This window comes from Comamonas sp. 17RB (assembly GCF_030056555.1).
In the GTDB taxonomy this organism is placed as follows: Bacteria; Pseudomonadota; Gammaproteobacteria; order Burkholderiales; family Burkholderiaceae_C; genus Comamonas; species Comamonas terrigena.
This window is the reverse complement of record NZ_JASHHY010000012.1, coordinates 1-115,343: the sequence shown is the minus strand read 5'-3', so window position 1 is coordinate 115,343 and position 115,343 is coordinate 1. Positions and strand designations below refer to the sequence as shown.

The following is a 115,343-nucleotide window of genomic DNA, read 5'->3' as shown; positions in this document are numbered from 1 at the left end:
ACGATGTGTTTCCGGACCGCGAACACTTCGGCCGCATCTTCTTCAACCAGGCGAATATGAGTGCCCAGGGCATTTCCCAGATCGCGGTGGTCATGGGCAGCTGCACGGCCGGCGGCGCCTATGTGCCGGCCATGAGCGATGAGTCCATCATCGTCAAGAACCAGGGCACGATCTTTCTGGGCGGCCCGCCCCTGGTGAAGGCGGCCACCGGCGAAGTGGTCAGTGCCGAGGACCTGGGCGGCGGCGATGTGCACACGCGGCTGTCCGGCGTGGCCGACCATCTGGCGCAGAACGATATGCACGCGCTGGCGCTGGCGCGCCAGGCGGTGGCGAACCTGAACAAGAACAAGGCGCCTGCGCCGGGAGACAGCACGCCGGCGGCGCCGCTGTTTGATGCCCGGGAGCTGTACGGCGTGATCCCGGTGGACACGCGCAAGCCATTCGATGTGCGCGAAATCATTGCCCGCATCGTGGACGGCAGCCAGTTCGACGAGTTCAAGGCCCGCTTTGGCAGCACGCTGGTCTGCGGTTTTGCCCGCATCGAAGGCATGCAGGTGGGCATCATTGCCAACAACGGCATTCTGTTCAGCGAGTCGGCCGTCAAGGGGGCGCACTTCATCGAGCTGTGCTGCCAGCGCAAGATTCCGCTGGTGTTTCTGCAGAACATTACCGGCTTCATGGTGGGCCGCAAGTACGAGAACGAAGGCATTGCCCGCCACGGCGCCAAGCTGGTCACGGCCGTGGCCACGGCCGCGGTGCCCAAGTTCACCATCATCATTGGCGGCAGCTTTGGCGCCGGCAACTACGGCATGTGCGGCCGCGCCTTCAGCCCGCGTTTCCTGTGGATGTGGCCCAACGCCCGCATCTCGGTGATGGGTGGCGAGCAGGCGGCCAGCGTGCTGGCCACCGTCAAGCGCGACGGCATCGAAGCCAAGGGCGGGAGCTGGAGCGCGCAGGAGGAAGAGGCCTTCAAGTCCCCCATCCGCCAGCAGTACGAGGACCAGGGCCACCCCTACTACGCCACGGCCCGCCTGTGGGACGATGGCGTGATCGACCCGGCGGATACCCGGCGCGTGTTGGCGCTGGGCCTGTCGGCCAGCCGCAATGCACCGATCGAGGACACGCAGTTCGGCGTGTTCCGCATGTGAAAGGGAGGATGCCATGACCCACCGTTATCTGACCCTGACCGTCAACGCCGGCGTGGCCACCGTCACGCTGACGCAGCCGGAAATCCGCAACGCCTTCAGCGACGAGGTGATTCTGGAAATCACCGAAGCCTTCCGTGTGGCGGGCGAGCGCCCGGATGTGCGCGCCGTCGTGCTGGCGGCGGAAGGCACGGCGTTCTGTGCCGGTGCCAACCTGAACTGGATGCGCCGCATGGCCGACTACGACCGTGCCGAGAACCTGCAGGATGCGGGCGCATTGGCCGAGATGCTGCGCACCATCTACCACTGCCCCAAGCCCACCATCGCCCGCGTGCAGGGCGATGTCTATGCCGGTGGCATGGGCCTGGTGGCGGCCTGTGACATGGCGGTGGCGGCAGAGAACGCCGGCTTCTGCCTGAGCGAGGTGAAGATCGGACTGGTGCCCGGCACCATCGCCCCCTATGTGCTGCGTGCCATGGGCGCGCGCGCCGGCCACCGCTACTTTCTGACCGGGGAACGCTTCGATGCGGCTGAAGCCCTGCGCATCGGCTTTGTGCACCAGGTGGTGGCGGCCGAACAGCTGGACGACGCCGTGGACAGCCTGCTCAAGGCGCTGCTGGTGGCAGGGCCGGACGCGGTGCGTACCTGCAAGAAACTGGTGCTGGATGTGGCCGAGCGGGAAATCAACGCCCAGCTGATCGCCTCCACCGTGGAGGTGATTGCCGATATCCGCGCCAGCGAGGAAGGCAAGGAAGGCGTGCAGGCCTTCCTCAGCAAGCGCAAGCCGTCCTGGCTATCGTGAGGGGTCTCTGACTTCCTGAAAGCGCACGGCCATGACCGAGTACTGGAACGCCTTCCTCCAATGGCTGCATCGTGTGGGCCTGCACCCCGACCGCGAGGCGGTGGAGCAGGCGGCACGCCAGGCCGGCGATGCCATGGCATCGGCCGGTGGGGCGGTGGCGGACACGGCGGGCAAGGCCTTGAGCGGCATGGACATGGCCAGCTTGCTGGCGCTGGCCGCCGCACTGGGCTGGGCCAGCGGGTTCAGGCTCTACATCGTGGTGTTCCTGGTGGGGCTGCTGGGCGCCACCGGCCTGGTGGTGCTGCCCGGCGGCCTGCATGTGCTGGAGCATCCGGCCCTGCTGTTTGCCAGCGGCGGCATGCTGTGTGTGGAGTTCCTGGCCGACAAGATTCCCGGCGTGGATTCGCTGTGGGATTTGCTGCAAAGCGTGCTGCGCGTACCCGCCGGGGCGGCCCTGGCGGCTGGCGTGTTCGGTGCCGACAACGCCACCATGGCCACGGTGGCCGCACTGATGGGCGGCACGCTGGCAGCCACCAGCCAGGCCGCGAAGACCAGCACCCGTGCGCTGATCAACACCAGCCCGGAGCCGTTTTCGAATGTGGGTGCTAGCCTGGTGGAGGACACCACGGCCGTCGGCGCCATCTGGCTGGCGCTGGCCCATCCGCTGGTGTTCGGCGTGGCGCTGGTGGTGGTGGTGATCGCCATGTGGATGGTGACCTGGATGCTGTGGCGCTTTGTGCGCGGTGCGGTCCGCCGCCTGCGTGGCTGGTTTGGCGCCGAGACGGAAACACTGCAAAAGACATAGCTGCTTGAGCGCCGTTACCAGGCGCAAGAGCCGGAAAAGATCAAAAAATCCTGGAGACCATATGTTCACAAAGATCCTGATTGCCAACCGCGGTGAAATTGCCTGCCGCGTGGCGGCCACTGCCCGCCGCATGGGCGTGCGCACCGTGGCCGTGTACTCGGATGCGGACGCGAACGCCAAGCATGTGGCGGCCTGCGACGAGGCCGTGCATATCGGCGGCAGTGCGCCCAAGGACAGCTATCTGCGCTGGGAGCGCATTCTGGAGGCGGCCCGGCAGACAGGGGCTGAGGCCATCCACCCCGGCTACGGCTTCCTCTCGGAGAACGAAGACTTTGCCAATGCCTGCGCGGCCGCAGGCCTGGTTTTCATTGGCCCGCCCGCCAGTGCCATCCGTGCCATGGGCCTGAAGGCTGAGTCCAAGCAGCTGATGGAAAAGGCCCAGGTGCCGCTGGTGCCCGGCTACCACGGTGCCGGGCAAGATCCCTCCCTGCTGCACCAGGAGGCGGACCGTATCGGCTACCCGGTGCTGATCAAGGCCAGCGCCGGCGGCGGCGGCAAGGGCATGCGTCTGGTGGAAAAAAGCCAGGACTTTGCCGCTGCGCTGGAGTCGTGCAAGCGCGAAGCCATCAACAGCTTTGGCAACGATGCCGTGCTGATCGAGAAATACGTGCTGCGCCCCCGCCATATCGAGATCCAGGTGTTTGGCGACACGCACGGCAACTGCGTCTACCTGTTCGAGCGCGATTGCTCCGTGCAGCGCCGCCACCAGAAGGTGCTGGAAGAGGCGCCAGCCCCCGGCATGACCGAGGCGCTGCGCAAGAAGATGGGTGAAGCCGCCGTGGCCGCCGCCAAGGCCGTGAACTATGTGGGTGCGGGCACCGTGGAGTTCATCGTCGAACAGCCCGGCGGCTATGACCAGCCCGACGCCATGCAGTTCTACTTCATGGAGATGAACACCCGCCTGCAGGTGGAGCATCCGGTGACTGAAGCCATCACGGGCGAAGACCTGGTGGCCTGGCAGTTGCTGGTGGCGGCAGGGCAGCCGCTGCCCAAGCCGCAAAGCGCGCTGAAGATCATCGGCCATGCCATCGAGGCGCGGATCTGCGCTGAGAACCCCGAAAACAACTTCCTGCCCGCCACCGGCAGCCTGAACGTCTACCGCAAGCCCGATTGCACCAGTTTTGCCATCGGCGATGTGCGCGTGGACGACGGCGTGCGGGAAGGCGATGCCATCAGTCCCTTCTACGACAGCATGATCGCCAAGCTGATCGTGCACGGCGACGACCGTGCCCAGGCGCTGGCACGGCTGGATGCGGCGCTGCAGCAAACGCATATCGTGGGCCTGGCCACCAATGTGCAGTTCCTGCGGCAGGTGGTGAAGAGCAGGGCCTTTGCCACGGCCAAGCTGGATACGGCGCTGATTGAGCGGGAACGTGCCGTGCTGTTCGGCCAGGATGCCGTGGGCCGCCAGCTGGCGATTGCCGCTGCCGTGGTTGCCACGCTGGAGCAGGAGAAAACCACCCAGACGGCCGACCCCTTCAGCCAGCGTGACGGCTGGAGCATGTATGGCCGCTCGCAGCGCTACTTCCAGTTTGCCTACCAAGGCGTGGAGCTGGCGGCCACACTGGCCTACGCCCAGGGCGGTGCCCCGGCGCAGCTGAGCGTGACCGAAGTGGGAGCGCAGGCCGCAGGCGAAGCCCAGCCACTGCAGTGGCGCGCTCTGGGCGCTGGCGGGCTGGACCTGCAGCTGGGTGCGCAGCGCTGCAGCGTGCAGGTCTATGTCCAGGGCGAAGCCGTGACCGTGTTCACCCCGGCCGGCAGTGCCCAACTGACCGAAGTCGATCTGCTGGCCCATGCCGGTGACAGCGGCACCGAAGGCGGTCGCCTGACGGCGCCCATGCCCGGCAAGGTGGTGTCGTTTGCGGTGCAGGCCGGCGACAGCGTGACCAAGGGCCAGCCGCTGGCGGTGATGGAAGCCATGAAGATGGAGCACACCATTGCGGCACCGGCCGATGGCGTGGTGCAGGAGCTGCTGTACGCACCGGGCGACCAGGTGGCGGAAGGCGCGGAGCTGATCCGCATCACCAGCGCCGTGGCAGCCTGAATGGCGGAGGGCGCGGCTTTGCGGGCGGCTCCCGCTGCCACAGGGGGCGGTGGGCAGGGGCGCACCAGGGGCCACATGGCAAGCGGTGATGGCCGCCATCGAAAAGTGCGCGCCCTGTGCTTAGGCATCGGAGGAAGCTGCCAGGATCTGTTGGCGGCCCAGTCTTCATGGGCCCATGCAGCTCCTTTTTTTGCCAAGGGATTGCGCTGCCGATGACAGCGGCCCCTCACCAACCCGGTTACGCTTGCACGCCATGAGAGTCACTTTTTGTTGTACGGGCACCAAGGCCGAACCTTGGCTGGAGGGCTTGCGCGCCGCGCTGCCGGATGCGGACGTCAGCGTGTGGGCACCGGGTGCGCCCCAGGCGGACTACGCCGTGGTGTGGGCGCCGCCCCAGCAGTTCATGGACGAGCAGCCGGGATTGAAGGCGCTGTTCAACATCGGCGCCGGTGTGGATGCGCTGATGAAGCTGAAGCTGCCGGCCAATGCCCAGGTGGTGCGCCTGGACGATGCCGGCATGTCGGTGCAGATGGCCGAGTATGTGACGCAGGCGGTGATCCGCCATTTCCGCGAGCTGGATGGCTATGAGGCCGATATGCGCGCCGGGAAATGGGCTTTCCGCAAGCCGCGCACGCGCGAGGACTTCACCGTGGGCGTGATGGGCCTGGGCGTGCTGGGTGAGCGCGTGGCCAAGGCACTGACGGTGTTCGAGTTCCCGGTGCTGGGCTGGAGCCGTTCGCCTAAGGCTGTGGACGGTGTGCGCACGCTGCATGGCAGCGATGGCTTTACGGAGTTTCTGTCGCAGACCAGGGTGCTGATCAATCTGCTGCCGCTGACGCCCGAGACCGAGAACATTCTGAACCGCCAGAATCTGGGCCGCTTGCAAGCCGGCGCCTATGTGGTCAACGTGGCGCGCGGCGGGCACCTGGTGGAGGAAGACCTGCTGGCGCTGCTGGCCGAAGGCCAGATCGCTGGGGCCACGCTGGATGTGTTCCGCCAGGAGCCCCTGCCCGCCGGCCATCCGTTCTGGTCCGAGCCGCGCATCACCATGACGCCCCACACCTCTGCCCGCACGCTGCGCGATGAAAGCATTGCCCAGATCGTCGGCAAGGTGGTGGATCTGAGCCAGGGCAAGCCCGTCAAGGGCATGGTCGATCCGCAGCGCGGGTATTGACCTGATGACCCGGTGATCCGATGAGGGGGATGGCGGGCGGGATCGCACAGCGGGCCCAAGTGGGCAACAATGCGGCCCGTTGTGAAGCTGGAATCCTGGAATGAACATGCGTCCCCATGCCACTTTGGCTCCCCTGAATGCCCGCCACTCCGCCTCCAGAGGGGGTGGCTGGGTGACGGCGCTGGCCTGGCTGTGGCTGTTTCTGCCGCTGGTGTGGATGTGGCCTTCCTCGCGCACCCTGGGGGATGTGGCGCTGTCGGCCCTGCTGTGGTGCGGCTGCCTGCTGTGGCGCCCCTTGACCCGCGTGGCGGCATGGCTGCTGGTGCTGGTCGGGGCCTGCTATCTGGGTTATTTCTACGCGGTGCGTTCGGCGCCGGATGAGTTCTTCTGGTATTCGGTGTTGGGGGCCTCCACCACGGAGGCCTGGGAGTACGCCAGCTCCTACCGGCTGCAGGATCTGGCGAGTCTGCTGTGCTGGCTGCTGCCTGCCGTGGCCGCGGCCGTGCACCTGTGGCACCGCGCGCCGCTGCTGACGGGGCGGGTGCTGCGGGGTGTGGGCTGGGCGAGCTGGCTGGTCTGGGGCGTGCTGGCCACCACCGGCGTGGCCAAGGGCTATGGCCTGGAGGGCACGCTGCGCCGTGTGGACCGGGTGTACCCCATGACCCTGGGCGAATCCTACGCGCGGTACGCCCACGCCGCGGAATCGATCTACCGCATTCCGCCCATGGCCCCTCCCGCCGCTGCGCCCATGGCCGATGTGGTGGTGATGGTGATTGGCGAAAGCGCCAGCGCGCAGCGCTGGTCCCTGCTGGGCTACCAGGGTAACGATACGAATGCAGCGCTGCGCCCCTGGCGTGACGGGCTGGTGGCCCTGCCGGTGACGGCCAATGGCAACAACACCGGCAAGACGGTGCCGGTCTTGTTGACCGGGCAGCGCATGGCCGAGATGCCGGAGTCCGGGGTGGTGACCGTGCTGGACCAGGGCCGGGCGGCCGGATTCCGCGTGGAGACGCTGAGCAACCAAAGTGCGTCGGGCATGTCGCTGAGTTTTGCGCACGCGGCATTCCGCCAGCGTTCGGACCGGTTTGTGAACCTGCAGGATGGCCTGCAGGACGGGGCGTTGACGGAGTTGCTTGCCAGCAGCCTGCAGCAACGGGCCGCCGGGCAGCCGGCGCTGATCACGCTGCACATGTATGGCAGCCACCCGCGGGTCAACAAGCGCTACCCCCCGGAATTTGCGAAGTGGGAAGACCCCTACGACAACAGCATTGCCTATTCCAGCAGCCTGCTGGCCGACTGGATTGCCCGGCTGGACGCCCTGCCCGGGGTGCGCGCCGCGCTGGTGTATGTGTCGGACCATGGGCAGAATTTCCCGCAATGCGGTGGTTCCTACACCCATGGCAGCACCCGCAGCGCGTACGAAGTCCCGTTGCTGGTCTGGGGGAATGCCACCCTGCGCCAACAGCAGCCGCAGTGGTGGGGACAATTGCAGAAGGTCGCCGCCCATGCCGTGGCCCCTGACGGCAGTCTGCGCCAGACCAATCTGCTCTACACGGGCGTGGTCCAGGATCTGCTGGGCTACCAGGTGCATGCGGTGGACAAGGGAACGGCCAGCCACGTGAGCCCGGCGGGTGACGGCCCCTACCCGCCCACCGCAGCGCACAACGGCTGCGACGACTGGTTTGCCCAGGTGGCGCAGCAGCATCCCGCTGCCACGCCCTAGCCGCTGCAGCGGGTTGAACCGAGAGGGTGTCCACGTGCTTGCGCACAGCCCGACGATGTGAATCTGAACAGGAGACAGCCATGACAAGTTATCCCCAACGCGTGAAATTGGTCGACGTCGGCCCCCGCGACGGTCTGCAGAACGAGAAGCAGCCGGTGCCGGCCGCCGTCAAGGTGGAGCTGGTGCACCGACTGCAGAATGCGGGCCTGACCGAGATCGAGGTCACCAGCTTTGTGTCGCCCAAATGGGTGCCGCAGATGGCGGACAACGCCGAGGTGATGGCCGCCATCGCACGCAAGCCTGGCGTGCGCTATTCGGTGCTGACGCCCAACCTGAAAGGCTACGAGGCGGCCGTGCTGTCCCGGCCCGACGAGATCGTGGTGTTTGGTGCGGCCAGCGAGGCGTTCAGCCAGAAGAACATCAACTGCTCGATTGCCGAAAGCATCGAACGCTTTGCGCCCGTGGTGGAGGCTGCGCGTGCTGCCGGCATCTACGTGCGTGGCGCGATGAGCTGCACCGTGGGCTGCCCCTATGAGGGCGAAGTGGCGCCGGAGCGCGTGGCCTACCTGGCCGGTCTGATGAAGGGCATCGGCGTGCAGCACATCGGTGTGGCGGACACCATCGGGGTGGGGACGCCGGTGAAGGTGCGCAAGGCCATTGAAGCCACCTTGCAGCATTTCGACATCAACGATGTGTCGGGCCATTTCCACGACACCTATGGCCAGGCGCTGTCCAACACGCTGGCCGCACTGGCCATGGGCGTGTGGCAGTACGACACCTCGGTGGCGGGCCTGGGCGGCTGCCCCTACGCCAAGGGGGCGACGGGCAACGTAGCGACCGAAGACGTGGTCTACATGCTGCACGGCATGGGCATCGACACCGGCATCGATCTGGACCAGCTGATCGACGCCGGGGCGTTCATCAGCGAACACCTGGGGCGTCCCACGCAGTCACGGGTGGCCAAGGCCGTGCTGGCCAAGCGCGCGAGCAGCGCGGTCTGCGAGGCCGTGTGATGTGCGGATCGGAATTGCACAGCCTGCCCGAGGGCGTACAGCGCGTGGCGCGCTATCTGCAGCAAGCCGGCCATGCGCACGGCCCGCAGATGCTGGATGGCGCGGCCCGCACGTCCCAGGAAGCGGCAGACCAGCTGGACATTGCCGTGGGGCAGGTGGCAAAGAGCGTGGTTTTCAAGCGCAAGGAAGATGGCGCCCATGTGCTGGTGGTGGCGGCCGGTGACCGCCGTGTGGACGAGAAGAAGCTGGCGGCCCTGGTGGGCAAGGTCGGTCGTGCCGATGCCGACTATGTGAAGGCGCGCACCGGCTTTGCCATTGGCGGCGTGAGCCCGGTGGCGCATCTGCAGCCACCGGTGACGGTGATCGACGCCAGCCTGGCGCGCTTTGCGGTGCTGTGGGCGGCGGCCGGGCATCCGCATGCGGTGTTCCCGCTGGACATGGCGGCGCTGCAGCAACTCACCGGCGCGCCGGTGGAGGATGTGGTGGAGCCACCGGCCGGGGAGGGCGCATGAGCTGTCCCTTGCCACCCGATGCCTTGCTGGACAAGGCCCGTACGGTGCTGGGCCAGGGCTTGCTGGATACCCGTGCCATGGAGGCGCCGCCTTCGCCATGCATTTCGGTCTGCCGCATGGACGACGACCGCAGCCACTGCGTCGGCTGCCTGCGTACCCTGGATGAATTGCGCCAGTGGGGCAAGTCCGATGCCGCCACACAGCGCCAGATCTGGGGCGCCGTGCTGCAGCGTTGCGGCATGGAACAGCCCACGTTGTGACCCGGATAACGCCCTAGCGGCACAGGGAGGCGCGCATGCGCGAGATCACGTTCTATCTGGATTTTGTGTCGCCCTATGCATGGCTGGCCTTCGCCCAGTTGCCTGCCCAGCTGGAGGGCATCAGCTGCCATGTGCGGTATCGCCCGGTGCTGCTGGGCGCCTTGTTGAAGCAGCACGCCAACCCCGGGCCTGCGGGGATACCTCCGAAGCGGGCATGGACCTACCGCCATGCCGAGTGGCTGGGCCATGCGCAAGGCACGCCGCTGCGCATGCCGCAGCGCCACCCTTTCAACCCGTTGCCCCTGCTGCGCCTGGCGCTGGAGTGCAGCGAGGACGGCTGCATCAACCGCTTCACGGCCGATGCCTTGTTCCGCCATGTGTGGGAAGGCGGCGGCGACGCACTGGGGGCCGAGCGCATCGCCGCCTTGCGTGAGCGCTTGGCGGCGCAGCTGCGCACCGACGCGCAGGCGGCAGAGCGCGCCAAGGGACTGCTGCGCACCAACACCGAGGAGGCCACGGCTGCGGGCGTGTTCGGCGTTCCCACATTGGGTGTGGACGGCCGGACCTTCTTCGGCGTGGATGGCCTGCCCATGCTGCGGGACTACCTGCAGGGCGGCGACTGGTTCGCGCAGGGGCGCTGGGAGGCGGCTGCAAGCGTGGAGCAAGGCTTGCAGGCTTGAATGCCTGCGCTATGCCCAATGCCTTCAATTTCGCAGTTTCCCCGTTCGATTGTCTGACGCCTGAAGAACAGGCCCTGGTCCGCAGCGGCGTCGATATCGCCTACTTCCCGGAAGGGGCCGTGGTGCTGGACCGGGGCATGGCACCGACCCATCTGTTCGTCATCATCAAGGGCCATGTGGAGCAGACCGAGGGGGAGCAGCTGCTGGCCTCCTACGGGCCGGAAGACTGCTTCGATGGGCGGGCTCTCGTGGCGGGGCGCGCCAGCAGCCGGTTTGTGGTGGTCGAAGAGATGGTGGCCTACCAGCTGGCGCACGAGACCGTCAACGAGCTGATTGCGCGCAACACGGCGTTTGGTGCGCTGCTGTTTGCCGATCTGGGCCACAAGCTGGGGACCCTGGCCCAGCGTGCCGATCAGCACGAACGGCAGTCCCTGACCCTGATGCGGGTGGAGCAGGCCTTTGTACGCCCCGCCCATGTGGTGGATGCGGCCACCGACATCGTCAGCGTGACCCGGCTGTTCCAGGAGCAGCGCACCACCAGCGTGCTGGTGTCCGGGCTGCCGCAGGGCATCGGTATTTTCTCCAACACCACCTTGCAGCGCGCCATCCTGGACGGGCGTCCCCTGGCGCAGCTGGCGGTGGGCGAATTCGCCAGCAGCCCGGTGATCAGCGTGCGGGCCAGCGACCAGCTGGGGGATGCCATGGCACTGCTGCTGCGCGCCCGCGTGCACCGGCTGGCGGTGCTGGACGATGCCGGTCAGGTGTGCGGGATGCTGGAGGCGCTGGACCTGTTCAGCTTTCTGGCCAACCATTCCCACCTGATCCTGGTGCAGATCGAACAGGCCGGCGACCTGCTGGCACTGGAGCAACCGGCTGCACAGATCACCCAGTTGCTGTCGGCACTGCACCGCGGTGGCACGCGCATCGCGCTGATGGCCCAGTTGGTGCAGCAACTCAATGCCCGGCTGTTCGAGCGCGCCTGGCAGATGCTGGCGCCGGCCGATCTGGTGGCCAACAGCTGCCTGTTCGTGATGGGCAGTGAGGGGCGTGGCGAGCAGTTGCTCAAGACCGACCAGGACAACGGCCTGCTGCTGCGTGATGGCTACATCCCGCCACCCGATCTGGACGCCATCTGCCATGCCTTTTCGGCCGTGCTGCAGCGTTTCGGCTACCCGGAATGCCCCGGGCACATCATGCTGAACAACCCGGAGTGGCGCGGCAGCGTCAGCGACTTTGGCCAGCGTGCCAGGGAATGGCTGCTGATGCCCAGTGCCGACAGCCTGATGCGGCTGGCCATTTTTCTGGATGCCCATGCCGTGGCCGGTGACGCCGCGCTGCTGGCTGGGGTGCGCCAGCAGTTGCAGAGCCTGGCCACGGACAACGATGCCCTGATTGCCCGCTTTGCGTCGGTGATCGACAGCTTCGGTGAATCCGGCGGCTGGTGGAACCGTCTGCTGGGCCGCAGCGATGCGTTCAGCAGCGTGCATTTGAAGAAAGCCGGCATCTTTCCGCTGGTCCATGGCGTGCGCAGTCTGGCGCTGGCACGGCATGTGGACACCACCAGCACGGTGGACCGCATCGAAGCGCTGGTCGCCGATGGCACCCTGGATGCGTCGCTGGGGCGGGAGATGCGGGAGTCCTTGCACCTGCTGATGGGCTTGCGGCTGCAGGTGGGTCTGTCCGAGATCGAGCGCCACCGGCCGGTGACGGGGGAGGTGGACCCTTCCACCCTCAGCAGCCTGGAGCGGGATCTGCTCAAGGATGCCCTGGCGGTGGTGCGGCGTTTTCGCACGCTGCTGCAGCAGCGTTTGCGTCTGGATGCGCTGTGAGCACGCGCCCCTACCCGTGGCACCCCCTGCGCCACTGGCTGGAGGGCTGGCGCCGCCAGCGGCTGCTGCGCCAGCTGGCCGATCCGGCCTATGCCTTTGTGCTGGAGCCGGCCCCGCCGGACGAATGGGTGTCGCTGGACTGCGAGACCACCGGGCTGGATGTGCGCCGGGACCACATTGTTTCCATCGGTGCCGTGCGCATCCAGGGGCAGCGCATTCTGACCAGCCAGCGGCTGGAGTTGCTGGTGCGGCCGCCCCATGGCGTCAGTGCCGACAGCGTGCGCATCCACCAGCTGCGCGCGCGGGATCTGGCCCAGGGGCTGCCCGCCCAGGAGGCGGTGCTGCAGCTGCTGCGTTTCATCGGCAGCCGGCCGCTGGTGGGCTACTACCTGGAGTTCGATCTTGCGATGATCAACCGGGTGCTGCGGCCGATACTGGGCATTGCGCTGCCGCAGCCGCGGAACGAGGTGTCCGCGCTCTACTACGACCACAAATTCCGGCAGTTGCCACCCCACCGGCAGCAGTCGCCGGAGATCGATCTGCGCTTTGACACGCTGATGCGGGACCTCGGTCTGCCGCAAAGCCGTGCGCACGATGCCGTCAACGATGCGGTGATGGCGGCGCTGGCCTTCATCAAGCTACGCCAGTTGCAGGGCGCGCGGTGACGACGGGGTAGCGGTCCGCGTCGCGGACGGCCCAGCCACGCCGCCATGCCCGTGGGCATGGGCATGAAAAAAGCCGGGTTCGGAAACCCGGCTTTTTGCATGGTGCCAGCGCGGCGGTTGCCGCGCTGCGAGAGGGCTCAGTGGCCCGAAGCGCCCGATGCGCCAAAACCAGTTTCCGAACGCACCTGCTGGGCTTCGAAAGCCGCACGTTCCTTGTCTGCCTGGCCGCTCTTGTCGAGCACCGAGAACAGCCACACGCCCACGAAACCGATGGTCATCGAGAACAGTGCGGGCGAGGTGTAGGGGAACCAGGCCGAGCCGGGAGGGTTGCCGAAGGTGGCTTCCCAGACCGAGGGCGACACGATGGTCAGGCCCACGGAAGAGACCAGGCCCATGAAGCCGCCAATGACGGAACCCTTGGTGGTGCAGCCCTTCCACAGCACCGACAGCAGCAGCACGGGGAAGTTGGCCGATGCGGCAATCGCGAAGGCCAGGGCCACCATGAAGGCGACGTTCTGCTTCTCGAACACAATGCCCAGCAGCACCGCGATGACGCCCAGTGTCAGCGTCGTCAGGCGGGAAACGCGCAGTTCGGCAGCGCTGTCGGCCTTGCCGTTCTTGAACACGGTGGCATACAGATCGTGCGACACGGCAGAGGCGCCCGACAGCGTCAGACCCGCCACCACGGCCAGGATGGTGGCAAAGGCCACGGCAGAGATGAAGCCGTAGAACACATCGCCGCCCACGCTCTTGGCGACCAGCACGGCTGCCATATTGGCCGTGCCCGAGCCGCCCTTGATGACGCCCTTGACGGTGTCCGCCATGTCGGGGTTGGTCAGCACCATGGTGATGGCGCCAAAGCCGATGATGAAGATCAGGATGTAGAAGTAGCCGATCCACACCGTGGCCCAGCCCACGGACTTGCGGGCTTCCTTGGCATCCGGCACCGTGAAGAAGCGCATCAGGATGTGGGGCAGACCGAGCGTGCCGAACATCAGTGCCATGCCGAAGCTGATGGCCGAGATGGGGTCCTTGATGAAGCCGCCGGGGCCCATGATGGACAGGCCCAGCTTGGCCGCTACATCGGGCTCCTTGCCGCCGGCTTCTGCGATGGCGGTCTTGACCTTCACGCCTTCGGCGAACAGCGCTTCAAAGCTGAAGCCGTACTTGGCCATGATCATGAAACCCATGAAGGTCACGCCGGCCAGCAGCATGCAGGCCTTGATGATCTGCACCCAGGTGGTGGCGGTCATGCCGCCGAACAGCACATAGACCATCATCAGCACGCCCACCAGCACCACGGCGATCCAGTAGTCCAGGCCGAACAGCAGCTTGATCAGCTGACCCGCGCCCACCATCTGGGCGATCAGGTAGAACGCCACCACCACCAGCGTGCCGCTGGCGGCAAACATGCGGAAAGGACCTTGGGCAAAGCGGTAGCCGGCCACGTCGGCAAAGGTGAACTTGCCCAGGTTGCGCAGGCGTTCGGCCAGCAGGAAGGTCAGAATGGGCCAGCCCACCAGGAAGCCGATAGAGTAGATAAGGCCGTCGTAGCCGCTGAGCATGACCTGGGCGGAAATGCCCAGGAACGATGCGGCAGACATGTAGTCACCCGCAATCGCCAGGCCGTTCTGAAAGCCTGTGATGCCGCCGCCAGCGGTGTAGAAATCGGCGGCAGAGCGGGTCTTGGAGGCGGCCCACTTGGTGATCCACAGGGTACCGGCCACAAAGGCCACAAAGAGAATGATGGCCGTCCAGTTGGTGGCTTGCTTGGCGACGTCGCCAATGTCGCCACCGGCTGCCAGGGCCGAGCCCGTTGCCGAGAGCATGAGAGAGGTCGCCAGCGTGGTCGCCAGCGCGCGTTGCAGGGAGCTCTTCATTTTTACTGGGCGTCTTTCAGGATTTGCTGGGTCAGCTGGTCGAACTCGTTGTTCGCGCGACGGATATAGAACAGCGTGATGGCGACGGTGAAAACGATCACGAACAGGGCAATGGGAATGCCCAGGGTGGTCACGCCGGAGCTGCTCAGTGGCTGGGCCAGAAATTCCTTGTCGAATGCAATCAGCGCCACATAGCCGTAATAGACGAGCAGCATCAGCACGGTCAGCACCAACCCCAGGCGATTGCGCTTGCTGCGCAACTCCAGGTATTTCGGGTTGCGCTGGATTTTGGTGACCACGGTATCGGTCATGAGTTATGTCTCCTGCGGTTTGTTTCTGTGCCGCAATAGGCATAAATGCCCACTGCGAAACCGCAGACGATTCTGGGTAGAACTACTGACCTTGCACTTACGGCAGTGCAACATAAGTCGCAGGGTTTGCCCTTGGATTTTCACATCAAGAAAACAAGCCCTAGGGTTGCCACCAAAGCTGTAAGAACCGGTTCAGTTCGGCGTCAATCTCTGTAAGAAACGCGTCAGAGCGGTGTCAATCTGCTGACGGATAGTGAATTTACGTGCCTATCGCCAGGGCTCGTTACATATTCATACATCAGGAGACAAACATGGCTATCAACGCAGCAAAGGGCGTGGGCGCGCAGGGGGCGGGCACAGTCCGGCCCATGACGCCGGAAGAGCGCAAAGTGATTTTCGCGTCTTCACTCGGAACCGTTTTCGAGTGGTACGACTTCTACCTGTACGGGTCGCTGGCAGCCATCATTGCCAAGCAGTTCTTCAGCGGACTGGATGCCGGATCGGCCTTCATCTTTGCGCTGCTGGCCTTTGCTGCGGGCTTCATCGTGCGCCCCTTTGGCGCGCTGGTGTTCGGCCGCCTGGGCGACATGATCGGTCGCAAGTACACCTTCCTGGTGACCATCCTGATCATGGGTGTGTCCACCTTCATCGTGGGTATCCTGCCCAACTACGCCGCCATCGGCGTGGCGGCTCCGGTCATCCTGATCGTGCTGCGCATGCTGCAAGGTCTGGCACTGGGCGGCGAGTACGGTGGTGCTGCCACCTACGTGGCCGAGCATGCACCGCACGGCAAGCGCGGCGCCTATACCGCCTGGATCCAGACCACGGCCACGATCGGCCTGTTCCTGTCGCTGATCGTGATCCTGGGGGTGCGTACCACCGTGGGTGAAGAAGCCTTCCAAGACTGGGGCTGGCGCATTCCGTTCCTGGTGTCGCTGGTGCTGCTGGGCATTTCGGTGTGGATCCGTATGCAGCTGTCCGAGTCGCCCGCCTTCCAGAAGATGAAGGCCGAAGGCAAGGTCTCCAAGGCCCCGCTGTCGGAAGCCTTTGGCCAGTGGAAGAACCTGAAGGTCGTGATCCTGGCCCTGGTGGGTCTGACCGCCGGCCAGGCCGTGGTGTGGTACACCGGCCAGTTCTATGCCCTGTTCTTCCTGACGCAGCAGCTGAAGGTCGATGCTGTGACGGCCAACCTGATGATCGCTGCCGCGCTGCTGCTGGGCACGCCTTTCTTCGTGGTCTTCGGCACGCTGTCGGACAAGATCGGCCGCAAGCCCATCATCATGATGGGTTGCGTGCTGGCTGTGGTGACCTACTTCCCCGCCTTCAAGATGCTCACCGAAGCTGCCAACCCGGCGCTGGCCGCCGCACAGGCCGCCAACAAGGTGGTGATCGTGGCAGACCCGGCCGAGTGCTCGTTCCAGTTCAACCCCACCGGCACGACCAAGTTCACCAGCTCCTGCGACGTGGCCAAGCAAGCGCTGGCCAACCGTTCGGTGAGCTATGAAAGCGAAGTCGCTCCGGCTGGTACGCCGGCCGTGATCAAGATCGGCAGCCACACCATCCCCAGCTACTCGCTCAAGGGCCTGAGCCCCGATGAACTGAAGGCCAAGGGCGCCGAGTTCAACAAGGCCGTGAGCGAAACACTGAAGAACGACGGCTACCCCGAGAAGGCTGACCCCGCCAAGATGAACAAGGTCATGATGATCGTGATCCTGTTCTATCTGGTGCTGCTGGTGACCATGGTCTATGGCCCCATCGCTGCCATCCTGGTGGAGATGTTCCCCACCCGCATCCGCTACACCTCGATGAGCCTGCCCTACCACATCGGCAATGGCTGGTTCGGCGGCCTGCTGCCCACCATGTCCTTCGCCATCGTGGCGCAGACCGGCAATATGTACAACGGCCTGTGGTACCCCATCATCATCGCCGGTGCGACGGCCGTGATCGGTACCCTGTTCCTGCGTGAAACCAAGGACGTGGACATCTACGCCGAAGACTGAAAGCGCACCATTTGGGCGCAAGCCTGAATGAATTTGCACCCCGATGGCGCAAGCCGTCGGGGTTTGCTTTTTGTGGCTGGTGCATGCTGGTGCGCGGTGTTGTTGCAAAACATCAGATGCCGCTTTTGCGCCCAGCTGGCAAGGGTTTTGGGCGACATGCCACCTACAATTTGTCTACCTAGCAGCCGTCAGAAGCAAGGCACAGCGCCTCAAGCCTTCGGCCCCGCTGGCACCAACGAACTGAAACCATCCACAAGGAAATCCAATGAAGATCCAACGTCTGATGCTGGCCGTTCTGGCCGTGTGCGGTACCTCGGCTGCTCTGGCTCAAAGCAGCGTGACCATCTATGGTCGTGTGAACACCACCGTGGAGCGCCAAAAGTCTGGTGATGAAACCAAGACCGGCCTGTTCAACAACGCTTCGCGTATCGGTTTCATGGGTACCGAAGATCTGGGCGGCGGCCTGAAGGCTGGCTTCGTGCTGGAGTCGGGCTTCAACTCGGACGACGGCTCTTCCGACAGCCGTGGCTTCTTCGCCCGTCAAAGCGAAGTGAACCTGTCCGGCAACTTCGGTATGGTGCGTCTGGGTCGCTGGACTGCTCCTTCCTACTTCGCAACGGCTGATTACATCAGCATGCACAACCACGACACCGGTTCGTCGTCGGACGCGTTCTACGCCTACGTGATGAACGACGCGTACACGAACTCCAACGGCGTGAGCTACAAGACGCCTACCTTCGGTGGCTTCAACCTGGAAGTCGGCACCGGTCTGTACGAAAAGAACCCCAAGTACGGCACCAAGAACGTGTATGACGTGGCTGCCAACTACGACAACGGCGGTCTGGGCCTGGGTGCTGGCTACTCCAAGCTGGACCAGTCCTACCAATACGCTCTGCGTGGTTCGTACAACTTCGGTGGTTCCTTCATCCTGGGTGCCTACGTGCAGCGCAGCAAGGATTGGGGCTTTGATGGCGGCTCGGTGCTGGTCGGTGCCGGTACCCGCACGACCTATCGTCTGTCCGGTGCCTACATGCTGGGCGCCAACGAGTTCCACCTGAACGTGGGCCGTGCCGGCAAGATGAAGAATGTGGCCGACAGCAGCGCCATGCAGTACACCCTGGGCTACAACTACAACCTGAGCAAGCGCACCAAGGTGTACGGCTACTACACCAAGGTCAGCAACAAGGCCGGCGCCAGCTACATGACTGGTACCAGCGGCGACGACTTCTCCTCCTTCGCCGTCGGCATCCGCCACAACTTCTAATCACCCGGCAGCGTAAGCTGCTTGCAATCCAAGGCTGTTTCAATCGGCCTTGGTCTGCTTCAAGGTGCAGGCCCTGCGTTGGCAACAACGCAGGGCCTTTTTCTTGGTCCAGAGCCCGCCGGCCATTGCGCCATTGTTGGTACACAAGATGATTGGAGACAAAGCATGTGGAAGATTGTTGTGGGTTTTGTGGTGTTTGCCGCAGTGAGCCTGTTCGTGATCATGAAGGCCGGTGACAAGGTGGATATGAGCGGTGAAAAGCACGGCGCCGATGCCGTGCATGTGCCGGAGCCCGCCCCTGCAGCGCCTGCCGCACCGGCCGCAGAAGCGCCTGCCGCCGCACCTGCTGCCGAGGCGCCGGCCGCGCCCGCTGCACCGGCCGAAGCCAAGTAAGGCCTACCTCGCCGATGAGGGCGCCGCGTGCGCCTGCTGCCAAGCCCCTGTCGCTACGCAGGGGCTTTTTTGTGGAGCAAACGCTGGGTCTCTTCATGCCCAATCACGGCTTATGCAGCGCACAAGCGCAGAAGGCGCTCCTGTTTGAAGAGCGACGACCCAGAATGCGGGAGGGATGCGGTACAGGTGCCTAGAATGTTCGGCCTCCTTCCGAAAAGTACACCGCAATGACCCAGGGCCAGATCCGCATCCGTGGCGCACGCCAGCACAACCTGCAAAACGTTGACCTCGACATCCGCACCGGTGAATTGACGGTGGTGACCGGCCCCAGCGGCTCGGGCAAGTCCAGCCTGGTGTTCGATACGCTGTTTGCCGAAGGGCAGCGCCGCTACGTCGAGACGTTCAGCGCCTATGCGCGCCAGTTTCTGGACCGCATGGACAAGCCCGCCGTGGACCGGGTGGAAGGCGTTCCGCCGGCGATTGCCATCGACCAGACCAACCCGGTGCGCAATTCGCGCTCCACGGTGGGCACGATGACGGAGCTGAACGACCACCTGAAGCTGCTGTTCGCCCGCGCTGCGCATTTGTTCGACCGTGCCACCGGCCTGCCGGTGCAGCACGACACGGCAGAGACGATCTACGCCGCGTTGCAGCAGCGCTGCGAGGCCGCAGGCGACCCGCGCATTGCGCTGACCTTCCCGGTGGAACTGCCGGCCAATACCTCGGCCGAAGAAGTGGAGCAGTGGCTGTCCGCCAGCGGTTTCACCAAGGTGCAGGCCGAGCGCGAGGTGGAACGCGCACACGCCGCATCGGACGTGCCGGCCAAGGGCAAGAAGGCCAAGGCCGTGGCCCCCGAAAAAATCAAGGTGCTGGACGTGGTGGCCGACCGCTTTCGCGTCAGCCGTGTGGAACGTGCCCGGGCCATGGAGGCCATCGAGGTGGCGCTCAAGCGCGGCAGCGGGCGGCTGACGGTGTATGTGATGCCGGAAGAGGGCGAGCCGTACCTGTGGAAGTTCTCCGAAGGTCTGCATTGCCCGGAAAGCAATCTGAGCTACACGGCACCCATGCCTTCGCTGTTTTCGTTCAACTCGGCCGTGGGCGCGTGCGACAGCTGCCGCGGCTTTGGACGGGTGATCGGCGTGGACTGGGGGCTGGTGATTCCCAACGACAAGCTCACGTTGCGCACCGGCGCCATCAAGGCCATCCAGACGCCGGCCTGGAAAGAGATCCAGGACGACCTGATGCGCCATGCCGAGGCCGAAGGCATTCCGCGCGACATCGCCTGGAGCAAGCTCACGGACGAGCAGAAGCACTGGGTGATCGATGGCTCGCCCCAGTGGAACGGCAAGTGGAACCAGACCTGGTACGGCATACGCCGCTTCTTCGAGTACCTGGAAACCAAGGCCTACAAGATGCACATCCGCGTGCTGCTGTCCAAGTACCGCAGCTACACGGAATGCCCGGCCTGTCAGGGCGCACGGCTCAAGACCGAAAGCCTGCTGTGGCGCATCGGCGGCAAGCCGCAGGCCGATGCGGTGCTGCCGGCCGAACAGCGTTTCATGCCGGTGGGCGTGGACTGGTCGCCCGCACAGCTGCAGGCCCTGCCGGGACTGAACCTGCACGACCTGATGCGCCTGCCCATCACCCGGCTGAGCCAGTTCTTTGACAGCCTGAAGCTCACGGACCAGATGGGCCTGGCCGAAGGCGAGTTGCAGGCGCTGAAGCTGCTGAACGAGGAAATCGGCACCCGCCTGCGCTACCTGGTGGATGTGGGCATTGGCTACCTCACGCTGGACCGCCAGAGCCGCACGCTCAGCGGCGGCGAGGTGCAGCGCATCAACCTGACCACGGCCCTGGGCACATCGCTGGTGAACACGCTGTTTGTGCTGGACGAGCCCAGCATCGGCCTGCACCCGCGCGACATGGAGCGCATCACCCAGGCCATGCACCGCCTGCGCGATGCCGGCAACACGCTGGTGGTGGTGGAGCACGACCCGGCGGTGATGTTCGCTGCCGACCGCATGATCGACATGGGGCCGGGCCCTGGTGCCAAGGGCGGCCACATCGTGTTCGACGGCACGCCCGAAGAACTGAAGCGGGCCGACACCCTGACCGGTGCCTACCTGGGTGGCCGCAAGCAGGTGGGCTTCGGTATCAAGCGCATGGTGACCGAATCCACGCCACGCCTGATTCTGGAAGGCGCACGCGAACACAATCTGCAGAACCTGAACGTGGACTTCCCGCTGCAGCGGCTGGTGACGGTGACCGGTGTGTCCGGCTCAGGCAAGTCCACGCTGATCCAGGACATTCTGGCGCCTGCGCTGATGCGCCACTTCGGCAAGCCCACCGACAGCCCGGGTGCGCACGACCGCCTGCTGGGGGCCGATCACCTGGCCGATGTGGTGTTCGTGGACCAGTCGCCCATCGGCAAGACGGCCCGCTCCAATCCGGTGAGCTATGTGGGCGCCTGGGACAGCATCCGCGAGCTGTTTGCGCTGACGCCGCTGTCGCAGCAACGCAGCTACAACGCGGCCAAGTTCAGCTTCAACAGTGGCGACGGGCGTTGCCCCACCTGCGGCGGCTCGGGCTTCGAGCATGTGGAGATGCAGTTCCTGTCCGACGTGTACCTGCGCTGCCCGGACTGCAACGGCAGCCGCTACCGGCCCGAGATTCTGGAAATCACGCTGGAACGTGGTGGCCGCGCACTGAGCGTGGCCGATGTGCTGGAGCTGACCGTGGCCGAGGCGGCCTTGCTGTTCAGCCAGGACGCGGACGTGATCCGCGCACTGCAGCCCATCGTCGATGTGGGCCTGGAATATGTAAAGCTGGGCCAGCCCGTGCCCACGCTGTCCGGGGGGGAGGCGCAGCGCCTGAAGCTGGCGGGCTTCCTGGCCGAAGCCGCCAGGACGGCGTCCAAGTCCAAACAGAAGCTGGCGCGCAAGGGCACGCTGTTCCTGTTCGACGAGCCCACCACCGGGTTGCACTTCGAGGACATTGCCAAGCTGATGCGCGCGCTGCGCAAGCTGCTGGAAGCGGGCAACAGCCTGATCGTCATCGAACACAACCTGGACGTGATCCGGGCCAGCGACTGGCTGATCGACCTGGGGCCGGAAGGCGGCGATGGCGGCGGCCAGATCGTGGCCCAGGGCACGCCCGAAGAGGTGCGTCAGGTCAAGGCCTCGCACACCGCCCAGGCGCTGCGGGAGTACGACCAGGCCATGGGCGTGGGCGGCCAGCGCGTGGAAGAGGTGGCGCCCATGCTCACCAAGACCGAACGCTCCAAGCGCTCCGCAACCGCTTCGGCCTCCGTGGCCAAGAATGCCATCGAGATCGTCAATGCCAAGGAACACAATCTGAAAAACCTGAGCGTGGACATTCCGCGCGGCAAGTTCAATGTGGTGACCGGGGTGTCGGGTTCGGGCAAGTCCACGCTGGCGTTCGACATCCTGTTCAACGAAGGCCAGCGCCGCTACCTGGAGTCGCTGAACGCCTATGCACGTTCCATCGTGCAGCCGGCAGGCCGGCCCGAGGTGGATGCGGTCTGGGGCATTCCGCCCACCGTGGCCATCGAGCAGCGCCTGTCGCGCGGCGGGCGCAAGTCCACCGTGGGCACGACCACCGAAGTCTGGCATTTCCTGCGCCTGCTCTACGTGAAGCTGGGCACCCAGCACTGCGTGCACGATGGCGCCGCAGTGGAGCCGCAAACCCCCGAACGCATCGCCGCCCAGCTGCTGGGCCATTTCAAGGGCCAGCACATCGGTCTGCTGGCGCCGCTGGTGATTGCACGCAAGGGCGTGTACACTGAACTGGCCGACTGGGCGCGCCCCAAGGGCTATACGCACCTGCGGGTGGATGGCGCATTTCTGCCGACCACCGGCTTTCCGCGCCTGGACCGCTTCAAGGAGCACACCATTGAGCTGCCGGTGGCCAGCGTCAAGGTCACGGCCGCCAACGAAGCGGCGCTGCGCACGCAGCTGGCCAAGACGCTGGAGATCGGCAAGGGCGTGGTGCATGTGCTGTCGGGCATCGACAACCTGGAAACGGCGATTGCCGCCGCCGACCAGGGCAAGGGCGTGGGCACACTGCAGGTGTTCTCCACCCAGCGCGCCTGCCCCATCTGCGCCACCAGCTATGCCGAGCTGGATCCGCGCCTGTTCAGCTACAACAGCAAGCACGGCTGGTGCCCGGACTGCGTGGGCACGGGCGTCAAGCTGACCAAGGAACAGCGCAAGGTCTACGACGACAGCACCTTGGCCGAAGACAACCGTGGCCGTGAACTGACGTTCGATGGCCAGGAAGTGGAAGACCTGCAGGAAACCACCTGTCCCACCTGCAAGGGCACGCGCCTCAACCCCACGGCCCGGGCCGTGCTGTTCCACGGGCTGTCGGTGACGGCATTGGGCCAGATGTCGGTGACCAGTCTGCGCGAGTGGTTCCAGGCGCTGCAGCCCACGGGCCGCGAGGCCGATATCGCCCGCGATCTGCTGCCCGAAATCCTGGGCCGCCTCGAATTCCTGGAAGAGGTGGGTCTGGGCTATCTGACGCTGGACCGCGGCGCCCCCACCCTGAGCGGTGGGGAAGCGCAGCGCATCCGCCTTGCCGCCCAGCTGGGTAGCAATCTGCAAGGCGTGTGCTATGTGCTGGACGAGCCCACCATCGGCCTGCATGCCCGCGACAACCACATCCTGCTGAACGCCCTGCACAAGCTGGGCGACAAGGGCAACACCCTGGTGGTGGTGGAGCACGATGAAGACACCATCCGCCGCGCCGACCACGTGATCGATATCGGCCCCAGCGCCGGCAAGCGCGGTGGCGAACTGGTGGCCCAGGGCACGCCGGCCGACATCATGGCGGCCGCCAATTCGCAGACCGGCCGCTATCTGCTGCATGCCATGCGCCACCCCTACCAGGCACGCCGTCCGGTACTGGGCATGGTGGATGCCGCCACGCTCGACACCGGGACCGCTGCTGCGGCCGCTGACGGCGCGAAGCCCAAGAAACGGACCAAGAAGCAGATCGCGGCCGATGTGGCCGCGGCGCTGCAGGCCGCCAGTGCCGAGGCCAATGCCCAGCTGGGGCAGCCGGTGTCCACGACCGGCCCGCTGCACTGGCTGACGGTGGCGGGTGCCCAGTTGCACAATCTGCAGGAGGTGGAGGCCAGCGTGCCGCTCAAGCGCCTGGTGGCGGTGACAGGGGTGTCCGGATCCGGCAAGTCCACGCTGGCGCGCGATGTGCTGCTGGCCAATGTGGCCACGCTGGTGGCACAGAACGCCACCCGGGCCGGCCGCGAGGAGATGGAAGCGGGCAAACGCATCAGGCTGGTGGGTGCCAAGACTGTGACCGGCACCGAGGTCATCGACCGTGTGCTGGAAGTGGACCAGACGCCCATCGGCAAGACGCCACGCTCCTGCCCGGCCACCTACATCGGTTTCTGGGACACCATCCGCAAGCTGTTTGCCGACACGCTGGAAGCCAAGGCCCGCGGCTATGGGGCCGGGCGCTTCAGCTTCAACACCGGCGAAGGCCGTTGCCCGGCGTGCGAAGGCCAGGGCATGCGCACCATCGAAATGAGCTTTCTGCCGGATGTGAAAGTGCCGTGCGAAACCTGCCACGGCGCGCGTTTCAATGTCGAGACGCTGGCCGTGACCTGGCGCGGCAAGAGCATTGGCGACGTGCTGCAGATGGAGGTGGACGAGGCCGTGGCCTTCTTTGCCTCCATGCCCAATATCGCCCACCCGCTGCAGCTGCTCAAGGATGTGGGGCTGGGCTATCTGACGCTGGGCCAGCCTTCTCCCACGCTCTCCGGGGGCGAAGCGCAGCGCATCAAGCTGGTGACCGAGCTGACCAAGGTGCGCGACGACGTCACCAAGCGCGGCAACAAGGCGCCGCACACGCTGTACGTGCTGGACGAGCCCACGGTGGGCCTGCACATGGCCGACGTGGACAAGCTGATCCGGGTGCTGCACCGCCTGGTGGACGCCGGCCACAGCGTGGTGGTGATCGAGCACGACCTGGATGTGATTGCCGAAGCCGACTGGATCATCGACCTGGGCCCCGAAGGCGGCACCGGCGGCGGCCAGATCGTGGCAGCGGGTACGCCGGAAGACCTGGTCAGGGCCGGCACCCACACCGGCAAGGCCTTGGCGCCGGTGCTGGCGCGGACCTGAGAAAAGCCTCTTGGCCTGCCGACCCTACAGGACACGGCAGGCCAAGGGGGCTGCTTCCGCACCGGGTCACGCCATGGTGTGCCTGTGGGCGCCCGGGCGTGTGGCGGTGCGGGGTGCTGGACCAGGCCTTGTGCCAAGGGCTTCCGACTGGGGCCGGTCATGCCCAGGAATGGCGCACGACCGGCGATTCCCTGGGAGCGATGTCAGTGACCCACCACGGCCACGGGCATGGCGCCGGCCGTGGACGGCAGACGCTGGCTCCAGCCCACCAGCAGCAGACCCACCACGGTGAGTGCGGCCGCAGACCAGCCCAGGGACAGCAGGCCGATGCCCGACAGCACCAGGCCGCCCACCCAGGCACCCAGGGCATTGCCCAGGTTGAAGGCGGCAATGTTCAGGCTGGACGCCAGGTTGGCACCTTGCGCACCGGCTTGCTGCAGCACGCGCATCTGCATGGGGGCCACGGTGGCAAAGGCCACGGTACCCAGCAGCACCACATAGACCATGGCCACGGCGCTGTGGCCAAAGGCCCAGCGGCCGGCGGCCAGCACCACGGCCAGCGTGGCAATGCTCAGCACCAGGGCGCGCATCACGCCGCGGTCGGCCAGCTTGCCGCCCAGCAGGTTGCCGGCGGCCAGACCGGCTCCAAACAGCAGCAGCGTCAGTGCCACCAGGCTGCCGTCCATGTGGGTGATCTGCGTGAGCAGCGGCTCGATATAGGTGTAGAGCGCAAACACGCCGGCAAAACCGAACACGGTGATGCCCAGACCCAGCCAGACCTGGGGATTGCGCAGCACGGCCAGTTCCTGCTGCAGCGGTGGCACGACAGGGCGGCCCTGGTCACGCGGCACGAAGGCCACCAGAATGGCGAAAGCCACCACGCCAATCGCGGCCACGGCGGCAAAGGCCATGCGCCAGCCAAAGTGCTGGCCGATCCAGGCACCGGCAGGCACCCCCAGCAAGGTGGCCAATGTCAGGCCCGAGAACATCAGCGCAATGGCCGAGGCTTTTTTCTCCGCCGGCACCAGGCCGGTGGCCACCACGGCGCCCACGCCAAAGAAGGTGCCGTGGGTCAGCGAGGTCAGCACGCGCGCGGCCATCAGCGACAGGTAGTTGGGGGCGATGACGGCGGCCAGGTTGCCGGCGATGAAGATCAGCATCAGCCCCAGCAGCAGGCGCTTGCGCGGCCAGTGGCGGGTGAGCAGGGTGAGCACCGGGGCGCCCACCGCCACGCCCACGGCGTAGCCCGAGATCAGGGTGCCGGCCGTGGGGATGCTGATGCCCAGGTCGCTGCTGACCTGGGTGAGCAGACCCATGATGATGAATTCCGTGGTGCCAATGCCAAAGGCACCGGCGGCCAGGGCCAGAAGAGAGAGCGGCATGGAAATTGTCCTGTGAAACATGGAAAACGGTAGGGGGGTGACTGTGCGCGTTGTGGCTTCCTTTGTGTAGGTGGAATAATGGAAATGCATTTGTGCCTGTGTGGAATAAATAACCCCGCGATTGCCTGCCATGCCTGATACCGCCCGTTTGTCACCGCTGGTCGCTCCTGGCAGCGAGGTCAACCGTTCCGGGGAGCTGGAAGTGCTGGTGCTGGTGGCCGAACAGGGCAGCCTGTCGGCTGCGGCGCGTTTGCTGGGGGTCTCGCCTTCGGCGGTCAGCAAGACCATGTCGCGGCTGGAGACCCGGCTGGGGGTGCAGTTGCTGCAGCGCAGCACCCGGCGGGTCCAGCTGACGGCGGAGGGGGCGCAACTGGTGGAGCGCGGCAAGCGCCTGCTGGCCGATCTGAACGAACTGGAAGCCGCCGTGGCCGCCCGCAGTGCCCCCCAGGGGGTGGTGCGCATCAGCGCCAGTTCCGCAACCGGCCAGCGCCTGCTGGTGCCGCTGGTGGCGCCTTTGCTGGAGGCGCACCCTGGCATACGGCTGGAACTGCTCTTCACCGACCAGGTGGTGGACCTGGTGGAAGACAGCATCGACATTGCGATCCGCTGGGGCCAGCTGCCGCCCTCCGACATGGTGGCGCGGCGCCTGGGCGCCACGCTGCAGGTGATTGTGGGCGCACCGGACTATCTGGCACGCCATGGCGTGCCGCTGCACCCGGACGAACTGTCTGCCCACCGGCGGCTGGGCTGGACCTACCAGCGTGCCGTTCCGCACTGGCCGTTCCTGGTGGACGGACGGCGGGTGGCGGTGGAGATTGGCGATGTGCTGCGGGTGAACGACGGCGATGTGCTGCGCAGCCTGGCGGTGCAAGGCGCCGGGCTGGCACGGCTGTCCCTGTTCCATGCCTGGGAGGATCTGCAGGCAGGCCACCTGCAGGTGGTGCTGGAAGACTTCAACACCGGCGATCTGGAGCCCATCCATGCGGTCTACCCCGGCAAGCCGGACCGCCTGCCGCCGCGCACGCGGGCGGTGCTGGATTTCCTGCAGGCCAGGGTGGACCTGGGCCACGCGGCGCAGCTGCCGCCGCCCTGGCGGGCGTAAACCGTTTTGCAGCACCTGTGGAACATGCGGCGCATGCACAGGCGCCACCCAGGCGACAATCCCGCCCACCATGACCGCCCCTGAACAGCGCACCATCTACCTGCAGCCTGCCGCACCGCCCAAGCCGGCCATGGGCGCAGCGTGCAATGGCTGCGGACTGTGCTGTCTGGCCGAGCCCTGTCCGCTGGGCATCTTGGTGTCGCGCCGCCGCACCGGGGCCTGCAAGGCCCTGCAGTGGGACGAAGCGGGGCAGCACTACCGCTGCGGCATGGTGAGCGATCCGGGCGCGGTGCTGGGCTGGCAGCAGCCCTGGGCCGTGCGCCTGGTGGCCCGGCTGGCGCGGCGCTGGATTGCGGCGGGCGCGGGCTGCGATGCCGATTGGGAAGCGCAGAAGGCAGAGGAGGCGCAAGAGACACAAGAGGCGCCGCCGCGCCCGTAACGCGCTCAGCTGCGCTTGCGCGGCTTGCCCACCAGGGGCGTGCGTGCCAGTCGCCGGGCGTTGCTGCTGGCCTTGCGTTCAATGGGGGTCAGCGCGGCATTCACCACCTTGGCCACCGGTGCGCTGCTGCGCTCGGTCAGCTTCCACATCGCCCAGGGCGAGCCACCCAGCATGCCGCCGGACAGCGCGGTCTGCCAGGTCGACCAGGCCATGCTCCACGGGCCTTGCAGCATGGCATTCCAGGCGGCCCACCATGACTGGGCAAACGCCATCTGCTTTTCCAGCACCATGCCGGTGAACTCTTTCTGGTCCCGCGCACTGGGCACCGGCCCCGCCAGGGCCATGCGCGCCAGGCGGTGCGCCACCACCTGGGGGGCGGCAATGCCCAGATCGAGGACTTTTTGTTGCGCCTGGACGGTGGCGCGTCGAGAAGCGGATGCCATGGGAATCACCTCCTGAAACCAGTGTGGCACGCAGCGGCGGAGCTGCCGTGCATGGCCGTTGGGAATGTCGGGAATGGGGGGCTGCACGGGAATGCGCAGGCGCAGAGAGAGCAGGGAGCACCCTGTCCACCATAAAGCGGGTGGTGTCGCCGTGGGTTGACGCCTAGGCGACGCCTTCTAGGGGATTGCCCGCAATGGCGGTGCTTTGGCGCAGTTCTACATTTGAAATGTCATTTCTTAATAAGAAAAATGACATTGCCGCCGTCTATAGGGACAGCGGCCGGCCACCCGATAAGAGAGACAGAGACATGGCATTCACTTTCCGCACGCTCACCCTGGGCGCAATCGCCGCCGCAGCCGCCTGCAGCACCGGCCTGGCGCTGGCGCAGGACCCGGCCCAGTGGCCCACCAAGCCCATCAAGCTGACCGTGCCCTACACCCCGGGTGGATCGACCGACATCGTCAGCCGCACGGTGTTCGATGCCGTCAGCAAGAAGCTGGGCCAGCCCGTGATCGTGGAAAACCGCCCAGGTGCCAACAGCACCATCGGGGTGACGCAACTGGCCCGCGCCCCCGCAGACGGCTACAGTTTTGTGAGCGTGCTGGCCGCTTACACGGTGAACATGTCGTTGTACAAGAAGCTGCCTTACAAGCCCACGGACTTCGTGGCCGTGAGCCACATGGCCGATCTGCCGATGTTCCTGTTTGCCGCCAACAAGCTGCCGGTGAAGAGCGCCAAGGAGCTGGCCGAGTATGGCAAGACCCACCCGCTGAACTACGCCTCCAGCGGCACCGGCGCCAGTGCCCACATGATCGGCGCGCGCTTCACCCAGGAAAATGGCCTGAACGCCCAGCATGTGCCCTACAACGGCAGCGCCCCGATTCTGTCCGACCTGATGAGCGGCCAGGTGGATGTGCTGTTTGACCCTGCGCTGGTGCCCATGCCGCATGCCAAGAGTGGCAAGATCAAGGTGCTGGCCGTGGCGTCCAAGCAGCGCTGGCCCGGTGAGCCGAATGTGCCCACCATGGAGGAGTCGGGCTTTCCCGGCTTTGTGATGAATTCCTGGGTCGGTCTGCTGGCCCCCAAGGGCACGCCCCAGCCCATCGTCGACAAGCTGTCCAGGACCATCGCCGAGGCCGTGCAGTCGCCCGAGGTGAAGAACAAGCTGGAGCAGCTGGGCTTTGGCGCCGTCGGCAGCACGCCCGCGCAGTTCCAGGCCCTGATCGACAAGGACACGGCCATGTACAAGAAGGTGATCGAGACCGCCAAGGTCAGCATCGACTGACGCTGGAAGCACGGCATTGCACCGGGGCCCGCTCCGGACGGTGCAAGGCCGGAGCGCTGCAATGAAAAAGCCCGCAGACCTGGTGCTGCGGGCTTTTTTGTTGGCACCCACGGTGCTGGCGTGGGAGGGCTGTGTCGGCCGGTCCCCCGCGCCAGCGCTGTCTATGCCGCCAGGATGTGGTCGGCCAGCTGCACAAAACCGTCGCCGCGCTCGGCAGTGGTCACATAGCGCGGCAGGTGGTGCAGCTGCGGCACGAAGCGCGCAATATTGGCCACGCCCACGGACAGCGGAACGTTCTGGAACATCAGCTGGTCGTTGGTGGAGTCGCCGATGTAGATCCACTGGCCCAGCGTGGCGTCCAGATCGATGTCGAACAGCTCGCGCACGATCCAGCGCGCACCTTCCAGCTTGTTGTGTGCGCCGAACCAGCCATTGATGTGGATGGAGCTGACGGTGGCGTTCATGCCGGCCGCCTTCATGATCTGCACGCACTGGTCGATCTGCGCCTGCGGCATGTGGGTGAACTCGCTGTGGTCCACGGCGATATCGCATTCACGGCCCATGGAATCGGTGGCACGGCTGGCACCGGGCACCGTGGACTCGATCTGGCTCAGCACTTCCTGCATGCGCGCAAAGTTGTGGGCCCGGCTGTCTTCGTCCTGCTGGTAGAGCTTGTCCAGCCCGCCCTGGCCGTTGCGGCGCAGCGCCACGGCACCGTTCTCGGCCACGATGGCATCCACCGGCCAGGCCGATGCAAATGGCACGCTCCAGCCCACAGGGCGGCCGGTGATGGGCACGACCTTCAGGCCGGCCGCCTTGAGGCGGGCGATGGCTGCCACCACATGGGCAGGCACCACGCCCTCGGTGGTCAGGGTGTCGTCGATATCGGTCAGCACGCCCAGCACGTTCGCGGGAACCGGCAGTGCCGACAAGGGTTGCAGAAATTCTTGGCTCACAGTTCTATCCAAATAAACCAGCCCGCATGTGCCTGGCAGATGCGGGCTGTGTCGCGCATGTCAGCGGCGGTCAGTGCGCGGAACCCAGGGCCAGGCCCGCATGCTCGCGCAGGGGGTGGAAGTGGATCTTGGGGAAGCGCTCCTGCGCCAGGCGCACGTCATACGGGCTGGTGCACAGATAGGCCAGCGTGTCGGCGGCATCGTGCGCCAGGCGCAGGGGGTAGGCGTTTTCGAACTCGCGCAGCTCGGCCGGGGAGTCGGCCGTGATCCAGCGGGCGCCGGTGTACTGGCAGCCTTCCAGGCGCACGTCGCAGTCGTATTCGGTCTTCAGACGGTGCTGCACCACTTCAAACTGCAGCTGACCGACCGCGCCCAGCAGCATGTTGCCGCCCACATCGGGCTTGAACACCTGGATCGCGCCTTCTTCACCCAGCTGCATCAGGCCTTGCTGCAGCTGCTTGGTGCGCAGCGGGTTCTTCAGCACCACGGTCATGAACATTTCCGGTGCGAAGAACGGCAGACCGGTGAACTGCAGGCTGGGGCCGTCGGTGATCGAGTCGCCCAGCTGCACGCCACCGTGGATGGTGAAGCCGATGATGTCGCCGGCATAGGCCTCATCCACCGCCTCGCGGCGTTGTGACATGAAGGTGACCACGGAGGTGGGGCGCAGTTCCTTGCCCGTGCGCTGCACCTTCATCTTCATGCCGGGGGTGTACTTGCCGGACGCCACGCGCACGAACGCAATGCGGTCGCGGTGGTTGCTGTCCATATTGGCCTGCACCTTGAAGACCACGCCCGAGAAGCCGCTGTCTTCGGGCTTGACCACGCGCTCTTCGCGGGTGCGGTTCACTTCGGTGAAGGCAATGCGCTGGCCGGGCGGGGGCGACATGTCGACCACGGCGTCCAGCACTTCCATCACACCGAAGTTGTTCACACCGGAGCCGAAGAACACCGGGGTCAGCTTGCCTGCCAGGAAAGCCTCATGGTCCCACTCGGCCGAGGCGCCCACGGCCAGTTCCATGGATTCCAGGGCATCGTCGAACGCCTTGCCAAAGCGTGCGCGCAGCTTGTCGCCTTCGCTCAGCGGAATGACTTCAAAGTCCTTGGGGCCGCGGTCGCTGCCGGGCGTGAACACCGTCATGCTCTGCGTGCGCAGATTGATGATGCCGCCAAAGGACTTGCCCTGGCCCACGGGCCAGGTGATGGGGCAGCAGGGCATGCCCAGTTCGCGCTCGACTTCGTCCATGATGTCCAGCGGATCGCGCACTTCCCGGTCAAACTTGTTGACGAAGGTGATGATGGGCGTGTGGCGCTGGCGGCAGACTTCGATCAGGCGGCGGGTCTGCGATTCCACACCGTTGGCCGCATCGATCACCATCAGCGCCGAGTCCACGGCGGTCAGCACGCGGTAGGTGTCTTCCGAGAAGTCCTTGTGGCCGGGGGTGTCGAGCAGGTTGATCACATGGTCGCGGTAGCTCATCTGCATCACCGACGATGCCACCGAGATGCCGCGCTGCTTTTCGATCTCCATCCAGTCGGAGGTGGCGTGGCGCGAGGCCTTGCGTCCCTTGACGGCGCCGGCAATCTGGATCGCGCCCGAGAACAGCAGCAGCTTTTCGGTCAGCGTGGTCTTGCCCGCGTCCGGGTGGGAGATGATGGCGAACGTACGACGGCGCCGGGTTTCTGAGGCGTATGACACGGTATTGAGTGCGCGTGAAGGCAGGGCGGGCCGGCCAGGATAGAAGGGCGGCCATGGGTCTGCCAGCATGGCAGAGGGCCTGAAGCCCTCCATTTTAACTTTGGCGGCAAAGCGCTGCAGGCATGGGGGCAGGCCTGCAGCGCAGAGAAGAGGTGCCTGGGCGGCGCTTATCCGCCATACTGCAGGCCCGATTGCCCTTGCTGGAGATTTCCATGGCCCTGGCCGCGACTGTGGTGACTGCCTTGATCGCACTGCTGCACCTGTACATCCTGGTGCTGGAGATGTTTCTGTGGGACAAGCCCGCAGGCCGGCGCGCATTCGGCATGTCGCTCGAGCAGGCCCAGGCGACCAAGACCCTCGCCGCCAACCAGGGGCTGTACAACGGATTTCTAGCCGCAGGACTGCTGTGGGGGCTGTGGTGGGGGGGCGCCGAAGGCCTGGCGGTGCAGCGCTTCTTTCTGGGCTGCGTGCTGGTGGCGGGGCTGTATGGCGCAGCCACCGCCAGCCGCAAGATCCTGTGGATACAGGCGGTCCCCGCCGCACTGGCCTTGCTGCTGGGCGGGTGGCACTGACCCGGCTGCGAAGACGACCGCTGTGGCGCGGTCTTGATGCCATCTTGATACCGCAGACGGCAATCTCTACCCGTTCTTGACGGGGGCATTTCTACATTTTCTCCATCGCAATCAGGCTGATTGAACAGCTTGCGGGAGGAAATGAAATGACCATGCACTGGATCGAAGCCCTGGCCGCCGCGGTGGCGCTGGGGCTGTTTGCCTATTTGGGCTATGCGCTGCTGCGCCCCGAGAAATTCTGAGGGGCTGCCATGCACGTGCTGCAAGACCTGATTTTTGTGAGCCTGACGGTGGTCTGCTTTGTCGGACTGCTGGGCCTGGTGCGCGCTCTGGCGCGCCTCTGAAAGGGGGACACCATGTGGTTACCCTGGATGGAATTTGCCGCCGTGCTGACGGCGGCAACCTTGCTGACCATTCCCATGGGCAAGTGGCTGGCCCGCTGCTTTACCAGCGAACACCATGGGTGGCTGGAGCGGCTGAGCTATCGCGCCATGGGCGTGAATCCGCAGGAGCGCATGGGCTGGCAGCGCTATGGCGCAGCCCTGGTGCTGAGCAATGCCGTGATGATGCTGCTGGGCTATCTGCTGCTGCGGCTGCAGGGCAGCCTGCCGCTGAACCCGCTGGCGATTGCGGCGCAGGCCCCCGATCTGGCCTTCAACACCGCCGCCTCCTTCATCACCAATACCAACTGGCAGGCGTACGCGGGCGAGAACAGCCTGAGCAATGCCACGCAGATGGTGGTCATCACCTTTCTGATGTTTGCCGGGGCGACCACGGGGGTGGCGGCCGGTGCGGGCTTTGTGCGCGGTCTGGCCCGTTCGAGTGCCCAGGACATCGGCAATTTCTGGGTGGACTTCGTGCGCGTGTTCTGGCGCGTGCTGCTGCCACTGTCCTTCCTGCTGGCGCTGGTCTATGTGTGGCAGGGCATTCCGCAGACCCTGCACACCGAAGCCGTGGCGACCACGCTGGAAGGTGCCAGACAGCAGCTGCTGGTGGGTCCGGTGGCCAGCCTGGAAAGCATCAAGCACCTGGGCACGAATGGTGGCGGCTTCTTCAGCATGAATGCGGCCCACCCGTTCGAGAACCCGACGCCGCTGACCAATCTGCTGCACATGCTGGCGATGCTGCTGATCCCGGCGGGCATGACCTATGCCTTCGGCGCCATGCTGCTGCGCCGCAAGCAGGGCTGGGTGCTGTTTGCGGCCTGCATGGTGATGTTCATCGGCTTTCTGAGCCTGGTGTTCGTGGCCGAGCAGCAGGGCAGCCAGCTGCTGGCCCGGGCAGGTGCCGACCAGCAGTGGAGTCCGACCCAGTCCGGCGGCAACATGGAGGGCAAGGAGCTGCGTTTCGGAATTGCCGACACGGCCCTGTTTGTCACCGTCACCACGGCCGCCACCACGGGTTCGGTCAACGCCATGCATGACTCGCTGACCCCGCTGGGCAGCCTCACGCCGCTGGCGCAGATGATGCTCAACTGTGTGTTTGGCGGAGACGGCGTGGGCCTGATCAACCTGATCCAGTACGCCATTCTCACGGTGTTTCTGGCCGGCATGATGATCGGGCGGACCCCCGAATTCCTGGGCAAGAAGATCGAGGTGCGCGAGATCAAGCTGGTCATGCTGGCGGTGCTGGTGCCGCCGGCCTGCATCCTGGGCTTCACGGCACTGGCCGTGCTCTGGCCCGATGCGGCCGCCAGCCTCAACAACCGCGGCCCGCACGGTTTCTCGGAAATCCTCTACGCCTATGCCTCGGCCACGGCCAACAACGGATCGGCCTTTGCCGGGCTGAACGCCAACACGCCGTTCTTCAACACCACCATCGGCCTGGCCATGCTGGCAGGGCGCTTTCTGACGCTGCTGCCCATGCTGGCCGTCGCCGGCAGCCTGGCCGCCAAGGCCACGGTCCCCGCCGGCCCCGGCACGTTCCCGACGGCCACGCCGCTGTTCATGGGGCTGCTGGTGTTTGTCGTGCTGGTGGTGGGCGGCCTCACCTTTCTGCCGGCGCTGGCGCTGGGCCCGGTGATCGAGCATCTGCAAATGCTGGTCGGCCAGCTGTACGCATAACGCCCATCCTGCCAACGGTCTGCTGCCATGCGTGGCGGCAGACCCCGGAGCAAACCATGAAAACATTGAATCAAACGCTTTCCGCTGCCGTGGTGCCACACCATGCCGCAGCGCAGACGGAGGCGCCAGCTGCCTCCTGGTCCCGGTTGCTGGGCAGCAGCGTGCGCGCTGCCGTGCTGGTGATGGTGGTCTCGGGCATTGCCTATCCCCTGCTGACCACCGGGGTGGCACAGGCGCTGTTTCCCCTGGCGGCCCATGGCAGCCTGGTGAAGCGCCAGGGGCAGATCGTGGGTTCGGCCCTGATCGGCCAGCAGTTCACCGGGGCGCAGTACTTCCATGGCCGCCCCAGCGCCACCATGGCCCCGGATCCGCAGCAGGAAGGGGCCAGCATTCCCGCCCCCTACAACGCCGGCCTCTCGGGTGCCAGCAACCAGGGGGTGACGCACCAGGATCTGTCAGCGGCCGTGGCACAGCGCGTGGCGCAGTACCGGGCCGACAACGGCCTGGCGGCGGACGCCGCCGTGCCGGTGGATGCGGTCACGGCCTCGGCCTCGGGGCTGGATCCGCACATCTCGCTGGCCAATGCCCTGCTGCAGCTTCCCCGCGTGGCGCAGGCACGCCAGATGCCGCCGGAACGCGTGCAGGCCCTGGTGGAACAGGCCACTGCACCGCGCAGCCTGGGGGTGCTGGGCGAGCCGCGGGTGCAGGTGCTGCAGCTCAATCTGGCGCTGGATGCCCTGCAGCCCAGCCACCAACCGGGGAAGGAGTAAGCCATGCGTGCTCAGAAAATGGGGGCAGGCCACAGCCTGCTGGATGCCCGGCTGGTGAAGTCGGCGCTGTGGGATGCGGTGCGCAAACTCTCACCGCGCACGCAGTGGGCCAACCCGGTGATGTTTGTGGTCTACCTGGGGGCTGTACTGACCAGTCTGCTGTGGGGACAGGGCCTGCTGGCGCCGGATGGCCAGAGCGATGGATTGGTGCTGGCGATCGCACTGTGGCTGTGGTTCACCGTGCTGTTTGCCAACTTTGCCGAGGCCTTGGCCGAGGGGCGCAGCCGCGCCCAGGCGGCCAGCCTGCGCGGCATGAAGCGGGACACCGTGGCCAAGGTGCTGCAGCAGCCGCAGGTGGGCAGTGCGTGGATTCCGATACGCGCCAGCGAGCTGCGCAAGGGGGTAGTGATCTATGTGGAGGCGGGTGACACCATCGCCCTCGATGGCACGGTGATCGACGGTGTGGCCTCGGTGGACGAAAGTGCGATCACCGGCGAATCGGCCCCCGTGATCCGCGAGGCCGGCGGCGACTTCTCGTCCGTGACCGGCGGCACGCGGGTGCTGTCGGACTGGCTGGTGGTGGAGGTCACGGTCAATCCCGGCGAGTCGTTTCTGGACCGCATGATTTCCATGGTCGAGTCGGCCAAGCGCCAGAAGACGCCGAATGAAATGGCGCTGACGATCCTGCTCGTGGGGCTGACGCTGGTGTTTCTGCTGGTCATTGTCACCTTGTGGCCGTTCTCGGCTTTCGCGGTGGCACAGGCCGGCACCGGGTCGGTGGTCGGCATGGCGGTGCTGATTGCGCTGCTGGTCTGCCTGATTCCGACCACGATCGGCGGCCTGCTGTCGGCCATTGGCGTGGCGGGCATGAGCCGCATGATGCAGGCCAATGTCATCGCCACCTCGGGTCGGGCCGTGGAGGCGGCCGGTGACGTGGATGTGCTGCTGCTGGACAAGACCGGCACCATCACCTTGGGCAACCGCCAGGCCAGCGAGTTCCTGCCCGCCCCGGGCGTGACCGGCGCGCAGCTGGCCGAAGCGGCCCAGCTGGCCTCGCTGGCCGATGAAACCCCGGAAGGCCGCAGCGTGGTGTCCCTGGCCAGGGAGCGCCATGGCCTGCCGGAGCGCCGCAGCGCAGACTTTCCGGGCGTGTTCGTGCCCTTCACGGCACAGACGCGCATGAGCGGCGTGGATCTGCAGGGCTCGCAAGGGGAGCGCAGCCTGCGCAAGGGGGCCGCGGATGCCGTGCGCCGGCATGTCGAGGCGCTGGGCGGCAGCTTTCCCGCTTCGGTGCAGCTGTCGGTGGACAACGTCTCGCGCAAGGGCAGCACGCCGCTGGTGGTGGCCGATGGCGCACGGGTGCTGGGCGTGATCGAGCTCAAGGATGTGGTCAAGCCCGGCATGCGCGAGCGCTTTGCCGAGCTGCGCCGCATGGGCATACAGACGGTGATGGTGACTGGCGACAACCCGCTGACGGCCGCTGCAATTGCCGCCGAAGCCGGGGTGGACGATTACCTGGCCGAAGCCCGGCCCGAGGACAAGCTGCAGCTGATCCGCTCGCACCAGGCGGCAGGCCGGCTGGTGGCCATGACCGGGGATGGCACCAACGATGCGCCGGCCCTGGCACAGGCCGATGTGGCCGTGGCCATGAACAGCGGCACCCAGGCGGCGAAAGAAGCCGGCAATATGGTGGACCTGGACAGCAACCCGACCAAGCTGATCGAGGTGGTGGAAACCGGTAAGCAGATGCTGATGACGCGGGGGGCGCTGACCACCTTCAGCATTGCCAACGATGTGGCCAAGTATTTCGCCATCATTCCGGCGGCCTTTGTGGGCACCTACCCGCAGCTGGCCTCGCTCAATGTGATGCAGCTGCACAGCGCGGACTCCGCCATCCTGAGCGCGGTGATCTTCAATGCGCTGATCATCATCGCCCTGGTGCCGCTGGCCTTGCGGGGCGTGCAGTACCGCGCCGTGGGCGCCGCCATCCTGCTGCGCCGCAACCTGCTGATCTACGGACTGGGCGGGCTGATCGTGCCGTTTGTCGGCATCAAGCTGATCGATCTGTTGCTGACCGCGCTGGGGCTGGTATGACATCGAAATCTTCGACAATGACTGCACGATGCCATTGACACCCAGCACCAGCTCCGCGCCTGTGCGTCCGGATCCCGATGTCCTGGTGGCCCAGCTGCAGGCCCAGCAGGCCCAGGCCGGGCGCGGCAAGCTGCGCATCTACTTCGGCTCCAACGCCGGAGTGGGCAAGACCTACGCCATGCTGGCGGCCGCGCAGCGCGAGCGGCAGGCCGGGCGTGGCGTGCTGGTGGGGCTGGTGGAAACACATGGCCGCGCCGAGACCGAGCAGCAGCTGCATGACCTGGAACTGCTGCCGCGGCGCCCGCTGAACTACCAGGGTAAGCAACTGACCGAGTTCGATCTGGACGCCGCCCTGGCACGCCACCCGGACGTGCTGCTGCTGGACGAGCTGGCGCACAGCAATGTCGCCGGTTCGCGCCACCCCAAGCGCTGGCAGGATGTGCAGGAGCTGCTGGAGGCGGGCATCGAGGTCTGGACCACGCTCAACGTCCAGCACCTGGAGAGCCTGAACGATGTGGTGAGCGGCATCGTGGGCATCCAGGTCCATGAGACCGTGCCCGACCACCTGTTCGACGATGCCGATGAGGTCATCGTCGTCGACATTCCCCCGGAAGAGCTGCTCAAGCGCCTGAAGGCGGGCAAGGTCTATCCGCTGGAGCAGGCCGAACGGGCTTCGCGCAATTTCTTCCGGCAGGGCAATCTGCTGGCGCTGCGCGAGCTGGCGCTGCGCCGCACGGCCGACCGGGTCGATGAAGACATGCGCGACTACCGGCGCGAACGCGCCATCGGCGATGTCTGGCCCACGCGCGAGCGCCTGCTGGTGGGCGTGGGCGGCCGCGCCGGTGACGATGCCCTGGTGCGCCAGGTGGCTCGCCTGGCACGGCGGCTGGAAGCCGACTGGGTGGTGGTCTATGTGGATGCCCCGCAGCGCCAGCACCGTCCCCGGGCGGCGCAGGAGGCCGTGCTCAAGACCCTGGCGCTGGCTGCCCGCCTGGGGGCGGAAACCGCCACCATTCCGGGTGCGCAGGTGGCGCAGGCCCTGGTGGACTTTGCGCGCGAGCGCAATGCCAGCCACCTGGTGCTGGCGCGGGTGCACCAACCCTGGATCCGCTGGCTGCCCTGGCGTCCGCCCAGCCTGTCGGAGCAGATCGCCATGCTGGACCCCGGTCTCGATGTGCTGCTGCTGTCCGTCAAAAAGGTCAAGCCTGACAGCAGCCTGCGCTTTCCCGTGGCGCGGGAGCAGGCGATTCCCTGGAAGGGCTATGGGGGCGTGACCTTGGCCTGCCTGGCCGCGACGGCGCTGGCCGAGCTGCTGCTGCAGGTGTTTGACCCGGCCAATGTGGTCATGCTGTTTCTGCTGGTGGTGGTGCTGTCGGCCGTGCGCTGGGGGCGCGGCCCCGGGGCCTGGGCGGCCCTGCTGTCGGTGCTGCTGTTCGACTTCTACTTTGTGCCACCGCGCAATTCGTTCAGCGTCAACGACACGCAATACCTGTTCACCTTCTGTCTGATGCTGGGCGTGGCCCTGGTCTGCGGCCAGCTGACGGCGCGCCTGCGCCATGAGGCGCGGGTGGCCGCCGAGCGCGAACGGCGTGCCGGCGCACTGGCCAGGCTGGCGCGGGATCTGTCGGGCGCATTGACGCAGCAGCAGGTCACGCAGATTGCGCTGACCACGATTTCCGGCGTCTTTGGTGCACAGACCGGCTTGCTGCTGCCCGATGCCGATGAGCAGTTGCAGCTGGCGCAGGGCAGCGAATGCGCCATCGATGCCAGCGTGGGCCGCTGGAGCATGGAGCATGGCCAGATGGCGGGCCAGGGAACGGACACCCTGGCCGCCGCGCCCGCGCTGTATGTGCCGCTGATGGCGCCCGTGCGCTCCCGCGGCGTGCTGGTGCTGCAGCTGAGCGCACCGCAGAAGCTGCGGGTGCCCGAAGAGCGCCGCCTGCTCGATGCCTGTGCCAGCCAGATTGCGCTGGCGCTGGAGCGGGTGCATTTTGTGGACGTGGCGCAGCAGACCCAGATCGCCATGGAAGGCGAGCGCATGCGCAATACCTTGCTCTCCGCCGTGTCGCACGACCTGCGCACCCCGCTGACCGGCATTCTGGGGGCGGCCCAGGCTGCACTGCCCCATGCGCCGCAGGGGCCGGTGCAGCACATGCTGGTGCAGATCCGCAACCAGGCGCAGGCCCTGCAGCAGCTGGTGGACAACCTGCTGGCCATGGCGCGGCTGCAGCAAGGCGGCGTCCACCTGCAGCGCGAGTGGCTGCCGGTGGACGAACTGGTGGGCAGCGCCCTGGCGCAGATGCGCGAGCGCCTGGCCGGGCATGTGCTGCACACGGCGTTGCCAGCCGGTCTGCCCTTGCTGGAGCTGGACGCCGTGCTGATGGAGCGCGTGCTGGTCAATTTGCTGGACAACGCCATCAAATACACCCCTGCAGGCACGGCGATCACCGTGGCCGCGGGAGTGGAGGGCGGAGACTGTGTGCTGAGCGTGCAGGATGCCGGCCCGGGCCTGCCCGCCCACCTGTCGGCGCAGCAGCTGTTCGAGCCCTTTACCCGCGGACAGTCGGAGAGCGCCGTGTTTGGCATGGGGCTGGGGCTGGCCCTGGCGTTGCGCATCGTGCAGGCCCATGGCGGCCGTCTGGAAGTGGCAGCGGCAGAGCCCGGGCCGGGAGCGGTCTTTCGCGTGCGCCTGCCGGTGCCCGAGCAGCCATCCATGGACGATTGAGCCGACAATCCCGTGCACCACCCGCAAACCCGAACATGACGACCGTCGCCCCCCGCATTCTGCTGATCGAAGACGATGCCAGCATCCGCCGCTTTGTGCGCCTGGCGCTGGAGGACGAAGGCTGGCAGGTCTTCGAAGCCGAGACCGCCAAGCGCGGCCTGATCGAGGCCGCCAGCCGCCAGCCCGACGCTGTGGTGCTGGACCTGGGGCTGCCCGATGCCGATGGCAAGACCGTGATTGCCGAGCTGCGCGGCTGGAGTCTGCTGCCGATTCTGGTGCTGTCCGCCCGCGAGCGGGAAGAGGAGAAGGTGGCGGCACTGGATGCCGGTGCGGACGACTACCTGACCAAGCCGTTTGGCGTGCCCGAGCTGCTGGCGCGCCTGCGTGCGATGCTGCGGCGCCGCCAGCAGGCGTCGGCCACCGACAAGCCTGGCACCAGTGCACGCTTTGGCAGCGTGACCGTGGACCTGGCGGCGCACGATGTGGTGCGCGACGGGGTGCCGGTGCACCTGACCCCGATCGAGTTCCGCCTGCTGGCGGCCCTGGTTGCCGGCCACGGCAAGGTGCTGACGCACCGCCAGCTGCTGCTGCAGGTCTGGGGGGCGGAATACCTGGACCGGCCCCACTATCTGCGCGTGCACATGGCCAATCTGCGGCAGAAGCTGGAGCAGGACCCTGCGCAGCCGGCGCACCTGGTGACCGAGCTGCAGGTCGGGTATCGGCTGGTCGGTCTGGCGGCCTGACCGGTCAGTGCCGGTATAATCGCCGCTCATCCGAGGAGCGTTGCAGCGTTCCCCAGCCCCGCCACCCGCGGGGCGTCAGCGGGGCGTGAGGCTCGGATTTCATCCCGCAACGACGCTCACCCACGCTTTCTGTGCGGTGAGACGGTATTTTTCCCCTCTGCCTCAGAACGTGGTTTTTCATTCAATTTTTGGAGAAAACCATGAACGCTGCTGTGCGCTTCAACCCTGCCGATTCGGCCATCACCGACATTTCCCTGGCCGCCTGGGGTCGCAAGGAAATCAAGATCGCCGAAACCGAGATGCCCGGCCTGATGGCTGTGCGCGAGGAATTCGCAGCCGCCCTGCCGCTGAAGGGTGCCCGCATCACCGGTTCGCTGCACATGACGATCCAGACGGCCGTGCTGATCGAGACCTTGACCGCACTGGGCGCACAGGTGCGCTGGGCGTCGTGCAACATCTTCTCGACCCAGGACCACGCAGCGGCCGCCATCGCTGAAACCGGCGTGCCGGTGTTCGCGATCAAGGGCGAATCGCTGAAGGACTACTGGGATTACACCCACAGCATCTTCGAATTCGGCGCTGCCGGCACCGACAACGAAGGCCCCAACATGATTCTGGACGATGGCGGCGATGCCACCATGCTGATGCACCTGGGCAAGAAGGCCGAGAAGGACCTGTCCGTGCTGGCCAACCCCGGTTCGGAAGAAGAGAAGATCGTCTTCGCCGCCATCAAGGCCAAGCTGGCCGTGGACCCCACCTGGTACAGCCGCAAGTCGGCCCAGATCCTGGGTGTGACCGAAGAAACCACCACCGGCGTGCACCGCCTGAACGAAATGTCGGCCAACGGCAGCCTGCTGTTCCGTGCCATCAACGTGAACGACTCGGTCACCAAGTCCAAGTTCGACAACCTGTACGGCTGCCGCGAATCGCTGGTGGACGGTATCAAGCGCGCCACCGACGTGATGATCGCCGGCAAGGTGGCCGTGGTGGCCGGCTACGGTGACGTGGGCAAGGGCTGCGCCCAGGCCCTGTCCGCGCTGCGCGCCCAGGTGTGGGTGACCGAGATCGACCCGATCAACGCCCTGCAGGCCTCGATGGAAGGCTACAAGGTCGTGACCATGGAATATGCCGCCGACAAGTGCGACATCTTCGTGACCACCACCGGCAATAAGGACATCATCCGCCACGAGCACATGCTGGCGATGAAGGATGAAGCCATCGTCTGCAACATCGGTCACTTCGACAACGAAATCGACGTCGCTTCGATCGAGAAGTACGAGTGGGAAGAAATCAAGCCCCAGGTCGACCACATCACCTTCCCGGACGGCAAGAAGATCATCCTGCTGGCCAAGGGCCGTCTGGTGAACCTGGGCTGCGCCACCGGCCACCCCAGCTTCGTGATGTCCAACTCCTTCGCCAACCAGACCCTGGCCCAGATCGAGCTGTTCACCCGCCCCGACGCCTACGAAGTCGGCAAGGTCTATGTGCTGCCCAAGGTGCTGGACGAGAAGGTGGCACGCCTGCACCTGAAGAAGGTCGGTGCCCAGCTGACCGAGCTGACCGAAGCCCAGGCCGCCTATATCGGCGTCAAGAAGGAAGGCCCTTACAAGCCTGAAACCTACCGTTATTGATGGGCGGAGGCCGTGGCAGCCGTTGGCTGCCACGGTGCATGACCTGCGGGCTTGACTTCAGCTTGCCATGCGAATGCCGAAATCATGGGTGCAAGGCCCCGTACACAGGAGGCCGATTCATTTTCGGATCGCATACAACAAGGAGAAGCCAGGTCATGAGAGGTTTGTTTCAGCCCGCTGTGGCATTGATGTCGCGTTTGCGACTGGGTCCCAAATTCCTGTTGGCGGGCATTCCGCTGCTGCTGATGCTGGGGCTGGTGGGTGCCATGGCGGCACAGCGCTACCAGGCGCGGGTGCAGGCACTGGAGGCCAAGCGTGCCGCGGTGGCGCTGATGGCCGATCTGGTGGAGTGGAACCAGGTGCTGATCGAAAGCCGCCGGGTGGCCATCACCGGCCAGGCCGGCGATGCGGCGCTGATGCAGTCCTTCCAGCGCCAGGCGGCGGTGGTGGACAAGACGCTGGCCAAGATCGAAGCCCGCGTCGCGGCGCAACAGCGCTACTACGACATGCGCAAGGAAACCGAAGGCCTGCAGCAGGGCTGGAAGGAACTGCAGGGCAAGATTGCCGCGCTGCCGGCCGATGCCGACTTCGCGCAGAAGGCCTTTGCCGCCCATGCGCCCGAATACGCACGCCTTTACGCCTTCATGCGCGATCTGGGCAACCGGTCCGGTCTGGCACAGGATCCGGATGCCGATATCTTCTACCTGGGCTACCCGCTGGCCAACCACACGCCGTCGACGGCCGGCATTGCCGTGCGCATTGCCGCCTACGCGCTGCTCAACGTGAGCCGTGGCGTGGTGGATACCAAGGACAAGGTGTTCTACGAAGTGACCGAGGCGCGCCTGAACGACACGTTCTCGGGCGTGGAAACCCAGTTGTCGCAGTCCATGCAGGCAAATGCTGCAGTGCAGCAGGCGCTGGGTGCGCGCTTTGACGCGCTCAAGGCCACCTCCAAGGAGCTGCTGGGCTATGTGCGCAAGCACTTCACGCTGGTGGACCAGGTGGCGGTGTCGCAGCAGGAGGTGCAGACCGCGGCCCAGCCGACCATCGATGCGGCCTGGGCACTGGTGTCGCAAAACGGCGCAGTGCTGGACCAGCTGCTGGCCGAGCGCGGCGCCGAGGCCGCCACCCAGCGCAACCTGCTGGTGCTGCTGCTGGCGCTGGGCATTGGCGCTTCGGTCTATCTGTATGTGGGCGTGTACCTGAGCATGGCGGCCAGCCTGGCCCAGGCTTCGCAGGCGGCCAAGGCGATTGCGGCCGGCGATCTGGGCACGGTGCAGGCACCGGTGTCCAAGGATGAATTTGCCCGCCTGCTGGAAGACCTGCGCAGCGCCGACCGGGCACTGGCCCAGGTGATTTCCGGGGTCAAGGAATCGTCGGAATCGATTGCCACGGCGACCAGCGAGATTGCCTCCGGCACGCAGTCGCTGAGCAGCCGCACCGAGCTGACAGCCAGCAGCCTGCAGCAGACGGCCGGCTCCATGGCCCAGCTGACGGATGCGCTGTCGCACAGCCGGGGTTCGGCCGATTCGGCGCGCCAGCTGTCGGTGTCGGCCGGGGATGTGGCGCGGCGCGGTGGCACGGTGGTGCAGCAGGTGGTGCAGACCATGGATGCCATCAACCAGAGCAGCCGCAAGATTGCCGACATCATCGGCGTGATCGACGGCATCGCCTTCCAGACCAACATCCTGGCGCTGAATGCGGCGGTGGAAGCCGCCCGTGCCGGTGAGCAGGGCCGCGGCTTTGCCGTGGTGGCCAGCGAGGTGCGTGCCCTGGCTGGGCGCAGTGCCGAGGCGGCCAAGCAGATCAAGGACCTGATCGGCAGCAGCGTGGGCAAGGTGGACGAAGGTGCCCGCCTGGTCAGCGAGGCCGGGGCCACGATGCACGAGATCGTGGATTCGGTGGTCCGGGTGGATGCGGTGATCGGGGAGATCTCGGTTGCTGCGGGCGAGCAGAGCCAGGGCATTGCGGAAATCAATACCGCCGTGGGCCAGCTGGATGACATGACACAGCAAAATGCGGCTCTGGTCGAACAAAGTGCGGCCGCCGCCGAAAGCCTGCGTGAGCAGGCCCGGCTGCTGGCCGAGGTGGTGGGCAACTTCCGCATCCATGGCGGTGGGGAGCGCCGCCTGACATAAGGAGAAGGTGTGGTGCATGCGCCCGCCTTCACAGCACAAGTTGATAGCGGCTTGTGTCCATTCATAGAGAGTTGGATGTGCTTTGGGGCCAGGATCGGTGGCTGCAGGCACAACCGGCTTGGAAAACAGGGACAGGCTGCACACAGCGGCCTGTCCGGTGAAGCTGAAGGAGAGCGCGATGCGCGCAGACGTTTTTTTGGTGGAGGCAGGCCATGCCACCACCCGATCGCAGGCCCAGCGCCTGATTGCAGCCGGTGTGCAGTGGCGCACCATGCCGCTGGCGCCGTGGACCCAGGTGGCCAAGAACGGCGACGACATTCCCGCGGGTGCGCAAGTGCAGCTGCTGGACGCGTCCGAGGCCAAGTACATCTCGCGTGGCGGCCTCAAGCTCGAAGGCGCGCTGGCGGCAGCGGGCCTGCAGGTGAGCGGCCTGCGCTGCCTGGATGTGGGGCAGAGCACCGGCGGCTTCACCGACTGCCTGCTGCAGGCCGGGGCCGCCCAGGTGATCGGTGTGGATGTGGGCCACGACCAGTTGCATGAACGCCTGAAGAGCGATCCGCGCGTGGTGGGCGTGGAAGGGCTGAACGCCCGCGCCATGACCGCCGAATCGCTGGTGCAGGGCTGTGAGGATGCGCTGTCCGAAGTCATCGAAGAGCAAGAGGACAACGACACCCAGCCCCAGGCCCCCTATGCCTGGATGCGCAACGGCGGCATGGTCGATGAAGACTATGACGACAGCGAAGACGCCAAGGAGCAGGACATCGAGTCCTTCAAGGCCGAGCGCGCCGCCAAGGACAAGGCCCGCGCAGACGGTACGGCGCCGGTGGAGCGCCGCCGCAAGCCGGGGACCGAGGACATCGACATCACCCCGGTGTTCGACTTTGTCACCGGCGATGTGTCCTTCATCTCGCTGACCCTGATACTGCCGCAGCTGGTGCCGCTGATGGGCCCGGGCGCGCCGCTGCTGATGCTGGTCAAGCCCCAGTTCGAATTGCAGCCCGGCCAGATCGGCAAGGGCGGCATCGTGCGCGACCCGGCGCTGTATGCCGAGGTGGAGCAGCGTATCCGTGCCTGCTGCAAGGAAGTGGGCCTGAAGGTGGTGGGCTGGTACGACAGCGCCATCGAAGGCGGCGACGGCAACCGTGAATTTTTTGTGCACGCCACCAACGCGTGAGGAAGACCCCGATGGCGCAGAACGATTCGACCGCATTCCCGGTCAGCTTTGAATTCTTTCCCACCAAGACCGCCGAAGGCGCAGCCAAGCACGTGAACGTGCGCCAGGAGCTGTACGCCCGCAAGCCGGAATTCTGCTCGGTGACCTATGGCGCCGGCGGCTCCACCCAGGAAGGCACGTTCCGCATGGTGCAGGCCATCCAGGACGAAGGCGTGGCCGCAGCGTCGCACTTTTCCTGCGTGGGGGCCACCCATGCCAAGGTGCGCGAGGAACTGGCACAACTCCAGACCATGGGCGTCAAACGCATCGTGGCGCTGCGCGGCGACCTGCCCAGCGGCTACGGTCTGGGCGGTGAATTCCAGTACGCCAGCGACCTGGTGGCGTTCATCCGCAAGGAGTTCGGGGACTGGTTCCACATCGAGGTGGCGGCCTACCCCGAGACCCATCCGCAGGCCAAAAGTCCGGATGCCGACCTGCAGGCGTTTGCGACAAAAGTGAAGGCGGGAGCCGATTCGGCTATCACACAATACTTCTTCAACGCCGACGCCTACTACCGCTTTGTGGAGGGAATTCAAGCACTTGGCATCCAGATTCCGGTCGTCCCGGGTATCATGCCGATCACTAACTCTTCCCAACTCATGCGCTTTTCCGATGCGACTGGCGCTGAGATTCCCCGCTGGATCCGCCTGCGACTGCAGGCTTTCGGGGACGACGTGGCTTCCATCCGTGCCTTCGGGCTGGACGTGGTCACGCACCTGTGCGAGCAGCTGCGCAGCCAAGGCGCGCCGGGCCTGCACTTCTACACCATGAACCAGAGCACAGCGACCTTGGAGCTGTGCCGTCGCCTCGGGCTCTAAGGGCTGCGGTTTGTTCCGCTGATCCCGCCTGCGGTGGTGGCACCACCGTCTGTGCGTGACAGAGGACATTGCATGCCATCCATCTGCCAAACTGCGGGAATCGTCTCCCGGGCGGCACGCCATCGCTGGGCCGCGGCCTGGACGGTGACGTTATTCATCAGCGGCTGCGCGCCGCTGCCCACCACGCCGGAAGGCGCTGCCACGGCCACGCCCACCCAGGCGGGAGCGCCCATTCCCGAAGGCCCCAACGCCCGCCCCAGCCGCTGGGGCTGGTGGAGCCACGACCGCAAGGGGGCCGAGGCCCTGGCCAAGGCCGCTCCCAAGCCGCCCAAGCTCAGCGACAAGCCCGATCCGGCGGCGCAAACCGCGCCGGATGCCCGGGACAGCGACCAAAAGGGGCTGGCCTCCTGGTACGGCCCCGGTTTTCACGGCAAGCTGACCGCCAATGGCGAGCGTTTCAACAGCGGCGAGCTGACCGCAGCCCACCGCTCGCTGGCCTTTGGCACGCGGGTGTGCGTGCGCAGCTCGGTCACCGGCAAGACGGTGGTGGTGCGCATCAACGACCGGGGGCCGTTCGCCAAGAACCGGGTGATCGACCTGAGCCAGGGTGCGGCTGAGCAACTGGGCATGGTGGGCCTGGGGATCAAGCCGGTGGAGTTGTGGGCCCTGGCCGACGACGAATCCCAATGCCCGGGTGAGGACGATGACCTGGACGGCCAGCTCGAAGCAAGCCTGTCCGACCTGAGCCCCGACGCCCGCCGCGCGGTGGAGGCGCACCGCCAGGCCCATGGCGAATCCACCAGCACGGTGGCCAAGCAGGTCAGCAAAAAGAAAAAGTGAGCGCCTGGGGTGCATGTGAAAAAGGGTTCAAGGCGACATGTCCTTGAACCCTTTGTGCATTTTGGGGTAAGGCCCCTCCGCTCCGCTTGGCGCAGCGGCGGGTCGCAGCCCTTCCTGGCTTCTTGGCTTTATTGGCCGGATTCCAGTGTGAACGCAGCGTGCTTGTCCTGGCCGAGCAGCTTGACCATCTGCGGCAGGGCGGTCTTGAGCTTGTCCTTGACGGTGTAGGGCGGGTTGATCAGGAACATGCCGCTGGCCGGCAGGCCGGGGCGCTTGCTGGGTTCGTCCTCGGTGGCCGACAGGGCGGCCGACTGCATCTTGCTGGATTTGACGGTCAGCGTGGCGTGCAGCCAGCCCTTGCCGGCCTTGGTGGCCAGGGTCTTGAGGCGGCGCGGCAGATCGTGCGCATCCTGGCGGGCGATGATGGGGTACCACACGGCATAGGTGCCGGTGGCAAAGCGCGCCAGCGCGTCCTGCACCATGTCGGCCACGCGCAGGTAGTCGGTCTTGATCTCATAGCTGGGGTCGCACAGCACCAGGCCGCGGCGCGACGGTGGGGGCAGCAGTTTCTTGACGCCGGTGAAGCCGTCTTCCTGCGCGATCAGGATGCGCTTGCCCGGATCGAGCTGGGCGATGTTGCCGGCCAGCGTGCGCGAATCGGTGGGGTGCAGCTCGAACAGGTGCATCTTGTCCTGCGGGCGCAACAGGCTGTGGCTGATGAACGGCGAGCCGGGGTAGACGCGCAGCTTGTTGCCCTGGTTGAAGCTGGCCAGCACCTGCAGATAGTCCTGCAGCGCGGGCGCCAGCTGGTCAAACGGGGTGTCCAGCAGGCGCTGCACGCCTTCGGTCGCCTCGCCGCTGGTGTTGGCGTAGTCGCCGTCCAGGCGGTACAGGCCGGCGCCGGCATGGGTGTCGATCACGCTCAGCGCCGTGTCCTTCTGCGTCAGGTGTTGCAAGGTGGCGATCAGCACGGTGTGCTTGAGCACATCGGCGTGGTTGCCGGCATGGAAGGCGTGGCGGTAGCTGAACATGGCAGTCGAAGGCGGTGGCCGCGGGGCGGCAGATGGTGTGAGGGTAGGGCGAGCAGGCCTTTCCCGGTGTGGTGTGGCCGCCACCGTGGCACAAAAACGGGTGCACTGGTAGGGGCGTTCCCCCCTATTGGACGCTATTTCGTATAATGGCGGGCTTCGCAGCGATTTTATGGGTCCCGCGGCGAAGGTTGAAACTCCGGTTTGAACATCCCCGCCTAAGAGGCTTCCTTTAAAAGACTTGTCTTTTTCAAGAAGAAGCACCGACCGCGGAAAAGGGCCCGCCAAACCCTCTTGAAAGAGAAAACTCATGTCTACATTCAGCGCAAAGCCCGCTGAGGTGCAACACGAGTGGTTTGTGATTGACGCCACCGATAAGGTGCTCGGACGTGTCGCCAGCGAAGTGGCACTCCGTCTGCGCGGCAAGCACAAGGCCATTTACACACCTCACGTTGACACCGGCGACTTCATCGTCATCATCAACGCCTCCAAGCTCAAGGTCACTGGCACCAAGAACCTGGACAAGGTGTACTACCGTCACTCCGGTTTCCCCGGCGGCATCACTGCCACCAACTTCCGCGATCTGCAAGCCAAGTTCCCTGGCCGCGCTCTGGAAAAGGCCGTCAAGGGCATGCTGCCCAAGGGTCCTCTGGGCTACGCCATGATCAAGAAGCTGAAGGTCTACGGCGGTGCTGAGCATCCTCATACCGCACAGCAGCCTAAGGCTCTGGAAATCTAAGGAGACTTGAATGATTGGTGATTGGAACAATGGTACCGGCCGTCGCAAGTCCAGCGTCGCCCGTGTATTCCTGAAGAAGGGCTCCGGCAAGATCACTGTGAATGGCAAAGACATTCAGCAGTACTTCGGCCGTGAAACCTCCATCATGATCGCAAAGCAGCCCCTGGTGCTGACTGGCAATGTCGAAGCTTTCGACATCCAGATCAACGTCCACGGCGGCGGTGAATCCGGCCAGGCTGGCGCTGCCCGCCACGGTATCACCCGCGCTCTGATCGATTACGACGCTTCCCTGAAGTCCGCACTGAGCCAAGCCGGCTACGTGACCCGTGACGCTCGTGAAGTCGAACGTAAGAAGGTCGGTCTGCGTTCTGCACGCCGCGCCAAGCAGTTCTCGAAGCGTTAATCCGCTTCTGCTGCAGGATGGTCCTCCTCCGGGAAGGCCATTCGCCAAAAAAGCCGCCAGGCCTTCGGGTTCGGCGGCTTTTTTGTGGGCGCTCCCGTGCCGGCATGGTCCGGTACGGCGGCCCCTCCCCGGTCCGGGCGAAGTCCCTGGCGTCCTCCGGGGCAAAGCCCCCACTTGCACTGTCGTCAAAGCTGGAAGCGGCAGCAATTCCCGAGCCCCTTGCTGTACCATTCGGGCCAATTCAGAACCATCGGAGTATCCCCATGAGCGCCGTTGCCGAAAACACCATCACCGAAATGCCGGCCCCCATCCTCTTCACCGACAGCGCGGCTGCCAAGGTGGCGGATCTGATCGCCGAAGAAGGCAATCCCGACCTGAAGCTGCGCGTCTTTGTGCAAGGCGGCGGCTGCTCGGGTTTCCAGTACGGTTTCACCTTCGATGAGATCACCAACGACGACGACACCACCATGACCAAGAATGGCGTGTCGCTGCTGATCGACGCCATGAGCTACCAGTACCTGGTCGGTGCCGAGATCGATTACAAGGAAGACCTGCAAGGCGCCCAGTTCGTGATCAAGAACCCCAATGCCAGCACCACCTGCGGCTGCGGTTCCAGCTTCTCGGTGTAAGCGCCTTCTGCCTATGCCACGGGATGCCGCTGACACTGCGCCATCCCCCTCGATCAAGCCGCTGCACGCCAGCGGCTTTTTTGTGTCTGCAGCACGCGCCGCCGTGCCTGCCCTGCCGTCCCATTGCCCATGAGTGAACCCCTTGCCCCCCACCGTGAACGCCTGCTGTGGCTGGTGGCCATTGCCTTTTTCCTGCAGTCGCTGGACGCCACCATCCTGAACACGGCGCTGCCGGCGATGGCGCAGTCGCTGGGCCAGAGCCCGCTGAAGATGCAGTCGGTGATCGTGGCCTATTCGCTGACCACGGCCATGCTGATCCCGGCTTCGGGCTGGGTGGCGGACCGCTTCGGCACCCAGCGGGTCTATGCGGCGGCGATTGCGCTGTTCGTGCTGGGCTCGGTGCTGTGTGCGCTCTCGCCCAATCTGGGCTTTCTGGTGGCCGCGCGCGTGGTCCAGGGCGTGGGTGGCGCCATGATGATGCCGGTGGGCCGGCTGGCGGTGCTGCGCAGCCACCCCAAGGGGGAATTCATCCGTGCCATGAGCTTCATCGCCATCCCGGGTCAGGTGGGGGCGCTGCTGGGCCCCACCTTGGGCGGTGCACTGGTGGAAGTGGCCAGCTGGCACTGGATCTTCTGGATCAATGTGCCGGTGGGGCTGTTCGGCATGTGGGCCACGCGCCGCTGGATGCCGGTGGGCGCGGAGCAGCCGCGCCGCAGCTTCGATGGCTGGGGCTATGCGCTGCTGTCGTTCGGCATGGTGGCTGTGTCGGTGGCGCTGGACGGCCTGTCCGGCATGGGCCTGGGCACGGCCCTGGTGGCCGTGCTGATGGTGTTTGGCCTGGCCAGTCTGGCGGCATACTGGATGCACGCGCTGCGGGTGTCCGAGCCGCTGTTCCCGCCCGCGCTGTTCAGCGTGCGTTCGCTGCGGGTGGGCCTGCTGGGCAATCTGTTTGCCCGCTTCGGCAGCGGCGCCGCGCCGTTCCTGATTCCGCTGCTGCTGCAGGTGGGGTTGGGCATGTCGCCCTTCCACGCCGGGCTGATGATGCTGGCCACGGTGGTGGGCAGCATGCTGGTCAAGCGCATTGCGGTGCGCACGGTGCAGCGCTACGGTTACCGTCGGGTGCTGCAGGTCAATTCGGTGCTGCTGGGCCTGGTGCTGGCTAGCTTCGGCCTGGTGTCGCCCCAGCAGCCGCTGGGCTTGCTGCTGGCCCAGCTGTTTGTGTTTGGCGGCATCAACTCGATGCAGTTCTCGGCCATGAATTCGGTCACGCTCAAAGACGTGGAAGGCGAGTTCGCCAGCAGCGGCAACAGCCTGCTGTCCATGGTGCAGATGCTGTCCATGGGCATGGGGGTGGCATTGGCCGGCGCACTGCTGGGCGGGTTCTCCGATGTCTGGAGCGCACTGGGCGACCAGTCGCTGCGTGCCATCCATGCCACCTTCGTCACCGTGGGGCTGATGACCCTGGCCTCCACCCTGGTGTTCAGCCAGCTCGATGGCGACGAGCGCGTGCGCCCGGCCCCGGACAGCGGCGACTGAAAAATATCTGCCAGCCTGCGGGTGGGAGTCTGCCGGTGTCCGCCGGAGGCAGGCCGCCAGACGGGTTCGTGCCGCATCGGCGGCGGCGCCGTTGAAAAGCTTTTTTCAGGCGGGGTAGATGGCACCCAGCACGCGCGGGCCGCGGGCGCCGGTCACGGCCGGCAGATTGCCCGGCAGGCCGTGCAGGCACTGCCGCGCCAGCCAGGCGAAGGCGGCGGCTTCCACTTCCAGCGGTGGCAGGCCGCGCTCGGCGGTGCTGCCCACCTGCACACCGGGCAGCAGGGCGGCGATGCGCTGCATCAAGTGCGTATTCAAGGCGCCGCCACCGCAGACCAGCAGGGTGCTGCCGTCCCGGCCCCAGCGGCGCACGGCATCGGCGCAGCTGGCGGCGGTCAGCTCGGTCAGTGTGGCCTGGATGTCTGCCGCAGCGGCTGCCTCTGGCGTGGCGGCCAGCTGGGCGGCCAGCCAGTCGGCGTGGAACAGGTCGCGGCCCGTGCTTTTGGGCGGCTGCTGCGCAAAAAATGGCTCGGCCAGCAGGCGCTGCAGCAGGGGCTGCTGCACCCGGCCGCTGGCGGCCCAGCGCCCGCCGTCGTCATAGGGCTGGCCGGTGTGGCGCTGGCACCAGCCGTCCATCAGCGCATTGCCGGGGCCGCAGTCGAAGCCTTGGACGGCACCGTCCGCACCCAGCACGCTCAGGTTGGCAATGCCGCCAATGTTCAGCACCAGCGTGGTCTGGCCAGCCTGGCCGAAGACGCCCTGGTGGAAGGCCGGCACCAGGGGGGCACCCTGGCCGCCGGCGGCCACATCGCGGCTGCGCAGGTCGGCGACCACGGTGATGCCGCAGCGTTCGGCCAGCAAGGCCGGGGCATTGAGCTGCAGCGTGTAGCCTGTGCCGTCAAACAGCTGGGGGCGGTGGCGCACGGTCTGGCCGTGGGCGCCGATGGCGGCCACCTGGTCGGCTGCCACGCCGCTGCGCTGCAGCAACTGCTGCACCACCTGGGCGTAGTGGTCCACCAGGGCATTGGCGGCCAGCGCGGCGCGGTGCAGCTCGTCCTGGCCGCCGAGGGTGTTCAATGCCAGCAGCTCGGCACGCAGGGTGGGTGCGAAACCGCAGCTGGCATGCTGCAGCACGCGGGTGCCGTGGCGGAAGTCCACCAGCACGCCGTCCACCCCGTCCAGCGAGGTACCGGACATCAGGCCGATGAAGAGGTTGGAAGCGGGAGCGGCAACGGTCATGGCGGGCAAAAACGGTCGGGACAAGGTCGGGACAACAGCAAAGGTGCAGTATGCCCCGGAAACGACAAAGGCCCCGAAGGGCCTTTGCAAGAGAGGGCGGCGGGCGCTTACTGGGCGCTGGCCTGCTGCACGGTCTGGGCCGAGTCCAGCTGCATGCGCATCTGGGCAGAGTACTGCTTGAAGGCGGCTTCGTTCCGGCGGTCGATCGGTGCGTCGGCCGCGTTCTTGGCCATCACCACCAGCGGATCTTCGTGCTTGCCGTTGACACGGAACTCGAAGTGCAGGTGGGGGCCGGTGGCCCAGCCGGTGGAGCCCACGGCGCCAATGGTCTGGCCCTGTTCCACGCTCTGGCCCTTGCGCACATCGATGCGGCTGAGGTGGGCGTAGACGGTGACATGGTCGGCGTTGGCGTGCTTGACGAACACCACATTGCCGAAGCCGTTCTGCACGCCGGCGAATTCCACCACGCCGTCACCGATGGTGCGGACCTTGGTGCCGGTGGCGGCGGCAAAGTCGGTGCCCAGGTGGGCCTTCCAGGTCTTCTGGATGGGGTGCAGGCGCATGGCGAAGCCGCTGGACACGCGCGAGAATTCCACCGGGGAGCTCAGATAGGCCTGGCGCAGGCTGCGGCCGTCCAGGTCGTAGTAGCTGCCGCGGCTGGCGCCTTCGGGCTGGTACCACATGGCCTGGTGGGTCTTGCCGTTGTTGTGGAATTCGACGCTCAGCAGGCGGCCGGCGCGCAGGGGCTCGCCGTCGGCTTCCAGGCTTTCGTAGACTACGGAGAAGCGGTCACCCTTGCGCAGCGAACGGCGGAAGTCGATGCTGCCGGACAGCACGTCGGCCATCTGCACGGCCACGCTGTCGGGGATGAATGCGGCGTCGGTGGCGGCAAACAGCGAGCTGCGGATGGTGCCACCCGCCAGGCGCGAGCCCACGGTCAGCTCGGCCGTCTCGATGGAGGCGGTGAACTTGCCGTTGGCGCCGCGTTCCACGACCAGGCGCTGGAATTCGTCGCTGTCGTCGTTGGTGGTCCAGCGGGCGGTGAGCTTCTGCAGCTGGTGGTCGTTGGTGGCTTCGGCAGACACCAGACGGCCGGCGCGGCCCAGCAGGTTCTGGCGCACATTGTTGTCTGCACGCAGGAAGGCGGAAGCCGAGGGGTCGGCAATGCCCAGGCGTTGCAGCAGCGCTTCTGCCGTGTCCGTACCGCGCGTGTAGTCGCTGCGGTACAGGGTGAAGCTGTTCAGATCGGCCAGATCGGCCAGCGACGTATCTTCCACGAGGGAAGGCACAGTCTGTGTGATGGTGCGCACCGGCATGTCGGCCACGTCGGGGCCCAGCGATGCCACTGCAAACGCAGCTCCGCCGCCGGAGAGCAGCAGGGCGGCCACTCCGCTGGTGACGCGCTTGGGGTGCTTTTGCACCAGAAGGGCCAGCCGTGCCAGGAAAGCACTGCCGGCAGAGATCAAGCTGTCTTTCAAAACGATGTCCTAGGGTCTGGCACACCACTGTCCCCCTGCGCGAGATAGCGTAGGAATGGTGTGTGCAAGGTGTCGGATAGCAGCCATACGGCGGAGTAGATACGGGATGCCTACTAGAATCCGCCACTGCGACCGAGCCCGGAGTATAACGGGCGACCTCTCCATCGCATCCAAGAAAACCCTTATGAATCAAGATAGTGTTAAGACGTTCCCGTTGACGGAAGGTGTAGGACAAGCGCTGGAAGTGACGTTGCGCGGAGTGGACGAACTGCTGCCCAAGGACGAGTGGATCCAGAAACTGGCGAAGTCCGAAGCCACGGGCGTGCCCCTGCGCATCAAGCTGGGCCTGGACCCCACAGCGCCCGACATCCACCTGGGCCACACCGTGGTCCTGAACAAGATGCGCCAGCTGCAGGATCTGGGCCACCAGGTGATTTTCCTGATCGGCGACTTCACCACGCTGATCGGTGACCCGTCGGGCCGCAACAGTACGCGCCCGCCGCTGACGGCCGAGCAGATCAAGGCCAACGCCGAAACCTATTACACCCAGGCCGCCAAGGTGCTGGACCCGGCCAGGACCGAGGTGCGCTACAACAGCGAATGGTGCGACCAGCTGGGCGCGCGCGGCATGATCCAGCTGTCGGCCAAGTACACCGTGGCCCGCATGATGGAACGCAACGACTTCCACACGCGTTTCACCGAAGGCAGCTCCATCAGCCTGCACGAGTTTCTCTATCCTTTGTTGCAGGGCTATGACTCGGTGGCGCTCAAGGCAGACCTGGAGCTGGGCGGCACGGACCAGAAATTCAATCTGATGATGGGGCGCCATCTGCAAGCTGAATATGGCCAAGAGCAGCAGTGTGTGCTTACCATGCCGCTGCTGGTGGGCCTGGACGGTGTGCACAAGATGTCCAAGTCCAAGAACAACTACATCGGCATCACCGAAGACGCCAACACCATGTTTGCCAAGGTGCTGTCGATTTCGGACGATCTGATGTGGGACTGGTACACGCTGCTGTCCTTCCAGAGCCTGGAACACATCGCCCAGCTGAAGGCGGACATTGCTGCCGGCGGCAATCCCAAGCATGCCAAGGTGGCGCTGGCCAAGGAAATCACCACGCGCTTCCACAGCGCGGCAGCGGCCGATGCGGCCGAGCAGGATTTCACCAACCGCTCCAAGGGCGGCATTCCCGATGACATCCCGGAAGTCAGCCTGTCTGGCGCCCCGCTGGGCATCGGTGCCTTGCTCAAGCAGGCCAATCTGGCGCCCTCGACCAGCGAGGCCAACCGCCTGATCGACGGCGGCGGCGTGCGCATCGATGGCACGGTCATCAGCGACCGCGGTCTGAAGCTGGACGCCGGCAGCTTTGTGCTGCAGGTGGGCAAGCGCAAGTTCGCCCGCGTGACGCTGGCCTGAACGGGCGTGCCCGGCCGCCCCGTTCGGGGCTGCCGGGCCGCGTGAGTCTGAAACCCAAGCAGCCTGTGCGCAGGCGCCCAGTATGTCGGATGGTGTCCCATCCGATAGGCCGGGTGCTGGCGCACAGGCTGTTCGGTTTCTGGTGGGGCTGACCGGATCAGGGCCCATGCCCCGCCGGGAGGGGCTGAACGCGGCTACACCTGCAGTTCCGCCACAGGAACGGGGCGTTCCACGGTGCTGTCCTGCACCTGGTTGCGGCCGGCGGCCTTGCCGCGGTACAGCGCCTGGTCGGCCCGGTGCACGGCGGCCTGCAGCGGCTCTCCCGGCCCCAGGTGGGTCAGGCCGACGGTGACGGTGATGAACAGCAGCTCGCCGGACAGCAGGCGCACCGGTGTCCGCTCCACGCTGGCGCGCAGGCGGTAGGCGACCATGCGGGCCACGGCCATGTCAGTCTGGGGCAGCAGCACCAGAAATTCCTCGCCGCCCCAGCGGCACACATGGTCGCCGCCGCGTGTGCATTCCAGCAACTGGCGGTAGAAGGCCTGCAGCACCTGGTCACCCACGGCATGGCCGTACTGGTCGTTGACCAGCTTGAAATGGTCCAGATCGCACAGCAGCAGCGCGCTGTGGGTGTCGGCGGCTGGGGGCTGCATGGCCACCTGGGCCAGACGGCGGCGGTTCAGTGCGCCGGTCAGCGGGTCGGTGAAGGCTTCATGCCGCAGCGTCTCGTGCGCCTCCACGATGATGTCGTGGTAGCGCAGGGCGATGGTGATGAAGGCCAGGAACAGCGTGACCAGGCAGCCGTATTCCAGCGCCTGCAGCAGGGTGTCGGACAGCCGGTAGAAGGGCGGGTGCCGGCTGCTCCAGAACCGCAGCCCGATATAGACCAGCGAAATGCACAGCACGATGCCCATGCGCGCCGCCCGCGGCCGGGAGGCCGACAGCATGCACACCGGCACCATGGGGATCATCAGGTAGTGAAAGCCGCTGCTCCAGCCGATGGCCAGCGTGGCGGCAACGGCGTGCAGGCCGATTTCCAGGGCAATCACATCGGCTGCCAGGCGCACATTGCCCTGGGGCCGGCTTTGCCAGTAGGCGTAGACATAGGCCAGCACGCTCAGCACATTGCCGGCGGCCAGCGCATAGACCCCCGCGCCGGCAAAGATGGGAATGAAGGCCAGGTGCACCAGACAGACCACCACTGCGCAAAAGCGGATCAGCAGGCGGTAGCTTTCGTGCAGCGGCTGGGCGGTGGTGGACATAGGCAGATGGGGCTGCTGCCATTATGGAAAGCGCCCCCCGCACGCAGGGCCCCGCTGCAACCGGCTGCGCCCGCTGTGGCGCCGAATGGTGGGCGCCGCCGGGCGACGTGGCTATGCCGGGTCGTCCACCGGCGCCATGGCCTGGCGGGTGTCGTGGGCCTGCTGCTGCAGCCACTGTGCAAATGCCTGCACTTCCGGCCGCTGGCCGCTGCGCGGGCCGGTCAGCAGCCAGTAGGCCAGCGGGGAGTCCAGCCGCTGGCGTGGGAAGACTTCCACCAGCCGGCCGTCGGCCAGGGCTTCGGCCACCAACGGCAGGCGGGTCAGGGCCAGGCCCTGGCCGGCCAGGGCAGCCTGCACGATCTGGTGGGCGTAGCGCAGATAGACCCAGCGGCGTGGCTGCAGGTCGGCGCAGTCCTGGTCGCGCAGCCAGCGGTGCCAGCTGAGCCACTGCAGATGCGGGTGCTGGTCGGCGTCGGTGGCTTCGATCAGGCTCCAGCCCACCAGATCCTGCGGCCGGCGCGGGGCGGTGGCCGATTGCAGCAACCAGGGGCTGGCGACCACGGCCAGCTGCTCGCCGAACAGTTCGGTCATGCCGCGCAGCGCGGCCGTGGGCCGGCTGTAGCGGATGGCCAGGTCCACATCGGTGGTCTCCAGATCGACCAGGCTGTCGGTGGTGTCGATGCGGATGTCGATGTCCGGGTGCTGGCGCTGGAAGTCCTCCAGCCGCGGGATCAGCCACATGGCGGCAAAGCTGGCCCAGGTGGTGATGGACACGCTTTTGCGCCCGGCGCTCTGGCGCACGCTGCGCACGGCGGTGTCGATGCGTTCCACCGCCGGCGTCCAGGCGCGCAGCAGCTGGGCGCCGGCGCTGGTCAGCTCCACGGCGCGGGTGTGGCGCAGGAACAGCGGCAGGCCCACCTCGTCTTCCAGCCCCTGGATCTGGCGGCTGACGGCGGACTGCGTCAGCGCCAATTCTTCGGCAGCGGCGCGGAAGTTCAGGTGCCGCGCCACGGCCAGAAAGGCGCGCACATGGCCGATGGCGATGGGGCGGGTGCGCAGGGTCAGACCGGATGCGCTGGAACTGGAGGCGGTGGACATGGTGGCGGCTGCAGGGCCGGAAAAAAGGGAGGGATGGCGCTGCACGGTGCGTTCTGCCAAAGCGCCATATTACGCAGGCCCGCGCCGTCCACCAAGCGGCCGGCGGTGCGCCGGACATGCTGCCGGGGACAGCCAGTGCTCACAGCCTGCGTGCGGGGGCGGATAATCGCCCGGTCTTGCAGTCCCGGTGTGCCTGCCATGCAGTGCCCGGTTCTGCCTTCTGTCCACCACACACCATCCTCTATGACCGCAGCATTGGACCTCATCATCATGGCCGCCGGCAAAGGCACGCGCATGAAAAGCCGCCACCCCAAAGTCTTGCAGAAGCTGGCGGGACGGGCACTGCTGCAGCATGTGCTGCACACGGCGGGCCAGTTGCAGGCACGTTCGGCGGTGGTGGTGACCGGCCATGGTGCCGCGGATGTCGAAGCGGCCCTGGCCAGCGGCCCGGGCGCCGATGCCGGTTTTGCACTGAAGTTTGTGCGCCAGGAGCCGCAGCTGGGAACCGGCCATGCCGTGCAACAGGCCGTGCCCGCGCTGGCGGGCGACGGCATGGCCATCGTGCTGTCGGGCGATGTGCCGCTGACGCAGGCCGATACCCTGCAAGGGCTGCTGGATGCGGCAGGCAGCGACAAGATGGCGCTGCTGACGGTGAGCATGCCCGACCCGACGGGCTACGGCCGCATCGTGCGCAACAGTGCGGGCACGGTGCAGCGCATCGTGGAGCAGAAGGACGCCAGCGAGGCCGAGCGCGCCATCACCGAGATCTACAGCGGCATCATGGCCGTGCCGGTCCGGCACCTGACGCAGTGGCTGGCCAAGCTGAACAACCACAACGCCCAGGGCGAGTACTACCTGACCGACATCGTGGCCATGGCCGTGGACGACGGCGTGCCCGTGGTGGGTCACCGCATCAGCGATGTGCTGCAGGTGGCCGGTGTGAACAGCCCGCTGCAGCTGGCCGAACTGGAGCGCGCCCACCAGTTGCGCGCTGCCAAGGCACTGATGGAGCAAGGCGTGCGCCTGGCCGATCCGGCACGCTTCGACCTGCGTGACGACGCCCGCGGCACATTGGCTCAGCTGGAATGCGGCCAGGACGTGGACATCGATGTGGGCTGCATCTTCACCGGCCAAGTGCGCATTGGCGACGGTGCGCAGATCGGTGCCTACTGCCACATCAGCAATGCCACGATTGCGGCGGGCGCGGTGATCCATCCCTTCACCCACATCGACGGCGAAAAAGCCGGTGCCAGCGTGGGTGAGGGTGCGCTGATCGGCCCGTTTGCCCGTCTGCGCCCCGGTGCGCAGCTGGGCCGCGAAGTGCACATCGGCAACTTTGTGGAAGTGAAGAATTCCACGCTGGCCGACGGGGCCAAGGCCAACCACCTGGCCTATCTGGGGGACGCCACCGTGGGCGAGCGCGTGAACTACGGCGCCGGCTCCATTACCGCCAACTACGACGGCGCCAACAAGCACCGCACCGTGATCGAGGCGGATGTCCACATCGGCAGCAATTGCGTGCTGGTGGCGCCCGTGACCATTGGCGCGGGCGGCACCGTGGGAGGCGGCTCCACCATCACCAAGAGCACGGAGCCGGGTGCCCTGAGCGTGGCCCGTGGCAAGCAGATCAGCAAGGCCAACTGGGCGCGCCCGGTCAAGCCCCCCAAGGCCTGAGCCATGGAGCGCGACCGCCTGCCGCATGGCGCTGCCGTCCCGTCCGCCCAGGACACCGTGCGGGCCGAGCTGGCGGTCTGCCAGCAGCAACTGGCCCAGTTGCAGGACGCGCACGAAGGGCTGCTGCGTGCCGTCTCGCACGATCTGCGTGCGCCGCTGCGGCATCTGACCTCGTTTGCGCCGCTGCTGCGTGAGTCCGTGGAGCAACTGGCCGCGGCTGCGCCCGGGGAGGCCGCAGACGAGGCCCAGGAATTTCTGGGCACCATGGAGCAATCGGCCCACAAGATGGGCCGCATGCTGGATGCGCTGATGCAGTTGTCCCGCGCGGTGCGTCAGCCCTTGGATCCGCAGGCCGTGGATGTGTGTGGTGTGCTGCAGTCCTGCGCCGCCCGCAGCTTGCCGCAGGCGGACACCGTGGCCTGGGAGCTGCCGGCCCAGCCGGCGCTGCTGCATGCCGATCCCACCGCGCTGCACACGGTGCTGGGTGAGCTGCTGGGCAATGCCGCCAAGTTCACCGCCCGGCAGATGCTGCCCCAGGTGCAGGTCAGCCTGTCCATGCCCGTTCCCCGGTGGTGGCGCATCGCCATCCGTGACCAGGGTGTGGGCTTTGAATCGTCCCGCATGGCGGTCAGCTGGCCGCCGTTCCAGCGCATGCACCGCGAGAACGACTTTGCCGGAATGGGCTGTGGCCTGGCCCTGGTGCACGCCCTGGCCCAGCGCCATGGCGCCAGCTTGCAGCTGCACTCCCGCCCTGGCGAAGGCTGCACGGCAGTGCTGGAGTGGCCGGCCGCGGAGTGAGCTGACTGCGGTGGTGCCGCGCTCCTGCCGGGCGGTCGCAGTGTGGTGGATGGCCCGGGCAGTGCCGCATGGCATGCCAGGACCTTGCCTACGCACCCGCGGTGCGGGTGTTCAGCGGGGCAGTGTGTGCTGGTCGCCGCGCTCCGGCCCCGCAGCCAGCAGCGGCAGGTGCGGGCTGAACTTGGCGCGCTTGGTGGCGAAGAACGCCTTCACATTGCGCACATTGGCATGCTGGGCAAACAGGCGCTGTGACAGCGCCAGATAGGCCGGCATGTCCTGGCAATGCAGTACCAGCATGAAGTCGGGCCCAGGCGAGACCCGCCAGCACTGCTGCACGGCATCTTCGGCCACGGCCAGTGCCTCGAAGGCGTCCAGCGCCTCGGCACTCTGGCGATCCAGCGTGATTTCCACCAGCGCCTGCAGGCCGTGGCCCAGCAGGCTGGCCGCACGCTCGGGTTGCAGCACCGTCACCGAGCGCTCGATCAGACCCAGTGCATGCAGCCGGCGCACGCGGCGCAGGCAGGTGGGGGCCGACAGACCCAGCCGTTCAGCCAGTGTCTGGTTGCTCAGACTGGCATCGCGTTGCAAGGTATCGAGCAACTGCAGGTCGGTGTAATCGAGTGTTTCGTTTTCGTTTTTTTCTTTCATTTGAATTTAATTATAGAAATTTAATTTCCATATCGGCATAAGGTGAAAGAAATTTTCAAAAATTGAATTTTGGTTTTTTGGAAATTACTTTTCAAAGCTTCTAGCATTCGCCATCCTTTTTGAACCGGAGCTTGTTTTATGTGTGGCATCGTCGGCGCCGTCTCTACCCGCAACATCGTTCCCCTGCTGGTGCAGGGCCTGCAACGCCTGGAATACCGGGGCTATGACTCCTGTGGCGTGGCGGTGCACCGCCTGGTGCAGGGCAGCCCCATCAGCCAGGGTCTGCAGCGCGCCCGCAGCACCTCCCGCGTGGCCGAGCTGCTGGAGCAGGTGCGGACCGAAGATCTGCAGGGCCTGACCGGCATTGCCCACACCCGCTGGGCCACCCATGGTGCACCGGCCGTGCACAACGCCCACCCGCATTTCAGCTATGGACCGGGCCTGACGGCCGAAGCGGGCAAACCGGCCCGCGTGGCCCTGGTGCACAACGGCATCATCGAAAACTACGAACAGCTGCGCGCCAAGCTACAGGACAAGGGCTATATCTTTGCCAGCCAGACGGACACCGAAGTCATTGCCCACCTGCTGGACAGCCACTACAACGGCGACCTGTTCGAGGCCCTGAAAGCCACACGCGCCGAGCTGCACGGCGCCTATGCCCTGGCCGTGATGCACAAGGACGAGCCCCACCGCGTGGTGGGCGCGCGCGCCGGCTCGCCCCTGATCCTGGGAGTGGGCGTGGACAACAGCGAATTCTTCCTGGCCAGCGACGCCATGGCCCTGGCCGGTGTGACGGACCAGATCGTCTATCTGGAAGAAGGCGACCTGGTGGACCTGCAGCCCGGACGCTACTGGATTGCCGCCAAGGACGGCCATGTGGTGCTGCCCGAACAGCGCCCCGTCAAGACCGTGCACGCTCACAGCGGCGCGGCCGAGCTGGGCCCGTACCGCCACTACATGCAAAAGGAAATCTTCGAGCAGCCGCGCGCGATTGGCGACACGCTGGAAGGCATCGTCAACATCGCTCCAGAGCTGTTTGACGGCGCCGACGGCACCGCGGCATGGCGCGTGTTCAAGGAAATCGACCAGGTGCTGATCCTGGCCTGCGGCACCAGCTACTACAGCGGCTGCACCGCCAAGTACTGGCTGGAAGCCATTGCCGGCATTCCCTGCGCGGTGGAAGTGGCCAGCGAATACCGCTACCGCACCAGCGTGCCCAACCCGCGGACCTTGGTGGTCACCATCACCCAGTCCGGCGAAACCGCCGATACCCTGGCCGCACTGCGCCACGCCCAGAGCCTGGGCATGACCCATACGCTGACCATCTGCAACGTGGGCTCCAGCGCCATGGTGCGCGAATGCAAGCTGGCCTACATCACTCGCGCGGGCGTGGAGATCGGCGTGGCGTCCACCAAGGCGTTCACCACCCAGCTGGCGGGGCTGTTCCTGCTGACCTTGGCGCTGGCCCAGTCCAAGGGCCGACTGAGCGAAGAAAAGGAACAGCAGTATCTGACGGCGATGCGCCACCTGCCCGTGGCCCTGCAGGCCGTGCTGGCGCTGGAGCCCCAGGTCATCAGCTGGGCGGAAGACTTTGCCAAGATGCAGAACGCTCTGTTCCTGGGCCGTGGTGCGCACTATCCGATTGCCCTGGAAGGGGCGCTCAAGCTCAAGGAAATTAGCTACATCCACGCCGAAGCCTACCCGGCCGGCGAGCTCAAGCATGGCCCGCTGGCGCTGGTGGACAGCGCCATGCCTGTGGTCACGGTGGCGCCCAATGACGAGCTGCTGGAAAAGCTCAAGAGCAATATGCAGGAAGTGCGCGCGCGCGGCGGCGTGCTGTATGTGCTGGCCGACGCCAAGACCAACATCGAAAGCGAAGAAGGCATGCACGTGATCCGCATGCCCGAGAACTATGGTGCGCTCAGCCCCATCCTGCACGTGGTGCCGCTGCAGCTGCTGGCATACCACACGGCCGTGGCACGCGGTACCGATGTGGACAAGCCGCGTAATCTGGCCAAGAGCGTGACGGTGGAATAAGAGCGGCTGACACCTCTTGCTGCAAGAGGCATTGAAGTGGTCCACAAGAAGTTTGCTCGCCCTGCGGGGCAAGGCGAGCAGTGCTGACCCTCTTTAAGTCCGGATGTGTTGCAGCCGAAGAAAGAGCGCCCTGTGGGAGCGCTCTTTTTTTTGACTCACGTGAAGTGACCTGGATGGCTGCGCGTGGCGCGAAGCTTGAAGACCGACCCCAGTCATTTGCGTGCCGATCTCCGAGCGCATGCCCACGCAGGAGCTGGTCAATGCAGGGGCAAACCACCACCTCAGGGAAGGGCGCCCCAGAGCCCTGCAAGGCTGCGCACGCAAGCCCCGCAGGGCCTTTTGCATGTGCGGGATGCAGCCCTCCGGTATGTGGTGCAAAACATACGTACCCCACGCCTATCCAGTGTGAGCCTCATTAAATTCAGGAGCAAGCACTTATTAGCCATACAGGGCGCAGTGGCCAAAACGATCTCCCCGCTATTCCTTCAAATTTTTCAGGCCACCGGGCGGGCACATGGCATTTACATGCGGGCTACAGACAATGGCGCACCGTATAAGGGTTATTACTAATCTTGCCATGATCCTCGACAATATTTCCATCGGTAAACGCCTGACTCTGGCATTCACCGCCCTGATCGTGCTGACCATCGCCATCCTGGGTGTCGGCATCTTGCGCCTGCAGGCCGTGGCCAGTGACACCGACGCCATGATGGCCAAACCCCTGGCCAAGGAGCGGCTGGTGTCGGACTGGTACCGCACCATTCACACCAGCGTGCGCCGCACCACCGCAGTCGCCAAGAGCGCCGACCCGGCGCTGGCCACCTTTTTCGCCGCCGAGAACGCCGAAGCGTCGCGCATGTCCAGCACCCAGCAAAAGCAGCTCGAAAGCCTGCTGGAATCCCCCGAAGAGAAAGCCCTGTTCGCCACGCTGTCCGAAGCCCGTCAGCAGTACATCCAGGCACGCGACAGCGTCAGCCAGGCCAAGGCCTCGGGCGATGCAGAGGCGGCCGAGCGCATCTTCAACGGCGACTTTGTGCCTGCTGGCAAGCGTTACCTGGACGGCCTTCAGGCCTTGCTGGACCAGCAGCGCGCCGGCATCAACGCCACCGCGGCCCAGGTGCGCAGCAACTACGAAAACGGGCGCATGCAAATGCTGGTCCTGGGTATCGTGGCCATCCTGGCCGCAGCGGCCCTGGCCGTGGTCATCACCCGCAGCATCACGCGCCCCTTGTACCGCGCCGTGACCGTGGCCGAAGCGGTGGCTGGCGGCAACCTGACGCAGCGCGCGGACAGCGTATCCCAGGATGAAATGGGGCAACTGCTGCGCGCCCTGGACGGCATGGGCGAGCAGTTGCGCACGGCCGTGGGCCAGGTGCGCCACGGCGCCGAAGGGATTGCCATGGCCTCCAGCGAAATTGCCAGCGGCAACCTGGACCTGTCCAGCCGCACGGAAGAACAAGCCAGTGCCCTGCAGCAGACGGCCGCCTCGATGGAACAGATGACCGCCACCGTGCGCCAGAACGCGGACAACGCCCGCACAGCCAACCAGCTGGCCATGTCTGCATCGGAAACGGCCGTCCGCGGTGGCCAGGTGGTGGACCAGGTGGTCGGCACCATGGGCAGCATCCACGAAGCCTCGCGCAAGATCGTCGACATCATTGGCGTCATCGACAGCATCGCGTTTCAGACCAACATCCTGGCGCTGAACGCCGCCGTCGAAGCCGCGCGCGCCGGCGAGCAAGGTCGTGGCTTTGCCGTGGTGGCCAGCGAAGTGCGCACCCTGGCTCAGCGCAGCGCCGATGCTGCCAAGCAGATCAAGGGCCTGATCAGCGCCAGCGTGGAGCGTGTGGACGCCGGCCACCAACTGGTGACCGAGGCGGGCACCGTGATGCGCGACGTGGTCACCGGCGTGCGCCGTGTGACCGACATCGTCGGCGAGATCAGCGCCGCCAGCCAGGAACAGGCACAGGGCCTGGACCAGGTACAGCACGCCATCACCCAGATGGATACCGTGACCCAGCAAAACGCCGCCCTGGTCGAGGAAGCCGCAGCCGCCACGCGCGCGCTGGAAACCCAGTCTGCCCAGCTGGTTCAGGCCATGGCGCACTTCCAGGTGGGCCACAGCAGCGCTACCACCCTGCGCATCGCATCCTGACAGGACGGCGCGCCCGCCTCGCTGAGAGCCAGCTGGCAAAGCGCTGTGGCGGCAGCCGATGTCCCTGTGGGGGCGGCGGGGCGCGGCGCGTTGCCGGGGCGATTGCTTCAGCTCTTTCCCACCCCTGCAAGCAGGATGTCGACTGCCCGCTCGATGTAGATGCTTTGCTGCTCGGGCGAGCCCACATCGAGTCCCAGCAGTGCATGCGCTTGGGATGGGGCCGCAATCATGGACGTGAAGACTCTCACCGTGGTGGAGTCTATGGGCGGCTCCAGTTCGCCAAATTCCATGCGCAGGATTTCTTCAATGAACGCATGGAAGTCATTCAGCGCAGCCTGTAGCACCGGGGCCTTGTTCGGTTCTTGGACAAATTCACTGGCCGCAAGACGCATCCAGCGCTGCATCTGGGGATCCATCCACCTCTCGTGCAAGCCCGTGGTGATGGCAATAAGGCGCTGTCTGCGGCAAGCGGTCGATGCAGGCATGACAAACGAACCCCGCGCGGGACGTGCCGAGCTCAGCAGGACCTCGCGCAACAAGGCTTCTTTGGAGCCAAAGCGATCGTAGATGGTTCTTTTGGTGACGCCTGCAGCGGATGCAATGGCATCCAACGTCGTTCCGTTGAATCCTTGCTCCAGCATCACTTCCGCGGCAACTTCAATGATGAGTTTCCGGATTTGGTTGGCTCTCTGAGCGTTGGGTCTGCCTCTCGGTGAGGGCTCAGATGGCTTGCTCAAGCCCGAGCGAGACGTGGGCATTGATAGTCTGAAGTGTCACGAAGGGACTCAATCCTACCGGTCTGAAAGCATAAGACTATTGATATAGATAACTCCATAAAGACACTTGTTAGTTTCATTAACGTTACTTTTTGCGACAATTGCCTTTCTTTGGGCCCAGCCTGGGTCGCTGAAGTGCGGGACCTGCCGTGAGTGCAGGCGTCATAAAAGAATCTCGGGATAAAAATGCAAGTGTTTTCGCGTTGGACGGTCGGCGCCAAGCTGATGGTGGGGTTTCTTGTGGTGGCGGCCATTGCGGCGCTGATCGGCCTTCAAGGCATAGTGAAGGCCGGCCAGATCAACGATCTGGCATCGGTCATGTACGAGCGGGAAACCGTGGGGCTGCGCCAGGCCGCAGAAGCCAATATCCAGTTGCTTGGCGCCACACGTGCACTTCGCAGTGCGATGCTGGCATCCGCCAACGATGAGCGTGAGTCCCACCTGAAAGAGATGGAGCAGCGTCTGGCGAATACCAAGGCGGAGCTCAAAAAGGTGGAAAGCTCCTTCAGCAAGCCCGAGGGACGGGCCATGCTGCAGGAGACGCAGGCTGCGGTGGATGGCTATGCGCAAGCGGCCGCACAAACGGTTACCTTGCTGCGGGCAGAGGCCGTCAATGAAGTCAGGGAGTCCACGCAACAGCTGTTCACGGTGGTCAGGCCTATTGCGGAAAAGGCCGACAACCTGATGACCCAGCTGGTTGAGCGGCGCATGGCCGCGGCCAGTGAGCTCAATGACCAGACCGATGCCATCTACGCTGACATCCGTGTGGTGCTGATCCTGCTCACCTTGGGCGGCGTGTCCATCGGCGTGATCCTGGGGGTCGCGATTACGCGGGGTCTCACGCGCCAGTTGGGTGGGGAGCCCAGCCAAGTGGCCTTGGTTGCCAATGCCATCTCCCAAGGCGACCTGACCACGGTCATTGATACCTCCCGCGCTGGCGATGGCTCTGTCGTACATGCCATGCACACCATGCAGAAATCTTTGCGCCAGGTGGTCGGTTCGGTGCGCACCAGCAGCGACAGCATTGCGACGGGTGCAGGGCAGATTTCGGTAGGCAACGCGGATCTCTCACAACGTACCGAGGAGCAGGCGAGCAACCTGCAGCAGACAGCCGCGTCCATGGAAGAAATCAGCAGCACCGTGCAGAACAACGCCGACACGGCACGCCAGGCGACGCAGCTGGCGAACAGTGCCAGCCAGGCTGTTCAGAAGGGCGGCCAGGTGATGGACCAGGTGGAAACGACGATGGAGCAGATCAGCACGGCGTCGCGCAAGATTGCCGACATCATCGGCGTGATCGACGGCATTGCTTTCCAGACCAATATCCTGGCGCTGAATGCCGCTGTGGAAGCGGCACGTGCCGGCGAGCAAGGCCGAGGCTTTGCCGTGGTGGCCAGCGAGGTGCGAAGCCTGGCCCAGCGCAGTTCGCAGGCAGCCAAGGAAATCAAGGCATTGATCGACAACAGCGTGACGGCGGTGGATGCCGGCGGCAAGCTCGTGATGGAAGCGGGCTCGTCGATGAAGGACATCGTGGGGCAGGTGCAGCGCGTGAGTGACCTGATCAACGAAATCAGCGCTGCAACCAGCGAGCAAACCACGGGCATTGGCCAGGTCAGCGATGCCGTTTCGCAGCTCGACCATGTGACCCAACAAAATGCGGCCCTGGTGGAAGAGTCGGCCGCAGCGGCTGAAAGCCTCAACCACCAGGCGCAGCAACTGGTGCAGGCAGTGGCCGTGTTCCGGCTGGGGGAAGGCCAGAATGTCCCTTCTTCTGCACTGGTGGTGGCCTAGCCACGAAGTATTGCGCGCTGGCCTGCGATGTCCACCTCACATTCGGCTGCGCAATGCGGCGCCTGCGCAGGCGCTCCGGATCTGATGGCCGATCCGTCACGCGTTCGCGCGTGACGGCTGTGCCTTGTCGCAGCGGCGCGTGGATCGCACCCGCTCAGGAGCTTTGATTGCTGCCGCTCAGTTTCGGGAAGACGCTGCTCCGTATCGCCGGGAGCCGTACGGCTGCAATTCTGGCGATCTGCGTGCTCACGACACTCGCGATCACGCTGACGGTCGCGCAGAAGGTGATGGACCATGAAAAAACGGCAGCACTGGATGTGCATGCTCGAAGCGTTCTCGACCATGCCGGCCATGTCGCGGAACAGAGCGCATCCATTTTGCGCAAAGCACTACAGCTGGATACGGTCCCTTGTAGTAGGGAGGACCTGGAACAGCTGCGGGTTCTGAGCTTCGAGTCGCGTTTCGTTCGCGATGTGATGCGACTGGAGGGCGCCACCGTTGCGTGCAGTGCCGCCTGGGGGCGTATGAAGCAGCCCTTTCCCTTGCCGGTCGCGCACCATGGTATTGCTCCCTATCGTTTCTGGCGGGATGTCAATACCTCGCCGGTTGGCCACGTGCGCGCCGATATCACGGCTCACGGCGCAGTGGCCGTAGTGACTGCGCCAGGTGCATTCGACGATGCGGGTCTTGCAGATCCGCATATCAAAACCTTGGTCACGTCGCGGGACGGCAGATATGTGTTCAGAAGCTTTGGTGGCGCTGAATTTTCAACGTCCGGTCATGCCGCCACCACAGGCAGGTATGTGGTGTCACATTGCCATCCCCAACGGCTCATCTGTGTCGTGGAGTCCAGTCCGCAGATGTGGCTGTGGTCGGTGTCATGGCCGCTGCTTGTGGCTTTGACAGGGTTGGGGACGCTCGCGGGTGCGGGCGTTGGTATCACCGTCAACAGTCTGGTACGCCGTCGCGCTGCCATGGGGACACAGCTCCAGCGTGCGATAGAGCATGGCGCAATCCGTGTGGTGTACCAGCCTATCCGCATGCTGAAAGATAGGCGTCTGGTGGGGGTGGAGGCCTTGGCCCGATGGACCGATGCCACAGGGCAGAACATCCCGCCAGACCAGTTCATTCCGTTGGCTGAAGAGCTAGGCCTTCTCGATGCCTTGACCCGCTCCGTGTTGCGCACCACGTTCAGCGAACTCGGTGAGCGGCTGCGTTCGGACGAACCGTTCTACGTCAGCGTGAACGTGAACTCCGAGGAAATAATCAGCAGGCAATTCAGGAGCTACCTGCATGGTCTGTGTCTGGAGCATCGCATCCCCGCGAGCCGGGTCGCGCTGGAGGTCACCGAGCGGTCCACTGCCAACTATGCGGATTTGACAGCGGCATTCCAGGAGATGCGCGATGCGGGGCATAGGGTGATGATTGATGACTTTGGCACCGGATATTCCAACTTCGCCTATCTGGCAGCGCTTCCGCTGGATGCCATCAAGATGGACCGCGCATTCACCCGTGCCATTGGGACCGAGTCGCTTGCCAGCGCAGTCATTCCTGGGATTGTGTCCATTGCGACGGCGATGCGGGTGACATTGATCGTCGAGGGCATCGAGACCGAAGCCCAAGCGCAGTATCTGAGAACGCTGCATCCTGAAGCGCGAGGACAGGGCTGGCTTCTGGGCCGGCCTGCCACTGCGCGCGAACTTCCTGCCGACTGAAGGCCCTGCAGCATGCTGCGCGGCGGGGACCTATCGTGCGGGCGGCGCTCGATCTCTGTAATTCATGACAACCGGGGGCTTGCACACCGCATGGATGTTGGATCGCTGTTGCTACGAGAAAAAGGCGCTCCGATGGAGCGCCCTTTTGCTGTGGGTTGGGGATACGGTGAATACGCAACGGTACATGGCCGCTTGTTTTTTCAGACCCCAAGCGGCCCCTCAGTCCACCACGATCAACTTTCCACGCATGGGCTGCGCGTGTGTGGGGAAAGAGCAGAAGTAGGTGTAGTCCTCGCCTTGGACCAGGCGCTGCACGGGGAAGGTGACAGAAGCATGCTCACCACCCGACAGCATCTGCGTGGCTGCCAGAATGCGGGCGTCGCCGCGGCTGAGCCAGGCCTTTTCAGGGCCGGATTGCAGCCCTTCACGGATCACGTCTTCGGTGTCCTGGCTCTTGGTGAGGACCCAGTTGTGGCCGGCCACCTGCCAAGGCTTTTTGCCGGTGTGCACCAGGTGCACTGTGAACTGCTCGCAGCGCTTGCTGACGCGCAGCTCGGTCATGTCGAACTTCTTGCCGGGTTGACCCTGGATGGTGGCTTGGCAGGCGTTGTCCATGGGCTGGGACATCGCGGGGCTGCCCAACAGGGCGAGTGCGGCGCAGCAGGCGAGGTGGCGGATGCCGGGAGTCAGGAGTTTCATGGTGTGTCTCGGTAGTGGAATGGAATGCAATGGCGGGTCGGTACGGGATCAAGCGATCAGCCCGTCGACGATGACCTGGGGTGTGCCGCGGGAGCAGGTCTCCACGCGGGCTTGCACGCCATAGACGCGTGCCAGCAGTTCGGGGGTGATGGCCGCATGCGGCGGGCCGTCCGCCAGCAGTGCGCCGTCCTTGAGTACCAGCACACGGTCGGCGTGGCGAAGGGCCAGGCTGAGGTCGTGCAGCACCACCAGCGTGACCATGCGGTGGCGGCGTGTTTCTTCCCCGATCAGCGACATCACATGGAACTGGTGGTTCAGGTCCAGCGCGGACAAGGGCTCGTCCAGCAACAGCACGCGAGGCTGGCGGATCAGCGCCTGCGCCAGCCCCGACAGCTGTGCCTGCCCGCCCGAGAGCTCATCCAGATGGCGCATGGCCAGATGGCCTATGCCCAGGCGCTGCAGCAGAACGGCGCCTTGCTCCACGGCATCGGCCGGCACGGCGTGGTCGGTGGTGTAAGGTAGATGGGGCGATGCCTTGCGCGCAGCCAGCAGCGATTCGATGACGCGCAGGTGGACGGCCTGAGGCAGTGCCTGCGGCAGATACACCATCCGCTTGGCGCGCTCTGCCAGGCTGGCTGTGTCCAGGGCCAGGCCATCCAGGACAATGTCCCCCTGGGCGCGTGCCAGTCCGGCCAGCGCGCGCAGCAAGGTGGACTTGCCGCTGCCGTTGGGGCCCAGCACCACGGTGGCGCTGCCAGGCTGCAGATCGGGAATGCTCAGCGACGGGATGACGGTGCGTTTTCCATACGCCACGTTCAATTGCGTGATGTGCAGGGTCATGCACGCCCCCTGGTTCTCAGGACGATGGCCAGAAAGAACGGAATGCCGACCAGGGACGTGACGATCCCCACGGGGACGATGACATCCGGAACCAGGGATTTGGATGCCACCGATGCCAGCGAGAGCACCAGCGCACCGGTGAGGGCCGAGGCCGGCAGATAGAAGCGGTGATCGTCGCCCACCAGGCGCCGTGCGATATGGGGCGCCACCAGACCGATGAAGCCGATGCTGCCCACAAAGGCCACGGACAGCGCCGCGAGCAGGCTGATGCGCAGCAGCGCACCCAGGCGCAGGCGGCGCACATCCACCCCAAAGCTGGCGGCACGGTCTTCGCCCAGGCGCAGTGCGGTGAGCCGCCAGGCATTGCGCATGGAAAACGGCAGCACCACGGCCAGTGCCACCGCCAGGGCCATCACCTTGGGCCAGGTAGCGCGCGAGAGGCTGCCCATGGTCCAGAACACCAGACCCTGCAGGGCCTCTGCTGTGGCAATGAACTGCAGCAATGCCACCAAGGCGTTGAAGCTGAACACCAGCGCAATGCCAAACAGCACCACGCCGGTGGTGCTCATGCCGCCCCAGCGTGCGACCAGGTCCAGCAGCAGGGCCGATGCCATGGCAAAGCAAAAGGCGTTGGCGGGTACGGCCCAGGCCGCGGGAATACCGGGCAGGCTCCAGTCCAGCACGATGGCCAGCGCGGCCCCGAATGCCGCGGCCGACGACAGGCCCAGCGTGAACGGGCTGGCCAGCGGATTGGCCAGCACGGTCTGCATCTCCGCTCCGGCCAAGCCCAGGGCCAGACCCACGGCCACCGCCATCAGGGCATAGGGCAGGCGGATGTTCCAGACGATCACGTGCAGCGCCGGCGGGGCTGCATCGGGTTCCAGCAGCGTGTGCAGCAGGGTCGGCAACGCCAGTCCCGAAGGGCCGGTGGTGAAGTCGATCAGCAGCGCGCCCAGAATGGCGGTGCCCAGCAGGGCCAGAACCAGCAGGCGCCAGCCTGACAGTCGCTGGTAGTCTTGTGCCAGACGCAAGGGGCCTGGCTGGGCCTGTGGCTGTGGATGGTCTTGCGGGTCTGGCATGCCGGAAGCCAGGTTGCCCGCTGCCGTGGCGGTAGACGACGTCATTGGCCCGCCGCATTCCGGGTGACATCACCCCAGTAGGCCCCCTGCATGGGCAAAGCGACGAGGAAGCGGTGGTTGATTTCGGCAAGCGTGGCGTGTGGATCGACATCCTGGAAGCGTTCCGGGTAGAACCACTTGGCCATGGCTTCTATGGCGAGGATGTTGGTGGGCGCGTCGTAGAAGTTGTGCCACAGACCATGGGCACGACCGGATCGCACAGCGCTCAGCACCTCAAAGCCGGGCGCTGGGTCAGCTCCTTGAGGCTGGAGCCCAGCAGCTGGGGGCTCACCCCTTCGCCGGCCTTGACCATGGGGCGGCTGCCTTGCGGACGGCTGCCCGTGGCGATGTACACATCGGGGTCCTGTGCGATCAGCGCTTCCTGGTGCAGGTCGCCGATGGCGCCGGGAATCTTGCCTGCGGCAATGTTCACGCCACCTGCGGCGTCGATGAATTCGCCGATATTGCCCTTGCCGGCCGTGTGACAGCAGCCATCCCATACGCCCGCCAGCAGCTCGGCAAAGACACGCGGGCGCTGGCTGGTGGGGATGTCCTTCACGCGGGACTGCACACGCTGCAGATGCGTTTCGTAGAAGTCGGCGTAGGCATTGGCTGAGGCCTCGCGATGGACGGCCTTGCCCAGGATGCGGATGCTGTTGGCCGTGTTGCGTACCGGCTGGGCCCGAAAGTCGATGAACACCACGGGCACGCCGGACTTTTCAAGCTCCTTGACCAGCCCGCTCTGGCGCCCGGGCCCATGGCCGCCCAGGCCAAAAATGGCGATATCGGGCTTGGTTGACACCGATTTCTCGAAGCTCACGCTGTCTTCTGAGGTGCGCCCAATCAGGGGAATGCTCGCAATCTGGGGAAAGCGCTGCTTGTAGGCCGCCCAGCCATTCGGGTCGGCAAAGGCGAGCTCGCCTTGCCAGCCCACAATGCGCGTGAGGGGCTCCGGGCCTTCCATCAGCGCAAGGGCATAGAGAAAGCGGCCTTCACCCAGCAGGATGTGATCGACCCGGGCGGGAATGTGCACCGTGCGACCCACGATATCGACGACGGTGGTTGCGTCCTGCTTCGCTGCGCTGGGTGCCTGGCTTTGCGCACCGGCGGAGATGTTGATACCTCCGGCCATCAGCATTGCCAGGCCGGCGACGTGCAGCAGGCGCCGCAAGGGGGAGAAAGGGAAACCGAAAGACATGGGCGAAGGCATTCAGAAGTGGGGGGCGAGCCAAGCGCCGGGGGATGCGCTGGTTCGCGAAGCGGGCATGCGGCCGCTGTGCAAGGGCCGCATGCAGGGTGTGAGTGAAGTCCCGTGGTAGTGGTCAGAACGACATGTCGAGACTGGCCGTGTAGGTACGCCCGGCACCGGGGATGCCATACAGCTGGAAACCGTCCAGGGACGAGCCGATGCGGCTCCAGTAGAAGCGGTTGGTGAGGTTGTTGATGTTGAAGTTGGCCGTCACCTGCCGGTGGACGCGCCAGCGCAGGGCCAGGTTCTGCACCACATAGCTGGGGGCTTTTTCCCGATCCACCACATAGATGGGGTAGGCGCCGCTCGGGCCCGGGGCGGTGCTGGAGTTGTTGTTCAGTCCACCGACCATCACGTTGTCCGCATAGCGGCGCTGCCCGACATACTGCGCGCCATAGCTCACGGTGACGGAGGGCGTGAGCAGGTAGGACGTCCAGACGCTACCCGCCCAGTCGGGCACGTTCTTGGCTTCGGCGCCCTCGTTCAGACCTTTGGTGATGCGACTCTTGAGGTGCGAGAGGCTGGCCATCACCGACCAGCGTGGCGTGATGTCGCCTTGCGCGCTCAGCTCGAAGCCCTGCACGCGCTTGGCTGGCAGAGAGCGAACGGGCGAGCTGTTGTCAGCGTTGTATTCCCAGGAGTCCGTGAGCTCGGTGCGAAAGACGGCGCCGGTCACGGACAGGCGTCCGTCCAGCACATCCCACTTGCTGCCGGCTTCCAAGGTGCGCGCGAGTGCCGGCTGATAGTCGAACTGGGCGGCCGTGCCGTTGATGGTGTTGTTGGTGGTCACGCCCAGCGCCGAGGGTTGCGCTGCACGGCTGTAGGCCGCGTAGACAGAACCTTCCTTGGCGGGCTTGTAGACCAGGCCCAGGCGGCCGCTAAGCGCGCCATCGGTGCGGCTTTTACCGACATTCTTCGCGTTCCAGCGGTCGTAGCGCAGGGCCGTCTGTGCCTGCCAACGTTCGTTGAAAGTGATGGTGTCGTTGACATACACCCCCATGTTCTGCACCGATGCACGCGCGCTGCCGGCACCTACGATGGTGGCCGTGCCCGGGAAGTTCGTGGCCGGGTGGACCGGGTCGAAGGTGAGCGTGCCGCTTGGCAGGTCCATGCTGCGTTCGCGGTCGCCATAGGTTTCGCGGTACAGCTCCACACCGGCCGTGAGCTTGTGCTGCAAGCCGGCAGTCTCGAACTGGGTGCTCAGATCGGTCTGGTTGTTGGCGATGGTGTAGCGCTTGGAACTCGACATGGAGGCCAGACGCAGCGAGATCGGCTGGCCGGTGGTGTCCACCAGGTCGTAGTCGCCGTAGGACGGGATATTGCCGGGGGCCGTCACCAACGGCCCCTTGCCGATATAGCCCAGGCCGTTGCGCGTGCCGGCCGTATTGAATCGGGCGGGAGACAGCACGCTCCAGTTGTCGGAGCGCTCGTAGCGGAACTGGTTCCGGATGGTGGTGCTGGCCGTCAGGTCGCGCTCTATGCGGGCCGTGATGCTGTCGGTTTTGGCCTGCTGTGTGTACAGGTTGGAAGCCCCAAACCAGGCGCTGCGTGCCACGCCAAACATCACGTTGCCATGTGTACCGCGCTGTATGGGCAGGCCGCCGTCCGGAACGTTGTCGTCTGCCTGGTGCAGCACGTTGACGACGAAGCGCGTGTCCGTGCCCAGGCCGTGGGCGAAAGACGCCGCCACGCCATAGCGCTCGAAGCTGACCACATCCCGGCCCGCCACATCATTCTTGTGCTTCATCAGGTTCAGTCGCAACGCACTGGTCTCGCCGATGGAGCGGTTCAGGTCTGCAGTGGCGCGCGCATAGCCATCGCTGCCCACACCGACGCTGGTGTTGTAGAACGTATCGCGCTTGGCTTCCTTGCTCACCAGGTTCACGCTGCCACCCACGGCGGACACTCCCGATTCCACTGAGCCGGTGCCTTTGAAGACTTCGGCTTGTTCCAGATTGAATGTGTCGGTGCGGCTGGCCATGCCGGCATCGCGCACGCCGTCTATGGTGATGCTTTGCTCGGCAGAAAAACCGCGGATGGTGAAGAAGTCGCCCCAGCCCAGATTGCCTTCGCCGGAACTGAAGGTGATGCCGGCGACGTTCTGCAGCACGTCCTGCAGGGTCTGCGCATTCTGTTGGCGCAGCACTTCGGCAGGCACCACGGTGATGCTTTGGGGCGTGTCACGCAAGGGCTGTGTGAACTTGGGCGACTGTACGGATTGCGCCTGGTAGTCGGGCTGTTCGCGATCGGCGCGCACTTCCACGGGCGGCATCATGGCCGCATCGCCATCCGCGGCAAGGGCCTGGCTGCTTGCCAGCAGTGTGGGGCCCAGTACCAGCATCAGACTGGCCAGAGCCGGAGACAATGGGGGTGTTGCGCTGGGTGCGGGTGAGAGGTCACGCGCATCACGCGCTGGCATAGAGGGGGCAGAGCTGCTCATGGCTGCAATAAACTAGAATGAAAATCGTTCTTATTGATGAACAATCCGTCACTCTAGTGAGGCAAGCCACCCTCCGGCAGGCAGGCGAGGGCAGATTTGCAATGCCATGTTTTCCCCAGCCGCTCCAACACAATCCATTACATATCCCGCTCAAGCCACCGTGTTGCCTACGCATACCACCGCCGCCAAGGCGCGCATTCTGGTCGTGGATGACGACCCAGAGATCCGCGAGTTGCTCTGCGACTATCTGCAGGTCAACGGCATGCAACCGTCGGCGGTGGCGAACGGCGAAGGCATGTGGGACTGGCTGGCGCGCCACAGCGCCGATCTCATCGTGCTGGACCTGATGCTGCCGGGTGTGGACGGTCTGAGCCTGTGCCGCAGCCTGCGTGAGCGCACCCACATCCCTGTGGTGATGCTCACGGCGCGCGGTGCACTGATGGACCGCATCCTGGGTCTGGAGATGGGGGCGGATGATTACCTGCCCAAGCCCTTCGACCCCCGCGAACTGCTGGCACGCATCGGTGTGGTGCTGCGCCGCACGCGGCAGGTGCCCGCATCGCTGCACGAGCCCGAACGGCTGGTGACGCTGCGCTTTGCCGGCTGGACGCTGAATATGCACACGCGCGCCTTGCACTCTCCCGAGGGGGTGCTGGTCACGCTGGCCCAGTCGGATTACCGGGTGCTGTGCGCCCTGGTGCAGAACCCCCACCGAACGCTGAGCCGCGACTATCTGGCCGAGTACACCTTCGGCCGGGAGCGCATGGCGCTGGACCGGGCCATTGATGTGTGCATTAGCCGACTGCGCCACCATCTGGAGCCCCATCCGCGCAAGGCACAGCTGCTGCGCACGGTTCGCAATGCAGGCTATGTGCTGACCTGCGATGTCGAGACACTGGGGTGAGTGCATCCACCGCATCGGCATGGTTCATCCGGCTGTGGCCGCAAACGCTGTCCGGCCGCATCGCGGCGATCCTCATCATCGGCATGCTGGCCGCGCAGGCGCTGACCGGCACCATCTGGTGGGAGATGCGGCAGAGTCAGTTGCTGGAAGTACCGCTGAGGCTGGTGGCTGCACGTGCTGCCGATACCGCGGTGCTGTTGTCCGCCACGCCACGGGAACAGCGCAACGATCTGCTGGCGCAATGGCACACCCGGCATTACGCCCTGCAGCTGCTGGATGATGCTCCACCGCCCGGCGGCGAGGAAAAGCCTTCCATGGCAGAGGCGCAGGCGCTGATTGCCCAGGTGCTGCAGGAGCGCCTGGGACGCAGCGTGCCCGTTCAGGTGCAGCAGGTGGGTCTGCGCGGGGAGGAACACGGGGATGGTTCCCACTCGGCCAATGTCCTGACATCGGGCAAGCCCGAGGCGTATGTGCGCATGGCCTTGCCGCTGGCCGACGGGCAATGGCTGGTGGTGGACGCGCAGGAGGGCGAGATCGGTTATCCGGTGCGACCGCTGCATGCCCTGGCCGATTACGTGCTGCGCGTGTACCTGCTGCGCAGTCTGGTCATTGTGGCGTTTGCGCTGGTGGCGGTGCGCCTGGCCATGCGGCCGCTTCAGCGCATGGCCAGGGCTGCGGAAGCGCTGGGCCGGGATCTGCAAAGCCCGCCGCTGGATACCAGCGGACCGCGCGAGGTGCAGCAGGCGGCACAGGCTTTCAATGCCATGCAGCAGCAGATCACGGAAGGGGTGGCGGAACGCACACGCTTTCTGGCGGCGGTATCGCATGATCTCCGTTCCCCTATCACGCGACTGCGGCTGCGTGCCGAGATGCTGGAAACCGAGGCCTTGCGGGACAAGTTTCGCAACGACCTGCAGGAAATGGAGCGCATGGTGTCTTCCACGCTGGACATGCTGACCGGTGTGGATGCCGACGGTCCACGCGAGCCCGTGGACATCAATGCCCTGGTACAAGGCATGGCACAAGACATCCAGGAATCCAGTGGGCAGGTGATTGCCATCCATGGGCGGGCGGGAAAGCCGTATCTCGGCTATGCGCACAGCCTGCGCCGCTGTCTGCAGAATCTGATGGAGAACGCCTTGCGCTATGCCCATGATGTGCAGGTGCACATCAGCGAGGACGATGGCTTTTTGTGCATCAGCGTGCGCGATCGCGGTCCCGGCATTCCGCAGGACCAGATCGCGCGGGTGCTGGAGCCTTTTTACCGCCTGGAGCATTCGCGCAATGCGGACTCGGGCGGCGTGGGGCTCGGCTTGTCCATTGCGCAGACCGTGGCGCATGCGCATGGCGGCCAGTTGCTGCTGCGCAATGTGCTGGAGGGTGGCTTCGAGGTGACGCTGAAGCTGCCGCAACGCTGATGGCTTGGGGCGGCTGCGGCTGCGGCTGCGGCTGCGGTGTCAGCCTGCAGGCAGCCGGCTCTTCTTTTACTGCCGCTGGGAAGTTGCCGAGCGCGTTACGCCGGGAATACCCAGGGTCTCGCTCTGCGTTTCTGGCCCAGCAGTGACTGCATCCTCGATCTGGAGGAAGCCTCGGGGATTTACAGGCCCCCGAATCCTGTGTGCGGCTTCAGGCTTGCACCTCATCCGCGCGGTCTGCCAAGCGCTTGGAAAGCACCGCGCAGACAAACAGCTGAATCTGGTGAAACAGCATCAGCGGCAGCAGCAGCGTGCCCATGGACCCTCCTATGAACAGCACCTGGGCCATGGGGACGCCCGTGGCCAGGCTCTTCTTGGAGCCGCAGAACAGGATGGTGATGCGGTCGGCCAGGTCAAAACCCAGGCGGCGGCCCAGCCACCAGGTCGTGCCCAGCACCAGGGCCAGCAGCACGCAGCAGGCCAGGGCCAGCACCAGAATCTGCTGCAGCGGCAGCTGTGACCACAGCCCTTCGACCACGGCGCTGCTGAAGGCCGTGTAGACCACCAGGTAGATCGAGGTCTGGTCCACATGCTTGAGCACGGCCTTGTGGCGGTCCACCCAGGCGCCGATCCAGCGGCGCGCCAGCTGACCCAGCACAAAAGGCAGCAGCAACTGCAGCATGATCTTGAGCACGGCATCGCCAAACGGCAGGCTGTGCGCGCTCTGGCCCAGCATCAGCAGCACCAGCAGGGGGGTGATGAAGATGCCCATCAGGCTGGAGGTTGCGGCCGAGCAGATGGCCGCCGGGATGTTGCCGCGCGCGATCGAGGTGAATGCGATGGACGACTGCACGGTGGAGGGCAGGGCGCTGAGGTACAGCATGCCGCGGAACAGGTCCGGCCCCAGCAGCGGCAGCAGCACGGGCTTGAGCGCCAGCGTCAGCAGCGGAAAGAGCAGGAAGGTGCAGGCGAACACCAGCGAATGCAGGCGCCAGTGCCCCATGCCCTTGACAATGGCGTTCAGCGACAGCTTGGCGCCGTGCAGAAAGAACAGCAGGGCGATGGCCAGGTTGGTCACCGTGCTCGCGTAGTCGGCATAGACACCGCGCACGGGCAGCACGCTGGCCAGCGCCAGCATGGCCAGCAGGATGAGCATGAAATTGTCGGGAAGAAAACGGGGGCGTCGCATGGCAGAAGCGGAAAGACAAAGCCGCAAGCGGATTGCGGCCAAAAACGGCACAGGGCCGCGATGGACCACACTCTAGTACGCTAAGAAATTTCCTGCTAACGACATCAGGCGCATGAATATCGCTGAAACGACAAAACGCCGGGACCTGGCCTCGCGCCCCGTGCCGGTGCTGGCCCGGCTCCCGCGGACCGTCTATGCCCGCGCCGAGCAGATGCAGCGCAAGGCAGCCACGGCGGCACATGCCCACGACTGGGTGCAGTTCTCCTACGCCAGCCAGGGCGTGCTGCAGGTACAGACGCACCAGGGCCTGTTCATTGCGCCGCCGCAGTGGGCCATCCTGATTCCGCAGCAGCTGGTGCACAGCGTGGTCAATGCGCCGCGCACCGAAATTCGCAGCCTGTACATCGCGACCCATGCCCTGCAAGACCTGGGCGGGGAGTGCCGGGTGCTGGAGGTGTCGCCGCTGCTGCGCGAGATGATCCGCCACTTTGCCACCCTGCCCGTGGAATATGCCGAGGAGGGGGCCGACGGGCGCCTGGTGCAGGTGCTGCTGGACCAGATCCACGCCGCGCCCCAGGCCGCGCTGCGCCTGCCCTGGCCCGAGGACGAACGCCTGCGTGCCTGGTGCCGCCACCTGCTGGACGTGCCCGATGCCCCGCTGCAACTGGCGCAGTGGAGCCAGGAGCTGGGCGTGTCCGAGCGCACGCTGGGCCGCTGGTTCCAGAGAGAGACCCAGATGAGCTTTCGCCAGTGGCGCCAGCGCGCACGCCTGCTGGCGGCTCTGCCGCAGTTGCAGGAGCTGCAGAGCGTGACCGAGGTGGCGCTGGTCTGCGGCTATGACTCGACCTCGGCCTTCATTGCGGCCTTTCGCCAGCTGTTCGGGCATACGCCGGGACAGTTGTTGCGCGGTGCGGAAGCTTGACGTCTACGCCCCTGGCCGTGCGCTGCCGGCCAACGCAGGGCGTGCCGCCACCACGCTGATGTGGAGAAGCCTGCCTGGGCGCCGCAGTCTGCTGGCCTGTCGCTCCGAGGGAGAAAGCAACAGCTCTGGCAGTACGGGGATACCGGCAAGGGGGCTGCAAAAACGGAACAAGTTGTAGAATGAGAAGCAATCGCATTATTCGGGTTGTGTCTGCTTGCGATGATGGAAAGTAATCATGGCATCCGGTATGTCCACTCTGCAATGCGAAGCCCAGGCGCTTTACCGTGACCATCATGGATGGCTCAGGGACTGGTTGCGCGCCAAACTGGGCTGCTCCCACAACGCGGCGGACCTGGCGCACGACACTTTCCTGCGGCTGCTGAGCCGACGTGAGCGGGTGGAGCTGGTCGACCCCCGCGCCTACCTGACGACCATTGCGCACGGGCTGGTGGTGGACTTTCACCGCCGCAGGGCGCTGGAGCGGGCCTATCTGGCTTCGCTGGCCGCTTTGCCTGAACCCCAGACGCCGTCTCCCGAGGAGCGCGCCATCGTGCTGGAAGCCCTGGTCGCGATCGATACCATGCTCGATGGCATGAAACCCGGTGTGCGGCAGGCGTTCATCCTGTCCCAGCTGGAAGGTCTGACCTATGCGCAGATCGCTGCGCAGCTGGGGGTGACGGTGCGCACGGTCAACAACTACATGCTCAAGGCGTTGGAGCATTGCTATCTCATTGTGGCGGACGGTGCGTGAACCCGGCATCTTCCACCGGTGACCGCCCGGCCCACACCGCGGCAGACGCCGAAGCCCGGATTCGCAAGGAGGCCATCGCCTGGTACGCACGCCTGTGCTCCGGGGAGGCCACCGATGCCGACCGCGCGGATTGGCAGCGCTGGCATGAGGCACACCCCGATCACCAGCGTGCATGGCTGCATTTCGATGCGCTGGCGGGCATGTTGCAGCGGGTGCCAGGCCATCTGGCCGCTTCCACTCTGCAGGCCAGTCGAAGCAGCCGGCGCCGCGTACTGCGCAGCTTTGCTGCATTGGTCGGGGTGGGGACCGCGGCCGGACTGTCCTGGCAGATCGGCCGCCAGCATGGCGGCATGCAGGCCTGGCTTGCGGACTATCGCACCGGCACAGGGGAACGGCTGACTGTGACGCTGGACGATGGGTCCGAGCTGACCTTGAACACCCGCACTGCGGTCGATGTGTCCATGGACGGCGCAAGCAGGCGCATTGTGCTGCGCGAGGGAGAGATCCTGGTGCAGACCGCTGCCCGGAATGGCGGTGCCAAAGATGGCCGCCCCTTCACGGTGCATACGCCCCATGGCCGTGTTCTGGCGCTGGGCACCCGCTTCACGGTCCGCTGCGAAGCGGACGACACCATGGTCAGCGTGCTGCAGGATGCCGTGGAAATTCAGGCATCGCAGGGGGACGGCCGCTCGGTGCGTCTGCAGGCGGGCCAGCGGGCCACGTTCAGCCGCGCAGCGCTGCAGAGCCCGCAGCAGGTCGATCCGGCTCTGGTGAGCTGGGTCGGCGGCAGTCTGGTCGTGGAGAGCTGGCGCCTGGAGGATGTGGTGCACGAGCTCAGGCGCTACCGGCCCGGCCGGCTGGTCTGTGACCCCGCGGTGGCCGACCTCCGCGTGTCTGGCGTTTTCCCGCTGGCAGACACTGAAAAGGCGCTGGCCGTCATCACCCGCGCCTTTCCGGTACGCAGGCTCGGCATGTCGCGCTACTGGGTCACCCTGGCTCCAGCGTAGGCCCGGTCCATGCCGTGTGCACTTTTTTTGCGGCAAATTTTCATCTTTTGCGATCTCGTTCGGCTCCCTTCATGAAAGCCCTTCTCTGCTTGCTGTTCATGACCAAGAGATCCGAATGCCAACGCTCCTCCCTTCCACCTCCGTCCGCGCACCGTTGCTGACAAGCCTGCTGGCTGCAGCGGTGACGTGGGCGGCTGCCAGCCATGCAGCGGAGCGGGCGCCGCAAGCCGTCCAGGCTGCCCGGAACTACCAGATCGACGCCGGTCCGATGGGGACCGTGCTCGGCCAGTTTGCCGCCGCCGCCGGCATTGCCCTGTCTTACGACCCTGCCAGCACGCGCCATCTGCGCTCCAGCGGGATCCGCGGCAGCTATACCGTGGGCGGAGGGTTTGCGGCCATCCTGGCGGGCTCCGGAATGGAGGCGGTGGAGGGCGGTCCGGGTGAATTCATCGTGCGCAAGGCCGCCGGTTTGCCGACTGCCGCCGAGGCGGCCGACCTGCCTGCCGTGCGTGTGGTGGCGCGGGCCGCTCCTGCGCCGACCGAGGCCGACGAGCGCTACCAGCCCACACCCGATGCCTCCACGCTGCGCACCACCGCTTCCCTGCTGGAAATTGCGCAGGTGGTCAATGTGGTGCCGGCCCAGGTGGTGCGCGACCAGCGGCCGCGCACCCTCGACGAGGCGCTGGTCAACGTGAGCGGCATCACCCAGGGCAACACCCTGGGCAGCACGCAGGACACCATCATGAAGCGCGGTTTCGGCGCCAACCGCGATGGCTCGGTCATGCACAACGGCATGCCTTTGGTGCAGGGCCGCGGCATGAACGCCGCGGCCGAGAGTGTGGAAGTGCTGAAGGGGCCGTCTTCATTGCTCTACGGGCTCATGGACCCCGGCGGCGTCATCAACGTGGTGAGCAAGAAACCGCAGCTGCGCCAGCGCACCGCACTGTCGTTGTACGGATCGGGTTATGCCGCAAACCGCCATGGCGCAGGAGCCACGCTGGACATGACCGGGCCCATCGGCGAGCACGGGATGGCCTACCGCCTGATCGCCGACCATGTCGATGAAGACTACTGGCGCAATTTTGGCCGGCACCGTGAAACGCTGGTGGCGCCGTCGATGGCCTGGTACGGCGACAGCACGCAGGCCGTGTTCTGGTACGAGTACCGCACCTACCTGACGCCTTTCGATCGGGGCACGGCCCTGAACCCGGTCACCCGGCGCCCGCTGGACCTGCCGGCCAGGCGCCGCCTGGATGAGCCCTTCAACAAGATGACCGGTGAGAGCCACCTGGGCCAGCTGTCGGTGGACCACCAGCTGGGTGCAGGCTGGGCTGCGCACGTCAACCTCAGCTACAACCGTGAGACCTACGACGCCAACCAGCTGCGTGTGAACGGCGTGGACACCACGCGCGGCACGCTGGCGCGCAGCAATGACGCCACCCATGGCGCGCTCAGCACCGACAGCTACGGCACTTTCTATGTGGATGGCGACCTGGAGCTGGCCGGCATGCGCCATGGCCTGCAGATGGGGGGCGATGCCGAGTACCGGCGGATCTACCGGGCCGATCTGCTGCGCCAGGCCGTCACCTCCACCTTCAGCTATCTGGACCCGGTCTACGGCAAGGAGCAACCCTCTTCCACGGTGTCCGCAAGCGACAGCGACCAGATGGACAGCTTGCACAACCGGTCGTTGTTCTTGCTGGACACCATCCACCTGAACGAACAGTGGATCGTGACCGGAGGGCTGCGTTACCAGACGTGGCGGCAGACCGCCGGCCGAGGGCGGCCGTTCAAGGCCAATACCCAGGCCGACGGTTCGGCCTGGTTGCCGCGTGCAGGCGTGGTCTACCGTGTCGATCCGGCCTTGTCGCTTTATGTGAACTACGCACAGTCGCTGAGGCCGACCTCCACCATCGCACCGCAGGCCAGTGGAACGGTGATTGATTCCAGCATCGCCCCGGAGGAGGCCAAGTCCTGGGAGATCGGGGCCAAGCTGGACCTGCCCGGACGGCTCACGGGGACGCTGGCCGTGTTTGACATCCGCAAGCGCAACGTGCTGGTCTCGCAGTTCAATGACGCCACCAAGCTGACCGACTGGCGCACCTCGGGGGCGGCCCGCTCACGTGGACTGGAGCTGGATCTGGCCGGGGAACTGGGCCGCAACTGGAGTGCGATTGCGGCGTACGCCTATGTGGACGCACAGACCACCAAAGACCCGCTGTACCAGGGGAATCGGCTGTGGAATGTGGCACGGCAGACGGCATCCCTTTCTGTGGTGCACGACTTCGGCATGGTGATGGGCACGCAAGGGCGGCTGCGCGTGGGCGGTGGCGTGCAGTACGTGGGCAAGCGCCCGGGCGATTCCGCCAACTCCTTCTGGCTTCCGGCCTACACCGTCGCCAACGCATTCGCAACCTATGACACCCGGGTGAGTGGCTATGCCACGCGGTTCCAGCTCAATGTGAAGAACCTCTTTGACCGCAGCTACTACCCATCGAGTGCCAACACCTACCTGATCTCGATGGGCGACGCGCGCCAGGTATTGCTGCGCGCCACGGTCGAGTTCTGAGCCGGCGCCCGCCGCCAACCCCCTTTCTTTCGCCGTCAGGGCAACCGGTGTCCGTAGACCACCGTGTGCTGCCCGGCACGCACCACGTGTCACGCACCACGCATCCATGAACTTTCAGGAAAGTACTTCCATGCATCCACAGCAACTCTCTTCACTCTCACGCCGTCTGGCCTTGCTTGCGAGCATCGGGCTGCTGGCGGGCAGCCTGTCGGCGAATGCCCTCGCGGCCCCGCCCCCGAAAAAAGTGCTGCTGGTGGTGCGCATGGAAGGCAAAAGCCTGCCCATCGACCAGAAGATCCAGCAACACCTGGTGGCGCGTGGCTACGCCGTCACCTTGCACAGCCAGTACGCGCCTGTGGAGGCTGCGTTGGACGCGGACCTGGTCATCCTCTCCTCCACCATCCGCTCGCACGATCTGCTGGGGGCTTACCGCCATGTGCCCGTACCGCTGCTGACCTGGGAGAACGACCTGCTGGACGATCTGGCCATGACTGGCAAGCGGGCGGGCAGCGATTTCGGCAGCGTGGACAAGAACCGTTACGTCTGGCTGGTCAACGCTCCGCACCCCATGGCGGCGGGGCTGCCGGCAGGGGTAGTCGATGTCTACGCAAAGCAGGCCACCATGAGCTGGGGCAAGCCGGGACTGGGTGCCACCGTCATTGCCACCCTGCATGGCCAGCCTGAGAAGGCGGCCATCTTCGGCTACGAGAAGGGCGCCACCATGGACTACGAATCGCTGGCGCCGGCGCGCCGCGTCATGTTCTTCCTGGACAACGAAACCTTCCCCAACCTGTCGGCGGCCGGACTCCAGCTGTTCGATGCCGCCGTGGCGTGGGCCCTTCAAGCGCGATGAACACGCGCCTTCTCCGTTTCTTTCTGCCGCAAGCCAACCGTTTTTCCATGCCATCCTTTCTCCATCTTCTTTCGCCTGTGGTTCCCGGCCTGCCCCGAACCTGTCTGTGTCTGACACTGGCTGCCATTCCCGCATTTGCGTTTTCCCAGACTTCGGGCACGGCGGGAACGCCTGCCCAGCAGACCGACGGGACTGTGCCCGCTGCCGAGCTGGAGACCATCCAGATCCGGGCGGACAAGCAGCCTGACAATGAAAACCGCTTTGTGGCACAGACCGCCACGGGGGTGCTGCGTTCCGATACACCGCTGTTCGAGACCGCACAGTCCATCAGCGTGGTGACCCAGCAGCAAATCGAAGAGAAGCAGCTCAAGACGGTGGCCGAGGCCCTGGAGGGTGTTGCTGGCGTCTCGTCGGGGTCTTACGGCCGGCGCGGATGGGACGATTTCATCATCCGGGGGCAGATCTCCAGTGCCCAGACCTATGTGGATGGCTTGCGGACGCAGACATCCACCAATGTGCTGCGCTCCGAGGACATCTTCGGTATCGGCTCCATCGAGGTGGTGAAGGGCCCCACGTCGGTCGGATTTGGTCTGGCGCTTCCCGGCGGCCTGGTGAATCTGACCACCAAGCGGCCACAGGCCGAGAGCTTTGCCCGGTCCAGCGTCAGCTACGGCAGCTATGGGCTGAAGGAGGCGAACTTCGATCTGAACTATGCGCCCAACGGGAGCCGCAAAGGCGCCGTGCGCATTGTGGGGCGGGCCTCGGACCAGCAGGACCCCACGGACTACGTCTATTTCAAGAATCAGTACCTCGCGACGTCCTACAACTTCGATTTGGATGGCCGCAACGACCTCTCCGTCATTGCCAGCTACCAGCACCGCGACTACATCCGCAACCAGGGCATTCCGCAGAACTACCAGAACTATGGGCGCAAGGTATTCATCGGCGAGCCTGACCGGAGCTACAAGGTGGACGCCTATCGCCTGGGCGCCAACTACGCGCACTATTTCGACAATGAATGGGTGTTCAAGCAGAACTTTGCGGTCAGCAAGGGAAGCAGCTTCAGCGATTCCGTGTTTGCCGCGGCGAATGCCAAGTTCCCGCTGGTGACACGCCAGATCAACTACCAGGACAAACAGGACACCAACATCGCCTTGGACAGCTATCTGCAACGCCAGTTCAAGCTGGGGCGGGTGGGCTACGAGCTGACCGCCGGTGTCGACATGATGCAGGAGCGCAGCGACTACTACCAGCGCGTGGACAACATCAACGCGTTCAATGCCAACAATCCGGTCTACGGGGTCACCTCCATCAAGGAGGGCAAGCCTTCCCACAACCTGACCTACAACCAATACGTCGGCCTGTACCTGCGCAACACGCTCAAGATCGACGAGAAATGGATCGTGGGGCTGTCGGGGCGCCATGACTGGACGCGAGTGGAAGTCCAGAACATGCTGACGGGAGGGACCCTCCGGAACAACAACACGGCTTTCACGGGCAGTGCTTCGCTGATGTACCAGGTCAACGATTTCATCGCGCCGTATGTCAGCTATTCGACCTCGTTCATGCCCGTCACGGATACGGGCATCAATGGCTCGCTGCTCAGCCCCGAAGAAGGCAAGCAAACAGAGCTGGGCGTGAAATTCCAGGCACTGGATCGGCGGGTGCAGGGCTATGTGGCGGTGTACGACCTCCAACGCAAAAACGTCACGGAGTCCGATGCGACACTGGGCTACTCGGTGCAGACGGGCGAGCAGACCACCAAGGGCTTCGAGGCGGAAATCACGGCCGCAGTGACCCGGCAGTGGAATGTATCTGCCGCCTACAGCTATATCCCCACAGCCCGTATTTCCGAAAGCCTGACGGCCAGCGAGATCGGCAAGCGCATCAACCATGTGCCCAGGAATGCCGGTACCGTCTTCACGCAGTACTACTTCCAGCCCGACCGACTGGGCTGGAACATGGGGGCCGGTCTGCGCCTGCAGGGCGAGCGTACGGCGCAGCGCGGCACCTACTTCGTCCGCCTGCCCAAGTACACGCTGTTCGATCTGAACCTGGGGTATGAAGCGCAGTCATGGGGCATGAACCTGGCGATCAAGAACCTGCTCGACAAGGGCTACATCCAAGGCACTACGCCGAATGCGCAGCTGATCAGCTTTGGCAGTCCCCGGACGCTGGTCCTGACGGCGAAGTTCAAATACTGACGCCATGCCGGAGTAGCAGACCTTGGTCCAGGACGGTGACTGCCAGCGGCCACCGTCTTGGCTGCCAGAGCCATCCTCTGCATGGGCTGTGATTCGGCAGCGAAAGCCATGCCTCGGAAGGGCAGGCCTAGTGGGCGCGTTGCACGGACGGCGCAGAGGCCAGCAAAGTCTGTGTATAGGGGTGCTGCGGTGCCCGCCAGATTTGCTGGTGGTCGCCATGCTCCACGATCTTTCCGTGCTGCATGACGAGAATGCGGTCGGCGATGTAGCGCACCACGGCGAGGTCGTGCGAGATGAACAGGTAGGAGAGACCGAACTCTTCCTTCAACTCGGAGAGCAGGTTGAGGATTTGCGCCTGGATGGACACATCCAGCGCCGACACCGGCTCATCCAGTACCAGCAACGATGGCCGCAAGATCAACGCGCGGGCGATGCCAATGCGCTGGCGCTGGCCGCCCGAGAATTCATGGGGATAGCGGTGCAGCGCCGACTGCGGCAGGCCCACGCGGTCCAGCAGCAGGGCGATGCGGCGGGAGCGCTCCGCGCTGTCTTTGACACCATGCAGTGCCAGTACGGCATCCAGCGTATCGGCGACCGTGCGCCGCGGGTTCAGCGAGGCAAACGGGTCCTGAAACACCATCTGCATGCGGCGGCGCCAGGGGGAAAGCTGTTTTTCAGTCAGCACCGCCAGATCGGTGCCATCGAAATCGATGCGGCCGCTGGCGGGCGCAATCAGACGCAGCAAGGTGCGTGACAGGGACGACTTGCCGCAGCCGGACTCGCCCACCAGTCCGACCGTCTCTCCGGGCTGGATCGTGAAGGAAACGTCGTCCACCGCGTGGAACAGGCTTCCATCGCGCTTCCGGTAGGCTGTGTGCAGCGATTCCACCGACAGCAGCGGTCGCGGTGCGGGCTTGGCGTGGTGCGTCTCCCGTGCGCTGGACGCGGCAGGGAGCGGCGGCGTGACCAGCTGGATTGTGCGGTGCAGACCGGAGCGGCCTGCGGTGCGGCGTATTTCCGCCAAACGTGCGCGGCTGTAATGCCGGTCTTCGCCGCCATGCAGCGCGGCACCGAGCAGGCCGGCGGTATAGGGGTGCGCAGGCGCCTTGAACAAGGTCTCGACCTTGCCTTCTTCGACATTTTCACCATCCAGCATCACCAGCACGCGGTCGGCCCAGTGCGAGACGACCCCGAGGTCGTGGGTGATCAGAATCAGGCCCATCGACAACTCCCGTCGCAGCGTGTGCAACAGCTCGAGGATGTGGGCCTGCACCGTCACATCCAGCGCCGTGGTCGGCTCGTCGGCGATGAGCAGCTTGGGCGTGCACGCCACGGCCATGGCGATCATGACGCGCTGGCGCTGTCCCCCTGAAAGATGGTGCGGAAAATCGTCGACGCGCCGCTGTGGCTCGGGAATCTTCACCAGTTCCAGCAGCTCGATGGCGCGTGTGCGTGCAGCGGCCGGTGTCAGCCCCTGGTGCAGGCGCAACACCTCGCTGATCTGCGCACCGATGCTGTGCACGGGGTTCAGCGATGTCATTGGCTCCTGGAAAATCATCGAGACGTCGCTGCCGCGCAGGCGGCGCACTTCTGCCGCGGGCAGCGCCTGGATGTCACGGCCTTCCAGCAAGATCTCGCCGCTGACCTTGGCTTGCGGACCCAGCAGCTGGAGCAGCGACAAGGCGGTGGTCGACTTGCCGCAACCCGATTCGCCGACCAGGGCCAGTGTCTCGCCGCGACCGACGGTGAACGACAGGTCCTTCACCGCCGCATGGTCTGCGCCGTGGAAGTGGATGTTCAGGTGGCGGACATCCAGCAAGGCGGGTGGGGGTGCTTGTGTATTCATGTCCGGCCCACCAGACGTGGGTTGTAGGTGTCGTTGATGGCATCGCCCACCAGGTTCAGCGCCAGGATGGTGAGCACAATGGCCACGCCCGGGAAGGCGGACAGGTACCAGGCCGTGCGCAACATCTCGCGGCCTTCACCGATCATGCTGCCCCAGGACATGGCGTTGGGGTCTCCCAGACCGAGGAAGGACAGGCCGGACTCGATCAGGATGGCGTTGGCCACCAGCACCGAGGTGCTGACGATGACCGGCGGCAGGGCGTTGGGCAGAATTTCGCGAAAGATGATCCAGGCGTTGCCGAAGCCCTGGCTGCGCGCGGCGATGACGTATTCCGATTCGCGCAGGGTGCGGAATTCGGCGCGGACCAGGCGTGCCGTCACCGGCCAGCAGGCCGCGCCAATGGCGAAGATGATCATCGGTGCCGAAGGGCGGGCGATGGTCACGACCACAATGATGAAGAGAAAGGTCGGAACGGTCTGCACCAGCTCGGTCAGGCGCACCAGCACGTCATCGATCCAGCCGCCGAAGTAACCGGAGAGGGCGCCAATCAGCAGGCCGATGGTCAGGCTGAGGGCCGCGGCCACTGCGCCGGTGGTGAGCGAAACGCGTGCACCGTACATCACACCTGCGGCAACGTCGCGCCCCAGCGAGTCGGTGCCGAGCAGGAAACTCGCATCCTCGCCCGGCCAGAGCAGGGCCGGTCCGACGATGTCCTGCGGATCGCCGGGGTAGACCAGCGAAGCGGACACCGCCACGGCGACCACCAGCAGCAGAATCACCAGCCCCAGCACGGTGGCAGGATTTTTCGAGAAGGCCTTGAGCAGGCCGCGCCGTGGCGGTCCACTCGGGGAGGTGAAGTCCGGCGCGCGCGCGGCAGCGTCGGCGGCCGAGGCCAGGGCGACGGTGGAAGACGTGTGGTCAGTCATGGTGTGATCCTCTTGGCGGCGGGTCAGCGTACGTGGATGCGTGGGTCGAGCGCGGCATGCAGCAGGTCGACCAGGACGTTGACGGCGATCACCAGCAGCGAGGAGCAGAACAGCACGCCCAGCAGCACCGGATAGTCGCGTGCCAGGATGGAATCCAGCACCAGGCTGCCCATGCCCGGCCAGTTGAAGACGGTCTCGATCACGGTGGCGCCGCCCAGCAGCGCGCCGAAGTACACGCCGATCAGCGTGGTGACGGGGATCAGCGCATTGCGCAGCACGTGGTGCACCGTCACACGCAACGGTGCCAGGCCTTTGGCATGGGCGGTGCGCACAAAGTCCTGCTTGCTCACTTCGAGCATGGCGGCCCGCGTGAGGCGGGAAAAAATGGCGATGTAGAACCCGGCCGTGGTCAGCATGGGCAGCAGCAGGTGCAAGAACCTGTCATGCACCGCGGCCCAGCCTGTCAGCGACGCACCGATGGTGTGGCTGCCGCTGGTGGGCAGCCAGCCCAGCTTGACTGAGAACAGCACGATGGCCATCAGGCCGATCCAGAAGGTCGGGACCGAATACAGCAGCAAGGCCACGATGGAAACAAGCCGGTCTTGCCAGCGCCCGACGTGGACCGCCATCAAGGTGCCCAGCACGGTGCCGACCACGGCGGCGAGCAGCAAGGCCGAACCCATCAGCAGCAGCGAGTTGCCCAGGCGTTCCCCGATCAGCGTGAGCACCGGCAGGTTGTGGCGCTGCGACATGCCCAGGTCGAACTGCAGAAGGTGCAGCAGGTAGCTGGACAGCCGCTCTGCCATCGACAGGTCGAGGCCGAAATGGCGCTGCAGCTGGGCCATGCTTTCTGCCGTTGCGCCGCCGGACTCCGCCGCGATGACGTCGGCCGCGTTGCCAGGAACCCATTCCAGCAGCAGGAAATTCAGCACGACGATGCCGAAGACGGTGGGAATGGCCTGCAGCAAATTCCTGCGCAGCACTGGAAGCAATCTGGACAATTTTCTACCCTGCCGGCCGGGTCCTGCCGGCCATTCGCTGCGGAATTCCGGCAGGCCATTCGGCCCTCGTTTCAATGAAAAGAGTCCGGAGTCTGGATCGACTGGCGCAGCAGGGTCAACGAAGTTTTTTGAGCATGCAAATACGTTATCGATCTTTGCTGCGCACAGATGCTGCACCTAGCATCGCTTTCCTTTTTCACGCACTCATCGTCGACGCGTTGCGGTGCGCGACGCAAGGAAAGGCTAGGTATGAAAATGAACCAACTCGTGGGACGGCTGGCACTGACGCTGGCCGGTCTCGCTCCCTTCACCGGCGCTGTCGCCGCCAACCCGGCGCCACAGCCCGGCGGCACGCTCACCTACCTGATAGGCACGGAGCCGACGGCCCTGGTATCGCTGTTCAACCCCAAGGTCGAAAACCGCAACATCAGCGCCAAGGTCACCGAAGGCTTGCTGCGCTACGACCGGTCGTTCAAGCCGCAGCCGCTGCTGGCCACCGAATGGAAGGTCAGCGAAGACGGCCTGCGCTACACCTTTCAGCTGCGCAAAGGCGTGAAGTTCCACGATGGCTCGGACTTCACTGCGGCCGACGTCAAATACTCCATCCAGACGCAGCGTGAGACCGGTGCCCGCGGACGCATCACCTTTGCCAACCTGAAGGACGTGCAGACACCGGATGCACATACCGTCACCCTGGTGCTGGCGAAACCTGCGCCGTACCTGCTGCGTGCGCTTTCGTCGGCAGAGACGCCGATCGTGCCGCACCAGCGTTATGCCCAGGGCGACCCGCTGGCCGCAGAGAACAACAGCCGTCCCATCGGCACCGGGCCATTCAAGTTCAAGGAGTGGGTGAAAGGCAGCCACGTGGTGCTGGAGAAGAATGCCAGCTACTGGCGTGCCGGACACCCGCATCTGGACCGCGTCATCTATCGCTTCATCAAGAACCCAGCATCGATTTCGGCCGCCATCGAAGCGGGCGAAGCGAATGTGGTGCAGAACGTGGCGATCTCGGATCTGAATCGCCTGGCTAAGAACCCCAAGCTGGCGGTGGACGATTCCTACGATGAATTCCTCTCCAATGTGCTGTTCCTGGAATTCAATCTGGAGAACCAGATTCTGGCCAATGTGAAAGTGCGCCAGGCACTGGCGCTGGCGGTCGACCGCAACTTCATTGCCAACACCGTCTACTACAAGCGCGCACAGGTGGTGCATTCACCGATCCCGTCGGTGCTGAAGAATTACTACGACGACAGTGCCTTCAACTACCCGTTCGATGCCGCGCGCGCCAATGCCCTGCTGGATGAAGCCGGTTATCCGCGCAAGGGCAGTGACGGTCGCTTTGCGCTGCGCCTGGTGTTCATGCCTTCGGCGGATTTCAAGCGCACGGCGGAATACGTTCGTGCCGCGCTGAACAAGGTCGGGGTGAAGGTCGAGATCATCGACGGCGACCTGCCGACCTTCATCAACCGCGTCTACAAGGAGCGGGGTTTCGATCTCAGCGTGAACGGCCTGGGCCGCCTGTTCGATCCGACCGTGGGCGTGCAGCGCCTGTACTGGTCTGACGGCATCAAGAACCCGCTGCCGTTCCTCAATGGGCCGCACTACCACAACCCGCAGGTTGACGAGCTGTTCCGCGCAGCCGCCATCGAAACGGATGAGACCAAGCGCGCCAAGCTGTTCAAAGACATCCAGGCCATCGTCGGCAAGGACCTGCCGACCCTGCCGCTGGTCACCGTGCCCTCGGCCCTGCTGGTGCACCAGAAGCGCGTGCACCAGCTGCACAACAGCATCGACCTGACGGCAGGCGACTTTTCGGATACCTGGCTGGAGCAGTAAGGAGCGAAGCATGAGCCACACCACAGCGAAGAACATACTGGAGGCGCTGGTGTTTGCACCGGCCCATGAGCAGGCGCGTGCACTGGCCGACGGTGAAGTGCGGTCCATCGATCTGCTGGAGCACATCCTGGCGCGCATCGCGCAGCACAACCCGGCACTCAATGCCATCGTGGCCCGTGACGATGAGGGTGCCCGCCAGGCCGCGCGCCAGGCCGATGCGGCACTGGCCAGGGGCGAGCGCAAGCCCCTGCTGGGAGTGCCCGTGACGGTGAAGGAGAACTTCCATGTGGCGGGGCTGGTGACCAGCGTCGGCAATCTGGACTACGCGGGCAATGTCTCGCCGCACGACGCGCCGGCCGTGGCCGCTCTGCGGGAAGCGGGTGCCGTTGTCGTTGGTAAAACCAATGTCCCGCTGGCGCTGGCCGACCTGCAGACCTACAACGCCGTGTATGGTGTGACGTCCAACCCCTGGGATCTGGCGCGCACGCCCGGCGGGTCTTCCGGGGGCTCGGCCGCAGCCATTGCGGCGGGGCTGAGCGCGCTGGAGGTGGGTACGGACATCGGCGGGTCCATCCGCGTGCCTGCGCATTTCACCGGTATCTACGGCCACAAGCCGACCTATGGCCTGGTGCACAACGGCGGCACCGGGGTGCCTGCCGGCAAGCAGGCCTTGCGCGATTTGACGGTGGCCGGTCCCTTGGCACGCAGTGCCGAAGATCTGGAACTGGCGCTGCAGATACTGCTCAACCGGGATCCGCTGGCGAACAAGGCATGGCGCGTCGAGTTGCCGCCCGCCCGCCATGACAGCCTGGCACCGTTCCGCGTGCTGCTGCTGACCCGCTGGCCTGGGCGCCCCCAGTCCACTGCCGAGAAACTGGTGGAAGCACGCCTGCGGCAAGGGCTGGAGGCGGTGGGTGCGCGCGTGGTGCTGCCGGAAGACCTGGGGGCCTATGTACCCGACCTGGAGGCCGCCCACCACAACTACCGCACCTTGCTGGGGGCTTCGCTGGCGGTGCCGACCCATGGCCGTGCCGCACAGGCGCAGACAGTGGAGGGCACGCAAGCCGATGGCCAGGATGTCCGCAAACTGGCGGAGCACATTTCGCACGGGGACTGGCTGGTGCAGAACGAACGCCGCCTGCAGTTCCGCGCGCAATGGGAAAAGCTGTTCACGCAGGTGGATGTGGTCCTGAGCCCGGTGCTGGTGGAGACGGCTTTTCTGCACGACCACAGCGAGCCGAAGGACACCCGCCGCTTCCCGGTGGACTTTGGTGCCGAGACGGCGCAACTGAAGTTCGCCGATCTGTTCGAGTGGGCCGGCTTGCCGGTGCTGCCCGGTCTGCCGGCCACGAGTTTCCCGGTCGGGCTGGATGACGCCGGCTTGCCGGTCGGCGCGCAGGCCATAGGGCCGTTCCTGGAAGACCTGACGCCGATCCGTTTTGCCCAGCTGTATACCGCTTTGCAGGGAGGATTCACCGCACCGCCGAATTTTGGCGTGGCATGAGCCTGTCGCTCGCCTTTTCCACCGTGTGGTAAAGCGCGGAGTCGATCCGCTCTTCCTGGCCGCATGGGTCCAGCCCTTACCTGTCTCGTGCAGGCAAGGGCTTTTTTCATGGTCGCAAGGCAGGGCGGCATGCGGCGGTGCACGTTGACGCGCGCGTCACCGCCGGTGTCACCTGGAGGACGATGCAAAAGGGTTTGCCCCACAAACACCCGTACCGGGTACACGCACTAATGCACCGGTGGACAGCAATTCGCACGCCGGTGGCGGCCCACCCGCCGCTGGCGCCTGATCGCAAGGTGCTTGTGCAAGGAGGTACACATGGTGAAGTTGTGGAACCAGACCGGTTGGATGGCATGGACGGTGGCTGTGGCGGCGGGATGGAGTGCAGGGGCCATGGCCGCGGAGACCTTTCCGTCCAAGCCCATCCGCATCGTGGTGGGCAATGCCGTGGGCGGCGTCGACGACATCTGGGCGCGCCGCTATGCACAGCAGATGAGCGAGCGGCTGCAGCAAACGGTGGTGGTGGACAACCGCCCCGGTGCCTCAGGCACGCTGGCGGCGATGGAAGTGCTCAAGGCCCCCAAGGACGGCTACACACTGCTGTACGGTGGTATGGCTTCGCTGATCCAGTTTCCGTCGGCCGGTGGAACGGTGCGCTACAAGCCCAAGGAAGACTTCGAACCCGTGGCCATGGCCACGCTGGGCTATCCGGTGTTGACGGCGGGCAGCAACTCCTGGGCCAAGAGCATCCAGGACCTGGTGCAAAAAGCCAAGGCCGCGCCAGCCAACGCGGATGCCTACAGCTGCGGCACCAGCGGCCAGGCGGCCACCAGCCACTTTGCCTGCATGATGGTGGCCAAGGCCGTTGGGGCAGAGTTCAAGCCCGTGCCCTACAAGGGCGGCTCGTTGGCGGCCACGGACGCGGCTTCCGGGCATGTGGATTTTGCGGTGGGCTTCTACGGTGAAATCAGTCCGCTGACCTTGGGCAAACGCCTGACGCCCCTGGTGGTGTTCAGCCCGAAACGCTTTCCGCTGTACCCCGATACGCCGACCGTGAAGGAGGTGGGCCTGGAAGGGCTGGAGATGGTCAGCTTCAGCGCCTTCTTTGCGCCCAAGGGGACGCCGGCCGATGTGGTGCAGCGGCTCAATACGACCGTGATTCAATCGTTCCACACGCCGCAGATGGAGCGCTGGTTGAGCGATGCCGGGGCCTTTTACCAGGACATGTCTCCGGCCGAGCTCAAGGCGTTCTATTTCAAGGAAATCGACCTGTGGAGGCAGCGCTCGGTGGAGCACGGCATCCGGGTGGAGCAGTGAGCGCGCGTGCAACGCAGGGGAGCCTGGGTTACGGAGGCTGTGAATCCTCTCCGTGAAGCTGGCTCCCTCCGTGGATCTTGGATCCCACGCTTCATCCCTTCCCTGGTGGGTGTCGGCATGAAAAGCATGAAAAAAGCGCTCCACCGGAGCGCTTTGTCTGTGTCAGGCCGCCTTCTGGGCGTAGGCATCGGGAATCCAGTCCCTGCCTGGAATCGCCTCCAGCAGCGCCCGTGTGTAGGGGTGCTGGGGGTGGCTGAAGACGCGGGCGGTGTGGCCGGATTCCACAATCTCGCCGGACTTCATAACGATGAGCTGGTCGCATATCTGCGCTGCCACGCGCAGATCGTGGGTGATGAAGACCATCGACAGCCCCATCTGCTCGCGCAGGCGCGTGAGCAGGTCCAGCACCTGTGCCTGCACCGAGACGTCCAGGGCAGACACCGGCTCGTCGGCGATCAGTATCTGCGGCCGCATCGCTAGCGCCCGGGCGATGCCGACGCGCTGGCGCTGGCCGCCTGAGAATTCGTGCGGGTAGCGGTCCAGCGCATCGGGTGACAGGCCGGTGAGCGCAAACAGCTCGCGTGCATGTGCCAGGGCCTGGGCGCGGGATTCCCCATGGGCGATGGGCCCCTGGGTGACGATGTCGCCCACACGCTGGCGCGGGTTGAGGGAGCTGTAGGGGTCCTGGAACACCATCTGCACGCGGGTGGCATGCAGCCGGCGCTGGGCAATGTTGCGCAGCTGCACGGTGTCGTCGCCGATCCGGAACTCGCCTTCATCGGGCACCAGCAGGCCCATCAGGTTGCGCGCGAGGGTGGACTTGCCCGATCCGCTCTCGCCCACCACCCCCAGCGTCGTTCCCGCCGGCAGGCTGAACGATACGTCCTTGACTGCGTGCGTGGTGCGGCTGGTGCGACCTAGCCAGTTGCGCTGGTGGTAGGTCTTGGACAGGCGCGCGACCGACAGGGCGGTGGGCGCATGGCTGGCCGCACCGCGCACGGGGGCCTGCAGCGGAGGCACTGCTGCAATCAGGGCCTGGGTGTAGGAATGCTGCGGGTGCTCCAGCACGGCCTGTGCTTCCCCGCTTTCGACCAGCACGCCGTGCTGCATGACGGCCACCCTGTCGGCAATTTCGGCCACCACGCCAAAGTCGTGCGTGATGAAGAGCACGGCCATGCCTTTGCGCCGCTGCAGGTCGTGAATGAGGTGCAGGATCTCGGCCTGCGTGGTGACGTCCAGCGCCGTGGTCGGTTCGTCGGCGATCAGCAGGGCCGGCTCCAGCGCCAGGGCCATGGCGATCATGGCGCGCTGGCGTTGACCGCCCGAGAGCTCGTGGGGGTAGGCTTTCAGGGCCTTGTCCGGGTCGGGGATCTTCACGGACTCCAACAGACCCAGGGTGCGCGCACGGATGGTCTTGCGGGACAGCCGGGTGTGCGTGCGGAACACCTCGCCGATCTGGTCGCCGATGGTGCGCAGCGGATTCAGTGCGGTCATGGGCTCCTGGAAGATCATGCCGATCTCGCTGCCGCGCAGCTTGCGCAAGCCCTCGGCACCGAGTTGCAGCAGATCCTGCCCGCGCCACAGAATCTGGCCGCTGCGGACCTGGACGCCTTCGGGCAGCAGGCCCAGTACCGCACTGGTGGTGAGCGATTTGCCGGAGCCGCTTTCGCCCACGACACACACGATCTCACCCGGGTGCAGGTCCAGGTTCACCTGCTGCAACGCGTGCGGACGATCCCCCCCGGCGGGCAGGTCGATGGTCAGGTTCTGGATGGACAGCAAGGCATTCATGGAAGGTCTTCGGAATTCAAACGGCGGAACATGCAATGCGACACAAGCGGCACATGCGGTCGGCGCTCAGATGCGCTGGCCGCCACTGGCGTCGATGCGCTGTGCGGTCACCCAGCGGGCGGCATCGCTGGCGAGGAAAGCCACAATGCCCGCGATGTCGCCTGGCTGGCCCACGCGGCCCAATGCCACGCTCTGGGCGATGACGGCTGCCTGCGCGGGGTCTTTGGCCCGGGTGTTCAGGTCGGTGGCGGTCGCGCCGGGCAGCACTGCATTCACGGTGATGCCGCGCGCGCCCAGCTCACTGGCCAGCAACAGCGTCAGCGCTTCCAGGCCGGCCTTGGCGGGGGCGTAGACGCTCATCTCCGGATAGGCTGCACGCGTGCCCATCGACGAGATGTTGATGATCCGGCCTCCATCCCTCAGCACGGGCAGCAGGCGCTGGATCAGGAAGAACGGCGTTTTCAGATTCACCTGCAGCACATGGTCGAAATCGGCGGGCTGCACATCGGCAATGCGTGCCTTCAGGCCCACCCCGGCGTTGTTCACCAGGATGTCCAGACCGCCAAGGCCTGCGGCCTGCAATTGCCCGGTGAGGGCATCGGCGAGCTGGTTCGCCCCTTGCGGGTGGCTCAGATCGGCAGCCAGCACCGATGCCAGGCCACCGATCTGCGCAATCTCGGCCTGCAGTGACCGGGCGGCCTCAGCCGCCTGGTGGTAGTGGATGAACACCTGTGCACCCTGCTGTGCCAGTGCCAGGGCAATGCTGCGGCCGATGCCGCGGCTGGCGCCGGTGACCAGAGCCGTCTTGCCGGTGAGGTCAAAGCTGCTCATGCCAGCGCCTCCGTGCCATGTTGGTGCCAGGCCTGGCGCTGTTCGAGATCGCGGGCCAGGTGCACCAGGGCATGCCGGTCCACCTTGTTGGTGCCGGCCCAGGGCAGCTCCTGCACAAAGCAGACGCGGCGCGGGTGCTGGTAGGCCGGGCCGTTTGCCAGGGCATGCTGCTTCAGGGTTTCCGCATCCACCGAAGCGCCTTCGCGCCGGACCACAAAGGCCACGGGCACCTGTGCACGTTCCTCGTCGGGCAGCGGCACCACGCTGCACTGGGCGACGTCGGGGTGTTTTTCCAGCAGCTTTTCCACTTCCACGGGGTAGATGTTCTCGCCCGCGCAGACAAACATGTCATCGGCGCGGCCGATGAAGTAGTAAAAGCCGTCGGCATCGCGGCGCATCACGTCACCGCTGTAGTACCAGCCGTTCTGCAGCACCTGGGCGCTTTTCTCCGGCAGGTTGTGGTAGCCGGACAGCAGGGCCGGATTGCGCATCAGCAGCACCCCTTCGTCGTCGCTGGGGCCGTCCACCAGCCGCACCTGGGCCGGGTTGATGGGGTGGCCCAAGGCCAGCCCGGGTGTGGGAATGCCGGCAGGGTGCGGGCCGAACACGGCGGGGCCGGCCTCGGTGGTGCCATAGCCATGCGTCACGCGGGCATCGGGGAAGGCGTGCTGGATGCGCTGGAGCAGGTCCAGCGTCATCGGGGCCGAGCCCAGCATGACCCGCTTGAGCGCGGAGAAGTCCCGTCCTTGCAGCTTGAGCGGATCCTTGATGATGCGCGCGAACATGGTCGGCACCGCCGTCAGCACCGTGATGCGGTAGCGCTGCAGCGCGTCGATGTAGGCATCCACATCAAACCCGGGCTGGATCACCAGCAGCCCATGCACGGCAAATGCGCGCTTGGACATGAAGAGTCCGTTCATGTGGAACAGCGGTTGTGCCAGCAGGTAGCGCGCCTGCGCGGCGCCGGGGGATTCCGTGGTGGCCTGCAGCGCCCAGAGCTGGCCTGCATGCGTGAGCGGGACGCCTTTGGGCTTGCCGGTGGAGCCTGAGGTGTAGAGCATCTGCGCCACATCGTCGTGCGCCGGGCGCGCGCTTTGGAAATCGGCTGGCGCAATGCGTGCGGCAAAGCCGTTGGGCCCGGCATCATCGAAATCGATCACCGGCACATGGCTGGCCAGCGCGGCGCGGCGTGCGCCATCGGTGAAGGCCAGCACCACATCGGCATCCTGCAGCACGTATTCCAGAATCTCCGGCGACTGCTTGATGTTGAGGGGCACGGCCACATGGCCGGCACGCATGATGCCGAAGTACGTGATGAGGTATTCGGCGCGGTTCAGTGAGGCGATGGCAATCCGCGAGCCTGCGGGGAATGCCTGTTCCGTCAGCCAGCGGGCCACCCCGCCGGCCAGGGCCCGCACCTGTGCATGGGTGTACTCGCGCGGCTGGGCGGGTTCGCGCAGGTCGATGATGGCGGTGCTTTCCAGCGAAAGCGCGGGATCGTTGAGATCCCCCAGGTTGTAGCGATGAGAAGTCATGGTTCGAGGGGGGATGGAGCTGCAGCGCCTCAGCGCTTGCGCAGCTTGGGGTTGAGGGCGTCGTTGAGCCCGTCGCCGACCAGGTTCAGAGAGAGAACCGCCAGCATGATGGCCACGCCGGGCACGGCGCACAGGTACCAGGAGGTGCGGATCAGGCTGCGCCCTTCGCCCACCAGCCGTCCCCAGCTGGCGACATTGGGGTCGCCGAGACCGAGAAAGGACACCACGGATTCGTAGAGGATGGCGCCCGCCACCACCAGCGACGACATGACGATCACCGGGGGCAGCGCATTGGGCAGGATTTCCTTGAAGATGATGTGTGCCGGATGCAGGCCGACCGAACGGCAGGCCTGAACGAACTCCCGCTCCTTGAAGGACAGAAATTCCGCACGTGTGAGCCGTGCGATCGGGGGCCAAGACACCAGGCCGATGGCCAGGGTGATGGCTTCGATGTGGGGGCCGAGAATCGACACCACCGTGAGCACAAAGACGACATTCGGGATGATCTGGAACAGCTCCGTCACCCGCATCAGCACCTCATCGACCCAGCCGCCAGCCCAGGCGGATGCCGCACCGATGCCCACGCCCAGCAGGGTGGCGGTGGTGGCCGCCACCAGGCCGATGAGCAGGGTGGCACGCGCACCGTGGGAGATCATGGCGGCAATGTCCCGGCCCAGCGAATCGGTGCCCAGTGGATGGCTCCACTGGGTGAATGGCCAGATCTCGGGCGTCGCCACGATGCGCAAGGGATCGGTGGGGAACAGCAGGTCCGCGGCCAGGGCCACGACCGCGATGGTGCACAGGATCACCGCGCCGATCACGGCGCCGCGGTTGCGCGCAAAGCGGCGCAGGAACGGGCCGATGGCGCCCGCCGCCTTGCGGGTGGCCGGGGGGGCACTCGGCCCCGCAGGAAGGGGGGTAGGAATGGAACGCATGTCAGAGCGCCTTGATGCGCGGGTCAAGCCGTGCGTACAGAATGTCCACGGCAATATTGGCCAGAATCACCACGGCCGAGCTCAGAACCAGAATGCCCAGCACGACCGGGTAGTTGCGGCTCATCACGCTGTCGAACAGCACGCTGCCGATGCCCGGCCAGCTGAAGACGGCTTCCACCACGATGCTGCCGCCCAGCACGGCACCCAGCTGGAGGCCCAGCAGCGTGACGATGGGAAGCACCGCATTGCGGGCCATGTGCCGCAGCACGATGGCCACGTTCTTCAGGCCCTTGGCCTTGGCCGTGCGCACATAGTCCATGCGGCTGACTTCCAACATGGAAGCGCGCATGACGCGGGCGTAGCTGGCGCTGTAGAACAGCCCCAGGGTGATGGCCGGCAGCGCCAGGTGGTGGAGCACATCCACGGTCTGTTGCCAGAGCCCGCCATCGAGCCCGATGGTGACCATGCCGCCCACCGGGAACCAGCCCAGCTTCACCGCAAACAGGACGATGAGCATGATGCCCAGCCAGAAACTGGGCGCCGCAAAGCACAGCGTGGCAAACAGGGACACCGCCGTATCCCACCAGGTATTGACCTTGATGGACGAGACGATGCCCGCAGCCACCCCCACCAGCACCGCAATCGCCAATGCGGACAGCATCAGGATCAGCGTGGCCGGCAGGTGGGCGCCGATTACGTCGATGACCTGGGTGTTGTGCCGGTAGGAATAGCCCAGGTCCAGCTGGGCCACCGAAGCGATGTACTTGAGCAGCTGCACGCTGGCGGGCTGGTCCATGCCATAGGTCACGCGCAAGCGCTCGATGAGTGCCGGGTCGGTGACCTGGCGCTCCGCCGTCATGACATCCAGAAAGGTGCCGGGCACCATCTGGATGAGCAGGAAGTTGAGCACCACCACCCCCAGCAGGAGCGGCACCGCCTGTCCCAGCCGCCGCAAGATGAGGTTTAACAGCATGCAGCGACCTCAGGCACCGATCCAGACATCGTCCAGCGATCCGCCCTGGACATCGGCCACGGAGGTGAAGTTGTGCAGCTTCTTGCTGGCCAGCGTGAAGGCCTGGATTTCCACCAGGGGCACCAGCGGGACCTCGGTGGAGGCCAGCTTGGCAAAGGCATGCACCAGCTTCTTGCGTTCCTGGGGCTTGGTTTCCACCGTGATGCGGCCGACCAGCGCATCCATTTCGGGGTGAGAGAAGCCGGTCGCGTTGCGGAACGCACCGCCACGGACAATGCCATCGGTGGTGAAGTACTGCGTGACGGACGGGACCGGCTCCAGCGGCGCTGTGAAGTTGGAAATGGCGATGTCGTAGTCGTAGTCGCTGTAGATGCGCTTCAAGGCGGTTGCACGGTCCACCGAGTCCAGCTTCACCGCAATCCCCACATCCTCCAGCGCCTGCTTGAGGTATTGCCCCAGCTTGGCGTTCTCTTCAAACCATGCGGCGGCCAGCAGATTCACGCTGAAGCGCTTGCCGTCCTTGAGCGGCAGGCCGGCCGCATCCAGCAATGCGCCGGCCTTCTTGGGATCGAAGGCATAGCGCGGCACATCGTCCGTGAAGAAGATGGGGTTGCTGCTGAAGATCGGCGAAATGGCAGGCTTGCCGCGACCGTAGTAGATGGTGTCGACAATGAACTGGCGGTTGATGGCGTGCAGGATGGCCTGGCGCACTTCCCGGCGCTTGACATGCTCGCGGCGCTGGTTGAATTCTGCGGTGACCGTCCAGGCTGCGTTCTCGTAGCCACGGGTTTCCAGGGTCACCTTGCCGGTCTTCACCAGCCGGTCGATGTCGCGGGCCGGCACGGGGCTGGAATAGGCCAGGCCCAGCTCGCCGGTCTCGAGGGCGGCGCCACGGGAGGCGGCATCTGCCCACCAGCGCACGATGAGCTTGTCGATATAGGGCTGTCCCTGGCGCCAGTACTGTTCATTGCGCTGGTACTGCACGTGGCTGCCACGCACCCATTGCCCGTACTTCCAGGGCCCGGTGCCGACCGGGGTGTTGTTGGCAGGGTTGGTGATGATGTCCTTGCCTTCGTACAGGTGGCGCGGCAGTACCAGCTGGTATGCCCCGGCCAGGGTGGACTTCAGGAAGAACTCCGGCACCGGGGTATTGAATGTGAGCAGCACGGTGTGGCTGTCCACTGCCTTGGCGTCTGCCAGCGCTTTCAGCGCAATGCCGGCGGAAATGGGCTTCCAGTGCTGCAGCGCGTTGAAGACCACATCCTGTGCGGTGAAGTCCTTGCCGTCGTGCCATTTCACGCCCTGGCGCAGCTTGATGGTGTACTGTTTGAAATCGGCGGAGGGCGTCACCGACTCGGCCAGCACGGGCTGGAACTGCAGCTTGTCGTCGATGCGCAGCAGGCGCTCCAGGATCTTGGTGGATGTCTGGTAGGGCGCCGAGCCGCCGCCGCCGGGCACATAGAGCGCCTGTGGCTCCAGTCCCCCCCAGGAAATGACCAGCGTGCCGCCGCGCCGGGGCGCGGTGGCCTGAGCCTGGGCTTGGGCAGGCAGACCCCAGCTGTAGCTGGCGGCGGCGGTCAGGCCTGCGGCGCTGCGAATCAGAACGTCACGGCGTGACAAAGCGGTGGGTTGGGTCATGGTGTTTTTCACTTGCTTGCGTGGTCAGCCCAGCGTGGCGTAGCTGGCACGGCCGATGGCGACCAGGACGCCCTGGTCATTGAACAGATCGACATCGGCCACGCCCACCGTCTTGCCCACGCGGCGGGCCTTGGCGACCGCCTTGAGGTTGGTGCCGATGGCGGGTCGCAGGTAGTCCACCCGGAAGTTGATGGTGGGCAGGCCACGTCCCACCAACATGCCGACAGCGAAGTCGCCCACGGTGTCGATCACGGCGGCCAGCGGACCGCCATGCCATTGGCCGGTGTTGGCACTGCGGCCCAGCGCCTCCTGGAACGGTGCATGCACTGTCAGCTCGCCCGCTTCGTGGTCCACCTCCAGCGCTTGCAGCTGCAGCCAGGCAATGAAGGGGGAGCGGTCGAAGTGCGCCTGGATCTGCTGCAGATCCAGGCGCTCCGGGGAGGCAGAAGCCTGCGTCTGCGCAGACAGGGTGGCGGCTTCGCTCATGCGGCCACCAGCACCTTGCCGAAGACCTTGCGGTCTTCCAGGGAGGCCAGGGCCTTGGCGCCGTCATCCAGCGGCCACTGGCGGTCGATCAGGACCTTGAGCTGCCTGGACTGCACCAGTTCCAGCAGCTCGTGCAGGTCCTCGCGCTCCCAGCCGTTGGAGCCACGGATCTGCAGCTCAAACGTCCAGATGAAGCGCAGATCTTCCTTGGGGTCATAGCCTGCCGTGGCACCGCAGGTCAGGGCCCGGCCACCCAGGCGCAGGCAGCGCAGCGACTTCACCCAGGTGTCGCCACCGGTGAAGTTCACCACCACATCCACGCCACCGCCGGCCTGGCCGCGCCGGCGCGCGGGCTTGCCGTAGCGCGCCTGCACCGCCTTGAGGAAGTCTTCTTCCGTGTAGAGGATGACATCATCGGCGCCCAGCTGGCGCAGCTGCTCGGCCTTCTCCGGGGTGCCTGCACAGGCAATCACCGTGGCTCCGGCCAGCTTGGCCAACTGCACCGCGCAGACGCCCACACCGCCGCTGGCGCCCAGGATCAGCACTTTTTCGCCGGCCTTGACCTGGCCGATGCGGTTCATCATGCGCAGCGCCGTGCCATAGGCCACCGGCAGCGCGGCCGCTTCACCGAAGCTGACCTGGTCAGGCAAGCGGATGAGCTGGTGCGCGGGCACCCGGCACAGCTCGGCCAGGCCGCCGTGGATGGTTTCGCCGACCAGTCCGCCATCGACACGGTCAATGGGGTCCACCAACACCCGGTCGCCGGGCTTCCAGTCGGTGACATTGGCACCCACCTGTTCGACCTCGCCGGCCACGTCGAGGCCGATGATGACGGGAAAGGACAGGCGGATGCCGGGCATGCCGCGGCGGGTGAAGACGTCGTGGTAGTTCAGCGACGAGGCCTTGACGCGGATCACCACGTCATCGGCGCCCGGTGTCGGGTTGGGGAATTGGGGTTCCAGCGTCAACTTTTCGTTGTCGCCGTGTTCACGCAGTACGAGAGCTTTCATGGGGAGGTGTGTCGCTTGGGGTTCAATCAGTTCCACTGGGCCAGGCCATGCAGGGCCTGGTCGGTGATTTCCACGCCGTGCCGCAGCACGGACTGGCGCCAGACGCCGGAATAGGGAACGTAGGTGTCGATCAGGTCGTGGCGCAGCTGTGCATCACGGGCTGCATCGGCCTGCTGGGGGGCGCGAAAGCGCAGCCACTGGTCCAGGCGCAGGGATTCGCTGGTGTTGGTGCCGCGGGTGCCGAACTCGATCACGGCGCCGGCGACCTTGCGGCCCGGCAGGAAGGCCTCCACACCGCGAAAGACCAGACCCTGGTAGTCGGGGCGCGCCATCCCATGCGGGCGCTGGCCCAGCACGCGCTCATGGCTCCACCACTGGGCGGCCTGCTGCTGTTCTTCGCTGCCATCGGCGTTGAAGCACAGGAAGAAGGGCTCGCCGTATTCCCCGATGCCGGTGTGCCAGTCGATCAGGGCCACCCGCTCGGTGTGCGCCAGGTGCTCGCCGAGGATGCGCTCCAGCGTGAGGTTGGACCATTCGCGCTGCTGGCCGCCAAAGGCCAGGCCCTGGGCATGGCGGTACTGGCCGCTGGCCATGGCATTGAAGGTGGCATCGGCGCCATTGACTTCGCGGAAGGCCTGGATGGCGTTCTGCACACCTTGGCGCTCGGTGGCCGTCCAGTTGTCCGGCACCAGCTGTGCATGCAGCGTGTCGTAGGCGGTGTTGGAGGGCCGGGGAGCGGCGTGGTCGATGAAGTTGCGGTTCAGGTCGACATTGCTTTCGTTGGTGCGGGTGTCGTGCGACCAGCCGAAGGGGTTGAGCGCATGCACCAGCAGCACATTGGTGTCGGGTGGCAAGGCGCGTGCGGCCTGGCTGGCCAGCCAGGCGTTCTGTACGGCAGAGCCGGCCGCGCCTTCCAGGCCATGCGTGCCGCTGATGAGCAGCAGCGTGCGGGTGGCGTCCGCAGGGCCCAGGCGGGCCACATCCAGGGTCAGGGGCTGCCCATCGGGGGTGCTCAACGTCGGGTGGGCGTAGTGCGACAGTTCTGCCCCGGCGCGCTGCGCCTGGGCGATGAAGCGCTGGCGGCCGTCGTTGTAGTCGTTCGCAAAGGCTTCCCAGATTTCCAGACCGGTGCTCATGCGTGGGACTCCTGCACAAACACCTGCAGGGCACCCGCCGCATCGGCGGGGTTCACCACCAGCTCGCCATAGGCGTTGTCCTGGGCCTGTACGCCGTTGGCGGCGAGGACGTGGCGGGTCTGCGCCAGATCGCGCACACCGATGATGGAGCCGGCAAACCATGCTCCTTGCGCAGAGGCCGGTGGCGTGATGCCCGGGAACCGGGCCTGGAAGGCCTGGGGCGTGAGAAACAGCAGCCGCAGCGAGCCGCGGCGCAGCGTCCAGCCGTCCGGGCCGGTGTTGCCGATGGAAATGCGGCCGAAGGCCTGTTCGTAGGCGCTGCGCAGGCTCAGCGGGTCGGGGTGGACCACGACGAGTGCTTCAACGCGGCGCGCCGTGTTGGGATGGTCCTGCCACTCGGGGCGGTAGACCAGGTGGCGGGTGAGATGCCCGCAGGTGAAGAAGTCCGGTGCGCCCAAGGCGCCGGTGGGAAAGCGTGTGTTCAGCCAGGCCGCATTTTCGGCACCATCCGGCAGATGCACCGGGCGGCCGCCGCCTTCGGGTGCTTCGGCGTGGATGCCGACCTGTGCCAGCTCACGGTGGACCGCCGCACTGTCGGTGGTCTGCAATGCGACTGCCACCGGACCTTGGTACGACTCGGGGTAATGCGCGAAGCGCGAGGTGGCTTGCAGCGCGGGCGGGAAGTACAGCAGCTCCAGGTAGTTGGCATCCAGAATCAGCGTCTGGTTGCGGGTGCCCTGGTGGTGCACGCCCTGTGGCGCCAGCGCGAATCCCAGCTTGCGGTACTGCGCGGTGGCAGCGTTCAGGTCGTTGACCCGGATGATGTAGTGGTCCAACCCTGTGACCGATGGCAAAGACATATGTTTTCCTCGCTTGGCAGCTAAGGCAGCGAGGTTCCCACCGGGGCGGTTTTTCGAAAAAGAATGCTTGTGCGTATCGATATGCGGAACCGTTCATTGACATACCGGCGGTGGTTTGTAAGCAGCGTGTAGGGTTGCCCGACATTTCAGTGCGGATGGCAGCCTGCCCATAGGGCAGAGCGCCACTGGGTGCCGCAGTCGCAGGCCCTGCACCGGTGTGCGGATGACCGGTCCATGGCGGGCGAGGGGCAGGCCCAAGCCGGTGCTTCTGGCCGCCGTGTGGGCGGCATGTCCCGGAGGATGAAAGGGTGTTTGCGGCGCAAGGGACTGCATTGGGCAGTCCGTGGGGGGAGGTGCTGCAGGGCTGGGGGTGGCCCGGCGGTATTGGGCGGGTGCGCACCAGGTGGGGCAGGGCTGCCCGTTCCCAGCACTGCGGCGGGCCCTGCAAGGGATGCGTGACGACCGGGCCGCAGAACCAGAGCGGCGCCCTCGGCAGGCGCGTCACGGGCAGCGGGGAACGCGGGCCGTGGCGCAGGCCACCGGTATCACGCCGTGCCGGCCACCATGGGCAGGGCCATGCGGATGATGCGGATGACCGCAGGCCCCAGCACGACCATCACAATCGCCGGGAAGATGCAGGTCACCAGGGGCAGCAGCATCTTGGTGGGGATCTTGGAGGCCAGTTCTTCGGCGCGCATCTGGCGTTTGTGGCGCAGGTCTTCCGAGAACACGCGCAGCGACTCGCCAATGCTGGTGCCAAACCGGTCGGCCTGCGTCAGCATGGCGGCAAAGGTGTGGATCTCGTCCACGCCGGTGCGTGCGGCCAGGTTGCGCAGGGCTTTTTCACGGGCACTGCCGGCCCGCATCTCCAGGTTGGTCCAGTGCAGTTCCTCGGCCAGGGCGTCGCTCTGCAGGCGGATTTCCTCGGCCACCTTGGTCAGGGCTGCGTCCAGACCCAGCCCTGCCTCGACGCACACCAGCATCAGATCGGCCGCGTCCGGAAAATTCTCGAAGATTTCGCGTTTGCGGCGCGAGGCCATCCAGCGCAGGACCAGGTTGGGCAGGTAGCAGGCCACCAGTGCCGCCACCAGCGGGTAGAACATGCGTTCGTTGCTGCTGGCCTTGCTGACGGTCAGCATGAAGGAGTAGACAGCCAGGGCGGCGCCCACGGGCAGCAGCGTTTTGATGCCGAAGTACAGCATGGGGGCACTGTGGTGGCGGATGCCGGCATTCAGAAAGCGCAGGCGCAAAGGCGTGGCATCGATGCCCGCAGTAGGCGATGACAGGTGGGCGAAGGGGCCGATCAACCTGACGGCCGTCTCGGTCCAGTTGCTGTGGCCGGCCGTTGGTGCCAGTGCTTGCAGGCGTTGCGCCGCGGCGGTGGGGGTGAGCCAGAAGAACAGAGCCCCCGCAGTGAGCATGACCGCGGCAAAGGTGAGCAGGGCGAAGATCAGCATGGTGACTCCTTGCATTCAAGACAGGCTCATACCCGGATACGGATGATGCGGCGCAGCATCAGCATGCCGATCACCATCATGACGGCCAGCCATTTCAGGATGGTGATCCCGATGGGGTCCTTCCACATGGCCGACATGAATTCCGGATTCATCAGGTTGAGCAGGGCGGCCAGGGCAAAGGGCATCAGCCCCAGGATCCAGGCGGACATGCGGCCTTCGGAGGAGAGCACCCGCACCTTGGCGTAGAGCTTGTGTCGCTCCCGGATCAGGTGGCTCAGGTTGGACAGGATTTCGGTGAGATTGCCTCCGGATTCGCGCTGGATCAGCACCGCCACAATGAAGTAGCGCAGGTCCGTGATCGGCACCCGTTCCCCCAGGTTGTTCAGGGCCTGCTGCAAGGAGGTGCCGTAGTTGATCTCGTCGTGCACCAGACGGAACTCACCGGCAATGGGGTCGGGCAGCTCGTCGCCGGCCATCTGCAGGCCCGCCGAGAAGGCATGGCCGGCACGCAGCGCCCGCCCGATCAGGTCCAGGGCCTCGGGGAGCTGGCGCTCCATCAGCACCAGGCGCTGGTGCCGCCTGCGCTGCAGATAGAGCCAGGGCAGTGCGGCCAGTGCGGCGCCGCCGGCTACCGCCAGTTCCAGCGGCTGGCGGAGCATGCTCAGGGTCAGCGCTCCCGCTGCCCACAGTACGGCGCTGGTGAGCAGCAGCCCCGACACCGTCCACTCCAGGCCCGACTGCACGATCAGCCGGTCCAGCTGGTGTGCATGGGGCATGCGCTGCAGCGTGCGTTGCAGCCCCGGCATGTCGCTGAGCACGCGTTCCTTGACCAGCTTGGACGGGGGGCTGCGGTCATCGGCGGCCGAGAGGGCGCGCAAACGGCGTTCCAGCTGCTTGGCTTCCGGGCTCTTGTACTGTCGCCACAGCACCTGGCAGGCTTCCAGCAGCAGCAGCATGGCCACAAACACCAGGGCGACGATCACCAGTGCCGAATGGGTGGAAAAAAAGGATGACATGGCGGCTCCTTTTCGGGGTGATCACTGGTAGTGGCGTGTCGGGTCGAAGACGGTGTCCGGCAGCGCAATGCCGAAGCCTTTGAGCCGTTCGGCAAACTTGGGGCGCACGCCCGTGGCATGGAAGTACCCCTGCACGTCGCCGCCGGAACCGATGCCGGTCTGGGTGAAAGCGAAGATTTCCTGCATGGTGACCACATCGCCTTCCATGCCGGTAATCTCCTGGATGCTGGTGATCTTGCGCTTGCCGTCGGTGAGGCGCAGTGCCTGCACGATCACGGTGATGGCCGAGGCGATCTGCTGGCGGGCCGCCTGGTGCGGCAGATTCAGCCCTGCCATGCCGATCATGTTCTCCAGCCGGGACAGCGAGTCGCGCGGGGTGTTGGCGTGGATGGTCGTCAGCGATCCTTCGTGGCCCGTGTTCATGGCCTGGAGCATGTCCACGGCCTCGGCGCCGCGCACTTCGCCAATGATGATGCGGTCCGGCCGCATGCGCAGCGCATTGCGCACCAGGGAGCGCTGCGTGATCTCGCCCCGGCCTTCGATGTTGGGCGGGCGGGTTTCCATGCGCACCACATGGGGCTGTTGCAGCTGCAGTTCGGCGGCATCTTCGATGGTGACTATCCGTTCCGCCTCGGGGATGAAGCCCGAGAGGATGTTGAGCAGGGTGGTCTTGCCAGCGCCGGTGCCGCCCGAGATGATCATGTTCACCTTGGCCTTGGCCAGCGCTTCCAGTACCAGGGCCATGTTCGGTGTCAGGCTCTTGAGGTCATGGATCAGGTTCTCCATGCGCAGCGGGGTGTGGGCAAAGCGCCGGATGGACATCATCGGCCCATCCAGTGCGACGGGGGAGATGACCGCATTCACACGCGAACCGTCGGGCAGCCGGGCGTCCACCATGGGGCTGGATTCATCGATGCGCCGCCCGATGCGCGAGACGATCTTGTCGATGATGCGCAGCAGGTGCTTTTCATCGGTGAAGACCACCGGTGTCAGTTCCAGGCGCCCCAGGCGTTCCACATAGATCTGGTCGTGTCGGTTGACCAGGATGTCCGATACCGCCGGGTCCGCCATCAGCAGCTCCAGGGGGCCAAAGCCCAGCATCTCGTGCTGGATGTCGCGGATCAGCAGCTTGCGTTCCAGATCGTTGACCGCCGCCGAGTCTTCTGCCAGCAGCCGCTCGGTCATGGCGGCGATTTCCTGGAGCAGTGTGGGCTTGGGAAGGGTTTCCAGTGCCGCCAGGTCGAAGCGCTCCACCATCTTGGCGTGGATCCGGCCCCGGAGTGCCAGGTAGGCCGCAGACTGGCCGTAGAGCGGAGGGGCTGGAGGCTGGACGGCCTCTGTCACCGGCGCATCCTGTGTCTCGGCGTTGTCGGCCACGAGCTGCAGCGACGGCTTGGGGTTCCGGGCGGCAGAGGTGGCAAGAAAGTCTCGTAGCGACATGGCGGTCTCCTGGTAGGCGGTGGGGTGTTCAGGCACGGCGGAAGAGGCGGTTGAGCAGGCCGCTGTGGCCTTCATGCAGCGTGGGGGACAGCGTCTCGGCCCAGGCCGCCAGCTCGCGCACCACCGTGCAGTTGCGGCTGGAATCGGCCAGTGCAACGCCGGCGTTGATGGCGGCCTGGACTTCCTGGGGGGCATCGGAGATGGTCTGCCACTGCAGCGTCTGACCCAGGGTCCGCCGGACTTCGTTCAGGCCGATGTCGCTGCGCTTGTCCACCCGGTTCAGCACCGGGTGCAGCCGGTCTTCCGCATAGCCCAGGTCCTGGAGCATGTGCAGCAGCTTCTGCGCATTGCGTACTGCGGGCACATTGGGCAGCAGCACGGGCGCAATGGTCTGCGCCCGGTCGAGCACGCGCAGGGCCAGGGGGTCCAGCACACGGCCCATGTCCAGTAGCACGAAGTCATAGTGGGCGGTGGCCAGCGCCACGATGGCATCCACATGTTCGGGCGTGACGCCCATGGCCTGGATGGCGTTGTCCGGTGCCGCCAGCACATGCAGATTGGGGCTCACCTTGACGGCGCAGGCGGTGAGGAAAGAGGCATCGAGGCGGTGGATGTCGGTCGCGATGTCGCCTAGTGTCAGGTTGGGTCTGCCTTCGTGCAGATAGGACAGTGCATCGCCGTACTGCAGATTCAGGTCGATCAGCAGCACAGAGTGTTTGCGTGCCAGCGCCCACCCCAGATTGGTGGTCAGGAACGTGGCCCCGGCACCGCCCTTGCAAGGCAGGAGCGCCACGGTCTGGCCCTGGGCCGCGTGGGGCGTGGCATCCTGCAGCTTGGCGGCAATGCGTTGCACGGCGTCCAGCAAGGTCTGGGGCGCGGCGGTGGAGGGCAGGACTTCCCGCACCCCGGCACGCATGGATTGCAGCAGGAACTCGGGCGACTGCTGGGCGCACAGCAGCAGCACGGCAGTGCGTGGGTAGCGCGTGGTCACCTGCTCCACCGGCGCCAGGTCGGCCGGGTCGCAGCACATGCCGTCCACCATCATCAGGTCGGGGCGCTCGTGTTCGGCAATCGCTGGCATGCGGGTCTTGCCGCCCTCGAAGACATGCACCTGGTGAGCGTGGGTCTGCAGCAGCTGCACCATCTCTTGCAGATGGGCAGGGCGGGGGGAGATGATGACGATCTTCATGGTGTGGGGACTCGCGGTTTAGTTGGTGCAAGCGGTGTTGCTGTTGGGGTCCTGCCGCATGATTTCCCGTGGGAGCGTGGTGGAAAAGCTGGGAGTCGGAATCGCGGCCCGCATGCCGGAGCCCACGATGGGGGAAATCCACTGAAACTGCAGGCCGGTGACCGCCACGGTGACGCTCTGGCAGGTGGCTGCCGTGCAGCCGGTCGGAGTCCAGCTGGTGCTGATGCTCTGGATCTGGGGCAGCAGCGCCTGCATGCGGGCCAGCACCTGGGCCTGTTTGGTGGTGTCGTCGCAGACCGCGGCATAGCGTGCACCGGCACGCGCCGTCTCGTTGGCAGCCACCCAGGTGAAGAGCATGCGGCTGAAGTCCAGGATGCCCAGCAGGAACATCAGGAAGACCAGCAGAGCCAGGGCGAATTCGATGATGGTGGCGCCGCGCTCTGTACGGCGGTGGTGTGAGGCTCTCATGTCTGGGTCCTCATGGTGGCGGCGATGTTGCTGAGGGTCAGTCCGTCGTTGGCATCGCCGAGCTTCAGGCCGAAGACACTGGCCGTCATGAACTGGAAGCGGTAGTTGTTGACGGTGACAGTGACGGTATTGATCAGCGGATAGGTCCCTGCGGTCTGCCAGGAGCAGGTCACTGAACCGGTGGTCAGGCCGCGTGCCAGCGGCATGGTGCCGGCGGTAGTCTTGCCATACACCACCAGGTTCTGGGCCTGGGCGCAATTGGTGTTGGGCAGCTGGACCGACAGGTAGCGCACCGCGTCGCGTACCGACTTGGCGACGGTGTTGTATTCGTAGAGCGCGCGGCCGAACTCCACAACCAGCATGCTCAACAGAATCAGGAAGGGCAGGATCAGCGCGAGCTCTACCAGCTCCACGCCTTGTTGACGGTGGTGGGCGCGCATGACATCACCTCACGAGGACAGGGACCAGGGGGCCGGCCGATCCGCCAGCGAGTCCGCTGGTGGTGCAAGGGCTGCCAACCGCCCCCGCATTGCCCAGGAATTCCAGCTGCACGTCATTGACAGGGATGGTCATGGGTTGGAGCATCAGCATGCAGGCAAAGTCGATCAACCTGCGGCTGGAGTTGACGATGGGCACGGTCACGATGCGGCGGTCTGCCCCGTAGGCCTGGTGCTGGGCGGAGGTGGCAATTTTGGAGAAGCCGCCGCCCTGCATGCCGCACTGCGAAGCGTTGTTGCCGCAGCGCGTGAACGCCAGGCGCTGGGCGAGGAAGTTGGGCGTGCTGCCGGAGGTGCCGCTGTAGGCGTTGCGCCCTGCCGACCAGCTTGCCGAGGTGTAGATGAAGCCGGTGTAGTCGGGCCGGTTGACGGCGGGGTCGCTGTTGTTCTTGTAGATGCCGAAACGGTAGTTCCAGATTTCCACCACGGATGCCTGCACGCCGGGCGTACCCAGGGTGTCGCCAATCTTGCTGCCGCAGTGGCCGTTGAGCTCGCTTGCCGTCTCCGATGCGCTGTTGGAGCCATCCAGATTGGCCCAGCCGAAGGTGCTGCCGCCATTGGATTTGGACAGCAGGGTCAGCCAGTCACCCACCGTGTAGCCATAGTTCGGGCTGGTGGCGCCGGGCGTTTTGGGCTGCAGCGCGACGGGAATGGGGCAGGCGCTCTGTGCGCTGGCGCGGGTGGCCACGGCCGTGGTGCGCACGCTGCGGGTGGATGGAAAGTCGACGGTGTTGCCGGAGAAGGCGCCCATGGCCTGCAGCAGCCACAGGCGGATGTTGGGCTGGGTGTGGGTGCACTGGGCATAGACCGCCGCAGTCGGGGCGGTGGTGTCGATGTAGCTGCTGTTGCGGAAGGTGATGTCGGCCGCGGTCACCTTGCCTTGGCCGTTCCAGGTGGCGGACTGCAGGTTCACGCCGTTTACGTTGGCGGCGGTGCTGCCGGCGCTCACGGCGCGGGTGATGGCATCGGACTTGCCATTGAGTTCACGTGCGGCCGCCAGTGCGCAGCTGTCCAGGGCGGTCTGCAGTTCGGTCTTGACGATGAACAGGCGGCCGAAATCCAGCGCGATTCCCATGAAGCCCAGCAGCAGCAGCAGGGCCAGTGCGGCGGTGATGATGATGGCTCCCCGCTGGCGCCGGTGTCCGTGGCAGCCAGTGAGTCCGGCAGGCCGCGCCAATCTGGGGGCTAGTGTGCGGGTGCTCATGATGGAACCTCATCGCGTGGAGAAAGGGTGGTGTGTGTGGACGCCGGGGGTGTCGGGGGGCGCGCCCGGGGGCGGGCGCGGGCCCGGGCCCAGGCCCCCACCGGGTCTCATAAAAACAACAACCACCCCCCCACACAAAAAAAAACAAATACGAATCCCTCCTTTGGGTGGAAAAAATGGGGGGGGGGGGGGGGGGGGGGGGGGGGGGCGGGGGGGGGGGGGGGGG

The 115,343-nt window shown here is 65.5% G+C and carries 93 protein-coding genes and 1 riboswitch (1 of these 94 running past the window's edge); of the genes, 53 read left to right on the top strand and 40 right to left on the bottom strand.

Annotated features, from left to right (window positions below):
- The 12 genes from QM470_RS20005 to QM470_RS19950 form a co-directional block, all read left to right on the top strand.
- Positions 1-1,148, top strand: the 3' portion of a protein-coding gene (locus QM470_RS20005; RefSeq protein WP_280010820.1) for a carboxyl transferase domain-containing protein. 460 nt of this gene lie to the left of the window's left edge; the window shows 1,148 of its 1,608 coding nt (coding positions 461-1,608); the start codon falls outside the window, past its left edge; it ends in the stop codon at positions 1,146-1,148.
- Between the two features lie 13 nt (positions 1,149-1,161).
- The gene (locus QM470_RS20000; RefSeq protein ID WP_283340478.1) at positions 1,162-1,947 is read left to right on the top strand and encodes an enoyl-CoA hydratase/isomerase family protein; all 786 of its coding nucleotides are present in this window, start codon (positions 1,162-1,164) and stop codon (positions 1,945-1,947) included.
- A gap of 31 nt (positions 1,948-1,978) precedes the next feature.
- The gene (locus QM470_RS19995) at positions 1,979-2,752 is read left to right on the top strand and encodes a DUF4126 domain-containing protein (protein WP_283340477.1); all 774 of its coding nucleotides are present in this window, start codon (positions 1,979-1,981) and stop codon (positions 2,750-2,752) included.
- 61 nt (positions 2,753-2,813) lie between these two features.
- The gene (locus tag QM470_RS19990) at positions 2,814-4,856 is read left to right on the top strand and encodes an acetyl-CoA carboxylase biotin carboxylase subunit (RefSeq protein ID WP_283340476.1); all 2,043 of its coding nucleotides are present in this window, start codon (positions 2,814-2,816) and stop codon (positions 4,854-4,856) included.
- A 253-nt stretch (positions 4,857-5,109) separates the two neighbouring features.
- Entirely contained in the window at positions 5,110-6,030 is a 921-nt protein-coding gene (locus QM470_RS19985; RefSeq protein ID WP_283340475.1) for a 2-hydroxyacid dehydrogenase, read from the top strand.
- A 100-nt stretch (positions 6,031-6,130) separates the two neighbouring features.
- Entirely contained in the window at positions 6,131-7,753 is a 1,623-nt protein-coding gene (locus QM470_RS19980; RefSeq protein WP_283340474.1) for a sulfatase-like hydrolase/transferase, read from the top strand.
- Positions 7,754-7,833: 80 nt separating this feature from the next.
- Positions 7,834-8,766 (top strand): hydroxymethylglutaryl-CoA lyase, encoded by a 933-nt coding sequence (locus tag QM470_RS19975; RefSeq protein ID WP_218333118.1) that lies wholly within the window; start codon positions 7,834-7,836, stop codon positions 8,764-8,766.
- Positions 8,766-9,278 carry a YbaK/EbsC family protein gene (locus tag QM470_RS19970; RefSeq protein ID WP_283340473.1) on the top strand — a complete coding sequence of 171 codons (513 nt, stop codon included), beginning with the start codon at positions 8,766-8,768 and terminating at the stop codon, positions 9,276-9,278. Before QM470_RS19975 ends, QM470_RS19970 begins: the two co-directional genes overlap by 1 nt.
- Entirely contained in the window at positions 9,275-9,538 is a 264-nt protein-coding gene (locus QM470_RS19965; protein ID WP_502846866.1) for a DUF1289 domain-containing protein, read from the top strand. Before QM470_RS19970 ends, QM470_RS19965 begins: the two co-directional genes overlap by 4 nt.
- 35 nt (positions 9,539-9,573) lie before the next feature.
- A complete protein-coding gene (locus tag QM470_RS19960; protein ID WP_283340472.1) occupies positions 9,574-10,218 on the top strand; it encodes a 2-hydroxychromene-2-carboxylate isomerase in 645 nt (214 codons plus the stop codon).
- A gap of 11 nt (positions 10,219-10,229) precedes the next feature.
- The gene (locus QM470_RS19955) at positions 10,230-12,047 is read left to right on the top strand and encodes a putative nucleotidyltransferase substrate binding domain-containing protein (protein WP_283340471.1); all 1,818 of its coding nucleotides are present in this window, start codon (positions 10,230-10,232) and stop codon (positions 12,045-12,047) included.
- Positions 12,044-12,712 carry a 3'-5' exonuclease gene (locus tag QM470_RS19950; RefSeq protein ID WP_502846865.1) on the top strand — a complete coding sequence of 223 codons (669 nt, stop codon included), beginning with the start codon at positions 12,044-12,046 and terminating at the stop codon, positions 12,710-12,712. The genes QM470_RS19955 and QM470_RS19950 overlap by 4 nt, the downstream gene beginning before the upstream one ends.
- 137 nt (positions 12,713-12,849) lie before the next feature.
- Here QM470_RS19950 and QM470_RS19945 read toward each other — a convergent pair whose 3' ends face one another.
- A complete protein-coding gene (locus tag QM470_RS19945) occupies positions 12,850-14,592 on the bottom strand; it encodes a cation acetate symporter (RefSeq protein WP_283340470.1) in 1,743 nt (580 codons plus the stop codon).
- 2 nt (positions 14,593-14,594) lie between these two features.
- Positions 14,595-14,903 (bottom strand): DUF485 domain-containing protein, encoded by a 309-nt coding sequence (locus QM470_RS19940; RefSeq protein WP_280010831.1) that lies wholly within the window; start codon positions 14,901-14,903, stop codon positions 14,595-14,597.
- A 311-nt stretch (positions 14,904-15,214) separates the two neighbouring features.
- Here QM470_RS19940 and QM470_RS19935 point away from each other — a divergent pair, with 311 nt between their 5' ends.
- The 4 genes from QM470_RS19935 to uvrA all read left to right on the top strand — a co-directional run bounded on the left by QM470_RS19935 (position 15,215) and on the right by uvrA (position 24,727).
- Positions 15,215-16,903: an MFS transporter gene (locus tag QM470_RS19935; protein WP_280010833.1), complete on the top strand. Its 1,689-nt coding sequence runs from the start codon at positions 15,215-15,217 to the stop codon at positions 16,901-16,903.
- A 265-nt stretch (positions 16,904-17,168) separates the two neighbouring features.
- Positions 17,169-18,167: a porin gene (locus QM470_RS19930; protein WP_283340469.1), complete on the top strand. Its 999-nt coding sequence runs from the start codon at positions 17,169-17,171 to the stop codon at positions 18,165-18,167.
- 165 nt (positions 18,168-18,332) lie between these two features.
- A complete protein-coding gene (locus QM470_RS19925) occupies positions 18,333-18,560 on the top strand; it encodes a hypothetical protein (RefSeq protein ID WP_066539996.1) in 228 nt (75 codons plus the stop codon).
- Positions 18,561-18,787: 227 nt separating this feature from the next.
- Positions 18,788-24,727, top strand: coding sequence for an excinuclease ABC subunit UvrA (gene uvrA, locus QM470_RS19920; RefSeq protein ID WP_283340468.1), 5,940 nt, complete (start codon positions 18,788-18,790; stop codon positions 24,725-24,727).
- A 203-nt stretch (positions 24,728-24,930) separates the two neighbouring features.
- Here uvrA and QM470_RS19915 read toward each other — a convergent pair whose 3' ends face one another.
- Entirely contained in the window at positions 24,931-26,109 is a 1,179-nt protein-coding gene (locus tag QM470_RS19915) for an MFS transporter (protein WP_218333110.1), read from the bottom strand.
- Positions 26,110-26,239: 130 nt separating this feature from the next.
- Here QM470_RS19915 and QM470_RS19910 point away from each other — a divergent pair, with 130 nt between their 5' ends.
- Positions 26,240-27,211 (top strand): LysR family transcriptional regulator, encoded by a 972-nt coding sequence (locus QM470_RS19910; RefSeq protein WP_283340467.1) that lies wholly within the window; start codon positions 26,240-26,242, stop codon positions 27,209-27,211.
- 70 nt (positions 27,212-27,281) lie between these two features.
- Positions 27,282-27,650: a hypothetical protein gene (locus tag QM470_RS19905; RefSeq protein WP_283340466.1), complete on the top strand. Its 369-nt coding sequence runs from the start codon at positions 27,282-27,284 to the stop codon at positions 27,648-27,650.
- Positions 27,651-27,655: 5 nt separating this feature from the next.
- On the opposite strand, the gene QM470_RS19900 is transcribed toward QM470_RS19905, so the two are convergent.
- Positions 27,656-28,093: a polyhydroxyalkanoate granule-associated phasin gene (locus tag QM470_RS19900; RefSeq protein ID WP_283340465.1), complete on the bottom strand. Its 438-nt coding sequence runs from the start codon at positions 28,091-28,093 to the stop codon at positions 27,656-27,658.
- A gap of 308 nt (positions 28,094-28,401) precedes the next feature.
- Between QM470_RS19900 and QM470_RS19895 the strand changes: the two genes are divergently transcribed.
- A complete protein-coding gene (locus QM470_RS19895; protein ID WP_280010844.1) occupies positions 28,402-29,379 on the top strand; it encodes a Bug family tripartite tricarboxylate transporter substrate binding protein in 978 nt (325 codons plus the stop codon).
- 161 nt (positions 29,380-29,540) lie between these two features.
- Here the strand turns inward: QM470_RS19895 and QM470_RS19890 are convergent, their stop codons facing one another.
- Both QM470_RS19890 and QM470_RS19885 read right to left on the bottom strand, forming a co-directional pair.
- Positions 29,541-30,335 carry an HAD-IIB family hydrolase gene (locus tag QM470_RS19890; RefSeq protein ID WP_283340464.1) on the bottom strand — a complete coding sequence of 265 codons (795 nt, stop codon included), beginning with the start codon at positions 30,333-30,335 and terminating at the stop codon, positions 29,541-29,543.
- Between the two features lie 70 nt (positions 30,336-30,405).
- Positions 30,406-32,034: a peptide chain release factor 3 gene (locus QM470_RS19885; RefSeq protein ID WP_272972145.1), complete on the bottom strand. Its 1,629-nt coding sequence runs from the start codon at positions 32,032-32,034 to the stop codon at positions 30,406-30,408.
- A 212-nt stretch (positions 32,035-32,246) separates the two neighbouring features.
- Here QM470_RS19885 and QM470_RS19880 point away from each other — a divergent pair, with 212 nt between their 5' ends.
- From QM470_RS19880 to QM470_RS19825, 12 genes are all read left to right on the top strand, one after another.
- Positions 32,247-32,606 carry a DUF1304 domain-containing protein gene (locus tag QM470_RS19880; RefSeq protein WP_283340463.1) on the top strand — a complete coding sequence of 120 codons (360 nt, stop codon included), beginning with the start codon at positions 32,247-32,249 and terminating at the stop codon, positions 32,604-32,606.
- A 146-nt stretch (positions 32,607-32,752) separates the two neighbouring features.
- On the top strand, positions 32,753-32,848 hold the full coding sequence (gene kdpF / locus QM470_RS19875; protein ID WP_066540019.1) for a K(+)-transporting ATPase subunit F: 96 nt from the start codon (positions 32,753-32,755) through the stop codon (positions 32,846-32,848).
- 114 nt (positions 32,849-32,962) lie between these two features.
- Positions 32,963-34,669: a potassium-transporting ATPase subunit KdpA gene (gene kdpA, locus QM470_RS19870; RefSeq protein ID WP_283340462.1), complete on the top strand. Its 1,707-nt coding sequence runs from the start codon at positions 32,963-32,965 to the stop codon at positions 34,667-34,669.
- A gap of 56 nt (positions 34,670-34,725) precedes the next feature.
- Positions 34,726-35,439, top strand: a complete 714-nt coding sequence (gene kdpC, locus QM470_RS19865; protein WP_283340461.1) for a K(+)-transporting ATPase subunit C — start codon at positions 34,726-34,728, stop codon at positions 35,437-35,439.
- 3 nt (positions 35,440-35,442) lie between these two features.
- A complete protein-coding gene (gene kdpB, locus QM470_RS19860; RefSeq protein ID WP_283340460.1) occupies positions 35,443-37,533 on the top strand; it encodes a potassium-transporting ATPase subunit KdpB in 2,091 nt (696 codons plus the stop codon).
- Positions 37,534-37,561: 28 nt separating this feature from the next.
- On the top strand, positions 37,562-40,258 hold the full coding sequence (locus QM470_RS19855) for a DUF4118 domain-containing protein (RefSeq protein WP_283340459.1): 2,697 nt from the start codon (positions 37,562-37,564) through the stop codon (positions 40,256-40,258).
- Positions 40,259-40,293: 35 nt separating this feature from the next.
- Entirely contained in the window at positions 40,294-41,001 is a 708-nt protein-coding gene (locus QM470_RS19850; protein ID WP_066540035.1) for a response regulator, read from the top strand.
- 26 nt (positions 41,002-41,027) lie between these two features.
- Positions 41,028-41,126, top strand: a riboswitch (S-adenosyl-L-homocysteine riboswitch).
- A gap of 75 nt (positions 41,127-41,201) precedes the next feature.
- Complete coding sequence (ahcY, locus tag QM470_RS19845; protein ID WP_280010855.1) at positions 41,202-42,632, top strand: adenosylhomocysteinase; 1,431 nt, start codon at positions 41,202-41,204, stop codon at positions 42,630-42,632.
- A gap of 155 nt (positions 42,633-42,787) precedes the next feature.
- Entirely contained in the window at positions 42,788-44,770 is a 1,983-nt protein-coding gene (locus QM470_RS19840; protein ID WP_280010856.1) for a methyl-accepting chemotaxis protein, read from the top strand.
- Positions 44,771-44,948: 178 nt separating this feature from the next.
- The gene (locus QM470_RS19835; protein WP_283340458.1) at positions 44,949-45,944 is read left to right on the top strand and encodes a TlyA family RNA methyltransferase; all 996 of its coding nucleotides are present in this window, start codon (positions 44,949-44,951) and stop codon (positions 45,942-45,944) included.
- Between the two features lie 11 nt (positions 45,945-45,955).
- Positions 45,956-46,801 carry a methylenetetrahydrofolate reductase [NAD(P)H] gene (metF, locus tag QM470_RS19830; RefSeq protein WP_192334778.1) on the top strand — a complete coding sequence of 282 codons (846 nt, stop codon included), beginning with the start codon at positions 45,956-45,958 and terminating at the stop codon, positions 46,799-46,801.
- A 144-nt stretch (positions 46,802-46,945) separates the two neighbouring features.
- A complete protein-coding gene (locus QM470_RS19825; RefSeq protein ID WP_502846868.1) occupies positions 46,946-47,641 on the top strand; it encodes a septal ring lytic transglycosylase RlpA family protein in 696 nt (231 codons plus the stop codon).
- Positions 47,642-47,769: 128 nt separating this feature from the next.
- On the opposite strand, the gene QM470_RS19820 is transcribed toward QM470_RS19825, so the two are convergent.
- Entirely contained in the window at positions 47,770-48,672 is a 903-nt protein-coding gene (locus QM470_RS19820) for a 23S rRNA (adenine(2030)-N(6))-methyltransferase RlmJ (protein WP_066540047.1), read from the bottom strand.
- A 307-nt stretch (positions 48,673-48,979) separates the two neighbouring features.
- Between QM470_RS19820 and rplM the strand changes: the two genes are divergently transcribed.
- From rplM to mdtD, 4 genes are all read left to right on the top strand, one after another.
- A complete protein-coding gene (gene rplM, locus QM470_RS19815) occupies positions 48,980-49,408 on the top strand; it encodes a 50S ribosomal protein L13 (RefSeq protein ID WP_066540049.1) in 429 nt (142 codons plus the stop codon).
- Positions 49,409-49,418: 10 nt separating this feature from the next.
- Positions 49,419-49,811: a 30S ribosomal protein S9 gene (gene rpsI / locus QM470_RS19810; protein ID WP_066540051.1), complete on the top strand. Its 393-nt coding sequence runs from the start codon at positions 49,419-49,421 to the stop codon at positions 49,809-49,811.
- Positions 49,812-50,074: 263 nt separating this feature from the next.
- Entirely contained in the window at positions 50,075-50,440 is a 366-nt protein-coding gene (gene erpA / locus QM470_RS19805) for an iron-sulfur cluster insertion protein ErpA (RefSeq protein WP_066540053.1), read from the top strand.
- 129 nt (positions 50,441-50,569) lie between these two features.
- Positions 50,570-51,976 (top strand): multidrug transporter subunit MdtD, encoded by a 1,407-nt coding sequence (gene mdtD, locus QM470_RS19800; protein ID WP_280010862.1) that lies wholly within the window; start codon positions 50,570-50,572, stop codon positions 51,974-51,976.
- A gap of 105 nt (positions 51,977-52,081) precedes the next feature.
- On the opposite strand, the gene QM470_RS19795 is transcribed toward mdtD, so the two are convergent.
- Both QM470_RS19795 and QM470_RS19790 read right to left on the bottom strand, forming a co-directional pair.
- Positions 52,082-53,212, bottom strand: coding sequence for an anhydro-N-acetylmuramic acid kinase (locus QM470_RS19795; RefSeq protein WP_283340457.1), 1,131 nt, complete (start codon positions 53,210-53,212; stop codon positions 52,082-52,084).
- A 107-nt stretch (positions 53,213-53,319) separates the two neighbouring features.
- Positions 53,320-54,690, bottom strand: coding sequence for a M23 family metallopeptidase (locus QM470_RS19790; protein ID WP_280010864.1), 1,371 nt, complete (start codon positions 54,688-54,690; stop codon positions 53,320-53,322).
- Between the two features lie 184 nt (positions 54,691-54,874).
- Between QM470_RS19790 and tyrS the strand changes: the two genes are divergently transcribed.
- Complete coding sequence (tyrS, locus tag QM470_RS19785; protein WP_280010865.1) at positions 54,875-56,107, top strand: tyrosine--tRNA ligase; 1,233 nt, start codon at positions 54,875-54,877, stop codon at positions 56,105-56,107.
- Between the two features lie 194 nt (positions 56,108-56,301).
- Here tyrS and QM470_RS19780 read toward each other — a convergent pair whose 3' ends face one another.
- Both QM470_RS19780 and QM470_RS19775 read right to left on the bottom strand, forming a co-directional pair.
- Positions 56,302-57,369, bottom strand: a complete 1,068-nt coding sequence (locus QM470_RS19780; RefSeq protein WP_283340456.1) for a GGDEF domain-containing protein — start codon at positions 57,367-57,369, stop codon at positions 56,302-56,304.
- A gap of 111 nt (positions 57,370-57,480) precedes the next feature.
- On the bottom strand, positions 57,481-58,467 hold the full coding sequence (locus QM470_RS19775) for a LysR substrate-binding domain-containing protein (RefSeq protein WP_280010867.1): 987 nt from the start codon (positions 58,465-58,467) through the stop codon (positions 57,481-57,483).
- A gap of 243 nt (positions 58,468-58,710) precedes the next feature.
- On the opposite strand from QM470_RS19775, the gene glmU reads away from it, so the two are divergent.
- Positions 58,711-60,141 carry a bifunctional UDP-N-acetylglucosamine diphosphorylase/glucosamine-1-phosphate N-acetyltransferase GlmU gene (gene glmU / locus QM470_RS19770; protein ID WP_283340455.1) on the top strand — a complete coding sequence of 477 codons (1,431 nt, stop codon included), beginning with the start codon at positions 58,711-58,713 and terminating at the stop codon, positions 60,139-60,141.
- Positions 60,142-60,144: 3 nt separating this feature from the next.
- Positions 60,145-60,939, top strand: coding sequence for a sensor histidine kinase (locus QM470_RS19765; RefSeq protein WP_283340454.1), 795 nt, complete (start codon positions 60,145-60,147; stop codon positions 60,937-60,939).
- A gap of 111 nt (positions 60,940-61,050) precedes the next feature.
- On the opposite strand, the gene QM470_RS19760 is transcribed toward QM470_RS19765, so the two are convergent.
- Entirely contained in the window at positions 61,051-61,587 is a 537-nt protein-coding gene (locus QM470_RS19760; RefSeq protein ID WP_283340453.1) for an Lrp/AsnC family transcriptional regulator, read from the bottom strand.
- A gap of 138 nt (positions 61,588-61,725) precedes the next feature.
- On the opposite strand from QM470_RS19760, the gene glmS reads away from it, so the two are divergent.
- Positions 61,726-63,624, top strand: coding sequence for a glutamine--fructose-6-phosphate transaminase (isomerizing) (gene glmS / locus QM470_RS19755; RefSeq protein WP_280010872.1), 1,899 nt, complete (start codon positions 61,726-61,728; stop codon positions 63,622-63,624).
- Positions 63,625-64,201: 577 nt separating this feature from the next.
- Positions 64,202-65,779, top strand: a complete 1,578-nt coding sequence (locus QM470_RS19750; protein ID WP_283340452.1) for a methyl-accepting chemotaxis protein — start codon at positions 64,202-64,204, stop codon at positions 65,777-65,779.
- A 107-nt stretch (positions 65,780-65,886) separates the two neighbouring features.
- Here the strand turns inward: QM470_RS19750 and QM470_RS19745 are convergent, their stop codons facing one another.
- On the bottom strand, positions 65,887-66,537 hold the full coding sequence (locus QM470_RS19745) for a TetR/AcrR family transcriptional regulator (protein WP_283340451.1): 651 nt from the start codon (positions 66,535-66,537) through the stop codon (positions 65,887-65,889).
- Positions 66,538-66,741: 204 nt separating this feature from the next.
- On the opposite strand from QM470_RS19745, the gene QM470_RS19740 reads away from it, so the two are divergent.
- Together QM470_RS19740 and QM470_RS19735 are read left to right on the top strand one after the other, a co-directional pair.
- On the top strand, positions 66,742-68,346 hold the full coding sequence (locus tag QM470_RS19740; RefSeq protein ID WP_283340450.1) for a methyl-accepting chemotaxis protein: 1,605 nt from the start codon (positions 66,742-66,744) through the stop codon (positions 68,344-68,346).
- Between the two features lie 167 nt (positions 68,347-68,513).
- A complete protein-coding gene (locus QM470_RS19735) occupies positions 68,514-70,061 on the top strand; it encodes an EAL domain-containing protein (protein WP_283340449.1) in 1,548 nt (515 codons plus the stop codon).
- 219 nt (positions 70,062-70,280) lie between these two features.
- Here QM470_RS19735 and azu read toward each other — a convergent pair whose 3' ends face one another.
- The 6 genes from azu to QM470_RS19705 all read right to left on the bottom strand — a co-directional run bounded on the left by azu (position 70,281) and on the right by QM470_RS19705 (position 76,332).
- Positions 70,281-70,760, bottom strand: a complete 480-nt coding sequence (azu, locus tag QM470_RS19730; protein ID WP_283340448.1) for an azurin — start codon at positions 70,758-70,760, stop codon at positions 70,281-70,283.
- 48 nt (positions 70,761-70,808) lie between these two features.
- Positions 70,809-71,600 carry an ABC transporter ATP-binding protein gene (locus QM470_RS19725; protein ID WP_283340447.1) on the bottom strand — a complete coding sequence of 264 codons (792 nt, stop codon included), beginning with the start codon at positions 71,598-71,600 and terminating at the stop codon, positions 70,809-70,811.
- On the bottom strand, positions 71,597-72,724 hold the full coding sequence (locus tag QM470_RS19720; RefSeq protein WP_502846864.1) for a FecCD family ABC transporter permease: 1,128 nt from the start codon (positions 72,722-72,724) through the stop codon (positions 71,597-71,599). The genes QM470_RS19725 and QM470_RS19720 overlap by 4 nt, the downstream gene beginning before the upstream one ends.
- Positions 72,721-72,939 (bottom strand): hypothetical protein, encoded by a 219-nt coding sequence (locus QM470_RS19715; protein WP_283340446.1) that lies wholly within the window; start codon positions 72,937-72,939, stop codon positions 72,721-72,723. The genes QM470_RS19720 and QM470_RS19715 overlap by 4 nt, the downstream gene beginning before the upstream one ends.
- A 5-nt stretch (positions 72,940-72,944) precedes the next feature.
- Positions 72,945-73,916 (bottom strand): ABC transporter substrate-binding protein, encoded by a 972-nt coding sequence (locus QM470_RS19710; protein ID WP_283340445.1) that lies wholly within the window; start codon positions 73,914-73,916, stop codon positions 72,945-72,947.
- 124 nt (positions 73,917-74,040) lie between these two features.
- Positions 74,041-76,332 carry a TonB-dependent receptor gene (locus QM470_RS19705; RefSeq protein ID WP_283340444.1) on the bottom strand — a complete coding sequence of 764 codons (2,292 nt, stop codon included), beginning with the start codon at positions 76,330-76,332 and terminating at the stop codon, positions 74,041-74,043.
- Between the two features lie 181 nt (positions 76,333-76,513).
- Here QM470_RS19705 and QM470_RS19700 point away from each other — a divergent pair, with 181 nt between their 5' ends.
- Together QM470_RS19700 and QM470_RS19695 are read left to right on the top strand one after the other, a co-directional pair.
- A complete protein-coding gene (locus QM470_RS19700; protein WP_502846863.1) occupies positions 76,514-77,311 on the top strand; it encodes a response regulator in 798 nt (265 codons plus the stop codon).
- Positions 77,308-78,729, top strand: coding sequence for an ATP-binding protein (locus QM470_RS19695; RefSeq protein ID WP_283340442.1), 1,422 nt, complete (start codon positions 77,308-77,310; stop codon positions 78,727-78,729). Before QM470_RS19700 ends, QM470_RS19695 begins: the two co-directional genes overlap by 4 nt.
- Positions 78,730-78,937: 208 nt before the next feature.
- Here the strand turns inward: QM470_RS19695 and QM470_RS19690 are convergent, their stop codons facing one another.
- On the bottom strand, positions 78,938-79,915 hold the full coding sequence (locus tag QM470_RS19690; protein WP_280010910.1) for a bile acid:sodium symporter family protein: 978 nt from the start codon (positions 79,913-79,915) through the stop codon (positions 78,938-78,940).
- 112 nt (positions 79,916-80,027) lie between these two features.
- On the opposite strand from QM470_RS19690, the gene QM470_RS19685 reads away from it, so the two are divergent.
- The 6 genes from QM470_RS19685 to QM470_RS19660 all read left to right on the top strand — a co-directional run bounded on the left by QM470_RS19685 (position 80,028) and on the right by QM470_RS19660 (position 88,221).
- Entirely contained in the window at positions 80,028-80,837 is an 810-nt protein-coding gene (locus QM470_RS19685; protein WP_283340441.1) for an AraC family transcriptional regulator, read from the top strand.
- A gap of 247 nt (positions 80,838-81,084) precedes the next feature.
- Positions 81,085-81,588 carry a sigma-70 family RNA polymerase sigma factor gene (locus tag QM470_RS19680; RefSeq protein WP_280010913.1) on the top strand — a complete coding sequence of 168 codons (504 nt, stop codon included), beginning with the start codon at positions 81,085-81,087 and terminating at the stop codon, positions 81,586-81,588.
- Positions 81,585-82,595: a FecR domain-containing protein gene (locus tag QM470_RS19675; protein ID WP_283340440.1), complete on the top strand. Its 1,011-nt coding sequence runs from the start codon at positions 81,585-81,587 to the stop codon at positions 82,593-82,595. Before QM470_RS19680 ends, QM470_RS19675 begins: the two co-directional genes overlap by 4 nt.
- Before the next feature lie 115 nt (positions 82,596-82,710).
- Entirely contained in the window at positions 82,711-85,164 is a 2,454-nt protein-coding gene (locus QM470_RS19670) for a TonB-dependent siderophore receptor (RefSeq protein ID WP_283340439.1), read from the top strand.
- A 130-nt stretch (positions 85,165-85,294) separates the two neighbouring features.
- Positions 85,295-86,017 (top strand): hypothetical protein, encoded by a 723-nt coding sequence (locus tag QM470_RS19665; protein WP_283340438.1) that lies wholly within the window; start codon positions 85,295-85,297, stop codon positions 86,015-86,017.
- Between the two features lie 47 nt (positions 86,018-86,064).
- Complete coding sequence (locus tag QM470_RS19660; RefSeq protein ID WP_283340437.1) at positions 86,065-88,221, top strand: TonB-dependent siderophore receptor; 2,157 nt, start codon at positions 86,065-86,067, stop codon at positions 88,219-88,221.
- A 127-nt stretch (positions 88,222-88,348) separates the two neighbouring features.
- Here QM470_RS19660 and QM470_RS19655 read toward each other — a convergent pair whose 3' ends face one another.
- Genes QM470_RS19655 through QM470_RS19645 form a run of 3 tightly spaced genes read right to left on the bottom strand, consistent with a single transcriptional unit; the run spans position 88,349 to position 91,976 of the window.
- Complete coding sequence (locus QM470_RS19655; protein ID WP_283340436.1) at positions 88,349-90,067, bottom strand: ABC transporter ATP-binding protein; 1,719 nt, start codon at positions 90,065-90,067, stop codon at positions 88,349-88,351.
- A complete protein-coding gene (locus QM470_RS19650) occupies positions 90,064-90,993 on the bottom strand; it encodes an ABC transporter permease (protein ID WP_283340435.1) in 930 nt (309 codons plus the stop codon). The genes QM470_RS19655 and QM470_RS19650 overlap by 4 nt, the downstream gene beginning before the upstream one ends.
- A gap of 23 nt (positions 90,994-91,016) precedes the next feature.
- Positions 91,017-91,976, bottom strand: a complete 960-nt coding sequence (locus tag QM470_RS19645; protein WP_283340434.1) for an ABC transporter permease — start codon at positions 91,974-91,976, stop codon at positions 91,017-91,019.
- A 267-nt stretch (positions 91,977-92,243) separates the two neighbouring features.
- Between QM470_RS19645 and QM470_RS19640 the strand changes: the two genes are divergently transcribed.
- The 3 genes from QM470_RS19640 (at position 92,244) to QM470_RS19630 (ending at position 96,651) form a co-directional block, all read left to right on the top strand.
- Positions 92,244-93,830, top strand: a complete 1,587-nt coding sequence (locus QM470_RS19640; protein ID WP_283340433.1) for an ABC transporter substrate-binding protein — start codon at positions 92,244-92,246, stop codon at positions 93,828-93,830.
- A 10-nt stretch (positions 93,831-93,840) separates the two neighbouring features.
- Positions 93,841-95,334, top strand: a complete 1,494-nt coding sequence (locus QM470_RS19635; RefSeq protein WP_283340432.1) for an amidase — start codon at positions 93,841-93,843, stop codon at positions 95,332-95,334.
- A 318-nt stretch (positions 95,335-95,652) separates the two neighbouring features.
- Positions 95,653-96,651, top strand: coding sequence for a Bug family tripartite tricarboxylate transporter substrate binding protein (locus QM470_RS19630; RefSeq protein ID WP_283340431.1), 999 nt, complete (start codon positions 95,653-95,655; stop codon positions 96,649-96,651).
- Between the two features lie 162 nt (positions 96,652-96,813).
- Here QM470_RS19630 and QM470_RS19625 read toward each other — a convergent pair whose 3' ends face one another.
- The 17 genes from QM470_RS19625 to QM470_RS19545 form a co-directional block, all read right to left on the bottom strand.
- The gene (locus tag QM470_RS19625) at positions 96,814-98,442 is read right to left on the bottom strand and encodes an ABC transporter ATP-binding protein (protein WP_283340430.1); all 1,629 of its coding nucleotides are present in this window, start codon (positions 98,440-98,442) and stop codon (positions 96,814-96,816) included.
- A 66-nt stretch (positions 98,443-98,508) separates the two neighbouring features.
- Positions 98,509-99,273, bottom strand: coding sequence for an SDR family oxidoreductase (locus QM470_RS19620; RefSeq protein ID WP_283340429.1), 765 nt, complete (start codon positions 99,271-99,273; stop codon positions 98,509-98,511).
- Complete coding sequence (locus tag QM470_RS19615) at positions 99,270-100,808, bottom strand: class I adenylate-forming enzyme family protein (RefSeq protein WP_283340428.1); 1,539 nt, start codon at positions 100,806-100,808, stop codon at positions 99,270-99,272. Before QM470_RS19615 ends, QM470_RS19620 begins: the two co-directional genes overlap by 4 nt.
- Positions 100,809-100,837: 29 nt before the next feature.
- A complete protein-coding gene (locus QM470_RS19610) occupies positions 100,838-101,743 on the bottom strand; it encodes an ABC transporter permease (RefSeq protein ID WP_283340427.1) in 906 nt (301 codons plus the stop codon).
- Between the two features lies 1 nt (position 101,744).
- Positions 101,745-102,716, bottom strand: a complete 972-nt coding sequence (locus QM470_RS19605; RefSeq protein WP_283340426.1) for an ABC transporter permease — start codon at positions 102,714-102,716, stop codon at positions 101,745-101,747.
- Between the two features lie 9 nt (positions 102,717-102,725).
- Complete coding sequence (locus tag QM470_RS19600; protein WP_283340425.1) at positions 102,726-104,354, bottom strand: ABC transporter substrate-binding protein; 1,629 nt, start codon at positions 104,352-104,354, stop codon at positions 102,726-102,728.
- 24 nt (positions 104,355-104,378) lie between these two features.
- Positions 104,379-104,840 (bottom strand): PaaI family thioesterase, encoded by a 462-nt coding sequence (locus QM470_RS19595; RefSeq protein WP_283340424.1) that lies wholly within the window; start codon positions 104,838-104,840, stop codon positions 104,379-104,381.
- Complete coding sequence (locus QM470_RS19590) at positions 104,837-105,850, bottom strand: quinone oxidoreductase family protein (protein ID WP_283340423.1); 1,014 nt, start codon at positions 105,848-105,850, stop codon at positions 104,837-104,839. The genes QM470_RS19595 and QM470_RS19590 overlap by 4 nt, the downstream gene beginning before the upstream one ends.
- Positions 105,851-105,876: 26 nt before the next feature.
- Complete coding sequence (locus QM470_RS19585) at positions 105,877-106,986, bottom strand: M14 family metallopeptidase (RefSeq protein ID WP_283340422.1); 1,110 nt, start codon at positions 106,984-106,986, stop codon at positions 105,877-105,879.
- Complete coding sequence (locus tag QM470_RS19580) at positions 106,983-107,846, bottom strand: VOC family protein (protein ID WP_283340421.1); 864 nt, start codon at positions 107,844-107,846, stop codon at positions 106,983-106,985. The genes QM470_RS19585 and QM470_RS19580 overlap by 4 nt, the downstream gene beginning before the upstream one ends.
- Before the next feature lie 545 nt (positions 107,847-108,391).
- Positions 108,392-109,303, bottom strand: a complete 912-nt coding sequence (locus QM470_RS19575) for a type II secretion system F family protein (protein ID WP_066540110.1) — start codon at positions 109,301-109,303, stop codon at positions 108,392-108,394.
- Positions 109,304-109,329: 26 nt separating this feature from the next.
- Positions 109,330-110,319 carry a type II secretion system F family protein gene (locus tag QM470_RS19570; RefSeq protein WP_283340420.1) on the bottom strand — a complete coding sequence of 330 codons (990 nt, stop codon included), beginning with the start codon at positions 110,317-110,319 and terminating at the stop codon, positions 109,330-109,332.
- Between the two features lie 21 nt (positions 110,320-110,340).
- Positions 110,341-111,759, bottom strand: coding sequence for a TadA family conjugal transfer-associated ATPase (locus QM470_RS19565; RefSeq protein WP_283340490.1), 1,419 nt, complete (start codon positions 111,757-111,759; stop codon positions 110,341-110,343).
- Positions 111,760-111,787: 28 nt separating this feature from the next.
- Positions 111,788-112,948: a CpaE/TadZ family protein gene (locus QM470_RS19560; RefSeq protein WP_283340419.1), complete on the bottom strand. Its 1,161-nt coding sequence runs from the start codon at positions 112,946-112,948 to the stop codon at positions 111,788-111,790.
- Between the two features lie 18 nt (positions 112,949-112,966).
- Positions 112,967-113,416, bottom strand: a complete 450-nt coding sequence (locus QM470_RS19555; RefSeq protein WP_218333068.1) for a TadE/TadG family type IV pilus assembly protein — start codon at positions 113,414-113,416, stop codon at positions 112,967-112,969.
- Positions 113,413-113,856 carry a TadE/TadG family type IV pilus assembly protein gene (locus tag QM470_RS19550; RefSeq protein WP_283340418.1) on the bottom strand — a complete coding sequence of 148 codons (444 nt, stop codon included), beginning with the start codon at positions 113,854-113,856 and terminating at the stop codon, positions 113,413-113,415. Before QM470_RS19550 ends, QM470_RS19555 begins: the two co-directional genes overlap by 4 nt.
- 4 nt (positions 113,857-113,860) lie before the next feature.
- Positions 113,861-115,117 (bottom strand): pilus assembly protein TadG-related protein, encoded by a 1,257-nt coding sequence (locus QM470_RS19545; RefSeq protein WP_283340417.1) that lies wholly within the window; start codon positions 115,115-115,117, stop codon positions 113,861-113,863.
- Between the last annotated feature and the right edge of the window lie 226 nt (positions 115,118-115,343).

Bases quoted from the DNA above. Each gene is read 5' to 3' on its own strand.
- kdpF (WP_066540019.1), top strand. From the start codon at position 32,753: ATGACCATGCACTGGATCGAAGCCCTGGCCGCCGCGGTGGCGCTGGGG.
- glmS (WP_280010872.1), top strand. From the start codon at position 61,726: ATGTGTGGCATCGTCGGCGCCGTCTCTACCCGCAACATCGTTCCCCTG.
- QM470_RS19620 (WP_283340429.1), bottom strand. From the start codon at position 99,273: ATGAGCAGCTTTGACCTCACCGGCAAGACGGCTCTGGTCACCGGCGCC.
- tyrS (WP_280010865.1), top strand. From the start codon at position 54,875: ATGAATCAAGATAGTGTTAAGACGTTCCCGTTGACGGAAGGTGTAGGA.
- mdtD (WP_280010862.1), top strand. From the start codon at position 50,570: ATGAGTGAACCCCTTGCCCCCCACCGTGAACGCCTGCTGTGGCTGGTG.
- QM470_RS19925 (WP_066539996.1), top strand. From the start codon at position 18,333: ATGTGGAAGATTGTTGTGGGTTTTGTGGTGTTTGCCGCAGTGAGCCTG.
- QM470_RS19610 (WP_283340427.1), bottom strand. From the start codon at position 101,743: ATGCGTTCCATTCCTACCCCCCTTCCTGCGGGGCCGAGTGCCCCCCCG.
- QM470_RS19740 (WP_283340450.1), top strand. From the start codon at position 66,742: ATGCAAGTGTTTTCGCGTTGGACGGTCGGCGCCAAGCTGATGGTGGGG.
- QM470_RS19855 (WP_283340459.1), top strand. From the start codon at position 37,562: ATGCCATTGACACCCAGCACCAGCTCCGCGCCTGTGCGTCCGGATCCC.
- QM470_RS19560 (WP_283340419.1), bottom strand. From the start codon at position 112,948: ATGAAGATCGTCATCATCTCCCCCCGCCCTGCCCATCTGCAAGAGATG.
- QM470_RS19605 (WP_283340426.1), bottom strand. From the start codon at position 102,716: ATGCTGTTAAACCTCATCTTGCGGCGGCTGGGACAGGCGGTGCCGCTC.
- QM470_RS19625 (WP_283340430.1), bottom strand. From the start codon at position 98,442: ATGAATGCCTTGCTGTCCATCCAGAACCTGACCATCGACCTGCCCGCC.
- QM470_RS19900 (WP_283340465.1), bottom strand. From the start codon at position 28,093: ATGGCATCCGCTTCTCGACGCGCCACCGTCCAGGCGCAACAAAAAGTC.
- QM470_RS19595 (WP_283340424.1), bottom strand. From the start codon at position 104,840: ATGAGCGAAGCCGCCACCCTGTCTGCGCAGACGCAGGCTTCTGCCTCC.
- QM470_RS19980 (WP_283340474.1), top strand. From the start codon at position 6,131: ATGAACATGCGTCCCCATGCCACTTTGGCTCCCCTGAATGCCCGCCAC.
- QM470_RS19700 (WP_502846863.1), top strand. From the start codon at position 76,514: ATGTTTTCCCCAGCCGCTCCAACACAATCCATTACATATCCCGCTCAA.
- QM470_RS19680 (WP_280010913.1), top strand. From the start codon at position 81,085: ATGTCCACTCTGCAATGCGAAGCCCAGGCGCTTTACCGTGACCATCAT.
- QM470_RS19795 (WP_283340457.1), bottom strand. From the start codon at position 53,212: ATGACCGTTGCCGCTCCCGCTTCCAACCTCTTCATCGGCCTGATGTCC.
- QM470_RS19650 (WP_283340435.1), bottom strand. From the start codon at position 90,993: ATGACTGACCACACGTCTTCCACCGTCGCCCTGGCCTCGGCCGCCGAC.
- QM470_RS19970 (WP_283340473.1), top strand. From the start codon at position 8,766: ATGTGCGGATCGGAATTGCACAGCCTGCCCGAGGGCGTACAGCGCGTG.
- QM470_RS19545 (WP_283340417.1), bottom strand. From the start codon at position 115,117: ATGAGCACCCGCACACTAGCCCCCAGATTGGCGCGGCCTGCCGGACTC.
- QM470_RS19910 (WP_283340467.1), top strand. From the start codon at position 26,240: ATGCCTGATACCGCCCGTTTGTCACCGCTGGTCGCTCCTGGCAGCGAG.
- QM470_RS19710 (WP_283340445.1), bottom strand. From the start codon at position 73,916: ATGTCTTTCGGTTTCCCTTTCTCCCCCTTGCGGCGCCTGCTGCACGTC.
- QM470_RS19660 (WP_283340437.1), top strand. From the start codon at position 86,065: ATGCCATCCTTTCTCCATCTTCTTTCGCCTGTGGTTCCCGGCCTGCCC.
- rpsI (WP_066540051.1), top strand. From the start codon at position 49,419: ATGATTGGTGATTGGAACAATGGTACCGGCCGTCGCAAGTCCAGCGTC.
- QM470_RS19985 (WP_283340475.1), top strand. From the start codon at position 5,110: ATGAGAGTCACTTTTTGTTGTACGGGCACCAAGGCCGAACCTTGGCTG.
- kdpB (WP_283340460.1), top strand. From the start codon at position 35,443: ATGCGTGCTCAGAAAATGGGGGCAGGCCACAGCCTGCTGGATGCCCGG.
- QM470_RS19765 (WP_283340454.1), top strand. From the start codon at position 60,145: ATGGAGCGCGACCGCCTGCCGCATGGCGCTGCCGTCCCGTCCGCCCAG.
- QM470_RS19745 (WP_283340451.1), bottom strand. From the start codon at position 66,537: ATGCCCACGTCTCGCTCGGGCTTGAGCAAGCCATCTGAGCCCTCACCG.
- QM470_RS19960 (WP_283340472.1), top strand. From the start codon at position 9,574: ATGCGCGAGATCACGTTCTATCTGGATTTTGTGTCGCCCTATGCATGG.
- QM470_RS19775 (WP_280010867.1), bottom strand. From the start codon at position 58,467: ATGTCCACCGCCTCCAGTTCCAGCGCATCCGGTCTGACCCTGCGCACC.
- QM470_RS20000 (WP_283340478.1), top strand. From the start codon at position 1,162: ATGACCCACCGTTATCTGACCCTGACCGTCAACGCCGGCGTGGCCACC.
- glmU (WP_283340455.1), top strand. From the start codon at position 58,711: ATGACCGCAGCATTGGACCTCATCATCATGGCCGCCGGCAAAGGCACG.
- QM470_RS19585 (WP_283340422.1), bottom strand. From the start codon at position 106,986: ATGAGCACCGGTCTGGAAATCTGGGAAGCCTTTGCGAACGACTACAAC.
- QM470_RS19780 (WP_283340456.1), bottom strand. From the start codon at position 57,369: ATGTCCACCACCGCCCAGCCGCTGCACGAAAGCTACCGCCTGCTGATC.
- QM470_RS19930 (WP_283340469.1), top strand. From the start codon at position 17,169: ATGAAGATCCAACGTCTGATGCTGGCCGTTCTGGCCGTGTGCGGTACC.
- QM470_RS19945 (WP_283340470.1), bottom strand. From the start codon at position 14,592: ATGAAGAGCTCCCTGCAACGCGCGCTGGCGACCACGCTGGCGACCTCT.
- QM470_RS19685 (WP_283340441.1), top strand. From the start codon at position 80,028: ATGAATATCGCTGAAACGACAAAACGCCGGGACCTGGCCTCGCGCCCC.
- QM470_RS19640 (WP_283340433.1), top strand. From the start codon at position 92,244: ATGAAAATGAACCAACTCGTGGGACGGCTGGCACTGACGCTGGCCGGT.
- QM470_RS19975 (WP_218333118.1), top strand. From the start codon at position 7,834: ATGACAAGTTATCCCCAACGCGTGAAATTGGTCGACGTCGGCCCCCGC.
- QM470_RS19615 (WP_283340428.1), bottom strand. From the start codon at position 100,808: ATGACTTCTCATCGCTACAACCTGGGGGATCTCAACGATCCCGCGCTT.
- QM470_RS19760 (WP_283340453.1), bottom strand. From the start codon at position 61,587: ATGAAAGAAAAAAACGAAAACGAAACACTCGATTACACCGACCTGCAG.
- QM470_RS19575 (WP_066540110.1), bottom strand. From the start codon at position 109,303: ATGCTGATCTTCGCCCTGCTCACCTTTGCCGCGGTCATGCTCACTGCG.
- QM470_RS19600 (WP_283340425.1), bottom strand. From the start codon at position 104,354: ATGACCCAACCCACCGCTTTGTCACGCCGTGACGTTCTGATTCGCAGC.
- QM470_RS19580 (WP_283340421.1), bottom strand. From the start codon at position 107,846: ATGTCTTTGCCATCGGTCACAGGGTTGGACCACTACATCATCCGGGTC.
- QM470_RS19550 (WP_283340418.1), bottom strand. From the start codon at position 113,856: ATGCGCGCCCACCACCGTCAACAAGGCGTGGAGCTGGTAGAGCTCGCG.
- kdpA (WP_283340462.1), top strand. From the start codon at position 32,963: ATGTGGTTACCCTGGATGGAATTTGCCGCCGTGCTGACGGCGGCAACC.
- QM470_RS19665 (WP_283340438.1), top strand. From the start codon at position 85,295: ATGCATCCACAGCAACTCTCTTCACTCTCACGCCGTCTGGCCTTGCTT.
- QM470_RS19590 (WP_283340423.1), bottom strand. From the start codon at position 105,850: ATGAAAGCTCTCGTACTGCGTGAACACGGCGACAACGAAAAGTTGACG.
- QM470_RS19850 (WP_066540035.1), top strand. From the start codon at position 40,294: ATGACGACCGTCGCCCCCCGCATTCTGCTGATCGAAGACGATGCCAGC.
- QM470_RS19880 (WP_283340463.1), top strand. From the start codon at position 32,247: ATGGCCCTGGCCGCGACTGTGGTGACTGCCTTGATCGCACTGCTGCAC.
- QM470_RS19915 (WP_218333110.1), bottom strand. From the start codon at position 26,109: ATGCCGCTCTCTCTTCTGGCCCTGGCCGCCGGTGCCTTTGGCATTGGC.
- ahcY (WP_280010855.1), top strand. From the start codon at position 41,202: ATGAACGCTGCTGTGCGCTTCAACCCTGCCGATTCGGCCATCACCGAC.
- QM470_RS19955 (WP_283340471.1), top strand. From the start codon at position 10,230: ATGCCCAATGCCTTCAATTTCGCAGTTTCCCCGTTCGATTGTCTGACG.
- QM470_RS19940 (WP_280010831.1), bottom strand. From the start codon at position 14,903: ATGACCGATACCGTGGTCACCAAAATCCAGCGCAACCCGAAATACCTG.
- QM470_RS19630 (WP_283340431.1), top strand. From the start codon at position 95,653: ATGGTGAAGTTGTGGAACCAGACCGGTTGGATGGCATGGACGGTGGCT.
- QM470_RS19635 (WP_283340432.1), top strand. From the start codon at position 93,841: ATGAGCCACACCACAGCGAAGAACATACTGGAGGCGCTGGTGTTTGCA.
- QM470_RS19655 (WP_283340436.1), bottom strand. From the start codon at position 90,067: ATGAATACACAAGCACCCCCACCCGCCTTGCTGGATGTCCGCCACCTG.
- azu (WP_283340448.1), bottom strand. From the start codon at position 70,760: ATGAAACTCCTGACTCCCGGCATCCGCCACCTCGCCTGCTGCGCCGCA.
- QM470_RS19840 (WP_280010856.1), top strand. From the start codon at position 42,788: ATGAGAGGTTTGTTTCAGCCCGCTGTGGCATTGATGTCGCGTTTGCGA.
- QM470_RS19555 (WP_218333068.1), bottom strand. From the start codon at position 113,416: ATGAGAGCCTCACACCACCGCCGTACAGAGCGCGGCGCCACCATCATC.
- QM470_RS19750 (WP_283340452.1), top strand. From the start codon at position 64,202: ATGATCCTCGACAATATTTCCATCGGTAAACGCCTGACTCTGGCATTC.
- QM470_RS19725 (WP_283340447.1), bottom strand. From the start codon at position 71,600: ATGACCCTGCACATCACGCAATTGAACGTGGCGTATGGAAAACGCACC.
- QM470_RS19670 (WP_283340439.1), top strand. From the start codon at position 82,711: ATGCCAACGCTCCTCCCTTCCACCTCCGTCCGCGCACCGTTGCTGACA.
- erpA (WP_066540053.1), top strand. From the start codon at position 50,075: ATGAGCGCCGTTGCCGAAAACACCATCACCGAAATGCCGGCCCCCATC.
- QM470_RS19720 (WP_502846864.1), bottom strand. From the start codon at position 72,724: ATGACGTCGTCTACCGCCACGGCAGCGGGCAACCTGGCTTCCGGCATG.
- QM470_RS19935 (WP_280010833.1), top strand. From the start codon at position 15,215: ATGGCTATCAACGCAGCAAAGGGCGTGGGCGCGCAGGGGGCGGGCACA.
- QM470_RS19905 (WP_283340466.1), top strand. From the start codon at position 27,282: ATGACCGCCCCTGAACAGCGCACCATCTACCTGCAGCCTGCCGCACCG.
- uvrA (WP_283340468.1), top strand. From the start codon at position 18,788: ATGACCCAGGGCCAGATCCGCATCCGTGGCGCACGCCAGCACAACCTG.
- QM470_RS19570 (WP_283340420.1), bottom strand. From the start codon at position 110,319: ATGTCATCCTTTTTTTCCACCCATTCGGCACTGGTGATCGTCGCCCTG.
- QM470_RS19690 (WP_280010910.1), bottom strand. From the start codon at position 79,915: ATGCGACGCCCCCGTTTTCTTCCCGACAATTTCATGCTCATCCTGCTG.
- QM470_RS19835 (WP_283340458.1), top strand. From the start codon at position 44,949: ATGCGCGCAGACGTTTTTTTGGTGGAGGCAGGCCATGCCACCACCCGA.
- QM470_RS19895 (WP_280010844.1), top strand. From the start codon at position 28,402: ATGGCATTCACTTTCCGCACGCTCACCCTGGGCGCAATCGCCGCCGCA.
- kdpC (WP_283340461.1), top strand. From the start codon at position 34,726: ATGAAAACATTGAATCAAACGCTTTCCGCTGCCGTGGTGCCACACCAT.
- QM470_RS19990 (WP_283340476.1), top strand. From the start codon at position 2,814: ATGTTCACAAAGATCCTGATTGCCAACCGCGGTGAAATTGCCTGCCGC.
- QM470_RS19995 (WP_283340477.1), top strand. From the start codon at position 1,979: ATGACCGAGTACTGGAACGCCTTCCTCCAATGGCTGCATCGTGTGGGC.
- QM470_RS19820 (WP_066540047.1), bottom strand. From the start codon at position 48,672: ATGTTCAGCTACCGCCACGCCTTCCATGCCGGCAACCACGCCGATGTG.
- QM470_RS19565 (WP_283340490.1), bottom strand. From the start codon at position 111,759: ATGTCGCTACGAGACTTTCTTGCCACCTCTGCCGCCCGGAACCCCAAG.
- QM470_RS19965 (WP_502846866.1), top strand. From the start codon at position 9,275: ATGAGCTGTCCCTTGCCACCCGATGCCTTGCTGGACAAGGCCCGTACG.
- metF (WP_192334778.1), top strand. From the start codon at position 45,956: ATGGCGCAGAACGATTCGACCGCATTCCCGGTCAGCTTTGAATTCTTT.
- rplM (WP_066540049.1), top strand. From the start codon at position 48,980: ATGTCTACATTCAGCGCAAAGCCCGCTGAGGTGCAACACGAGTGGTTT.